We start from the raw sequence: 115,343 nt of genomic DNA, 5'->3' as shown, positions 1-115,343 counted from the left end.
ACCGGATCGGTGAACCTTTCTTTGATATACTCAGCGATTACTTACGTTGGGATGATCGAGGACAGACCTATGCTATCTGGCGTCGTGTTCCTAATTGGGAAAAAGGAACTGAAGATTGGCTCGGATTTTGCCTTCACTATATCATCGAAGGCGATACCACCCCATTAAAGCAACTTCTGGCTAGACGTGGAGAATTGAATAAAGTGAAGGCATTCCGGCGAATACTCGATAAATTTTTTGAACCGACCTATATCACGGTTTATATGGACTTCCGCGGTCAACCCGCTAGCATCGAATATATCAATCTCATGGAAGCACCTTTTCTTGATGTAGAAGATGGTGGAAACGACACCAATATTACAAAAGAGAGACTGAATGTCATTCGAGACACTTTTGCTTCCAAAACGTGGCGAAGGCTATGCAATAATTGCGAAGGAAAAGCCAATGAAAAACTCTTCACGGAACTTTCTTTTCAGGAATTGTGCGCTTCCAATGCGGAGCGTGCCCGAGTTCATTTTAAATACATGAAAACCCAGATGGAGTTGCGTAACAGTTACGAGAGCAAATGGGGAAAACAAGAAACATTTGACGAGGAACTGTATTCGGCCATAATCGATGGAATTGAAAAACCAAACGTACACCTGGATTCGGCTGGTTTCATGGTCCTTTCAGCAAAAATGCTGAAAAAACAGAAACAAAGGGGAGGGAATGGGGTTGAACGAATGGGATGAGTTAAAAGATTGGTTGGAGCAAGGTGATTTCAACTACCTCCCCCCATTTGAAAATCCATTCTTCCTACGTTTCGCAGTAGCGGTCTCAAATGGTGTAAGCGGCAGAGATCTTGCTGCACTCGTGAGGGGAATCCTTAGGGCAGAATCAGAGAGAAGTGGTGGACAACGAATCCTCTTAAAGGTGCCTAAACAACAGTCTTGGCCTACTTTAGCGATGTACCAGGAGGCAGGGGTTGTTGCTCTCGAGGAGAATGAAAATACATTCCTCGTGTATGCAGAACCCTGGGCACCCAATTGGTTGAATTTCAAATCTGGTGAGGAACCAGACAAACCCTTATACGGTCTTGTGAAGCGGAGTCACCTGAAAGAAGTCCAAGGTGACCCGTTTTTGCCTGAAGTGGGCCGACATTCTTATCGTTGTGGCGCACAACGAGATGCCGTACGTTCCCTTCTGACCGCACCTGAGGATGCAACTGTACTCATCAACCTGCCAACCGGTACAGGAAAGAGCCTTTGTGGGCAGTTACCTGCACTCATGATGTCGAAGCAAGAAGGGGTCACTGTCGTTATTGTGCCAACAGTGGCATTAGCATTAGACCAGGAAAGAGCACTCCAGCCTTTGGTTGATCATCCGATGGCGTATTTCTCGAGTTCCTCACGTCAAATGGAAAATGAAATCATAAAAGAAAAAATTATGGATGGATCGCAGCGAATTGTATTTACATCACCGGAAAGTGTTCTACAGTCCTTAAATTTTCCTATTCAAATTGCGGCACAACGCGGTTTCTTAAAAATGCTTGTCATTGATGAGGCACATACGGTGGATGGATGGGGGGAAAACTTCCGTCCAGCTTTCCAAGAGTTGTCCGGTTGGCGTAGAATGATCCTTCGAAAATCTGCCATCCCATTTCGGACAGTCTTACTATCTGCTACCGTTACCGAATCTTGCTTAGGTACGTTGGAGAAGTTATTTGGGGGCCCCGGACCTTTCGATGCCTTTTCCGCTGTATCTCTTCGCCCCGAACCCTCATACTGGGTTGCAAAATGCGGTAATCAAAATGAAAAAACGTTGCGTCTCCTTGAAGCAGTTCATCATCTACCTAGACCACTGATTGTTTACACGACGGAGGTCGAGGATGCTATCGGTTTATGTGAAGTGTTAAGGAAAGTGGGTTACGATAGAGTTTGTACCTTTCACGGAGAAACGAAACAAGACAAGCGAGAATCTATTATCCTGGACTGGCAACATCGCCGTATTGATATGGTTGTCGCAACTTCAGCGTTTGGTCTTGGCGTCGATCAGGCCGAGGTTCGTGCGGTCATCCATGCTTGCGTTCCTGAGAGTATTGATCGGTTTTATCAGGAAGTGGGGCGAGGTGGACGTGATGGTCGGGCCTCGATGTCTTTATTGTTATACGATTACGACGATCGGGAACTAGCACGTCGAATGAGTGTCTCAAAACTAATTACTGTAGAAAAAGGCCGTCCTCGTTGGCAGCGAATGTTTTCGAATCGTGAATTAGTACCGGGACAACTCGATTTGTTCCGATTACCGGTATCCATATCACCAGGCATGGGCCTAGATCAGATTGATAGCAAAAACGACTATAACGAACAATGGCATCTCCGGACCCTTACTTTATTATGTCGCATGGGTGTTCTAGAGTTTGATTGGGAGCAAACAGGACAATTCGAGGAAGACAGCAACGAAAACTGGCGAATCGTGCGTATGCTCCGTCATGATCATCTTGAAGAATCCTTTTGGGAAGATGTTGACCATTTTCGTCTAGAGAGTAGACGTTCAAATCGGAGCGAATTTGATTTGATGGAACGAATGCTCAGTGGCGAAGAGTGTTTCTCCAAACTCTTTAAGGAAATCTACTCAATTCCTGCTCACCATGATCCAACCAGTAAGAGGCGGGAAGTCATTGTAGCAACTGCCTGCGGCGGCTGCCCCGCATGTCGCAAGGTTGGGCAACATCCCGGAATTCCGGCAATGAACTCCTATCCATTGCAGTGGGAACAGGAACATAAGATCACCAATTTACTCAAACGGTATTTGGATACTGTCCATAATCAACTGGTTCTTTTTCGCTCATCCAGTACAAGTAAAGAAGCACCATTACGTGAAAAACAATCAATGCTCCGTATGATTCGTTGGTTTGCAACTCAAGGTATTATGCATATCGCAGCATCGGGGAATTGGTTGAATTGGATTCAAGAGGATGAAACATTATCACGGCGATTTACCCTAATGACAAGTGATATTCGGGAGTATGCCGGAATCATGAGATTAAAGTGGAAAGTTCCAACAATCGTCATCCATGAGAAGTCCGAACATGATAGTGCGGTATTCCGGTGGATGCAAAAAAACGCTGAACCAGGGACTCCCGTTATTTTTTTGATTCCTGAGACAATGGAGCATCCCACACGTCCGGGTTATCTATTAAGTGACCTGATTGATATCCGCTCTTATCGATATGAGATATTTAAACAGGAGGTGGGCTTATGAGTTTATTGAAAAACCCCCAGGCATCACCAAGTCGGGTTTATGCCATATATCGTTTAACGCTACAATTTCCCGACCGACGAATTCATCCAGATACGTTACGGCGCCTCATTATGCCTCAGGCCTTTGCATCAACAGATCGGAATGAAACTGATTTTGTAGGGGATTCGCTTCGCGAACTGACCAATCTTGGACTCCTAGTTCAAGATAAAGACGGGATGCTTTCTATTAACACCGCTTTACCTCAAGAAGTCTTGCAAGCAACGAAAGTGGACGCGAGTTTACCACATCTAATTCGAGAATGGACACTTACTTCAGACCCCGCGTCAAATCAGAATGAAGATTTAGCCAAAACTATTGCGTGGTATATGACGCAGAATCCATATAGCGCTCCTGGAAACTGGAAGGCAGTGGAGGAAGCGCTCCTTCGTCAGTTGAAAACCAAAATGGATTGCTCAAGCGACGCAAGATATGGTCAGTTCGAAGACTGGATTCTATATTTTGGGCTTGCCAAACGGATTCTAAAACAATTAATTCCAGACCCTACGCAAGTCATCCGTTACTATTTACCACAATTGTTTTATGACAAGCGCACTCATAATGTTGAGGAGATCGTTAAGCGGTTGGCTAAACTTTGCCCCGTTTTGGAACAGGGGCGATACCGGGATTGGGTGAATCAGGAATTTGGCGTAGAATCTTCACTTCCAGAAGGTCACCTTTCGCAATCTAGTTCGCTTGCTTGGTTACGTTTACACGAGGAAAAGTACGTTCTTCTTGATAAAAAATCAGACGATGATGTATATATTTTTTCCGAATTTAAAAATACCTATCGCTATTCCGAGATTACGTGGCAGGCAGAGGAGGCTGTTCGATGAATCCACTAGTTTGCTGGAAACCGGAGCAAATTCATAAAGTCATGGATACGGATGCCTTACACATTCAGCGGCATATGTTTTTAGCCACCCACCATCCCATTAAAATGTATAAACAAACGGCTGGCATTAAGGTGCAGGGGAAAGGCTCTCCATACGACGAAACCTCGTTTCTACATGATTTTATGGCAAAGAAGGATTACGCCTTTGTTCCCATATTGGGGGAGTCGGGTACAGGTAAATCGCATTTAGTTCGCTGGTTACATGCTCAAATTGATCCAAAGAATCGGAGAGTATTGCTTATCCCCCGTCTTTCCAACTTAAAAGATATTATTTTGATGATTCTGGACGGTCTAGAAGAATCGATTTTTGAAGAATATCGGCAGAAGATCCTTCGTTCAGCCGGAAGTGTTTCTTTGGCCCAAGCAAAAGAAATGCTGCATAATAGCATCACTTACTATATTGGACCAAACGGAAATCATCCCGTTGAACAATTGGATGATTACGAGCAACATTTTATGGAGAATTTACCCCATCTCTTTCGTGATCCAGCATTGTATCCGGTCTGGTTTAAGGAAGGTGGCGTTATTCACCAACTAGCAGACCATATCGTAGGTGGAAACGGAGGGCGATTAAACGAACGTAAAGAGTTTTCAGTCGAAGATTTACCCCTAAACCTTTCGTTTATTGATCGTGCAAGCCAAGATGCAATTTCTATCTATTCTGATTTAGCCGGCGACTATGAATTACAACAAAGGGCAGTCGAATGGATAAATCGCAACTTAGATAAGGCCATTTCCTCGATGTTGAATTTGTCCAATACGGATTTGATTCAATTGATGAGTGAAGTACGAATGGCGCTCGCTCGAAAAGGGATCGAATTAGTGCTTTTAATTGAAGACTTTACGGTTCTACAGGGAATCGATTACCAGTTGCTCGATGCGCTTATTTATAAGCCTTCTTCGGATGCTGGCGGAGATAAATTGTGCGATATGCGTGTCGCACTTGGGTGCACAACGGGTTATTTCAAGCGATTAGAGGATACCGTAATTACGCGTATCGATTTCCGCGTTACACTCGATGTGGATGAAGAACTCGTACCTCCAGAAGAAATCGAACGTTTCGCTGCCAAATACTTAAATGCGATACGGATGCCAGAAGATCAAATTTCGGATTGGTTCTTGAAATCTGAAAAAGGAAACCCGCTTCCTTCGGCATGCGCGGCAATCGAATGTCCTCACATGCACCAATGTCATAAGGCATTTGGGGAAGTGGAGGGAGTTGGATTGTACCCCTTTAATCGGGTCGCCCTTCATACCATGTATAGTCGCGCAACAAAAGAAGAGAATTTCAATCCCCGTTTATTAATTAGCAAAGTACTTCGTCATATTACAGAAAACTATGCAGATTCCATTTTGGAAGGAACCTTCCCGTCGTCCACGCTATTTGATCATTTCGGTGGAAGGACAAACAATCGCTTAACGACCATGGTCAAAAGTGAAATCGAACGACGAGATCCGGTACATCATGAGCGCCGGAACACGCTTATAGAATTATGGACCGAACAATTCGACGTCGTGGATCTGCATCCATTCGTTCATGAGGCGTTTAGTCTCGACCCGTTGCATGTAAAGGGTTATGGATTTGATGATCAATACACTCACACAAGAGAAAAAGATAAGGATAAGGAAAAAGAAAAAGACCCCCATGTAGGTGTTGGTACTGGAGATCCGGGAGGGCTAGAAACTGATCCCCAAAAACCACGTGTGGTTCAACCTAGTCCACAACCCGTTAATGAATTACCACAGAAGACCGAAGAATTGTTACGAATGGTAGATTCATGGGTAAACGAAGGGATCATTCCTCAAAAACTAACCCAAGATTTACGTGAACTCGTCTTTGACGCATTAAATGACTTTATACAATGGGATAGTGAGCGAATAAACGGTAGATGGTTTATCGAATCAAGGTTGTGGAGTAATAGAAGTATTAATTTTATTCGTCAATCCACCCAGCAGGGAACGGGTCCTATCCTTATGTTGCTCCCGCAAACGGAAAGTGAATGGAAGGATACAGCGCTTGCGCTCCAAGGTCTTATTTACTTCGACCATTACAAACATTGGGAATTTAAACAAGGCACCATATTTTTACGTATTGTTACTCGCTACTTGGAGAAGTGGAGTGCACTGCTTCTTGAACAAATGCGTAATATTCCACTTACAGAAGGAAAATGGAACCCACTGCCGTCTACGATTGAAGTCCTTGCCATCACGGCAGCAATGAGTGGTTTAGTGGACGATACGACAGTGGAATCCCTTGCAAATGCATTATTTAATCCCCTGGTAGAAAAAAACGGTAAACGTTCGAGTGAATGGGATAAGGTATTTGGTACATTAACGAATTACCGAGAAGAAATTATGAATTTTGCTTCTGCGCAATTAGCCATGGTGAAAGGGGATTATACCAAGTCAGTTCGTTTAATTGATGCCTCAAAGGTAGTGGGACAACTTTCCATCATGCAATTGGACCACCTAATCCCGACTCCCGAAGATAAAATCAACACATTTGATAAACTGAACCGTTCCGCAGACCTTCTAAATAAAGGGTTGCTCAAAGCGATTGAAGCCGAGAGACAGGATAAAGAGCTATGGGTCAAGATGGTTAAGCAATCCTTAGGTGATAAGATTGACGTAAAATGTGCAACAAATAATCTTAAAAAAGCCTACCAAGCGTCAGCGTCCTCCGCAACACTACGTGATGATCCGTCGAAGATTCAATCTTCGATTGCGATTCTCGAAAGTCGCCCTATTGCGGACATCGTTCGTCGTATCGAAAGCGTCATCGACAAGTCCCCTTTGGAAACACTTGTTGAACTTGGTAATCTGCCCATAAATCATATCACGGAAATTGAGGATTCCATAAAGGTATTAACTAGTTTCTTGGAAAATTCAACCGAAAAGATCGAAAAAGATTTAAGCGTACTCCAGCAAAATGAAGCCGTTCAACAACTCGAACAAGTAAAAAGCGATATCAATGACCAACTGAACATGATCATTCAAGGATTACAATCTATCTGAAGGGAGGGGAACGTATGCTAGCAACAAGATCACAGCGTTTTATCGAATTGGTAAACACCAAACAAAGGTTGGAATCGGAAAAAGAATCGTTGAAATTTTTTACGACTCGTAAAACCGCACTCCAAGAGATCGTCAGCGCATTAGCGGGGGTAAGTACGAGTTACCAAGTCATGACAAATGTCGGAATCCCGTGCCCAAATTTACGGGAAACGATCGAATCGGCATTAACCATGGTAAAAATACGATTAAAACATTTTTTAGATAATCCCAATAAGGCCCTTGATGGGCAAGAATTTGTTCCCTTTCAACGTCAATTAAAGAGTGCTGTAGAGACATTGAATAAGCGACTTCTTGACATATGGAATGCTTATATACAGCAATCATTACCACACATCCAGACCGAAACGTTAGTCATCTTCAAAAAAATATCCAGTTTTCAACAGGATATTGAAGTGATGAATCAGCGCTTACAGTTAATAGGTAATGCTTCCAATCACTTGCCCATGACGGTAAACGAAGTAAAGAAAGTTACCGAAGAAATTAAGTCCGTGCATGCGATATGGAACCGATTTGGACAAGGAAATGTCCCGGGTGAAGTGCTAGAATTCCTCAAACTTGCTGGAAGTCCAAACGGAGCACCCATCCGACTTTGGACATCGGAAGTCATTCAATGGCTTGAAGAACAAGGAATAAAGGAACACTGTACAATACGGATCTAGAAAAGAGGGAACATGTTGAGCGATTGGAAGCAACTATTCCTCAACGAATTGGAAGAGCACGAAGCCAAGTATTTATCCTGGGGCTATGTTGAAGGTTCGTTTACAGATGAAGAATTGAGCCAATTAGCAATTGACTTTATTGAACGGAATCAAATAGAAGATCTCACTGCAGACGAACTCATTCATTCTTTAATGGAAGAATGGATGATCGCGGCGCTTCCTGTTGGTGGAAAAGAAATATGGAGAACACGTATGGCCGAAACGGTTCGTTTGATGGCCAGACTTCGCCAATGGTTCCCTTCCAAGACATGGCAGACGTCTCCGACTCTTGTCTCTGATTTCCGGTTTCATCAGCGGACGCGGGTCTATCCCAAACGATACATTGATGGTTCTACTCTGCTCCGCGAAGCAGAAGGCGTCCTCGATACTTATGAACGGGAGATCCTGCAGAAGTTCATAGAAGGAAAGGGAGAGAACTTCCGGTTGTCTGCCTTTCAACGGGATGCGACTATGCGGATGTTCCGGGATTTACAGGAAGAGCAGTCCCGCGGATTTATTGTGACCGCGGGTACCGGTACTGGTAAAACCCTGTCGTTCTATCTGCCGGCTCTGACATGGATTGCTTCTCAAATCGATCGTGTCCGCTGGACGAAAGCCATTGCACTTTATCCCCGGAACGAGTTGCTGAAAGATCAGTTTTGGGATACCTTGAATGAAGTCCGGGAATTAAACCGCAATCTTCAACTGGAGCGGCCCATCTCCATTTCAGCTGTGTTTGGAGATATCCCGAACAAGATAAATCATGTGGCAAAGAAGTGGAAAAAGGGTCCTCATGGCTATATCTGTCCCTTCTTGAAATGCCCGCAATGTAAATCTGAACTCGTCTGGAATCTTACGGATCATGCTGCCGGCCGTGAAAGACTTTTATGCATCAAACGGGGATGCGGGACATCCATCGATGGAGAATTGATGCCGCTTACCCGTTCTTCCATACGGACAAACCCGCCGGATATTCTCTTTACCACAACCGAAATGATGAACCGTTATATGAGTGATCATACATATGGTTCACTGATCGGACTGAGGACGGAACATGCACCGCGTATTGTCTTGTTGGATGAGGTGCACACCTATACGGGAACTCATGGCGCGCAGGTAGCCCTCCTGCTGCGCAGGTGGCAGCATGCTTTGGCGAAAGCACCCCTGCATTTTACGGGTCTTTCCGCTACCTTGCGGGATGCTGGGGACTTCTTCAGTCAATTGACAGGACTTCCACGGGGAGCTGTATCTGAAATTGACGCCTCGATTGGAATGATGGAGTCCAAAGGAAAAGAGTATCAGTTGATTCTGCGGGGGGACCCGGCATCTGGGACTTCTCTTCTTTCGACAACCATTCAGGCGGGAATGTTGCTTCGACGGATGCTCGATCTGCCAACTCAAGCAAGTGACATGGTGAGCGCCTATGGTACAAAGCTGTTTCTATTTACTGATGATCTGGATGTAACGAACCGATTATTCCATACGCTGCTCGATGCTGAAGCAAGGAACAACAAAACACTTGCAAAAAAACTCGATAGCCAACCCCTTGCCGCATTACGCAGCCATTATGGGGAACAGGCAACCCTGCGATTGTTGCATGGGCAGTCTTGGTTGTACAGTGAAAACATCGGCCACGACTTAACAGAATCCTTGCAGATCGGTCGCACGAGTTCGCAAGACGCGGGAGTGGATCCGAAAGCGGAAGTAATCGTCTCCTCCCCGTCGTTGGAGGTTGGCTTTAACGACAAGCAGGTTGGGGCGGTGATCCAGCATAAAGCCCCCCGGGACCTCGCGGCATTTTTGCAGCGTAAAGGCCGCGCAGGGCGCGACCCGAATATGCGGCCTTGGATGATAACCGTCTTGTCGGATTATGGCCGTGACCGGTTTATGTACCAAAGTTATGATACGTTATTTCAGCCATCCCTTGAGCGGCAAAGTTTACCGATTATGAACCGATATGTGCTACGTATCCAGGCTGTCTTTGCTTTTATGGATTGGGCCTCTTACGAACTTCATCAGCAGCGGACCTGGGCAGGAAGTTTATGGTACATGTTTGCCCAACCTTCCGACGGGGAGTTTTCGGAGAAGAATGAAGTGATCCATCTCATCAAACGGGTCTTGGAAGAATCCTCGGTTCGCAATCGAATGGAAACCTATATCAGGCAAGCGCTCAAATGTTCACCCGAAATGATGCATGCCTTAATGTGGGAATCTCCGCGATCACTCTTGCTAGAGGTAATACCCACATTACTGCGGCGTCTTCAATCGAACTGGGACGTTATTGGCGGGGCTAAGGAGATGTTCACTCTAAATCATCCGTTGCCTGAATTTGTACCTGCGAATTTGTTTACGGATTTGAATCTCCCGGAAGTAAAAATCGTCTTGCCGCCGCCACCCAATGTGTCCCGTAACGATGAATCGATGGATATTTTGCAAGCATTAAACACATTCGCTCCGGGTCGCGTTTCACGGCGTTTTGGTATTTCCCATGGGGCAGAAAGCCATTGGATTGCACCACCTTCTCTCACTCCAGGGAAAGGACCGCAATCTTTGCCTATCACCGAATTCTGTCAGTCAAATGAATATCGGCATCTGGGATTGTTCCAATACATGTACAATGGTGAAGTAATCGAACTCCCGGCTATTCGGCCGTGGAAAATCCACCCCAAACAGTCAGATCGTAAAATTGATACCAAGTCTAACGCTACTCTCGTTTGGAAAAGCCAATTAGCGCCTGCCAATGGTATAGGTGGAGATGACTACGGGGTTAAGGTGGATATACCGAAAGGATCCAGGTGGTCATCGATTTTGGGTGAAGTGCGGTTCTACACTCATGAAACTCAAAGTGCCGTATCCGTAAGACGATTTGCAATTGGGTCGGAGGCTTCCGTTCGAATTGCCAATCAAGCGGACCCGGTTGAACTGTCGATTCGGTTTTGTTTGGAAGACCGTCAACCGGCAGCCCTTGGTTTTGTCCAACAGGTGGATGGTATTCGGATTTTATTGCAACATATCCCGGAACAAGTCATATCGGTTGGTGATTCCAATGGAGATAAGTTACGGTCATTTCGTTCGTTATACTTTCAGTACCGCGTTATTGAGGATGCCGTATTGAAAGAAGCAGGCAATGGTTTCGTGCTGGAACGTATGGCAGAAATCTATCTCTCTGCGCTGCTTCATTTCTCCTTGGTTCATGATTGCCCCCTTGAACAAGCATGCAGTCAGTTGCATTCGACCGGGTTTACGGGACATATGAATGCCGTCATGAACGTTATTTTCCAAGTACTGAACACCAACACCAATGAATCGGAAATTGAGGAAGAAGCGCAATACCAGCGGACGCATCTGAAACTCATTGCACTCTTTCAAATGCCGGAAGTAGTCGAACGTTTACAGACACTTGCCCGGGTATTGTGGGATGAACCCGATGCACTTTGGCACGATTGGGCCCGTCTACGTTGGATCAGTACAATCGGTGAGGCGTTATTGCAAGCCTGTATCGAAATGGCGGGACCGCATCGGAATAGCGATTTAATTCTGGACATTGGAGGCGGACCACAGAAACAAGAAGAAGGAAGGTGGTCTAATGCCGATAGCGAAATATGGATTACCGAAACCATCGAAGGTGGTAGCGGCATCATTGAAGAGATTGCCTATGCCTATCAAAAAGACCCGCGTCGGTTTTACAGACTGATCGAAAGTGCTCTTGCTCCATCGGATGCGGAAGTTGTTCACCGCGAACTGTCCCGTATATTGGAACTCGTTCAAACGAATGAATCGCTGCGGGAATCGATTGGGCACTTCCGTACCGCAAATGGTTATCATGATACCACCCAATCTATTGAGCGAATCAAGCAGGGGATGCAAGAGTGCGGGATTCTTGCCACGCTGCCGGTCATGAACGGTTTATTTAATCGGGTTCTTCGTCCTGGCAGCAATTCGAATACCGATCAGTTTTTATTTGAACTCTTGCAAACGTGGAAACAGGAAGAGTCCCGCTTGGGTATTGAAATGGATTCCCGGGTTTTCTCCTATGTTTGCAGTGCTGACGTAGAGAAATCAGAATCGTTCAAGGCCGCCCTTCATCATATTGATGTCCGGGCGTTAAATGACTTCAACTGGCGATTCAATGTCATCTACGGGATGATATGGCCGCAAGGTTCGCAAATCAGAAAAAGAGCCCTGGAATCGTACAACCCTTTTGCAAACCGTGTGCCGACAGATCGTGAACTACTATTGGACTCCTTGCAATTGCATCAAAAGGTGATGTACTCAGACCCTGACTGGAAAGAAAACATGACAGCAACACTCGTTGCACACGGATCTGTACAACTTCTCGTGCCGGAAGACAAGAAGTTGGAAATCAACACGATCATCATATCACTCGCATCGGAGCCCCTGGATCTTGGATTTTTGCATGTGTATCCCAGGATCGAGGGAATCACGAGGGAGAACGGGTATTATGTATTGAACTTTGAAATTCGGGAGGCGCTGCAATGACTCGGTACATCTATACGAATGCTGCGTCCCGTGAACTTCCGGATTTGCTGCAATGCCTTTTGTCTGCCGAACTCATTCGGCCAAGTCGCCGCCTTTTTTTAGCATCGCCTTGGGTATCTGATATTACGGTTATTCGCAATCGATGCAACGAATTTTTGTTGCTTGAACCAAAGTGGGCCAGGAAGGACATTACGTATTCTGATGTTATTGCTCATTTAATCGACAGAGGTACGGAATTTTTCTTGGAAACGCGGAAACTGGACTATAATGAACGGTTTGTTGAAGCCATTCGCCAAAAAACAGCAAAACCGTTCGAAGTTCGGTACAATCCCGTCCTACATCGGAAGGGATTATTAGGAGATTCGTATTTCGTGAGCGGGTCGATGAATTTCACCTTTAACGGCATTACGACACTTGAAGAATGTATCCAGTATACGGCAGACCCCTCGGAAGTGTCAGAGAACCGGATTGTGTGGAGCCGTTGGTGGGGAAAGGGAGAACTTGTATGAACGCCCAACAGTTTTTGGAACGTTTCTTTGCAAGCCCGAACCTCATCACGTGGGATAAAATTCAATCTGGTTCCATTAACAAACTGAGCCTATTTATATCCAGACTGACAAGAAGCCGCCCTGTATCCACTGTTATTCCATTTCTGGAGTGTGACCGTTCCTTTACTTGGTTTGCATTGGCTTTCGATGAATCTTCCTTGATGCATCTACGGGAACAAATCCGTTCTTTTATCGGTCCGACTTACAGTGATTTTAACGGTTACCAGCATAGCGGGGTCCCACATGTTGCAGACCCGATTGTGGAAGAGTTCACGCGGGGACACTTTTTTACCTTTCGTGGCGATGAAAACACGATTGGTGAAAAAGTGAAATTGATGTTCCAACTGCAAGAGGTACGTCCGGAACGGTTATCCCAAATTCCCAAAGACCCGTTCCAAATATTGCATAGCTTTGAGTTAGCCATACAGGCTCGAGACGAAGGTCACGCCAAAGATCAAATTGATTTGCTTGAGCGTTATCGTCTCATTGATCCGCGGAATGCGTTGTTTATGCGGATCGAAATGATGTCCAGTTTTGAGCGCTGGCAAGATATTGTTCATCATCCGCAGATGGAAGACTTACTAAAAGCTTCCAGGCCTTCCCGTATTACGGAAAGCCTAATCCGGGCCGTCTACAGGTTCTACTTGGATGGGCATAAAAATGACCCCGAGATGCTTACAAACAAATTTTTAGAGGTGGTTTGGCCGCAATATCAGTCTCTATATCGTGTACGAGGTGCACTGACTCATCCTGATACGTTAATTAGTTTTATGTTGCGGGCCGTCCACCCCGACATGCCACTGTCGGATATGCAAGATGAATTACTCCTTGCAGGATTAGGGTCAGAGGCAGAGTCGATCTTACACAGTTTGTTTGACTCTGCAAAAATTCGCGGAAGCAGTTCCGCAACTCCCGGCAGCACGTTCCAAGAAGCTAGAATCCTTACGGAACGCGGTCAGTATGAAGAGGCGTTTGCCATTGTCTCCAAACTCGAATACTCAATCGAAAAAATCCAATTGATGCTTCTATGTGCTTTCGAAATCCAAGACTTGCGTGTAGACAAGTGTGTTGTTGATGTCATTTCCCGATTAAGTGAAGATGAACTGCGTTCCGTGTTATCCAGCAGGCAACTCAAGGTCTGCTATACGTATTTATTCCCAAATACTGAAGTTGAAAACCAGACCATCCGGACCACACCCATACAAATACCAACGAACTGGAATGAATGGTTTGATCGACTTCAAGAGTTAGAACCTCAAATGGCTCATGACTTAGCGAAACGTGGGGTTACGGAATGGGACCGTGAGGGCTTCCTATCCAACCCTACAGAGGTGGAGATACTGCTGTCTCATCTTCGGAATGATTCATCTCAAACGCAAAACGTCGTGGGATCTGTGTTACCGTTTTTACAGCGCTATCTCATTAATGATCCTAAATGGCCGCGGCAAGAGTTGAAGTCGATTTATACTGAATTGCATCAACGTTTCTTATCTCGAATGCAAGGTGTGCGTAGTGAAATGGTAATTGCAGCTGAATGGTCTGAACGGTTACTAGAGTTGGGTCTAACCCGTTTGGAATACCAAAAACTCTTTCACGAATTAATAGAGGGATGGAACCGTTTGGCTTCATCTGACTTTTTGCAGATCTTGTATCCTGTACTTGAGAAAGCAGGGGACCGGCCTTGTCCAGACCTCCACTCCTGTCTGCGATTCATTCACTACATTCGTTCTAAACTAACGGGTCGTTCCGTCTTGTCCGATCATAAGTGGTTAGAGATTGAGGAGCGGTTTATTCCAAAAGAATGGGTGACGTGGTATCAAATTCTATTTGAAGCAGAGGAAGATTATCAATTTTTGGCCGATTGGGTTGGACGGGTTGGTGTAAACTACGAGAATTGGTCTCCATCAGCAAAACGACAAATCAACGAATGGTTCATCCATTGGATAGTTGTTGAAACTGAGGCCGCAAAGAGAAGTGTAATAGCCCGCTCTTTAAGTCCATTTGTTGATTATGTAACGCGAGACCCAAATTTTCCGGAAAATGATGAAACGGAGTTTTACGAAACTTTGGCAGACATGCTGCGTTTGTTTGCCGGAAAAAACCAATTAACGATACAAAACTTGCTTCGGTTGATCGATGGTCTTCTCTTAAAGAAACCTGAAGCAACAGACACCCAGTGGCGTAACATGCGAGATTGGATGACGTTTCAACCAATCCCGAACTTACTCGCTTCTGTATATGATTGTTTAGAACTGTTCTGTGACTACGGCGTACCAGGTATGGAGCTTGAACCGATGTGGAACGAGTGGACAGGAAGACTACATGATAAACTAGATGAGCAAATCGAATGGCTTTTGCCGTATTTGATTGATCTGGGTGAAACGATAGCGGGCAATTACTTAACCCTACAGAAGCTAAAAGATCTGCAACAATGTGAGAATGATGCGGACGATCCACTCATGGGACTACCCCAAATGACAATCACGATTTTTTCGTGCAGGGAGAAGGCAGCTCGCCGTGCTGCTGATCAAATCACGCGTCGTAATGCCAAACTTAAGACACGCGTTTGTACGCTCGATCGTCCGAATGAACAAACCACTGCTTATGCACGTCAATCGGACCTATCGATTGTGGTGACAAGTTGTATCTCTCATGCCCTCACATACGGGATTCGAGATCAATTGCGTGAAGAACCGATTTATCCTCGAAGTTCAGGGGAGGCGGGCATTATCGAACGCTTTGAAGTGTATGCCCGAGAAAAGCTATCATCGTGATCACAAAATTGCCCATTATCCTATTTTGAACCTATTCCCTTCGAAGTATATTTATGGTAATATGGTCGTGAGCCTTTGGGATTACTTTGCCCAAAGGCCTTTCTTATTCCAAAAATCGGAATACCCGGAGGGATTGCATGCTCACGCTGATATCATATGACTTCAAACGGCCAGATCGTGCGCAAATCGAGCAGTTCATCATTAAGGGTCGCAACTATACATATGTAACGGCCACGAAGGCGCTTGCTGCCGAGCGGGAGCGCAATGGTTTAATTGGAGAAGCACAGCGTTTTACCAACGATAAAGGTGAAACGAAGAAAATGGCATTATTTGCGGATCTTATTCGAGCATGGACGAAGCAAACATACAACTTGTCTTCCCGTGGGGAAGAGAAGACAATGTTATTTCGGGCAATGGATGCAGTCTCTAGAAATGATGTAATTCTTCGTGATCTACTTCGACACGACTATTCTTCTTGGATTCGTGTTTTGTATGATTTAGCCGCGGAAGGCATCAATCTGCAACAACATCCATTGCCTCAGTCGAAGCGTGATCAACTTGTAAACCCGGTCCTTGAAAAGCATTTAAAGAACATCCAGTCCTCATTTTATGATCAACTAAGGGGTGTAAAGAAACGGTTATTTGAAGACGCTGCTAGAGAATACCTTGCAATTCATGCTGCACCTACAGAACTCATCATTATGGAAGGTTTCACATATTTGACTGAACTACAAAAGTGGTTTATTCAGCAATGTGACAAACAAAACAAAGAGGTCATTTTTCTGGTACCATATCGGAACGAACAACAAGCCTTTCAGATTATGGATAAAACGTACGGATTTGTTTCAAAGAAACTACGATATTCCATGACGACAGTCCCCTTGAGCGAACATGAAGATCTTGCCCACATTCAAACAAATTTTTTGAAGAGTGGGAAACCCGTGCCGTTTTCAGGAGCCATATCCAACGTTTTCATGCGCCAATATCCGAATCGCGATCGCGAATTACAAGGCTGCATTTCACAACTAAAGCAATGGTTTGAAAATGGCGAGTATGAACCGAAAGATGTTGTTATCGTAATGAGACGCTCCAAAGAATTCATTGACCGACTTCGGGATTATATCGCGATGAACCCCATTGTCTACAAGGATCCAGCAACTGGCCAACAGCGAGAAGTCGAAGTGCCAACAAATCCGAGATTGTTGCTCTTAACGCCGGTCGGTCGATTTATCCTAAACCTTTATCAAATTTGGCAAGATGGGGGGCTCTTCCTCGAGGTGGATTCCTTGGAATCGATCCTCTCATCGGGTTGGCTTGGGGCTGTCATTCAAGATACGACGCCAACTTTTAGAGCAGTCAAATATCAGTATTTTACATCCTGCCGAACGAAAAACGACTGGCTGAGGGTCTTGAATCAAATGCAAGAACATTGCGGTCAAGAATCGATGTTTCGTCTGCCAGTAAATTTACTGGATGCCGAAACCATATCCTCGTGGATCAATGTAGTTTTGCTCTTAGATACCGTATGTACCCGCCTATTCCAGCAGGGAGAGAGCTCCGTAGCCAAACATATTCAGATATTGCAGGAAGAATTGAATAAAATGCTGCCCAAACATATTCGTAAGGCGGAAAAACGTGTTCTTGAAGAAATTCAATCTGTATTCGATGACCTTAGCAATTACTTTTCCATTCCTCTTACAACGAATGAATTCGGGGATGCAATTCATGCTTTGACTACGGGACAGAATGAAAACGACGAAGATGATGAGGGAGAACCTAAACCAAACCATTTACGAATTGTCACTCCCGAAACTATAGATGGCATGTTGTATAAAGTGGTCATTTACGTGGGGTGTGATAATGTCCATGTACCGGTCCTTTATCCGGAACCCTGGCCGTTCTATGTAGATGGACGCGATGACCATCTTTCCAAAGAAAGATACATGTTTCTATCAGTCGTTCGTGCTGCATCCCAAAAAGTTGTCTTGAGTTTCGCACTCAAGGACGGAGACCGTTCATTCCAACCGAGCACATATCTGCAAGAAATCCACTATTTACTCGGGGAGAGGTGGAGTGAACAAGGGATCTTAGACACGCTCGACCTAAGCAAAGCCCATGACGGAGTAAGGACGGTCAAGGTACGCGCAGCAAGACGGAACACATATAGCCTAAGCGAACTAGCACATTACGGTCTCTGTCCGCTGCGGTACAGACTCGAGTTGCTCCATCCTGAGGCCAGAATGTACCGGATGGAGTGGCAAATTGAGATCTACGCTCAAGGCATCTGGTTAAACCGAATCTTTGGTGCATTGGAACAATCGAGCGCACGGCTTCCCCAATTAAACGAAGGCGACTTTTATCAGCATTTACTCAGTTTCATGTCATCAATGAAACCGGAAATGGAGGCCCTTTTCCCAGCGTTCCCCTCCATTACATGGCATGCGATTGAACATCGCGTAAAGGAGCAACTGGGGCATTTCTCCAAAGAAAGATACCGGTTTTATCGGGGTGTGGAAAAAGGCGGGAGCGATTCGTTCCGCATTATGGTTGAAGTCGGAGAAGAAGAAAAGACCGTTAAAATCAACGTTGATGTGCCTTTCATTGTGCAGACGGCTCGGTTCAACGCTGCTTATCTAAGCGATGTTCAGACGACAGAGTGGCTTCTTCCAGGAAAAGCCGAAGAAGGCGACCCTGTAGAAGTACTTGAGATTGAGGGGGTTCAACTATTTCCGACTCAGTATCAGGCTGTAACTTGGTGGAGAGATTCAATCAATGCATATTTCACCGTGGAGAAAAAACAAAAGGTGACGGAGAACGCTTATACTCAAAAACTTGATCGGCACTACGATCAGTTACCAGAGAGAATCGGTCATTTTATCAATAGTATCGAAAAAAACAAATTCCCTAAACATCCCGGTGAACATTGTATGTCTTGTCCTGTAAGGCCAGAGTGTTTGGGTATTGCTGAACGAACAGAGGGGGCATCGGCATGAGTATTCAACGTGGTGGAATGGATGTGTCTAAAGAGCAGGCAGCAATCGTAGACAATATCAAACAACCAAACGGAATGACTGTCGTACTCGCAGGAGCAGGTTCTGGGAAAACACGTACCATGGTGGCATCTGTTCTTGAACTCGTGCAAGGTAAAGACGTGAATATCGATGATTTCGCCCTCATTACATTTACCAATAAAGCAACCGATGAGATGCGCGAAAGATTGGAAAAGGGCGTCCACGCACGGATCGAAGCCAGTGAAAAAGTGGGGGATTGGGATGAACGTGCCTATTGGTTCGAGCAAAAGGAGCGTATTGCCTCGACCTTCATTGGTACGATTCACCGATTTTGCGCAATGTTGCTTAGAAATTTCGGTTTTACCGAACTGATACCTCATGAATCAGAAATTCTGATGGCTCGTCATCATTTCTTGACTGCATTAAAAAACACAATGAATGCCGCTCTGAGTGATCCCGAAACAGGGATTTTATTTAACACGGAAGAAGTTCATTGGGCCCCTCACGAGATGGCTAAAAAGCTCGAGGAGTGGTATGAATATATTCGTAGTCGGGGTCGTTCGATATCCGATGTTGTAGTGGAGACATTGCGTCAAAATGAACAGGACGACGCTCAGGAATACCGCAATGCAGTCGCCCGAATACTTGAAAAACTTGACCATGAATACCGTGAACTCAAACGTGAACGAGGCGGAATTGATACCAATGATCTCTTGCACAAATGCGCGGCACTCGTTGAAACCTATAAAGACCAAATCGGTCCACTCGTTGCGTCACGATTTCACTATTTGTTTGTCGATGAATTCCAAGACACCGATGAACTTCAAATGAAAATCATTCAGGTCTTATCTCCGCGTTTTAATCATGTGCTCGTCGTGGGTGATCGAAAACAAGCAATTTACGGATTCCGTGGTGCCGATCACTTGGTAATCAAACGAATAGCCGAAATGAACAATATAACGCCACTTTCTCTCAGCGCATCCCGCCGTCCAACTCAACCCTTACATCAGGCACAATCGGTGTTATTTGAAGCTATGGGACAGCGTTACGACTTTCTACAGGATAAGTCTACGCAATCGGACGATGCCCATAAGCCAAAAGATTCACTTGTTCCCTTTCAGTATGAGCATTTAAAGATCTATAACAATCGCGAACAACTGATAACAGAACGTACAATTTTCAAAATCCGTGAGTTTCTTAACCAACAGATCGATGATAGGGAAAAAGGAATGCGTGCGGTTGAATTTCGAGATATATGCGTACTCTTTCGATCTAATTATCAGTTGCAAAGTTATTGGTCCCGGTTTCCGGACACAATTCCGGTAGTGACGGATACAGGAGGGGGCTTTTTTCATAAACCTGAAATCGTTGCTTGTTATCACTTTCTTCAGGCTATATTGAAATATCCGGATGATGTTTCCCTAGATTTAGCTCTCGGTAGTCCGTTCCTTCCGTTCATTGCTCCTAACTCGATATACCAGAGTGATGGTACTAATCAGGTCCTTCGCGATTGGTTCGAGGACCATGAGGATTCGGAAGAATGGTTAAAGGGAATTCGTAATATACGAAAAAGAATGAAGGTAGATCTTGTTCCACAACTCCTTACCTATATGTACGACTTTACACGTGTGCGGGAGTACTACGGCAAGAAGGGAGATCTACAGGCTGTTGCAAACCTCGAAAAATTGGTAATGTGGTCCCGTGAGTTAATGGATGCGGAAGCTTTAACTTTACAACAATTTTTTGCTCGTTTTCAGACCGCTTTATTAGCGAATGTGGAGATGGATGAAGCAGATACAGGCGAGGGAGATAAAAAACCTAATGCTGTTCGTTTTTCAACAGTCCACTCTGCAAAAGGTCTCGAATACCCGATTGTAATCATTCCAGATATCGGACGGAAGTTATTAAACAATAGCCAAATTCCATCATTCTTTGATATTCACGACTGGGGTCTTGATTTGGAGTTGCCAGGCGGACGAGGGTGTTCTTCTCGATACCATGAATGGGCGGAAAACTATCAACGTAATTTTATTGAGGAAGAAGCACGCATTTTCTATGTAGCCGTTACCCGTGCAGAACATGTTGTCTGTATGATTGGAAGTGGATCGGATCGTGCTAACTCACTTGGTAGTGAAAATTGGTCATGGAAAGACGAGGTCTTGATGGCAAGGCCCGCTTTAGCCAAACTAGGCAACCAAATTGTCAGTATTTTTTGATTAAACGATCATGATGCTAAGGCATTTTATATAATAAAGCGGCTCACAATTTATGTGAAGTCGCTTTATTAGTGTTCAAGTAGATTTAAGAATAATAGTTGGAAGTATTGGCAACACTATAGTTTAACAATTGTATCCGTGATAATTTTGTTAAAAAGTGTTAGAATAATTTTGCATGATTTTTGCCCGCTTATCGTTAACTTAGAAAGTCATTAGTATGTTGGTAACCGAGGGGAGAGTTCATTTTGAATAATAACGAAAGTCATAACCTTCAGTTTACAGCCAATAAATACGAAAAGGGAGACTATTTTGTTTCTCTAGTTGTTGAAAATGAAGTTTTCAATCAGATCGGTATTAAAAAATTAAACATTACCTATATTCCGGATGCCAAACTCGTTGAAGCTCACTCACTCGAGCGCTATATAAAAGAGAATGTAAGATCGTTCTCCGAAGATGAACTACAAAAGAACATTAACCAACTAAGTCAGTTAATTCAACCTCGTTTTATTGAATTTATCATTACACCACTATTTGCCCCCCAACATGAGCTGTTTTATGTAAACTGGGGCAAAAAGGGGACAAAATATGAAGAAATGGCATACCATAGATCTCTTAATAAGGAATGGTTTATGCGGTCAAGATCTGCAACTTTGCAATAAGTGCCTCTTGTGAAAATTTATCGCCCACGGTTATTCCCCATACTATGTGTGCGCTCAACAAGCAATTAAAACATACTAACTCACACGAGAAAAAAATAAATTTTTCCCGTGAATACCCCAGACTCCTCTCGTTTTTTTGTAGTCAGGGTGTAGCCAAAAGGGATAATTAGCCCTAATTCTGCGTGATTTCAAAAGATACCAAACGACAAGAAACCCTTATAAAATAAGGCTTTTCGGCACTTATAGAAACTAGTAGATAGATTGGGCACAGCAGTTCGACTCCCCTCGCCCCCATATGGAGATAAGCGAAAGCCGCTAACCTCATCATGGTTAGCGGCTTTTTGCTATCTCTGGAGGCAAGGGGAGATTACCCTGTGGCCGAAGAGGATAGTGGTTCAGTCCCGCGCGCAGGGAGCGTCAGCGGACGAGCACACATCGAAATCTACGGCTAAGGTTGTTCTCGTCGGCTCCACTTCGGCAGCAAGTTCAATCAGGATTTCGATACTCCCCTCGCCTCGCTCGAATAACGAACATAAGCATGCTGGGGTTGCGTCGTTGTGGTCATGCTAAAGCAATGTGGGCAGAATCCGATTTTACTCACTTACCAGAGCATATGCCGATATTTTCCGAATACGATACGTGATCAGCATCGAGGTTAGGTAGGAAACAAGGACAAGAGCCACTCCAAACAAAGAAATCCAGGAAGTCGTGATGATGTATTGCGCCTTCATGATCCCCATCGCCCGCTGTGCGACTGACATGATCGCGTTGGTTTGGGTAATTCCAACTGCGCTGCCAATCACTACCCCGATCAGGATTGGCGGCAAAAGCCCAAGCGAAAGCTGATTCATCAGTTGGAGGGTGGTAAACCCGATTGCTTTTTGTATACCCAGTTCACGTTTCTTCCGAATGACCGATGAATTGATAACAAAATAGAGAACTAGAATCACAACAACGATGGTGATCGCCATCATGGTTGTACCAAGCTTAGAGACAATCGATGTGTACATACCCATACCCTGCTCCAGCGTTTTATCCATATCAATTGCTGAATTTAGCGAATCCCCATAGTCACGCTCAAGCATTTTCACAAATTCATCCGCTTTGCTGCCCGAATTTAAATAGATTTGTAGGCTTTGCTGCTTAAAGGCTGGGTTGAGCTGAAGCATACCGTCCCGTCTTATAGAGGCATTCATTCCGCCCATATTCGATCCTTGTGATAACCCGGTGATCCGGTACTCCGCCTGGTTCTCCCCCACTCTGATCGTCACACGGTCTCCAATCGTTTTGTCCACTTTATCTGCGAGCACACCGGCAAGAACAATTTCATTGCTATGAAGCGGATATCTGCCTCGATAGACCGTATCGGTTTCTTTGGTGGAAAAGTCGTCCATTACAAAAGCCTTTACATCATTGTTCTCCATTTTGAGCGTGGCTTGATCAATAAACTGGACTTTTCTGACCTCGCTTCTGTTTTTCAAGCTATCGATAAGTTGGGCATGATCCCTATCCGGTTTCAAAATAGCGATAGCATTGGATAGCTCGATTCCGGGTGTCTCTGCAAAGGCCTTGGTATCGACCGTCGTGTTGTAAAACATCACAAAGCCAAATGTACTGGCAAACGATACAGCGGCAAGGATAATCCCGATCATGATGCTTTGCTTCCTGTTTTGCAGCATGGATTTCAACCCAAGAACGAACGGCAAGCGCCCTCTGGTTCTGTGTAGAGGCATATGGTTTTTTCTGAAGCTATGGGTTACGATTCCGCCTCTTAAGGCAACAATGGGGTTCAGCTTGCGAAGCTGACCTGAAGTAAAGAATGAAACGAGGATCACCACGACTAGCAGGGCACATAAAACGATACCGCTGATCATCCCATCAAAGCCTTGTACCCACTTCAGTCCCGATTGATGGGCAAATACATTCGATAACAAGGGTGTTGTGAGATAGGATAACGATATCCCTACCAGACTGCCAACAAAAGCAATGAGCGAATACTGCAAAACAATCGATCCCATAATTTGTCTACTGGTATAGCCAATCGCCTTTAAGGACCCAATCTTGGACATGTCTTCTTCGATGCTATTCCCAATTCTGAATCGAACCATGATCAGGCAAACAATTGCGATAATTGCAGCAAAAGCCATCATCATGACCGAAACTATGCTGGATATCGTAACGCGGGACATTTTCACCAACTTTAAATCAAAACTGGACAATGTGCTCGTATCGTTCCCCAGAGCAGAAGCAGCGGTTCTATCATTCGGAAGGAGTTCTCTTATTCCTGCTTCCACTTCACTATTCAGCTTATCCAGATCAGCAAAAAGGAGGGTTGTATGATAAGAGTCGCCCGCCTGCTGCCCAAGCTTTTCATAGGTTTCATGAGGCAGATAAACTCCTAAACTCCCGGTATCCAGAGAACTGAAAAAGGTATCTTCCGTGAACCCTTTTATCGTAAAGGTAAAGGTTGTATCTTTAAAGGTCAGCTCAAATTTGTCATTCAGCTTGTACCCGCTGTCAATATTCATCACATACGGCAAATAGATCGACATGGAATCAGGTGGCAAGTGTTCCCCAATAAATTTCCACTTTGAAAACTCCCGTTGTTTATCCGCATCACGAATAAGAAAGCTAACCTCACGTGTTTCCCCGTTATAGGTCATGGAATCCGCAACCCATAGCGCCTCTTCCTTTTGCACGTTCAATACATTCTTATTCGTTTTGACGTATTGATCAACTTTTTCGCTGTATAAGCAATTTGGAATGATATAGTAGACATCCGATGCCTTGAGCTCTGTGGTGATTTTTTCAAAAAAGCTTCCAAAGTTTGAAGACACCAGTGATCCCGCATTTAGCAGCAACGCAGCAATGAGAAACATGAGGAACAGAGAAACCGTGTGTCCTTTCGTTTTTCGTATATTGGCATAGCTGAGCATGACTAATTTCCGCAACGTTACCACCCCATTTCCGCAAGGAACGCCTGCAGCTTGCAGTGCCGTTCCAGGTCGCCGCTTACGTATTGGCCCAGCTCACACACTCCATGAATCACACCATCTCGCATATACAAAATCCGATTTCCCCTTCTGGCCGACTTCAAATCATGGGTGACCATGATGATGCTTTGCCCCTTGTTGTTAAGCTCGGTCAGTACATCAAGGACCGCTTTCCCTGACGCGGAGTTAAGGGCGCCTGTGGGCTCATCGGCGAACACAACCTTCGGCTTGTTGATCAAGGCACGCACGATCGCAGCGCGCTGCGCTTCCCCGCCGGACAACTGGGTGGGGAATTTTGACCAGATGGCTTCGGTTAATCCAACCTGCGTAAGCAGCTCTTTTGCTCTTGCTGTGATGGCTTTTCTGTCCTTGCTGACGAGGAGTCCTGCGGCAAGAATGTTGTCCAAGATACTCATATTATCGAGCAGAAACATTTGCTGAAACACAAATCCGCAATTCAATCGACGAAAAACCGCCAGCTTATCATTAGACAGCTTTGCGATTTCCTGATTAAAAAAAGTAATGGATCCGAGAGTTGGTTTATCCATACCGGACAAGGCATACAAGAGCGTGGATTTTCCCGCGCCGGACGAACCCATGATGATGGTGAAATCACCCTCTACAATCTCCATGTCGAGATTTTTGAGAACATGCTGCTGCATGCCTCCGCTGGAGAACGATTTACTAAGCTTGTTGGTTGTGATCATGACTTGACTCATTACTTGGCCCCCTAATCAAAATAAGACTGTTCCACCTTCATGCATGCGATGCAGGTAAGGTTTCCGACAGTCTTATCATACCTAATCAATTCTTAACGGGTCCTTAATCGGTTCTTATCCCATTCTGAAATCTTTTTATGCGAGAAGTAAACGGACGAACACCACAAAGCCGCCCTCTATGTTTCGGCAATCCATATTTCCCGACATTTTGCTCATCAGGTAGTGAGAGATGTACAAGCCAAGCCCGGTTCCACTTTTGCCTGCTGCATTATGGGCACGATAGAATTTATGAAATAGAAGGGGAAGTTCATCTGGGGAGACACCTTGGCCATCGTCCTTGAACCCCAGCACCAGATATGGTCCCTTGATGCATGCCGATACTTCGATGGATGTACCTGCATATTTATAGGAGTTACTGATCACATTGTCAACGACCTGCAGAAGCCGCAAACGATCGACCTGCACGATGCATTCTGGAATAGGGGATACCGTAGCCCTGTTTTGATAATCAACCTGTTTGATGACATCCCCCACTACGGCGCTCGACTCCTCCGTTACCGTGACGGTTAGCTGCTGCAGCTCTTCCAATGTGGCATTAAACAGATTGGTGACGAGTGTGTTGATCTGATCCGCTTTGGAATTAATCACGGCGAGCTGACTTTTGTCATCATCAGCCGCATTCATCATCATCACCTCGGATACGGCCTTGATGGAGGCAACCGGTGTTTTTATGTCGTGGCTAAGTGATGCGACCAGTTCCTTCTTGCTCTGATTGGCCGTTCTTTCGCTCTCACGCGCTTTCGCAAGCTCCTCTCTCATTAAGTCAAAGCTTTCTGCGAATGCGCCAAACCCGTTGCCTTTATCCATTTCGAGCGGCATGTCCAGCTTGCCCTCTGCCACATGACGGGCGAAGGCTTGCAGGTTACGAAAGGGACGAAAAATAGAGCGGTCGATATATTCGGCATAGATCAGACAAAACAAAGTGATAAAAACAAGACTTACGCCTAATAGAATGAGCAGGTCATCCCGGTAATGTTCCCAGATCTCATGGGTATGATTGAAAATAATCAATTTTCCCAAAACGGTTCCTTCCCGTGTGATATCGACAATCGTATCCCGGTTCCGGATAGCCGTGTCCATGGTCTCATTTAAGCCACTCTTTGTTGCTCCAAGGAAATCGCCGCGGTTATCCAATATCGCATAATCCAGCCCGTATTGCTGGCCAGGCAATTCAGCCGGATCAATACGGCCCCACTGTTCGACAAGGGACTCCGTAATATCATTCACAGCAACCAGATCGATTCCTTCTTCATCCGAGCTGCGAAACATAATAAGAATAACACCCATTCCCATGATAAGAATGGCTACCGCCCAGATCGACCCTTTCCTGATTCTCATCTGCACCTCTAGTCGGCTTCGAACACATAGCCGGTTCCCCATATGGTCTTAATGTAACGTGGCTCATTCGGGTTTACTTCAATTTTTTCACGTAGCTTGCGGATGTGGACATTCAAGGTTCCATCTGTCGTAATGGCGTCTTTCCAAACGTTAGTGAACAATTCCTCTTTGGATAGAGGGCGATTTTTGTTTTGGATTAAATAGGCCAGCAGCTTATATTCCATCGCCTTAAGCTTGATTTCATTGCCATCATCCATCAGTTTTTCTGTGACGAGATCCAGTTTATAGCTTCCGAAACGTAAAGCATCTTCTTTACCCTTATACCTTTTCAATACCGCTTTTACTTTGGCCAAAAGAATGCTGAGTGCGTACGGCTTTTGGATATAGTCGTCTCCACCGATATGGAGCGCGAGCAACACATCATCGTCACTTGTCCGAGCGCTTATGAACAAAATCGGGATCTGGGTAGTCCTTCTCAACCTTTTGCATATATCAAAACCAGACGATAGCTGCCCCAAGTTGATATCAAGCAGGATCAGGTCGGTTTTGTTTTCCGCTAGGAAATCAAAGCAAGCCTGTTCATCTGCTGCCCAAAAGGTTTTCACTCCGAACATGGTAAAATATTTGCAGGTGCTTATCGATAATGCTTCTTCATCATCAACGATTAAGCAGTCATAGTTTGCCATCGCTTTTCCTCCACAACGAAACATCCATGATCAAAAAGCTCTTGACCGGCCGTAGAAGCCCCGTAACGTTCCAAGGCTTTGGTCGAGGCTCGAGCAACCGCCCCTTCAGATAATCCTCTCAATAACCCGAACCCGCTTCCCGATAACGGATCTTCGAAAGGAAATACTCCACTTCATCCTCAAGTCGAAGGGATCCCCCGTTCCAAAAAACATCCTCTTCCATTGTAGCAGGGGAGGGATTTGGGTGAAATGGAAAACTTTATGCCGGGTCGTAATACTTTCGCCATGTTCGTTCCCGTTGAAAAGTGAGATTATAGGTCCTGTAAGACACACGGTTCTTATCCGGACGGCCGTAACGAGGCGGGGATATCGTGTTATCCCGCAGTGCCGCGCCTGTTAGGCTGCGGTATCCTGTACGGACGGATCGGTGAGAAACCACTATTTGGGGTTCAATTCCCCAATCGCCTAGGGAGCGATTCTGGTAGAGCACTCGACTTTCAATCGAGCGAAAATTCTAATCAAAGACCAAAGGAGAGAATCCCGAGCGGCTTGTGTATGCGCACTTCAGTTCAGCCTTGTAATCTGTGGATACCGATGGGGGGAATACCGGAGGCTTTCGTAGGATGGAAGAGGAAGAAGGTTGGCTGAACGAGGGTCACCCTTCTGAACCCGATGTCCTAACAAAAGCAACGGTAGACCACTTATCTCAAACGGATTCCGCCGGAACTGCAGGGGGATTCTTCATCCAATGGTCGAACCATTAAGGAGGTAACAAAGATGTTAAAACAAGTAACCATTCAAGCCGACCAGCGCGGTTTACTCTTTCACAAAGGAAGCTATGTAAAGAAGCTCAATCCGGGGACCTACCGGTACGTATCGTGGTCGCAGAACACGGTAGTCGTGCTGAATGTCGCGAAGCCGTTCGGTGTAGAGGGAAAAGAGCTGCAGCTGTTCCTTCAAGATGAAGACCTGATGCGGGAGCTCGATATCGTACGGGTACAGGACCACGAGTACGTGCTGCATTATGAGGACGGCCAATTCGTGCAGTTGCTTAAGCCCGGCACCTATGCCTACTGGAATGTGTTAAAGAAACATACGTTCCTGCATGCAGATATCCGAAACCCTGAACTGCCTGCTGAGGTAGATCGTTCGATCCTGTCGAAGCTTGGAATCCATGTGCAGTCTTTTGAAATCGCTAGTTATGAGACTGGATTTTTGTTTTATGATCATGTTCTGCAGCGGGAGCTTGCTCCCGGAAAGTACTACTTCTGGAAGGGGCCTGTTTCGGTTGTAGTCAAGTCGGTTGATGGAAGGCAGCAGCAAATGGATCTTATCGGCCAGGAAATCATGACGGAGGATAAGGTCACGCTGCGCCTGAACTTCGTCTGCCAATACAAAATTATAAACCCGCTGCGTTGCTTGGAAATGAAATCGTTCGACGAGCAGATTCACATCCAGCTTCAGCTCATGCTTCGGGAGTATGTCGGAACGCTGAAGCTAGACGATCTCTTGAAACGGAAAGAGGACGTAGCTTCGTTCATCCTGTCCCGTTTACGTGAGAAGGGGGAAGCGTTCGGAGTACAGTTCCTGAGTGCGGGGGTTAAGGATGTCATTCTGCCGGGGGAGATGAAGGAGATCTTAAACACCGTCCTGTTGGCGGAGAAAAAGGCCCAGGCGAATCTCATCACACGCCGGGAAGAAACGGCCTCGACCCGAAGTCTGCTGAATACCGCCAAGCTGATGGATGAGAACCAGACGCTGTTCCGTCTGAAGGAGCTGGAATTCCTCGAGAAAATATGCGAGAAAATCGGGTCCATCTCTGTAACGGGCGGCGGGGACCTGTTGGAACGGTTAAGCTCTCTCATTGGTGATAAGAAGGCGGCAAGTAAGCATTGATCTAAACATAGAATGCTATTATCCTTCTCTCCTCATTTAAATGCATAATTTATAAGTAATCGCCGGACTAAATTTTTCTAACTATTTTCTCCCTCTGCAGATTATTGACGAGGCTTCGGCCATAAGAGTATGATGCACTTAAATGATTGGAAAGGAGCCGGTGAATATGTACAGCATTCAAATGAGGTACCAGACAATTGAACAACGATTTCGTACCATCGGTCTCTGCGGGTCTGTGACAGAAGGTTAGGGCTACTTTTCGTATACTCCTATTCCATATCACATATGCAGCCATAGACGGTGTTGGTCTATGGCCTTTTCACGTTCGTAAATCAAATGGAAAGGGTGATTCCGGTGTCGGGATATAGAATTCGTGCGAATCAGGTTGGTAATACGGAACATACCACAACGAAAGGAAAGATCATAGAATATGAACGAAACTTATTATCGAAAGGTACAGCTTCCTTCAGGGGATGTCCACGTATATGCAGGGGATTCCCTGTTTAAAGAGCTCAACTACAAAGTGTTTGAAATGGCAAATAACAATCTACAGATTCCGAATCAAGTCTATATGAGCTACACTCCGGACGTGCATGTGGGGGTAGGGACCTGCATTGGAACAACAGCAGTCTGGAATACGCACAACGGCTATGTTTCGCCTTCGATCGTAGGCAGCGACATCGGATGTGGTATGAGGGTGCATCTCACGAACCTGCACAACGATGCAGTTAAGGATGTGAAGCTGCGCCGCAAACTGGTTAAAGCAATTGAGAAGTACTTACCGGTTGAAGACCACACAAGGGGGCATTTCTCAGATATCCGATTAGAGCATGTCGTCACAAAAGGGTTGCACGGTTTACCCAAAAAGTATATCCCTGATGCCTACACGCCTCGCAAATGTCATTCTCTCACTCACGTAGAACGGAGTAAGTTTACGCTTGATGAGGAGGTACTGAATCTGTTTCCGGAGCGCGTGTGGCATCGCTCGCATAGGCAACTTGGCACACTTGGGAACGGGAATCACTTTGTGGAAATACAAGTTATTGAGATTTCCGAACCTATGAGGGACATCGCGGAGGCTTGGGGGTTGTTCGATGGACAGGTAGCAGTGATGATTCATTCGGGCTCTCGTGCCTGGGGAGGCTCCGTCAGTCAATATTGCGGAAGTCTGATGAAGAAAATGATGCATGCCGCAGGACTTGGAACCGCAGACCCGAATCTGCTTTTCGCGCCGCTTGCTCATCCACAGGGTCAATCATACGTAAATCTATTGTATTCCGCGTTAAATTATGCGGTGGCGAATCGTCATCTGATTGCGTATGCGGTAAGGGAAGCAGGAAAGGATATCTTTGGGTCCAAATTCGAGATGACGACGCTTTATGATCTGATGCATAACTATGCGTGGGAGGAGGAGCACGAGGGCCAATCGTACTTTGTTCATCAAAAGGGGGCTACCCGTGCGCTTCCGGCGAACCACCCAGATAATCCGCTTCCGTATATACAGACGGGCCATCCTGCACTTATCCCAGGGTCTATGGGATCTGCATCCTATATTATGGTTGGTGCAACCGGAGGAAAGGATAATTTCTATTCCATTTGCCATGGTGCGGGAAGGATTCGTTCTCGTAGTGAGACCAAACGGATTATCACACTGGAAGAGTTCTCGTCTGCACTAAAGGTGGGAACGGAGGAAGAAGTCGTTGTGAACCAGAAATCACTGGAGTCGATCATAGACGAATCCCCACAGGCCTATAAGGATGTGGACCAAATTATCGGGAGCGTCGTAGGAGCGGGTCTTGCTCAGGTTGTAGCAAAATGCAAACCGATGGCCGCGGTGAAAGGGGCTTGAGGTGCAAGATAGCTAACGCATAAAATGGGCACGGCAGTACGACTCCCCTCGCCTCCATATCACAAAAACGAATAGGAGCTTTGCACTTAAGTGCTGAGGCTCCTTTTTGGTGTTATGCAAGCATCGCAATGTTGCTATTTGCGGTACGTGACTATAGAAGATGTTTACGATATAGTTAAAAAGGTTATGCTGCTGAAAAACTTGAATTAAGGAGCTACTGGATATTATGAAGTTTTATTTCGCACCTATGGAGGGTTTGACTGGGTACATTTATAGAAATGCACATCATACTTTTTTTGGTAATGTAGATAAATATTTTTCACCCTTTATTGTTCCACAACAAAATGATAGTTTTAAAACTCGGGATGTAAAGGATATTTCGCCTGAAAACAACCAAGGGCTAGTTTTGATTCCACAAATACTAACGAATCATGCAAAAGACTTTATTCATACTTCAAAAATTTTGAAGGCGCTGGGATATGATGAGATTAATTTAAATTTGGGATGTCCTTCTGGAACGGTAGTTTCAAAACATAAAGGCTCCGGATTTCTTGAAAAAAAAGAAGAGCTTGATCAATTTTTGGAAGAAATTTTTACCCAATCCGTAACGAAAATCTCCGTGAAAACGAGAATAGGAAAAGACCAACCGGAGGAATTCTATGATTTAATCGAAATATTTAATAAATATCCTATGGAAGAGCTGATCATTCATCCTAGGATTCAAAAAGATTTTTATAAAAACAAGCCTAATCTGCAAGTGTTTAAGGATGCCTTGATGTTAAGCAAAAACCCTGTTTGCTATAATGGGGACATTTTCACAATTAAAGAGTACAAGGAGTTTTCGGCTGATTTCCCTACTGTAGATACATTCATGCTGGGCAGGGGATTATTAGCCAATCCTGGACTGATCAGCGATATTACAAACAACATTAAAATCGACAAAAAACTACTTAAAGAATTTCATGATAAAGTTTATGAAGGTTATAAAGGAGTCCTTTTTGGAGATAAGAATGTATTGTATAAGATGAAGGAATTATGGTCTTATATGATTCAAGTGTTTTCGGATCATGCCAAATATGCGAAGAAAATCAGGAAATCAGAACGGTTATACGATTATGATGAAGCTGTTGCAAGCTTATTCAGAGAACAGGATCTTATAGTTGACTGAGGAATAGGATCATTGATTGCCCTACGATCGTTATAGCGGCGGATTGCGGATTTGCCAATCCACGATTCGCATTAGGAGGGTAGATAATGAAAATAACTGGTAAATGTATCATCGCAATGCTCGTATTGTTGAGCAGTCTTCATTTAATGGGCAACAAAGCAGCAGCTAAAATCGATTGGATGGCAAATAAGTCATTGGTTGTTCTCACAGAGACGGAACTCTATGATGATTACAACAATCCGGAGTCAGTGGTTGGCTCTATTGCGGGCATGCAGGAGTTGACTACGGCCTGTTTGGACAAAGCCGATTGTCTAGCGAACGCAGGGGGCAAAGACTACGTTCTTGTAAAAACATGGATGGGGAACAAATGGATCGAAGATGATGACAGAATTACCGCTGGAACTTATCAGGAAGTCGAACGGGATATTACCATTATTGAAAAAATGCCACTTTATGATGATCCTGATGTTGGTGTTTATCGAAAGGATAATCCCCCTACAGAAACGCTTTTGCCGCAAAAGGTTCATGTGACAGCACGATACTGGTATTTATATAGAGGAGCCCATAATGGAAGGGCATTTGTGAATGCGCCGACATGGTATCGAATTGATACCAAAGAAGGACAGAAGTGGATTGTTGATCCGTTTATTCTAGAAGACATGCAAAAGTATGAGATTCCAAATGACAGGATCATAAAATTGACTGGGAACGAGCTGCTTTATGATTACCCTCATAAAGTAGCGGGAGAGGGGACGAAGGCCAATCCGGGTGTGCTTCAAGTGGATGCGATCTCTAGTTACTGGATCAAGACTCAAAGTTATGTATGGTTCAAGCTTCGACAAGAGGATGGAACATTCAAATGGGTTAACAAGGAGTATCCTTTGTCTGAGAGTGAGAGTGGTCCATTAACCCAATTCAGCATGCCTAATGAGAAGATTACTCTGCGAACTGCTACGCGCTATTTTGACATTGATGGTGACTCTAGCCTTAGTCTGCAAACCTGGCTTCAGCCCGGCACATATATTGCGGATAAAATAAACGGTGGTTGGGCGCGAATACAAACTCCGTTCGGCTGGAAAGTAGTCAACCTGGATCGAGCGCCGCTTGAAAGGCCACAAGGTATTACAGAAACACAAGAGGTCGTAAAATTAACTCCTGAAACCAAGAGCTACTATTTCCCGCTAACAGGAGAAGTATGCCATGAGGCAGGTACTTTTAGTAATCAGGATGCCTTGTCGTTTGAAAAGTGGATTTCTCCAGAAGGAGTGAAGTGGTACCACATTTCAACCTACAGCGGCATCGTATGGGTACCAGAAAAGCCGTTGCAGTGACGGAGTTTTTTTCTGAAGAGTACGAAACAAATGAAAAGAACCGCTAGACTGGGACAATCCACAGTCAGCGGTTCTCTTTATCGTGAACGCTTGGTTGCTCTTGTTGAACATTACGGTACAATCCATATAATTTGACAAAAAAGAGGAGACTAAAGTAATTTAATAATAATTCCATAGAACGGGTTATGGCCAGGAGAGGGTGAAGGGAAATGGCCGCTAATTGGTGGTTGGCTCTGATTATTATGGTTGTGATAAATGGAATATTGGTTTGGACTTTGTTTGTTGAGGGAGGGCCTACAAGCCGCAGGGTCAAGAAGTGGTTTTTTGTTGTTGCAAATGTGATTGGGCTGACCCTAGCGATCTCTCAATTTTTCTGGATGGATTTCTAGCGTTGGAGCCTGTGTGGCGTTGCGACTCCCCTCGCCTATTCGTCTCCCTTCACTTCGCCCATTCCCTGGCACCTATCGCATACACAAGGCTCACCTTTGTCATCGACTTCTCCGGATTTTCCGCTGCCCCAACACTCCGGACATACGACGGTATACAGCACAGCTAAACTCTCCTCTCATTTAACGGGCGTATTCCAGTTCACTCGGTTGATCCTCTGCTGCCATGCATGGAGGAGCTGAAGGAAATGGGCCTCGTTCTTCCTGGCAAAGTGTGCCTTGTGAAATCGGCCTGAGAATTCGGCTCCTACCGAATAAGCGAATAAGTATTCCTCCCATGAGCTATAGTCACTTTGTGCTTTAAGTGCTGCTTGATTTACATAGCCCTCTAGGGAGTATTCATTCAGGATGTCCAGTGTGTGGCCTGCCGTCGCCAATACAATGCACCAGGCATAATCAAACGCGGCGATTCGATTCTTGGGGAGACGCCCCCAAGTTCGTTCAGTCACGGACAGTCTGGAATACCGGATATCCTCATCCGACAGCGAGAGGACATAAGATCTTCTGTTCTGAGACGTAAACGTGGACAGAAACTGTCTGGTACGCTCATACTCCGATTGATACCCCACATTCAGCAGCCAATCCAACCGGTGGGTTAGAGAATCGGTATCACGAATATTCCATTGCAGCACGATTGGCGCCGCCTCTTTTTTCTTATATAAATGACGAAAGATGAGGTTGTCGTGCATACAGACGGAAGCCAATTCGTCTATGTAGCGCTGCAGACATTTTTTGTGAAATATGGTGTTGATCACGTTAGCCTCCATCAATCTTTTATTAAAGCCGTTTATATATGTAGGCCCCTATCAACCAAAAGTAAAAGATGACCATGAGAAAATTAAAGAAATTTTCTATGGTTCGTAGTCGGCTGTAAGGAGGCGAGGAAGAGGTATCAATGATAACGGGGGCCACCTTCTTATTGTCGTGCTTCGCCTTTATCTTACTTTCAAACTGAGCATTCACTTCATTGCTGGCAAATAGCTTGAGTTCTCCCTTGAACTTGCCCTCACCGCTTAACCACTCGTCAGATTGGAGGGGGACCGCCGCGATAACCAAAGTATCATCCAGATACCCCAGTACGACTTGATTCATGTGCTGTCCAGCGTTTGGTAATCGAGAGGCTGTCGTGTGATCCATTATCAGACCGTTAAGCTCCTTGTAGTCTGTGAGGTATGGCTTCGTTAGATTTACTTGGACGTATGCTCCGTTTTTATTCGGCTTTAACAATTCTTTAGGGGAAACGAGGACCGTTGGATCACGATAGGGATCAATCCATTGATCGGACAAGAACATGGTGAAGAAACACAGTGCCGAAAGCAGGAAAAGAAGAAACCGTCTGCCTGGTTGAAACCGGAACTTCATTGCGGGGGAAAGGGTGAAATGGATACCTCTATCCTTCCTTTGAAGCTGCGTCAAAATGCTTAGGATCCCCAAATCATGGGGGTCAGCCGCGTTCATCTGCTTGAAAACGGTGATAGCCTGCCCGATCTCTCCAACATTCTTCAGACTCTTACCTAACAAGTACTGAACTTCCTTGTTTTCGGGATCCAAAGTGAGCGCTTTGCGGCACTCCTGGATGGTTTCCGAATATAGACCCCTTTCATGATAAATCCTCGCGCGGTAAACATAACCGTCTGCTTCGGTTGGCCTAAGGAGCAGCACTTGGTTGAAAACACGTAAGGCTTCATCCAGTTCTCCTACTCGAACAAGGAACTCGCCTTGTAGACGTAATAAATCGGGATCTTCCACAAAGATATCCAAGGCATCCTCTATGCTCTGCTTGGCAAGCTCCAGATGATGTTCTTGAAGAGCGTGGCAAGCAGCTTCCCTGAGGGAAAGAAAACGATCGATGGATTCGATGTCCATATGAGGAGGAATAAAGGAGAATCGCAATTCAGGGCCGTCCAGCTGCTGCAGGTAAAACTGCAAAAATTCATCGTAATCGGGATCATCCTGCCCCTTCCAATGGAAGCTGCTTTCGAATAGAAGCCAGACACTTCTCGGCAGTAACCGATGTTCCAGCAAGAAACGATGCAGCCTTTGCTCAACCATTTGTTTATGCTTCATATCCCACATGATGTCGGCGTTGAGCAGCTCCGCCCACCTAGCGGGATCGATCCGGGAAGGGAAATCGTGATAGAGGATACGCGCCCTTTCGATAAATGAGTTCAATGGATCGATAATAATGGGTAAGACGTCATCCGCCCCCTGGGGGGATTCCGGTTCGGAAGAACGTTTGTTTTGCAGTTTGGCCTGCTTGATGGCCGTATCATACGCCTCGCGTAGTAATTGGTATCCCTCCGGATCCTCCTCCGGATGATGCTGCTTGAGTTTTGTAGCATATGCAATTTTTATAGCGGAGATATCAGTAGTGGGGCTTATCTCGAGAACTTGCCATATGTTCATGACCAACGCTCCAGTGAATCCAGTTGTTGTTTGAATAAGGCAGCAGCTTTTTTAATTTCCAACTCCTGTTGACCTCGCAGTACATCCTCGAATTGGTTCAGAAGGTAGGAGATTTCTTTTCTCTTGTCTCCCAGTGCTTCCTCATAAATTCGTTCGCCTCTGGCCAGAAGGAGACGGTTTTCTTCTCGATCACGCGGATGGATCTTCATATGGCTGAGCTCAAGCAGCCTTGCCTCAATTTCCTTTTCCGATAAGGTCCCGGGATTTCTTTCAATGACCATTCGTTTCTTCAATCCGCTTCTTACGATGGTCACCTCAACCTCGAGTATGCCGTTGATATCGTAGGTGTAGCGGACGTCGATGGGTTCTTCACCTTTAGGAGCGGAAGGGACCTCGATAAGGAGATTTCCGAGCTTCAGATTGTTCTCCACACGCCGGTTCTCGCCCTGGTAGATCCCTAACTCTATCTGGGTTTGGTTGTCTCGAACGGTATAGAACCGTTCCACCCTGCTGATAGGAATCGGGGAATTCCGTTCTATAATAGGGTGGAAGTACCCCCCATCATACTGATTGTTCCTCGTCTCCCGAGCGACGTCAGTCCCCAAGGTATAGGGGCAAACATCGGTCAGGATGACTTCCTTCAGAATTTGATTGCGTCCCTTCATGGCAGCCTGAATCGCAGCCCCAAGAGCTACCGCTTCATCAGGATGGACTTGCGTATAGGGGAGTCTTCCGAAGACCCGACTGACTACAGATTTAATCATGGGCATCCGAGTGGCCCCGCCGATGAGTATAACGGCATCGATTTCGTTCGGAGAAAAAGAAGCATCGTGGAGTGCCCTCTCGATTGGATGGCGCAAGCGCAGGAGCAACGGCCCCGCTAACTTTTCGAATTCAGCACGGTCTAGAGTGACTTCACATGGTTGGCCGTCCGCAGCCATATATGTCATGGTACCGGTGTTGCCCTTGGACAACGCAGTTTTGCATAGCTCAGCCTGTTTGATTAGGGCTGAATAGGCCTTTTTATCCAAGGAGTGAACATCGATGGAATGGGTTTGGACCAAATGGGAGACCAAGAGCTCCGTAAAATCTTCGCCGCCTAAATAATTGTCTCCGGCAATCGATTTCACTTCCATAACGTTCTCGAACAGCTCGAGGATGGATACATCAAAGGTACCTCCGCCCAAATCGAATACGAGGAATTTAGTATCCGATTCCTTCAAATGCAGGCCGTACGATAAGGCAGCGGCCGTCGGTTCGTTGATTAACCGCTCTACCTTCAAACCGGCCAGCTCTGCAGAGCGCTTGGTCGCCTTGCGCTGAGTATCGTTGAAGTAGGCAGGAACGCTGATGATTGCTTCTGTGATGGTATGGCCCAAAAAGGCCTCCGCATCTGCTTTCAGCGACCGTAGGACAAAGGAGGAAAGCTCCTCCGGAGAAAAGGAGTGGCGCCCCAGTTCAAAGCGCTTCTCGCTGCCCATGAAGCGTTTGAAAGCAGCGACCGTCACTTGGGGGTGCGTAATTAGCCGTTCTTTGGCGATTGTTCCAACTATAATTTCACCGTTGTCATCGATGCTGATAACGGAAGGTGTCAGATGGTCCCCATGGACATTCGGTATCATAACAGGTCCTTGGGTGTGATCGTCCCAATAGGCGATGAGACTGTTCGATGTGCCAAGATCGATTCCAATCATTGCGGACATATGAAAGACCTCTTTTCACCTCAGATGGCAATTTTATCCTAATAATTCGTCGAAAAATGACAGCTTCCTTCACAAAAAGAAGTGGAATTAAGGCATTTATGAGTCCGCCATTCAGCATCTAATGTTGAACGGATCCACCATTATTGTCGGTTCTTGTTGAAAAAAGCAGGTACTACGCTAAATTAGTACTATCCGCTTAATACTGCAAAAGTTACAATGACGGATATACCGGTAAATTCAGATCAGGATGTGAACGAGATGCATAAACGCTGGGTGAAAATCGAAGGCTTAGGCAAATATTTGCCCCGACTTCCTGTGACTTCACGTGAGATGGATGCCAGACTTGGAGTAGCGGAGGGGTGGGTCAAGAAAACGACCGATGTGGATACGCGTTACTTCGTCCAAGGAGAGACCTCATCCTTCATGGGGGCAGAGGCGGCTTGGGAGGCTCTGCGTGTCGCCGGATTAACCTTTGCGGACATCGATTGCCTGATCTGCACCAGTGCGGTTGGCGAGCAGCCGCTGCCAAGCAGCGCTGTCCTGATTCAGAAGGCGATGGGCCAGGAGAAATCGGGCATTCCGGCTTATGATATTAATGCGACCTGTTTGGGATTCATGGCAGGCCTGGATACGATGTCCTATCTGGTGGATGCCGGGCGGTACCGCCGTGTGCTTCTGGTCTCCTCCGAGATCCCGTCCGCTGGATTGAATTGGAGGCATAAGGAAAGCGCTGCCTTGTTCGGGGATGGTGCGGCGGCGGCTGTGATTAGCCGTTCGGAGGACACTGGGGCTCCGGAACGTTCCGCTATCCTGGCTTCCGCGATACGAACCTACAGTGAAGGCCTCCATTATTCCCAGATCCGGGGCGGAGGCACCAGGATGCATCCCAGGGAGCATAGCGCAGAGACCGAGGAGTGCTTCCTTTTCGAGATGGATGGCCATGGCATATTCCGGATGGCGTCGAAGCTGCTTCCGGATTTTGTGGATGAGCTGCTCCGGCAAGCGGATTGCTCCATGAAGGAGCTGAAGCTGGTGATCCCCCACCAAGGAAGCGCGATGGCGATGAGGCTGATCTGCAAGAAGCTGGGCATCTCGAGCGAGCAGCTGATGTACATTACTCCGAACCATGGGAACACGGTATCCGCTTCCCTGCCGATGGGGCTCTATGAAGCCGTGCGTCAGGGAAGATTGAAGCGCGGCGATAAATTTATGCTGCTTGGAACGGCCGCAGGGCTATCCTTGGGAGGAATGGTTCTTGAGTATTAAGATCGTTCTGACCGGAGGCCGTTCACCGGCTGCGCTGGAGCTGTCCAGGCTGCTTCATGCGGCCGGTCACACCGTGATCGCGGCTGAGAGCTGGAAGAGACATCTATGCGGCGCTTCCAAAAGTGTGGCGATGAGCTGCGAGCTTCCGCCTCCCAATCAGAACCCGCGTGTATATGCCGAAGCACTGCGTTCCGTTATTATAGACAGTAAGGCGGATGTGCTGCTGCCCACCTGCGAGGAAATCTATACGATATCCAAGTACCGGGACATGTTGATAGAACACTGCCAGGTGTTTGCAGAGCCGATCTCGGTATTGGAGAGGCTTCACCATAAGGGGAAGTTCATAGAATGGGCGGAATCCCTCGGATTGAAGGTTCCTCTGACCAGGATGGCGGAGAGCCGGGAGGAGCTGATGAGCCTGGCGTCGAACCGGGGGTTATTCCCAGGCGGGGTCATATTGAAGCCCGCATATTCCCGTTCCGGGTCCAAAGTGGGGGTCATCTCCGATGCTGCCCTCACCCCTGACATCGAGAAGGCGGTCCAGGCCGCAGCTCCGATCTCGGCCGCCTATCCCTGGGTGGTGCAGGCGAGATTGCCGGGACGCCAGCTCTGTACCTACAGCATCGCCCAGCAGGGTACCCTTGTCGCCCACACCGCCTATTGGACACGGTATACGGCAGGTGTAGGCAGCTGCGTTCACTTCGAGCACGTGTGGGAGGGGGAGACCTTTCACTTCGTGGAAATCTTCGTGAAAGCGACGGGGTTTACCGGGCAGATAGCATTTGATTTCAAGGAGGGCTTGGACGGGCGTCTCCTGCCGATCGAGTGCAATCCCAGGGCGACCAGCGGCATCCATCTCTTGGCGGGAGTCCCGGGCATCGACCGAGCCTTGGTGGCGCCCTCCGGGCTTCAATCAGAAGGAATCCTGGTTCCGCCGGCCTCCGGGACTGCATCCATGCTGGGGGCGGCGATGCTCTTAACCGGATGGAGAGGCAGCAGGACGATCCGTCAATGGCGGGAATGGGTCCTCGATTATGCCCGTGCCCGGGATGTGTTGTTCCGCTGGAACGATCCCATGCCTGCCGTGGAGCAGCTGGGGGTATTCGGCCGACTGTGTGTGCAGCAATGGCGTACAGGAATGTCCTTATTGGAATTGACAACTTCGGATATCGAATGGAATGGTGAAGCATGAAAGCGTTGGTTACGGGAGGAACAGGCTTCCTGGGGGAAAGACTATCGCGGGTGTTAACGGAACGGGGCTGGCATATTACCGCGACGGGGCGCAACCCTGACATTGGAGCGAGGCTCAGGGCCCACGGGGTTGACTTTGTCCAGGCTGACTTGCGGAATAAGGAACGGCTTCGCACCATGTGCCAAGGTCAGGATGTTGTGTTTCATTGCGGCGCTTTGTCGTCGCCTTGGGGGGCGTATCAGGATTTCTATGAGACGAATGTGACCGGGACGGAGAATGTTGTGGAAGCATGCTTGAGAGAGGGCGTAGGCCGGCTCGTTCATGTTTCAACGCCGAGCATTTATTTTGACTATACGGACCGGTTGAACATACACGAGGATGACCCGCTTCCCATGAAGCCGGCCAATCCTTATGCCGCAACGAAGCGGCTGGCGGAAGAGGCCGTGCGGAGGGGAATGGGCCACGGCTTGCCCTCCGTCATGATCCGCCCCCGCGGAATATTCGGACCGGGAGATACCTCCATTCTGCCCCGTCTGATTGCGGCCAATGATACAGGGGGTGTTCCGCTCATACGCGGGGGACGGGCCATGCTGGATATGACCTATATCGATAATGTGGTGGATGGTCTGGAACAGGCGGCGTCGGCGCCGCAGTCTGCGATGGGGTTGGCGTACAACCTGTCCAACGATGAGCCGGTGCGGCTTCTAGACGCAGTGCAGCGTTTATTTGAACAGTTGGATAAGCCGTTGAAGCTCCGCTCCCTCCCTTACCCGGCGGCCAGTCTGTTGGGAGGCTGTATGGAGGTGGTATCTCGGATGACGGGGAAAGAGCCGAAGCTGACCCGCAGCACGATCGGTCTGGTAAGCTTCAGCCAGACCCTGGATATCACACGAGCCAAGGAAAAGCTGGGTTACCGGCCAGCAGTAAGCATGGATGAAGGGCTGCAGCGGTTCAGCGATTGGTGGAAGGAGGAGAACATATGATGAGGCTTGGAATTCCTGTTACGGTCCGGCTGCGCCTCTTCGCAGCGGGTGCGTGTACGCACCCCGAATGGGTTACGTTGAAGGGCGGGGCTTGGTCATCGGCTGTTTTCCCGGCGGGCTTCGCCTATGTGGAGCATCCGCAACAGGGTGGGATCCTGATCGATACGGGCTACACCGCCCGGTTTAACCGGGAAACGTCCCGCTTGCCTTTCAGTATATACCGGCGTCTGACTCCGGCCAAGGTTACTGCTGAGGAAGAGGGGGTTCGACAGCTAGAGGCCCTGGGGATAGAGGCCGACAGCATCCGCACCGTCATCCTGACTCACTTTCACGCGGATCACATCGGCGGCGCCAGGGATTATCCTCGCGCCCGCTTTATTTATCTGCAGGAAGCCTACGATGCCGTACGGAATCTGAACAGTCTGGCCGCGCTCCGGGCAGGCTTCCTGGCAGGACTGCTGCCGGAAGATTTCGCCGCACGGTCACAGCCCGTCAGTCAACGAGAAGCGCTCCGGCTGCCGTTCCCGTCTCCCTATGCCCACGGGTATGACTTGCTTGGCGACGGCAGCCTATTCGCGGTGGAGCTGCCCGGCCATGCCAAGGGGCAGATCGGGATCTTCCTGGCTACCGAATCCGACGATTACTTCCTCTGTGCGGATGCGGTATGGTCCAGCAGAGCTTACCGGGAGAACCGTCCGCCTCATCCGGTTGCAGGACTGATTATGTCCGACCGCCTGGCGTACCGGAGTACGATGGAGAAGCTCCGGGAGCTGCACCTGCAGTATCCCGGGCTGCGAATCGTACCTTCCCACTGCGGATACAGCCTAACGGCCTGGACGCCGGCGGGGGGCGAGCTCTGATGCGTAAGATCGGCATCTTCCTCTCCCATTACTGGAAAGCCCGATACGCCCACAGAAGGTGGACGGATCGTGAGCATCTGCTGCGTTGGCAGGAGGAGCGTATCCTCCGCCATATCGATTGGGTGCGGGAACGCTCATCCTATTACCGGGAGCTGTGGGAAGGGTATGCTTCCGCCGACTGGCGCAGCTTCCCCGTCATCGGCAAGGCGCAGATGATGGACCACTTCGACCGGTTGAACACGGCGGGCATCAGCAGGGAGGCTGCCTTCTCCGTTGCCCTGCAGGCGGAGCAAACCAGGGATTTCGCCAGCCAGCTGGGCAAGAACCGCATAACCGTCGGCCTCTCATCCGGCACCTCCGGGAACCGGGGACTATTCCTGGTCAGCGAGGAAGAGAGTGTGGCCTGGGCGGGGACGGTGCTGGGCAAGGTGCTGCCGGGGCCGCTGTGGAGGGCGGAGCGGGTCGCTTTTTTCCTGCGCGCTAACAGTAATTTGTACGAAAGCGTCCGGGGCGGCAGGCTGATGTTCCGGTTCTTCGATCTGCTGACACCGACGGAGCAGCACCTGGTCGTGCTGAACCGTTACCGGCCCACGCTTCTCGTCGGGCCGCCTTCCGTTCTCCGTCTGCTCGCCGAAGCGGCACAAGACGGCAAGCTCAAGATCGGGCAGCCGAACAAGATCGTGTCGGTGGCGGAGGCCCTCGATCCTATGGATGAAGCGCTGATCCGGGGGGTATTCGGGCGTCCGGTCCATCAGATCTACCAATGTACGGAAGGGCTTCTGGCGGCTACCTGCGAATTAGACACACTCCATCTGAACGAGGATCTGGTTCACATCGGCAAGGATGTTCTGGACCAGGCAAGCGGCCGGTATGCTCCTGTCATCACGGATTTTACCCGCCGGACACAGCCGATCATCCGCTACAGGCTGGATGACGTCCTCCTAGAGAGCGGCACGCCCTGCGGCTGCGGGTCCCCTTTTGCCGCGTTGACGCGCATTGAGGGACGTTGTGACGACTTGCTGTATTGGCCCCGATTGACGGATGGAGGACCCTCTCCGGTCTTCCCGGATTTCATCACCCGTTCGATTATTCAAGCCTCCGATTCGATTACGGAATACCGGGCTGTGCAGCATACGCCGGTACGAATGGAGATCACCGTGCGGCTTCTTGGCGGCGGGGCCGACGAACAGGCGATGGAGCAGGTGAAGCGGGCGCTGTTGGAGCATATGGCCCGGCTCGGGAGCAGGTTGGGCTGCCGGGTTCCCGACCTGACCGTCATTTTCTGCGAAGGTGCCATGCATCAAGATCAAGCGGGCAAGAAGCTTCGCCGGGTAGAGAGGAGGTTTGCGCTTGAGCAATGGGGGGCGTATATACGAGAATGAGCTCCTGCAGCAGGTTCCCTGGGCGGACACCGAGGACGGGCGATCGATGCGGACCTATTTCGAACCGTTTCTTGAGCATCCTTCCAGAACTCTGATCCACAATATCCGAACCCGATTCGCATTCTTGTCCCTCGGGAGCCAAGTCCTGCCCCTTACCGTGAATGAGACGGAATGGGACAATGCCTATGTCTGTTCCCCGTACACGCATTATGTCCGCTATGCCCATGAGGAGCTGGAGCGGTTGAAGAACCGTCCATTGGAGCTGCTCCTTGGAGGAATCCTGAAGGGGATCGGGTCCGGAATGCGGGCCGTCAAGCTGAACCGGGTGGTCCATATCAACAATTGGCTGCTGTCCACGAATCTTGCCCCATCCATGGATGAAGACGAATGCCGGGAGATGACCTCCTGCCTTCTTGATCGGTATCCGGAGCACGCCCTCGTATTCCGATCCCTGAATCGAAAGCTGAACGGTCCCATCATGGACGCCTTGATCGGGATGGGGTATATTCTGGTTCCGAGCAGACAGATCTATATCTTGGATCACCTGCGGCATACGCCGGACGCCAAGGCCCGATGGCTGGTGAAGCGTGACTTCGGATTGATGAGCAAACACGGCTACTCGATCGTTCCCCCTGAGGAAATCATGGAGGAGGACATCCCGCGGATTACGGAGCTGTACCGGATGCTCTACCTGGAGAAATATTCGCGCTGCAATCCTGAGTTCAGCCCGGCATTCATCAGCCATGCGCGGGAGACAGGCTCGCTGCGATTGTATGGGCTTCGCAGAGCAGGGACTCTGGACGCGGTTCTTGGTTTTATCGTCCGCGATGGCGTTATGACGACTCCCTTATTCGGTTACGATCTGACCCTGCCGCAAGAGCTGGGCTTGTACCGGATGCTGTCCGCCCTGCTTATCCGGTTGGCGGAGGAATCCGGACGGATCCTGCACGAGAGCTCAGGCGCCGCCCAGTTCAAACGAAACCGCGGAGCGCTTCCGGAGATCGAATACAGTGCGGTGTATGTTCGCCATCTGCCGCAGTACCGCCGGCTCCCTTGGCATATCCTGCAGGTGCTGCTGAACCGGATCGGTGTGCCGATCATTCGTAAATATAAGCTGTAAGGAGCTGATCTTATGCATCCTCCGATTGAAGCCGGTCCGGCGCGGCCGGTTGTACTTATCACTGGCGCGGCAGGCGGATTCGGCTGGAGAGCCTGCCTGCATTTTGCCAAGAGCGGGTACCGGGTGGTCGCCGCTATGAGGGATATGACCAAGCCGTCCCCGCTTATGGAAGAGGCGGAGAAATGGGGGATCCAATCGCTCATCCATCCGGTTGAAATGGACGTCACAAGGCCCGAGCAGATTGAACGCTGCATTGCCCAGATTCTTGACGCTTATGGGCGGATCGACGTACTGGTGAATAATGCAGGGTTTGCGTTAGGCGGGTATGCTGAGGAGGTGTCTCTTCAGGACTGGCGGCGGCAGATGGACACGAACTTCTTCGGCATGGTCGCGGTCACCCAAGCGGTGCTGCCGGTGATGCGGACCGCAGGCTCCGGAACGGTCATTAATGTAAGCAGTGTAAGCGGAAGGATCGGCTTGCCGGGCTACGCTCCGTACTCCGCATCCAAGCATGCGATGGAGGGCTTCAGCGAGTCCTTGCGGCTGGAGATGCTTCCGTACGGCGTCCGGGTCGTGCTCGTAGAACCGGGCTCCTACCGAACGGCGATTTGGCAGAAGGGCTTTGACCAAATCTCCATTGCCGGCGATAGTCCGTACCATCATCGGATGGAGACGGTCCTGAACCATTCCCGGCGTACCTTTGATCAGTCTGCCGATCCTATGGAGGTGGCCAAGCTGATCGTGCGGGTTGCACAGAAGAAACGGCCGAAGCTGCGCTACCCCATTGGCCGGGATGCCCGGATGCTGCTCATCGCAAAGACGCTTCTCCCGTGGAAATGGTTGGAGAAGCTGGTGAATAGCGTGTTAAAGTAAGGCTGCGGCCGCAAAACCATCAAACGGTTTAGGGGGAATCCCGATTGAAGTACTTCACCATATTTGCTTCAAGAAACGATATTCAGGATATTCACGGCTACATTCAAGAGGTATTTGGAAGCCAATTCAAGATAGGCAAGAATGGCAAGGAGTATACCTTGGTGCCTAAGGGCTGGTTCAACCGGAATACCATCACACTATCTGTAGTTTCCGAGGATACAGATCCCGATTATTTTCACAACAACATCCCTGGAATGATGGGGCTTTATCATAACATGCCGTTCGAGGATGAAGAGCTGCAAAAGCTCGTCCTAACCCAAATTTCGGTTCTCAATACGATGATTGCGATTCAAACGGAGAAGGAATACAACGATACATACAGGACCTTATTCATGGAATTGCAGAATAGAGTGAACGGGATCGGCTTCCTTCCGGATACGACGTTGGTGGACCTGCATGGTTCTGTCATTGTGAATCCGGATGGAAGCTCCGGGCCGGCGGACTTTAAGGTATACGCCTGTACGCGGAAGATCAGAGGGGAGGAGTCCATCACCTCGGAAGGGGAGCGGCGGAAACGAAGGACCATCACCTATCTGCAGGAGAAAGGGGTCCCGTTCTTAGAGACGCTGCCCCAATTGCCTGCCCAGGCTGATCTCCAGTTTAGATCCCGCGAGGAGATTGCCAAGCGTGCGATTAGTCTATTGCTGGTTATTCAATATGCCTGTGATGCGGTTCAAGAGAATGACCTGGATCAATCGAGGCAGTTTGTTCTGGAGCATCTTCAGAAATACGGGGTCGAGAAGGAACTGACCGACCATGAAAGAGCGCTCCTCCATGACGCTTCCCCCCTGAAGCAGGACGTGATCAACATGGCATGGCAGTACGAAGCGTATTGGGCGTTAATCTGGTCGTTAGGCTTCGTCCAGACGCTAGAATTCCCTGACCGGATCTGTGATTGCGATTACGCGATCAAGGTGGTCTCTTCTTGTGAGTCCTTCGATGAATTTATCAGCAAGACCAACTTAAGAAGCAGCGAAAACATTCTGGACGAAGCGGACATCATATACCGCCTCCATTGGGCTTGTGTGAATTCCCGGATTCAAGGGGAACAGGCTCCCTTAGGACTGAACGAAAGTGTAGTCATGGAGCGGCGGAGGGCCTTGTTTTGGCTGATGGGGTATCGGGATGAGGTATGGGACCATATCAGTATGGATACTTGATTTAGGTAGGCTATTCCTCTTCCAGAGACACCACGCCATAGCGCTCAAGAGCTTTGGTTGAAGATTCGAGCATTCGGCGCTTCAGATAATCCCCTTCGATGACGCGGACCCGCTTGCCGAGAAAACGGATCTTGGAGAGCAGGTACTCGGCTTCGTCTGCGAGAACGCATAGGCGAACCCGGTAGGTACCTGTCTCTTCGTTGTACTCGACGGTTTTTTCGAAGCAGGAGAAGGCGTACAGGATGCGGGATAGCTCTTTGTTATACTGGTGGATCACTTCTATTACGGCTTCCGTTTTCCTGGCATTGAGCGTAACGCCGATCCGTTCAAGAATTCGCTCCGCGGCTGCCGGATCGATGGATTCGGCCGTGACCGAGTGGATGTTATTCAATCGTGTGCTCATAAAGGCATGGTTCCGCAGGTGGTGCCAGAGCAGATACCATTCCCTCTTGATCATGGAGTATTCCAATTTGTACGGGAGGCCGGACTGGTCGGTATGAATCCGATCGCCCTTGACCCCGTAGGTGATCCGGATTCCGCTGAGATTCACAATATGCTGGCGCAAGGAACGCAGGAGCGGGTGGTAGACGTGCTTTTCCACGTTTTTTGCCTTTTCGATCAGGTGATCGGAGGTTTGGAGCGCCTCATCCTTGTGAAGAAGGGAGACTAACTTATCCCTCGTTTCTACGGTGAAGGCATCAGCAGTGGCAGGGTGGTCCAGCATCATCTTGAGCCAAGCCCGCTCGTGTGCCGTTACCATGAAGGTGCCGGAGTCCTCCAACCGGGAGATGATCTGGTAGTTAAAAATTTTCTCAAACGGGTTCATAATACGCTTGAATCTCCTTCCACTCCGCGATCATCTCTCGTCGAAACCGGATGGGCTCCAGAATTTCACAGCTGGAACCGAAGCTTCTTAGCCACGGCTTGATCTCGGTCGTACCGTTGACTGTGATCTCATAGATGAAGGAATGTTCGTCTTCGGAGACGATCTGCCCCCACTGACCCTGCAGCAGGACGCGTTCCTTCACAAAGTTCCGCTCGGGCTTCTCCGGGCTATAAAAACGGGCACGCACGGTTACCGGGTCGCCGGTATCGATCAGCCAGCTGTACCGTATTTTTTCCTCGAGTGTGTGGGTCCGCTCCTGTATGAACTCCTCGGATACCTCTTCGCCTTCCTCAATCTGCGTCATCCCTTCCATCCGGTACTTGCGGATGCCTTCGCGGCCATGCGATAGCAGGTACCAACGCCCATATTGGTGATCATAGACGATCTTAAGCGGCAGGGTCTGTTCTGTTCTGCCTTCCGTCTCCCGCTCGAATAGCGGATTGGTGTTCTGGGAGGCGTAGCTCTTGTCCGCCTTAGGCGAGAAGTAGAGGAAATGAACCTTCCGGCGGTGCCGGATCGCGTGGAGGAGCGTGAACAAATGGGCTTCGTCCAGGATCCGGGAGTAGTAGTGGTACTTATAGAGAAAAGGCTCCACGGCCTGCCGGTCCGTCCGGGTGCGCAGCAGGTGCTTCTTCAATCCGTCTCGAAGAAGGTATCCTTGAACGGAAGGAACCTGCGTATTCGCCATAACATCGACGAAATCGTACAGGTCATGAAGCTCATCATCGGTTAGCTCCCGGACCAGGTCGTTCTCCATCCGGTAACGGTAGGGGCGGGTGGAGGAGGCTTTCCGGATGACGCCGACCTCCTCCAAGTACTTGAGATCGGAACGGATGGTCTTCTCGTCCGGCAGAGGAGCATCGGACGGAAGGCTTTTGCAGCAGAGATCTATAAGATCCATTGCCGTACATTCCCGTTCGTTCAGGGCTGCCAAGAGCAGCGACAATCTCTCCGATTCCGACACCTTCAGGGACTTGGCACGAAATAGTAAGAGCAGCATCGGGTCTGTGGATTCGTAATAGTTAAAGCGGATGGCCTCCGCGAATTCTATGCCCTGGTCCTGCGGCAGCTGCTGGTACATGGTGCTCACGATATCCTTGAGCCGGCGCAGAGTCTTATCGAACGTATGAACCGAGATGCCCAGCCGCTTGGCGAATTGCTGCCTGTTGTAAGCACCGCTTGTCAGAACGAGCATGCGCAGAAACTGAATTTCCTTATCAAAGCTCTCTCTAGCCATGCCAGCATTCACCCGTTCCACAGTAAGTTAATCCTTATTGTAGCAGGGGATGGAAATCCGGGAAATGGAAAAGTTAGTGTCTTCGTAATAGTTCTGCCCTGTTCCCGAATAGCGAAATGAGCGACAATCGTGGAGGAAGAAGCAACAAGTGAATAGAGGTTAAGTGAGATAGAAGCAGGGGAGTGGAGCTGAATGGCTTATCAGATAATGGATGGAATCCGCGTATGGGGGAAACCGGAGGAAGCAGCACTGGCTCAAGCGAAGCTATGTGCGGCGACAGGGCAAGTGGTTCAAACGCTGTTAATGGCCGATCATCATAAAGGGTACAGTCAACCGATCGGTGGTGTTGTCGTGTATGACGGGCAGATCTCTCCTTCGGGAGTGGGTTATGACATCGCATGCGGGAATAAAGCCGTTCGTACCAATCTGCATGTAAGCGAGCTGAAGCCGAGATTAGCATCGATGATGGACGAGATTGCACGCAAAATCTCCTTCGGTGTGGGCCGTGTCAACCAGGAACGGGTGGACCATGAGCTGTTCGACGATCCGGACTGGGCCGTGTACGCCGAAGTCGGCAAGCAGGAACACGACAAGCTTAAGGCGTTGGCCCGGGAGCAGCTTGGTACTGTTGGGAGCGGGAATCATTTTGTGGACCTGTTCGAAGAGGCTGGGACGGGCAGGGTCTGGGTCGGCAATCACTTCGGGAGCCGGGGCTTCGGACATAAGACCGCCAGTGGATTTATCAACCTGATTGCTGGGAGGAGGTTCCTGGACAACGCGCCCGGTGAAAAAATGGACCAGCCGCCTTATCTGCTGGACCTGGACAGCGAGCTCGGGGACATGTACTACCGGGCCATGAAGCTGGCCGGACGATACGCATATGCTGGCCGGGATTATGTGATTCAGCAAGTATTGGCCATCCTTGGGGCGGAAGCAGACTTCGAGGTGCACAATCATCATAACTATGCGTGGAAGGAAACCCATAACGGCAAGGAAGTTATCGTCGTTCGTAAAGGAGCGACACCTTCGGCACCGGGACAGCTCGGGTTCATCGGCGGGAGCATGGGGGATATCTCTGTTATCGTCAAAGGTAAAGATACTACGGAAAATAAGGACTCATTCTTCAGCACCGTACATGGAGCGGGACGGGTTATGAGCCGAACGCAAGCGGCCGGTAAAATGAACTGGAAAACCCAGAAGCGGACCGGAGGGCAAATTTCCGTAGAACAGATGCAGCAGGCGGTAAAGGCCTACGGTGTCGAGCTGCGCGGAGCGGGCACGGATGAGAGTCCGTTCGTATACCGGAAGCTTCAAGATGTTCTGGACGCCCATGCGGAAACAATTGAGGTCATGCACGTGCTGAAGCCGGTCGGAGTCAGCATGGCAGGAGCGGATGAGTTCGATCCGTATAAGGACTGAGGATTAGAAAAAAGTGGCTTAGGGACGAAAATCCCAGAGCCACTTTTGCTTTTACTCAAGCCTTGTTAATCCATTCTGAAAACCTTGCCTTTAGGTACAAAAGGCAAGTGCTGGCCCTTTGGGATCAAAAACGCATGCTCCCGATGGATATGCAGCCGATCGCAAAAACCGTCCGTGATAACCAAGATCGGTCCCTTCTTAGGAAAATCCTCTGCATGCTCCAAAAGGTCGATGGCCGGCTGCAAAATCGTGCCGCCTCTCCCTTTGACGGACACCCGGTCCGCAATAACTTCGGGCGCTAGATAACCTTGGTCATAGACCGCCGCGTCACAGAAAATGACCCGAACAAGCGGGACATCGCGCGATATGCTGTAGCTGGCGATGGCTCCGAGGGCTTTTCCTAACAGCTTGGTGTCCATGGAACCGGAAGTGTCCAGCACGACACCAAAGGTACGGCCGTCTTCTTCTCCCGAATCCGGTACCCATCGGGGTCTTGGAATATCCGGCGTAGAGGATTGCCTTCGGCTGATTCTAGAGTAGGTGCGAACCTTCTCCAACGGAGAGAAATAGTGATCGAACCATTTGGCCAATTCGACGTCCCATAAGATCGGGGGCTGGGAAAGGGCGCGGATCTCTTCTATTAACCCTGCAGGGAGAAACCCTCTATTCTGATCATAATGGTAGTCGAGGCCTTGACTTAGACAGCTGCGGTAAAATTCATCCAGTGTCATTCCGTCACTGCGGTTCCACCAGTCCGGTGTCTGCGGAGTCAATAGATCTCCAAGGCCAACTCCCCGGAATGTTGCTACCTTGCGGTAGAGCCGGATATCGCTCACGATGCGATCATAGACGGACTCTGCCGATAACCCTTGCAGCTCCGGGTCATGGAGTCCCCCGATTCTCGGGAAGGCACCAAGGCCCATCTCAATGAGCCATTGATTGATGACGTAGTCGCAAGCCACATTCCATAAATAGGGATCTCGTCCGTCGGCACGCGCATGATGCCGTAGTCCCACATGCAGAAATTCATGGGCCAGCACGAAGCGGCATTCTTGCTCGTCCAGGCCTGCCGCAGGGTTCACATAGATTTCCTTGGCCTCCGCATCAACAGCCGCTACCGAAATGGACAGGCGGGCGCACAGGATGGGATCTTCGATAATTTGAAAATCTGCCGCCATAGCTCCCATGAGAGGGTAACTGCTGATGAACCAATGGCGGGCCTTCTGCGCAGGTGACTTTACATCCTTGTTGGCACCCAAGTAAGCTTCATATCCCGCCGTTACATTGACCGCGCTGGTTACCGCCATTGCTAGCCCCTTGCCCAGACAGTCCTGCCAGTTGACATCCTTGTTGCTCCAGTAGGATGGGGCTGATGCGCGGGGAGCGATAATCATATCCTGATACCCATGTCCCGCTGTTCCCAAGTGATAGTAGGAGGGAGGAAGCCCTCTTTCCACGAAGCTGTCGTACAGCTCCTCCTCGCTAGCAGATGCAATCTCGACTCGCCCTTCCATGCCTTCCGGTGGCTTTCCAAGCTTCATATCAAAGAGGAACTTGGCAATAAAACTGTCGCACGCTGCGTTCCATAGATCTTGGCGATCCATGACCCGAAAGTGCCCAAATCCCAGATGCAGCAGGGCATGAGCAAGGATATAAACCCACTCTTCGGGGAGTGCTCTTCGCTTCGGATGGACGTGAATATGTCCATTGCTGGTTGTGATAGCCCAGCCATGATCCGGGCAAAGGTTGCCTTCCTGTCGGACGAACCGCGCATGAGATGCTAGGGGGGCGAACATGGGATGGTTACTTATGAATTGGAGCCCCTCAGTATAGGACTTCGTCGCCGGGTCTAACTCTCTGGATTTTGACTTTGCCATCTTCAAGCTTCCTTTTTCTGTACAAGCCTTGGCAGGTCACGGACGATCTCTACGAGGAACCAGTCAGGTAAACTATCTCCGTTTTCACCCTTAGCTACGGTTAGCTGGGCAATCTCAAGACTGATCGTGCTCAGACTTTTGATCAGAGCCTTAGCCCGATGGGCCAGCTTCTTGTGATGTTCGGTCAGGATGTCCTTCGAATCCGGCAGTTCTTTGATCAACTGAGCACGGAACGATTGCGCCATGAAGTATAATACATCCCGATCCTCCGGTTGATGCGGCCATCCGGCTTCACCTTCCAGAATCGCATTCAGCTTGTATTTGTTGTGGGTCTGCTTGAAGAAGGCTTTGAATTGACCCGCATGATGAGGGGACAGACAACCGGTTGCCAGAATATCGAGTGTTTCCGGCTGCAGTTGATCCCCGTATTCCTTCAATGCATCACTTAACATATGCCATGAACGTGGTGTGGAGAATGGCTCTTCGTGTTTAGGGGGCTGAACCCACAGGTGATCCGGCCTTGTTTCAATGTAGGAGATGATCAAGGGATGGATTTGGCTGTCGTAGGCCCACTCCAACCATTCCCTGTGGGCGACACGTAATTGAACATGAAACATGCGGTTGATCAGCGCAGAAGACATCGGCTTGACGATCGCACTGTCTTGGGCGCGGTTACCCGCTCCAATCACAACGGAACCCTCCGGCAATACATATTCTCCGATTCGCTTCTCCAAGATCAGGCTATAAAATGCCTTCTGCACCTCATGCGTACAAGCATTCAGTTCATCCAGGAACAAACAATAGGGCTCACTTCGGGCAATCATGCTGGGAGGACAAAAACGGCTCTTCCCCTCCACAATTTGCGGAACTCCGATCAGATCCTCCGGTGCGAGCTGGCTGCCTAACAGCGAAACGCAGGGCAGTCCGACCATGTCGGCAAACTGTTGGACAAGGGACGACTTCCCCACTCCCGGAGGCCCCCAAATAAAGACGGGGCGAACGACAGCGATATTAAGTAAAACCTCCATCAATTGCTTAGATGTAACTGAAGCGGATATATTCATGCATCGATTCCTTCCAAGTAATCAGGTTACCGCCATCATACCATAAGGTTCGGTTTGCGTTATAAGTAAAGTTTGGTTATAACAGTTGGGCAAAATTTCTAACGTCGTAATACTTTCACCATGTTCGTTTCCCCTGAAATGAGCGAAGATAGGTTCAGAAGGTCGACGCCGAAAGGTTAAGGCCGACGAAGATCATCGAGGCGCATGGATGGGTTACTTCGCCTGTTAAGCGACTTGCCGTTGGTTCGAGTCCAACTTCCATCGAAAGATGGAATAGCTCAGATGGTAGAGCAGTCTGTACCTATCCGATCTTTTCTTCCTCGATGATCTTGATTTGTTACATGACAGACCCTTGCCGGTGAGGCGCAGAGATGGGTTACTTCGCATCCAAGCGACCATTGGGAATACCCGGGCATTATGGCAGGTTCGAATCCTGCAAAATAGCCTATCTCACCTTTTCCTCACCGGTGTTATCTCATTTTACCGTTTTCCTTGAAAACGGGCAGGAGGTTTTGAAACATGAGCTTCGCACAAAAATTGTTCGGTTCCTTGAAGCCGACTACGCGCAACAAAGACCAATATCCCGCCTATACACGGTCTGTAGAGGAGCAGTACCTGCAGATCCTTCTGACCAATACGATGAGCAATACGTACTACGCCGATCAGAATGAGCTCTTGAGCGATGCCGAGCAGCTTCATCACGAGATGGCGGTGGGCAACCCGAGCTTCATGGCGAAAGCCATCGTGTTCGCACGCAACTCCGGCTTTATGAGACTGCAGCCGCTCTTTGGTCTCGCCATTCTGTCGGCTTACCGGCCGGACTTGTTCGCGAAGATATTCCTCCAGGTGGTACGGATTCCGTCTGACCTGTTCGATTTCTTGACGATTCTCAAGGGCCAAGGCAGAGGCGAAGGAGGTCGTGCTGTCAAACGCCAAGTCAACCGTTTTCTGGCTACCGTCAGTGAATATTGGGCGGTCAAATATAACGGCCGCGGTCGGGGCTACAGCCTTGGCGATGTGATCGCAACGGCGCATCCGAAGCCGTCTGACATGAAACAGATGGCCTTATTCCGCTATCTGCGCGGCCTGGAGGCCAATATCGGTCTGCTGCCGCAGGTAGAAGCGCTCGAGCGGTTGAAAGTAGCCGCATCCGAGCAGGAGCAGATCGAATGGATTGAACGGGGGAAGCTTCCATACGAGACGGTGACCGGTGCTATCAAGCCATCGAAGGCCATATGGGAGGCACTGCTGTACCAGATGCCGACGTTTGCGCTGCTTCGTCACCTGAATGCACTGCAGCGGGCAGGCGTATTGGAGGAGAAGCACCATCTTGATTATGTGATCAGCCGGATTACAGACGAAGAAGCGCTGCGCAGGGCCCACATCCTGCCGTTCCGGTTCGCGACGGCATTCCGGCAAGTGGAGCATCCGGAGCTGCGGGATGCTCTGCGGGACGCAGTAGACCTCACGTTCGGCAACCTGCCGGAGGTAGGCGAGAACACGGCGATTTTCCTCGACATCTCCGGTTCCATGGACGGACAGTATCTGGAGATCGGTTCGGTCTTCGCGCTGGCTCTGTACAAGAAGACGAAGGGCAACTCACTCTTCTGGCTCTTCAACACGGAGGTCCGGGATGTCAGACCTTCCAAGCGGGACAGCATTCTGGGTCAAGCGGAGCATATCCGTGCTTGCGGCGGAACAGATACCGGTGCTCCGGTTCGGAAGCTGTTTCAGGAGCGCAAACGGGTCGATCAGATCATCATCATCACAGATGAGCAGCAAAATAGCGGCAGCCCGTTCTACCAAGAGCTTGCGCATTACCGCTCCAAGGTTAACCCGGATGTGAAGACTTTTGTGGTAGACATCGCCCCGTACCGGTACGCCATGGTACCGCCGCAGGATCACCATACGTTCTACATCTACGGCTGGAGCGATACGGTGTTGTCTTACATTGCACAATCCGTGCAAGGATATGCTTCCATGACAGAGCAGGTTAACGCGATGGCTCTAGATGGGGAATAAAATGATCCATCCCATACAGCAAGGAGTGATCCACATGACCGATTGGTCCGAATGGCATCCTACCATATTAAATGAGCTTCGTAACATTGAACAGGAGGAAGGAGTAAGGGTTCTGTATGCCTGTGAGTCCGGAAGCCGGGCTTGGGGGTTCCCCTCCAAGGATAGCGATTATGACGTCCGGTTCCTCTATGTCCGCCCGAGAGACTGGTACTTATCCATATACGAGGGCCGAGATGTGATCGAGCGGCCGATCAGCAACAAGCTCGACATCAACGGCTGGGATCTGAAGAAGGCGCTGGCGTTATTCCGGAAGTCTAATCCGCCCTTATTGGAATGGCTGCAATCGCCGATACAATATTTGGAAGAGTCTTCCGTTGCTGAACAGATCCGTCGGGTATCCCCGTTGACGTTCTTGCCGAAATCGTGCATGTACCACTATCTGAACATGGCAAAAGGAAATTACCGGGAATATTTTCAGGGAGAACAAGTAAAGATCAAGAAATACTTCTATGTGCTGCGTCCGGTATTGGCCTGTGCGTGGATCGAGAAAACCGATACGATGCCCCCGATGGAATTCGAACGATTAGTTCATGACCTAGTCCCTGCCGGCAGCGAGTTGAGGGAGACCATCGAGCATCTATTGGCCCGCAAGAAGGCAGGGGATGAACTGGACCTCGAGCCCAGGTTGAATCCGATCAACGAGTATTTGGAGGACCGCTTGCAATATTTTGAACGGGTGGCGGCGGACTCAAGGACTTCCCAGACCAAGCTTGACGACCGGTTGGATGATTTGTTCCGTTCCGCCCTGCATGAGGTTTGGGGTTAGAAGGAATATTTTGTAAGGAAATCGCCGCGAACCTCTTGTTTGAGGTGGCGCAGGAGCGGGAGATCGACCCGCGGTTGTAACGGCTTCGAGTATCCGAATCCCTGCGAAGGGGTTCGGGTACTTTTTGCGTGGGAGATGAAGAGCAAACGATTCTAACGAAACAATCCCAGCCATAAGGCGATGGGAATGGGTATAATGCTACTTAACAGATTACGGATATAAAACCATTAGGAAGTGAACGAGATGTTGAATCCAGTAACAGAGAAAAACTTAAGCAAGCTGATGACCAAAATTCTTCGCCATACCCCCGAGGAATTGGGTGTGGAGCTGAACACCGGGGATGGATCGTGTCCGGTGGATGTTTTGCTCTACGCCATTCAAGCCCAACCGAGATGGTCGTGGGTTAAGCTTGAAGATGTAGAGCAGGTCGTGCAAAACTCGGATAAGCAGCGCTTTGTAATCGAGGGGGACCGCATTCGGGCACGGTACGGGCACAGCCATGATAAGGTGCAGTATACTCCGGGGATCCCGCCGGCTGTTTTATACCATGGAACTAACAAGATGGCGGTATCCTCCATTCTTAGAGAGGGCATAAGCCCCATGAGCCGGCAGTATGTCCACCTGTCGGAAGGGACGCATTTTGCAACGCTGGCCGGAAGCCGTAGAGGAGAATTGGTGATTCTTACGATTGATACGTTAAAGGCACAGCAATTAGGGGTCGCGTTCTACTACGCCGGTAATGAGGTGTGGTTGGCTGACCACGTGCCTTCTGAATGCTGCAAGACAACGGATACGAGGAAAAAGGAGTAGGTATGATATGAATCATTCCATGATTGATATCGGGGTTAACCTGATGCACCGTTCGTTTCATCAGGATCGTGAGCAGGTGGTGGAACGAGCGTTAGCCAATCACGTCTCACCTCTAATCATTACGGGAACGAGCGAAAGGAACAGTATTGAAGCAGCCCGCTATGCCGGCCGTTATGCTGGTAAGCTGTACGCTACCGCGGGGGTTCACCCGCATGATGCGAAGAGCTGTAATGAGAGAACGTTGACCAAGCTTAAAGAATTGGCGGCGCTGCCCCAAGTAGTCGCCATCGGGGAGTGCGGCTTGGACTATAACCGGGACTTCTCACCGCGGGACGTTCAGCGCAAATGGTTCGCTGCACAGATTCAATTGGCCGTGGAGATGAACATGCCGCTGTTCCTGCACGAGCGGGAAGCTTTTGCCGACTTTGTCTCGATCCTGAAGGAGCATGGAACTCCAAAATCGGTAGTCCACTGCTTCACTGGCAGCCGGGAGGAGCTTAAAGCGTATCTCGATATGGGCCTGTATATCGGCATTACCGGTTGGATATGCGATGAGCGAAGAGGCAAGCACCTGAAGGAGCTGGTCCGAACGATTCCCCTGGACCGGCTCATGATCGAGACGGATGCCCCGTTCTTGACTCCGCGTGACCTGAAACAAAAGCCGGCTGATGGACGCAACGAGCCTGCGGTCTTGCCACATATCTTGCAAGCGGTAGCCCGAAGCATCGGGAAGAGGGAAGAGGAAGTCGCCCGGGCCGCTATGGAGACGACGAAGAAGTTCTTTTGTATTTGAACAGTGGGGGAGTTCCGATGAAGATTCTGTATTGCTCTGATCCTTTGAACGATAAGGTTGTAGACATGGAATATGAACATGAGTTTGAACGTGCACGTAAGCTTGGTATGGATGTGCACTTGATTTCGCTGGAGGCACTTCTTGAAGGGGATTTGACGTATTCGGTCAAACGGGTTCCCTTTTTTGATGCCCCCGAAATCTTCATCTACAGGGGATGGATGTTGAAACCGTTTGATTACGAACGGTTATATGATGCGTTACAGATGAAGAACGCTATCTTGATAAATTCCCCCTCAGCATATAGGAACGGTCACTACTTTCCCTATTTCTATAAAGCTATTCAAAATACGACTCCCTATAGCGTGTGGGTCGATATAAATGAATTAGAAAATGGGTTTGACGTCTTATTTGAAAAGATACGTACATTTGGGAGCAGACCCGTTATCATTAAGGATTACGTGAAGTCCAGGAAGCATGAGTGGGAAGAGGCTTGTTTTATACCGGATGCATCCGACAAACAAAGGGTTCAGTATGTCGTCCAGAATTTTATGGACAGGCAAGGTTCAGAACTTAATGGTGGCATTGTCATACGAGAGTTTATTCAACTGGAGCAGATCACTAAGCACCCCAAAAGCGGAATGCCTTTATCAAATGAGTACCGATTATTTTTTCTACATCACCAGTTGATTGAGTGTACGGAGTATTGGGACGAAGCAGCCTACCAAGATGAAGCGCCTGACCTTGAGTTTTTCAAAGAAATAGCGAGGGATATTCCAAGCCATTTCTTTACCATGGACGTAGCCAAAATGGCCAATGGCGATTGGACGATCATCGAAATTGGCGACGGACAAGTATCTGGACTGCCGAGTCATGCCAATGTGGAGAAGTTTTATCAATCGATTATGAAGGTATAAGATGAGGAACTAATTGAACTGCGCGAATGCCTATATTTGAGAGTTAGACGGTTAGGAGCTGCTTCAACTCCCAGCCGTCCTTTTTTTTCGATGATGATCCTGCGGAACACGGCCTGAACCAATTCCTTATGGATCTACGGTTCAAGAAGATCCCCAATTATTGTTATGGGTCAGGACCTTCCGCGCCTCTTCCTCGTCATTTGTTTCTAGGTTTTCTGACAATCAAATACGTTAGATAAGAAGATAATATAAGCGCAAGTACATAAAATGGATCAATCGGTTTAAACAGATTCATGTACCCGCCAAAGAAAATAAACCACATTAATATTCCCAATGGAATTCTAATGTAAACACGCTTTAGAAAGGAAATGGTGCTTGACAACAAACGGAACCGAACGAAGAAAAATATAACAGTAACTGCAAGCAATTCAATAATAAAATAATTGTTGAAATACGTCCCGGCACCATAGATGGACACTAGAATTAGTGAGTAAACAATAAAAGCGATTATAAGTGCAGAAGTGATTCGAGTTCGATAGTCACCCTTTACAATTTTCAAAACCGGATCTTTAATGATTGCCATAACCGTCAGTATCCTTGAGATAGAACCAATTAAATAAATCAGAATCAGATGCACTTGAATGTCCCCTTATCTGTAGTATCCCCATAAGCTGGGGGAGTTTCTATTTCTCACATGCAACGCCGTCGTTGTCCCGATCTAGAGCAGAACGATATCCAGGATCTCCATATCGGATATTATAAGCCCCATGGTTTTTTGCATCTGTGCAATTGGCATAATAGACTTCTTTTTGCTGTTGGACTGCTGCTTTTGGCGTCTCAACGGGTTTTACTGATGCAGCTGCAGGTGGCTTTAAAGACGGAGCCTGAATCGTTGGTTCCAAGGACGGCTTTGATGAAGCAGGTGCTGTTGTTGGGGATGGTGTCGGGCTTAGTGAAGGAGATGGCAAAATAGTCGGTGATGGAGAATGCGATGCAGCAACGGATGGTGATGCAGACGTAACTGGCTTGACCGTTGCAGGTTCGGACTCACCACATGCCGTAAGGGACAGGGCAATTGTTCCGATAACGAGAGGCTTTTTCATTTGTTCAAGTCCCTTCCAATTTTCGTAACCGTATACCCTCCACAGCCTGTCCAAGATCTCCTCGTTCCGGACCAGGTTCATCCGAACCCGCAGTTCCTCGACTTCCTTCTTTGTCGGCGTCAGGTTCACTTTGCATTTCTCCATGAGACGTATCGTATCCAGAGCTAGGCCCATTCGTCACCGTTGTCAATAACGAATGGTGATGGACCTCGGTGGTAATATCATCCTAATGGTTCGTCGAAAAAAACCATTTTCCTTCAAAAAAAGACATGAAAAAAAGGCATTTATGAGTCCACAATCCAACATCCTTTATCAACACGGTGGTTTCCACCTATTGACATCAGAACTCAAATCTATATAATAACAATTAGATAATAACATTATGATAATAACATTCGCTAGGTGATGAAAATGGCCAATTCCAATATTCGAGACCGTAATGGACTGACGGAGCAGGAGTTCATGCAAAGCTATGATGCCAGTATGTATGAGCGTCCCTCGGTCACGGTAGACATGCTCATTTTTACGGTATTTGATAAGCAACAAGATAATTACAGGAAGCTGCCGGCGAAATCCCTGCAGCTGCTTCTGATTAAGAGAGGCGAGCACCCTTATTTGGGGCAATGGGCACTGCCTGGAGGATTTGTTTCGGTACACGAAAGCCTGGATGAGGCTGCTAGAAGAGAGTTGAAGAGCGAAACCAATATCGAGAATCTCTATATGGAACAGCTGTTTACCTGGGGGGATGTGGGGCGTGACCCAAGAACACGGGTGGTCAGCTCTTCCTATATGGCGCTTGTGGACCGGACATCGCTTGATGTTAGGGCGGGGGATGACGCAGTAGACGCCCGATGGTTTGAGGTTCGCTATCAAGTTACTCAAGAGAAGAAGACGATGCTAGAAGATGGATACGAGTTTGAGCGCCTGATTCGAATCACATTGGGTCACGAAGAGACAGTACTTACTGCAACGGTGAAGGTCGTAACCCAATGTAGCGGTCGATCGAAAAAAGTCAGCCGCGAGATCGTGGAGTCACAGGGAATAGCCTTCGATCATGCGAAGATCATGGAGTACGCGATTGAAAGGCTACGTAACAAGATCGAATACACGGACGTTGCATTCCATCTCATGCCTCCATTATTTACATTGTCGGAGCTTCAGCAGGTATACGAGTTCATCCTTGGGAGAGAGCTTCTGGCTGCAGCCTTCCGGAGGAAAATTGCCCCTCTTGTTGAGGAGACGAATGAATATACGAAGGATGCGGGGCACCGCCCCTCAAAGCTGTATCGCATGAATCCCAATGGGGAGAACAAGTAACGATGGGAAGGTGAAGGAATATGGAAACATTCACGTTTTTCTACCGGACGGAATCGCCATTTTCCCAATGGCATCCTGCTTCATTTGAGATAGAGGGTATTCGGTTTAATTGTGCTGAACAATATATGATGTATAAAAAGGCAAAGCTGTTCCAGGATGAGGAGATCGCAGCTAAGATCCTAAGCGCACCGACACCACGTGAGCAAAAAGAGCTCGGAAGGGCCGTGCGTAACTTCCGTCGCGATGAATGGGAAATGAAATGCAAGCAGTTCGTATACGAAGGAAATGATGCAAAATTCACCCAGAACCAACACCTGCTTGAGAAGCTGCTTGCCACACGAGGCACAACACTGGTTGAGGCAAGTCCGACGGACCGTATATGGGGTGTCGGACTTCTAGAAGAGGATCCCCGGATTAGGAACCGCAAAACATGGAGGGGAACGAACTGGCTGGGTGAGATTCTGACGAAATTAAGGGATGATCTGATCCGGGAAGAGCAGGGGTGAAAAAATGAACGCACCAATTAACAATAGAGAGATACGATCGCAGTTCGCTAAAGAGACGCTAGACATTGTAAGCAAGGGGTTCTACCTTGATGCAGAGAGGAACAAGGTCACGATTGAATATGATGTTGAACTAGCCGTTCGAGGCTCGAAGCTTTATTCTCCTGACGTGCTGTATGGCATGAAGGAAGTAACGGTAACGAGATTAGGACATGAACGTGGAGAACTTCCGAGGATTGAAGTAACCGATGAATCCACTTTGGTTGCGACGAAGAGGCTTGTACAGAAGGAAGGGATTCGAAACACGTTATGTCTCAACTTTGCTTCCGCAAAAAATCCCGGCGGCGGGTTCCTCGGGGGCAGCCAAGCTCAGGAAGAAAGTCTGGCTCGTTCTTCTGGCTTATATCCCTGCATCTCCCAAATGGATGAGATGTACAGCTATAACCGAAGTCTGAAAACCTGTTTTTACTCGGATTATATGATATATTCCCCCAACGTTCCCGTGTTCCGAGACGATGCAGGAGGACTTCTGAATTGTCCGTATCTTGTCTCTATGATTACCGCACCGGCTGTTAATGCTGGGGTCGTACGGGAGCGAGAACCAGACAAGGTGAAGATGATCGAACCTGTCATGCTGGAGAGAATGCGGTATATCCTATCTGTGGCGGCTCATCATGGGGCGAAGGGTCTTGTCTTAGGTGCCTTCGGATGCGGTGTATTTAAGAATAACCCTAGCGATATTTCCAGAATGTTCAAGCACGTGTTGATTGACGAGCAGTATGGGACATTGTTTGACCGTATTGTTTTTGCGATTCTGGATAAGACAGACGGGAAGAAGACTTTTAACGCTTTTAAGAGTGGGTTTTGTTTAGGGGGAAGTCCCGATTGAAGCAGCGGAAACGAAGGACCATCACCATATGCCTATGATGCTCCATGACGCTTCTTCCTCTTGCGCAGACATCACCCCCGACCTAAGTCGGGGCCGTGTTACTACTCGGGTCCGTTACCAGGCGGCTGTTTTTTCATTACAATGGGGAAAACAGAACGCAAGGATGGATGAACGTGAAAGGTATCAACCGGTATGTAAGCCAAACGTCGTACATGTTGTTCTTTACGCTGCCCATGAGCATCATCGGCTTTGTTCTGACGGTGACGTTCACCGCACTGGGTCTGGCGCTTACGCCCATCGGGATCGGGCTTCCGCTCCTGCATGCCGCCATTCGTGCGGCGCACGGCATGATGAGGTTCGACCTGGGCCTGCAGCGGGAGCTGCTGGCGCCTGCAGCAGTACAAGGGCGGCCGGAGCCTGCGGAGTTGGGCTCATTCCGCTTCCGGGATATGTTCACGCAGGCTCGATTATATGCGCCGCTGCTGTACTGGATGATGAAGCTGCCGCTGGCGGTGTTCCAATTCGCATCCGCAGTGATTTTCCCGCTATGCGGAGCTTGCATGATGATATCACCGGCGGTGTACATCATCTTGGCCCGTTATGGGATAGACCTATATCACGATGATCTCGTGATGAATGTGCTGCTGACCGAGCTGACCGACTACCAGCGTTACTGGGTTGTCTCCGGCATCGGGCTGGTCATGGTGCTGATCGGGCTCGGGGTGCTGAACGGACTGGCCAAAGCAGCCGTACGTTTATTGAATGGGCTGGGCGCTGCTCCTTCCGGACAAGCTTCAGGTGGAACGATAAGGGAAACCGCACCAATAAGAGAAGCCGCACCAATAAGCGAAACCTTAATGATAAGGGAAGAACCAGCAGCAGACAGCAGCTACCCTTCCCTGGACAGCTACCTGCGCGGCAAGGAAGAAGCCTTCTCCGGATAACGGGAAGGCTTTTTCTTTTTGTATAAAAGTGGTAATCCTTGGACCAGTTCTATGACTGGAGTTGTGCGATGTGAGCCAATGATTATATGGGAAACGTTTACAATTATGATATTTTACAATTGCATGGAAGGGTTTCAAATTCCTAGTTGGCCGGAAGGAGGACAGCGAGGCGAAGTGGTTTGAAGCAGCGTACACCTATCTTATAACATGGAGGAATGTTGATGAGGAAGAAGATCGCCAAAAGATTGAGCATGCTGGTGCTGTTATCTCTAGTGGTATCCTTAATAACCGCAGGGCTGCCGAATCATACCATCCATGCTGCTGGTCTGTCCATCACCCGCAGCGGCGGCTGGAATGAAACGGCGTACGTGGAATGGTCACCGGTCAGCCAAGCACAAGGGTATAATGTGTATGTGAAGCCCGCCTCTGCGCCGGATAGCCAATATCAGCAGATTGATACGGAACTGATCCGGAAGTACCCCGCCTATTGGAGGGCGGATGCCGTAGGTCTTGCAGCGGGGAGCTACATCATGAAGGTGGAGGCCCGATTATCGAATGGCTCCACGGAGAGCGCGGTCACGACGGCGTTGTCCGTGGCCTCCCATGATCGAGCCGGGTTTGCTTTTGCATCCAACTCGCCATTGGGCACGGGTTCGGGCGCTTATCGGGATGACGGAACATTGAAGAGCGGGGCCCAGGTTCTGTATGTAACGTCCCAAACAGCCCAGACGGTAACCCTTGATGTGAAGATCAACAGCTCGGGCGATGTACAAAAAGGGGTCGGTCTTGGCAGCATTCTGACGCTCAGACAAAAAGGCTATGACCAGACACCGCTGGCCATCCGTTTGATTGGAAAGATCACAGCAAGTGACATGAGCGGGCAGCTCAACGGCAGCGGATACCTGGAGGTCAAAGGAAAAAACAATTACGCGGCCTTGAACACGACCATTGAAGGAATCGGAAACGATGCGTATGCATACGGATGGGGAATCCTTCTGCGCTATGTCGGGAATGTGGAGGTTCGTAACCTGGGCTTGATGCTGTTCCCTGATGACGGGATCTCTATGGATACGGGCAATGCCAATGTTTGGGTGCATCATAACGATCTCTTCTATGGAACCGCCGGCGGAGATGCGGACCAAGCCAAGGGAGACGGCTCCACAGACCTGAAGAAGGGATCTACATACATTACCATCTCGTATAATCATTACTGGGATTCGGGCAAAGCCGCTCTGGTCGGGTTGAGTGAATCGGCGGAGTTCTTCGCCACCTTCCACCATAACTGGTTTGACCATTCTGACTCCCGCCATCCGCGGATCCGAGTAGCTTCGGTACATGTCTATAATAACTTCTTCGACGGAGTCGCCAAATACGGGGTCGGTGTTACAACGGGAGCCTCGGCTTTTGTGGAATCCAATTATTTCAGACATACGAAGTATCCGATGCTGAGCTCCCTGCAAGGGACGGATGCCTTAGGGGAAGGAACCTTCTCCGGGGAATCCGGAGGGATGATCAAGGCCTACAACAATACGATTGTGGATGCCGCCGGTCTCATCTATGCCAATTCCAATACGGGGACGGCTCCGGCGAATACAGCCTCCTTCGACGCTTACCTCGCTTCCACGAGAAATGAAGCCGTACCCGGCACGTACAAGGCGCTGTCAGGGGGAACCACATACAATAACTTTGATACGAGGGTCGATATGGGGGCCGATGCTTCCGATATTGATCCCGTGAACCAGGTGGCGTCCATCGTGACGGCACAGGCCGGACGTCTGGGTAAGGGAGACTTTGCATGGGAATTCGATGACTCGGTGGAGGACACCTCGTATTCCATTAACACCGCGCTGATGTCCAAAATAAGAAGCTACACCACTCAACTTGAATCTGTAGGAGGGAATTCCAGCCCGACAGGACCGACGCCGACTCCTACGGCAACAGCCACCCCGACACCAACGCCTACGGCGACAGCCACACCGACGCCGACACCAACGTCTACAGCCACCCCGACACCGACGGCTACGGCAACGGTAACGCCGACACCAACCCCGACCTCGACGCCGCCGGCCGCCGGGAAGTACGTGCATAACTTTACCACGGATGGAACGAAAAGCGACTTCTTCACGATTACGGGGAATCTCTCGACCACTAAGGGAACCGTGAGCTATAGCGGGTTGACGCTGACGCAGTGTTTGAAGATCGAGAGCGGAACCAGCATTTCCTTCACAACGACCGAAGCCTTAACGCTGACGCTGGTGTTCAATTCAGCAGACGGAACGAAGATCAAGATCGATGGAACCAGTTATCCCATGACGAACGGGATCGTCAGCGTTCCTCTTCCCTCGGGTTCGCATACCATTACGAAGGATGGTGTGACCAACCTTTATTATATCAAGTTGAATTAAAGCTCCGAAGCGGCCCCTAACAAATAAACCCGACCATAAGGTCGGGTTTGCTTCTTCTCGAACGTTACTCCTTGACCCCTCCGAGTGCGACGCCGGCAATGATATAGCGCGACAGCAGGAAGTAGATCACGAAGAGTGGCAGCACGGTCAAGGCCAAGCCCAGATAGATCGAGCCGAACTCCGTCTTGTAGATGTCGCCGCGGAGTAAGCTTACCATGATGGGCAGCGTGTACTTCTCCTTCTGCGTCAAGAGAATGAGCGGCATGAACAGGTTGTTCCAGCTGCCGACGAAGGCGAAGATGGCCTGGGTCGCAATGGCCGGCGTCATGATCGGCAGGACGATGTTGTTGAAGATGGCGAACTCGCCGGATCCGTCGATCCGTGCCGCTTCCACGATCTCGAGTGACAACGTGGCAAGCAGATACTGGCGCATGAAGAACACCACGGCCGGTGCCGCGATGGCAGGCAGAATCAGCGGCAGGTAGTTGTTCGTCCAATGCAGCTTATACATGAATTGATAGAAGCCGATGGCGCTGGCCTGGGCCGGAATCATCATGACGCACATGATGATCGTGAAGAAGGCCTGCCGCATTCTCCAATTGTAGACCACCAGCGCGTAGGCGGTAAGGGACGAGAAGTAGACGGTCAATAGCGTCGAACCGCCGGAGATGATGAACGAGTTCAAGAACCCCTGGAAGGGGTCGAAGCTCTTGCCGATGAGCACGTCCCAGTTCGACATCAGATGGCCGGAGGGAATGAGGGACAGACCGCTCTGGATCTCCGGGGTGGATCGGGTGGCGTTGACGAACATAATCCAGAACGGCAGGATGCTCAAGACGGAGAGCAGCATACACACGACATAGATTACCGTCTTGTTAATGCCACGGCCCAGGGAAAAGGTGCTGTTTTTCTCGGTATTAAGCATGATGCTCCGCCCCCCTTGCCGCTGCCATCGCAGCTTTTCTCCGCAGCTTCTCTTCCTTCTTGAATTTAGCCGCATCGCGGTCGCGCATCAGGTAGAACAGCAGCCCGGACAAGACTCCGGCGATCACGAACATGATCATGCTGGCTGCCGCTGCGCGGTTGTACAGGTAGCTGCCCTTGAACGCTTGCCCGTAGATGAACATAGAAGTGGTGGTCGTTGCATCGTCCGGTCCGCCGAGCAGGAAGAGCTGCGGGATATCGAACATCTGCAGGCCGCCGATCATGGAAGTGATGAGGGTATAGAGCAGGATCGTCCGAAGACTCGGCAGGGTGATGCGGAAGAAGATCTGCGTCCCGCTGGCGCCATCAATCGCCGCCGCCTCGAAGAGAGCGGGGTTGATGCCCAGTACCCCTGCGACCAGGATGATCATGGTGTTGCCGTACCACATCCAGAACTGGATGAAGGCGACGACGCCCCGCGCAGTGGACTTGTCCGCAAGGAAGTTCACCGGCGCATCAATCCAGCCCAAGGTCTGGAACAAGCTGTTGATAGGACCCATCGGATAAGCGAATAAGGAACTGAACAGCACGGCAATCGTACTTGCCGTGATAATATTCGGCATGTAGAGGAGAATCTTAAACGCGCCTTGACCACGAATGTTCAGGCGTCTGTTCGTAAACCAGGCCGTGAGAAGCAGCGCCAGCACGATCTGGGGAATGAAGTTGAGAATCCAGAGCAACACTGTGTTGCTCATCGCTTTTCGAAAAGAGGGGTTGTCGAAAAGAAGATCCGAAAAGTTCTGGAACGGGTTGTCGAGAATATGGATGGGCTTCGGAATGATCCCCTTCATATCCGTAAAGCCGATAACGGCGGTATATAGGATGGGGTACAGGGAAAACACGGCAAATGCTAATAAAAAGGGAGCGCTGAAGATATAGCCGTACTTCGAATAGCTGACTTTGTTGCGGCGCATGGGCTCTCTCACCTCGCATATGATCTCAAAAAAGAGGCGGGAAAGCTCACCCGCCCCTACGGCGCCCCATTATTGGCTCTTGATATCGAGCTTGTCTTTCACCTGTGTTTTGAAGTCGGCGAGAGTCTTCTCCCGGCTCTTCTTGCCGTTAGCGTATTCGCGCACCTGGTCACGCCAGATCAGGTTGATCGATTCGTCAAACTGAGTCAGGTTCTTGCCCGATGCGTTGGCATTGGCCGGAACGAAGATGTCGAACATGTTCTGGCCGCCGAGCAGCGGAACGGTGCCGTTGGATTTCTTCATGACCACGGCGGAGGCGACGCTGTCCTTCGTGCCTTGCTCTCCTGCCTTCATGGTCCCGTTGGCCCAGAAGTTCTGGAGGCCGGTGTCGGAGGTATCCAGAGTGACCCACTTCACAAAGTCGGATACCGCTTGTTTCTTGGCTTGATCCTTCACAACATCCTTGTTGGCGAGCAGCCAAGTGCCGCCCCAGAAGAAGCCGGTCGTCGGTTCGGTAGCGGCCCAGTCGCCGTTGGTGCCCTTCACTTGAGCGTTCATGACGTAGTTGATCAGCCAAGCCGGACCGAAGAAGCCGAATGCCGGTTTGGTGCCGGTGCCGGACATGTCCGCATACCATGCCTCTGTCCAGTCCTTCGTATCGTTGGAATATCCGTTGTCCTTCAGCTTCTTGGAGAAGTCCAGGAACTGTTCACGCTTCGGGTCGATATGAAGCTTGCCGTCCACGATCCAGCCCTTATCGGAGCTGTTCTCGATGGGGTGCCAGATATCTCCGTCGCCAGATACGATGGCCACATTTTTCTTCCTGAGCTTCTCAGCCGCTTCGAAGAACTTGTCCCAACCAGGGCCGATTTCCTTCTTGATGGCGGCGGGATCGTCGGTTCCGAATACGTCCTTGGCAATCGAGCGGCGATAGATGAAGGCACCGCCGGTGGCTTGGTAACCGAGGGCCTTCAGCTTGCCTTCCTTGGTTCCGATGTCCACGGAATACTGGGCGATTCCGGCATCCTTGACCATCTGATCGGTCAGGCCCAAGTCGGCATAATTCGCTGCATAGCTGGATGCATTGCCTTGGGAGTACTTCAGGACGAAGGCGGATTCGGCAGCATAGAGATCCGGAGCGTCCTTGCCTCCGGCGGCAAGAGCTTGGTCAAGAGCCGGCTGATAGGCACCTTCCGTAGTGGCGATTACGGTGGTTTTGAATTCGACGTTCGCATTCGGATGGGTCTCCAGATACTTGGCTGTCATCTTCGGAATTTCGTCGGTGAAGGACCAGAGATTGACGGTGACTTTACTTCCTGTCTTGCCTGCGGATGTAGCCGCCGGGCTGGCTGCGGTACCGGCTGCCGGGCTGGTCGAAGGACTGGTGCTGCTTCCGGAGTCGGAGCTTTCGGAGCCACACGCTGCAAGAACGGACAGCATCATGACGGCAGCAGTAGAGACGGCAAATGTACGTTTCAAGTAAAGAACCTCCCTATATTTGTTAATGTAACTGCTTACATTGTAACTTGGATCATGAAAGCGCATAAGGGTACGGCGTTTGGGAAAAGGTCATCTTTTTTTGGGGATGGAAAAAGGAGAGGAGAATCAGCCGGTGAGGGTATAATGGTAAAGTGGGCGGAGGAGGGGGCCGTAACCCTGCTCTATTCCGCGAAGACGGAGGAGCGGAATCAGGCCGTCGTGCTTGCAGAATTTATACTTAACTGTCCAAGGAGGAGCAGCTCATGACGATTTCCGGACAAACCATCGTTCCGCATTTATGGTACGACCAAGAGGCGAAGGAAGCAGCCGAGCTCTACACGTCCATCTTCCCGGACTCCCGGATTACGCATGTCGCAACCCTGCGCGACACCCCCTCCGGGGACAGTGAGATCGTTTCCTTCGAGATCTGGGGACAGAAGTTCCAGGCCATCAGTGCCGGGCCGCATTTCAAGCTCAATCCGTCGATTTCGTTCACGGTGTACTTTGACCCCTCCCGGGTGCAAGATTCGGAAGAGAAGCTCATTACGGCGTGGAACCGATTATCTGAGGGCGGCATGGCCTTGATGCCGCTGGATAAGTATCCGTTCAGTGAGAGGTATGGCTGGATCCAGGACCGGTACGGGTTGTCGTGGCAGTTAACTCTTGCCGGCCCGGATCGGGGAGATCGGCCTGCGGTCGTGACATCGCTGTTGTTCGTCGGCGATCAGTGCGGCCGGGCGGAGGAGGCGATGCAGTTCTATAAGTCCGTCTTCCGGAACTCCAAGCAGGGAATGATCGCCCGTTACCCCGCAGGCATGGAGCCGGACCGGGAAGGGACCGTCATGTTCTCCGAATTCATGCTGGAGCAGCAATGGTTCACCGCGATGGACAGCGCGCACGAGCACCGTTTCCAATTCAATGAGGCGGTCTCTCTGATGGTCTATTGCGATAGCCAAGAGGAGATCGATGCCTATTGGGAGAAGCTCTCCGCCGTTCCGGAGGCCGAGCAGTGCGGATGGCTGAAGGACCGGTTCGGCGTATCCTGGCAGATTGTCCCGAGAGAGATGAACGAGATGATGAGCAAGGGGACGCCGGAGCAGCTGGAGCGGGTCACGCAGGCGTTCCTCCAGATGAAGAAGTTCAATCTGGCGGAGTTGAGGCAGGCCTATAAGGGGATATAAGAAAGGACTCGCCCGGGATGTGGTTCCGGGCGAATTTTTTTGTCCCTGGGATTCAAGAACTATCTACCGTGGTATGAGGCGAGATCCTTTGTGGCAAATTAAGTTAAACTAGGATCAGGGGAGGAAACGACTGTGTCGGAACAACCACAGCTGACATCATCGGTCCCCATTCCCGTTGGATTTACGGCTCAAGATGTCAATAAGGACGCACCCAGGCTATACGATCACGGGTTCGACATCATGTTCATCCGGCTGGTGAAGAAGATCAGCATGGCCCTGCATGTGCTTAATATCGCCATGTCCTTCCGTGAGGACATCATCTCATTGTATAAAGAGTTGACGGCCTTCACACAGGAGACGTACCGAATCTGCACGAAGTATCTATTGGACCGAGGGCTGATCGGGCGCCCACCGTATACCACCATGCCCCAATCCGTGGAATTTGTGAAGGACACCGCGTATTTGGGCAGCTTGAATCCGTTCAGCGAGAAGCGGACGCTGAACACCATAGAAGTCGCTCATCTGTATCATGCCATTGAATCCAATACGGTTGGGATGCAGATGATTCTGGGCTTCGCACAGAGCGCCCAGCTGCCGGAGACGAAGAAGTTCTTCTACCAAGGGGCGGAGCTTGCCAAGAGCATCATTAAGGAGCTGAGCGAAACCCTGCTGGAAAGCGATGTTACGGCAACGCTGCCTTCCGGAGGGAATGCGACGGAGTCCACGGTCCCCCCTTTTTCGGATAAGCTCATGATGTACTGCGTCAGCTTATTCTGCAGCTTTTCCTTGGGGGGGAACTCCTTGGGGACAGTGTTCAGCTTGCGGAATGATCTGCCGGCCAAGATGACGATCTTCATGAAGGATATCTTCGAGTATGCCCATGAAGCGGCGAAGATGATGATCCGGAACGGCTGGTTGGAAGAGCCTCCGCAGATGGACCGCCATAAGCAGCTGGCTGAAGTGTAACGCCTCGGATTGAAGAAACCCACGGCCGAATCCGGCCGTGGGTTATTGCTGTGGATCGGCCCGGAGGCCATCCCTTCGGTATCAGTTTTCCGTTTGCTTGGCCTTCAGCAGGTCCCGGATCTCCGCCAGCAGCACCTGGTCCTTGGTTGGCTCCGGAGGTGCAGAGGGCTTCGTTTCTTCCTTTCGCTTGAACTTGCCAAGCACCTTGATCATCAGGAAGATGGAGAAGGACACGATGAAGAAGTCGACCACGGACTGGAGGAAGGCCCCGTATTTCACAATCGTATCCCCGTACTGGAATTGAAGGTCGTTCAGGTTGATGCCGCCGACCAGCACGCCGATGATCGGCATCAAGATGTCGTTGACCAAGGACGTGACGATCTTGCCAAAAGCCGCACCGATGATGACCCCGATGGCGAGGTCCAGGACGTTGCCCTTCAGGGCGAAGGTTTTGAATTCCTTCCACATGGCATATTCCTCCTCTTGTCTAGAGCTGCAGCTATTATACCATAAGAGAGTTTGTTCATCTGTCGTCATGATTCGACATAAAACGCGTCCTTCGATTGGTATCTCTTTCATAATGAGTATATATATTTACAAATTGGTGGAATTACCAACAAAGTCCTATCCCAAATTATAACATTCTGTTACAATTCATAGTACTACGTACCCATAGGAGGGTTAACCTTTGACCAGTTCCAGAATTATGAAGTGGATTTCGGGCTCGATGGAAATTATTCTGGCCATTCCGCTGTTGGGGGCCGCCATCGTCATCGGCAGCTTCTATTCCGCATTGGGCATCATGCTGATCATTCATATCGTGACGCTGATCCTGTCCAAGAGCAACAATGAACCGATCTACGGCTCGGTTCTGGGTATTGTCACATCCTTGCTGGCCTGGATCCCGTTCGTTGGATGGGTCCTGCACTTGCTGACGGGCATCTTCCTGATGGTGACCGCTGCCAAGAAGAGCACGCCGGCAGGCCACCAGTTTCATGGTTAAGGGAAGAACCGTTCCTCTCCCCATAGGGAGATGAAGAGATGGGGCTGATCTTACGCTCAAGTGTCGAGACACTTGGCGCAGGATCAGCCCCATTGGTTTATTTGCCGATCGATTGAAGGATGTTCAGCACCAGCGCGGCGTAGACGGCATCCAATCCTTTACCGGACTGGGCCCGGACCTCATGGCGCAGGGCATTCAGGGCGTTGCGTGCCTTCTTGGCGTCATCTCCGGCTGCCTGCACCTGCTTCACCTTGGCCAAGAGGCTGTTCAACAGCTGCGGCTTCTTCAGGTAGCCGTTATCGAAGCCGGCTTGGAAGAGAGCGTCCAAATGGGCGGCATCCATATAGACCGTAAAGGACCGCGTGACCGTCGTGGAGTGCCCGGCCAGGTCGCTTGCGGTGGCGGCGAGGGTGTGTTCGCCGAGAGAGAGCCCCAGCGGCGGAAGCTCGACCGGATTATCGATCGGACTGCCGTCCAGGGTGACGGTCAACGTATCCACTCCGCTGCTTGCGTCGGTTGCCGAGATCAGGGGGCGGAGTCCGTCGCTGATCAGCACCCGCGTGAGCTCCGGAATGGTAACGGCCGGGCCCGTAAGATCGAGGGAGATGGTCGTTTCCTGCTCGGCTTCCCGGTTGCCCGCCAGGTCTACGCTGTAGAAGCGCAGGGTGTGAATGCCTTCCGTGTCGATGCGGAGGGAGCTTCCGGTCCGATAAGCGGTCCCGTCCAGGCTGTAATAGGTTGCGGCAACGCCGCTCCCGGCGTCGGACGCTTGAAGCGTAATGTCCACGGGCTGGGTCTGCCAGCCCGCCGGCGCATGCTGAATCGTAGTGACGGGAGGGACTGTATCCGCAGGGGGCTTGCCGGTCAAGAGCAGCACGCCGTACACGGAGGTATCCATATATCCGGTCCCGGTCGTGTCATTCCAAGCCGCTACGCTGATGCGGGAGCCGTCCTTGGCGTCGTTAATCTGGACGTCGAAGCCCACCTTGGCCTCGTTCACCGGGGTGATTGCGCTGAGCGGAATCTTCGCCTCAACCGTATAGCTGGTTCCGGTTACTTGGGTTGCGGAGACGAAGCCGTTCGAGAGGGCGGCCGGATTGAAGGTCGTAGCGTTGTCATAGCTGATCCGGTATTGGCCGTCATCGTCCTGGTAATAGGAGGTCTTCCCGTTGTTCGGATCCAGGAAGATCTCCACGGAATCCTGCTCCCACGCATTGGCATTGCTCTTGTTCAGCTGGGAGTCGGTCACCTGCACCAGGATGTACAGGTTGTGGTCGTCCCACAGTGCCCGGGCTGTGCCGGCAGCCCCTTGCCAAGCCATCTGATACCGGTTCACCGGCATCGCGGGAGCCCGCTCCCAGACCGTGTCCGCCGCACCGTCGATAACGGGAGTGCCGTATGCGGCTTGGGAGACGAGTGCGGTTCTGGACTCAGGCACGTGCTCCGCCATATACTTCTCCGGGTCGATGACCCCGTAATAGGCCAGCTTGGCTTGCAGACCCTTGTCGAACAAGCAGGGATTGGAGGAGGCTCTCCAGCTCGTGTTGTCATCCATGCCCCAGAAGGTGACGCGTTCGATCCGGTCGGCATGGGCCTTGAAGAGCTTCATCAGCTGGGCATACAGATAGCCTTGGGCGGCAGCCTGCTTGTCGGTCATCGTATAGTTGCTGCCGGCTTGAATATCCAGCTCCGTGATGCTGATCGTGACCCCCAGGGAAAGGAACTTCTCCAAGGACAGCTTCACATTCTCCGGATTCGTGCTCAAGGAGTAGTGGGCCTGCATGCCGACGCCGTCGACGAGGAGCTTGCCGGGGTGCGACTGCGCATACCGGTCATTGAGATCCTTCACCATGTTGTAGATGGCGGTGGCTTTGTTCTGGTTGTCCTCGTTGTAATCGTTATAGTACAGCTTGACGCTCCATTCCGGATGTTCGTCCAGCACCGCCCTTGCCGTTAGGAACGCCTGCTCGACGTAATCCGGGCCGATGGCCTGATACCAGGGGGACTTGCGCAGCGACGCCCGGTAATCCGCCGGGGCGGACGGGTTATCGCTCATAGCTTCGTTGACCACATCCCAGGAGAAGACCTTGCCGCCAAAATGCTCCATGACCGTCCGGATATGGGTCCGCAGGTTCGTGAGCGCTTCATCCCGGCTCAACGGGACCGTGCCGCCCTGGGCGTCGGTGGCCGTATTCAGCCAGGCCGGGGACTGCTGGTGCCAGACCAGGACGTGGCCGTGCATCTTCATGCCTGCCGCAAGCACCTGGTTCACCATGGAATCGGCGGCGGTGAAGGTGAAGTTCCCCTTCGAAGGCTGCAGGGCATCGGGCTTCATGGCATTGCCGGCGGTGGCGATATTGTGGTGCAGCTTCAAGAGATCCAGCCGGACGCCCTGAAGATCCTCCGCCGTAATGGCGTTGCCGATCAGGAAATCGTCCTTATAGGCCGTCTTGACCGGAGTCAGGTCCTTCTGGATGGTAATGGGGCCTGAGCCCGTACTTTCGAAGCGGATATCATCGATATAAAAAGACGCGGTCGCATTGCTGGAGCTCTCCACATAAACCGTCAGATACTCGCTGCTGACGTTATTGTAGCGGTAGGTGCCCTGAAGCTCTACCCAACCGTCGCCGGTGCTGACGGTTTTCGCCGCCAGACTGACATAATTGGCTCCGCTGTCCTGGGCAATCTGGGTGGCCAGCTGGAGCTGGGAGCTGTCCGGTGAGATCAATTTTACCCAAGCGGTAATCCGGTACTCATAGCCTTTGTCCACATACTTCTCCACGCGCAAGGACGGGCCGTTCCAGTTCTGGGTCCTTCCCTCGACCTTCAGGGCGTAAGCGCCGTTAGCCGTATGGTTGGCTTCGTTGGTGACAGTGAGCTTCTCCGTACTGCCCCGGGGTGCAAACCCGCCCGAGGTCTGATCCTCGAAGGTTACGGGAGTGAAGGGAAGAGCGGGCGGGCGATCCGGATCCGTCGGGGTTGTATCCGCTTTCTTGACAATCAGCAGATCACCGATGTAGAAGGGAACGGAGGCGCCTTCCGTGTTGGATTGGACGCGCAGTGCCGTATCCTTGCCGGTATCCACGGTGAATTCCTTGGTCAGGGTCAAGGCTCCGCCGGCCGTATACTTCGCACCTGCCAGCCAGCCGTAGCTGTTGACGGTCTGCAGGAAGGCTTGGGCTCCGCTGGGAATGGCGGCGTCCGCATCCACGTAGAGCGACACGGTAACGGTGTACGTCTGTCCATTCTGCAGGCCCAGATCGGCGAACCGGAAGTCGGCCGCATCCCAGTTGTTCTTACGGTTACCGACATACAAGGCGGCTCCGTCCTCGTTGCCGGCGAAGGCCTTGCCGGTGACGGGCGTCAGGGTGGCACCGCCTGAGGGTACTGCGGCGCCTTTGCCATTGGCGAAGGTCTCATGAAAGACCGTGATGGAATCCGCTGCTGCCGCGGCGGATTCGGCATGGGCCTGCGGGGTCAGATCCCCTGGTGGAAGAAGGAGCATCGCTGCAAGAAAAGCCGGGAAGATCGACTTGAACCATGTTCTCATTCGTTGGATTCCTCCTACAGAAATTGGAAGTGCCGTGCAATCTGATGGTAATGCAAAAGAAAGCGCTTTACACTGCATAAATTAAAGAAAAAACCTTATATTTTATAGGTTCAGGATATGACAAGTTTCCTGGCTGACGTTCGACAGGTTTCCGATTATGTTGTTGAAAATTAGGAAAAATAGCACATTTGTATCAGGAAATTTGTAGGATTTATAGTACATTATAATAGAAATAGTTAAATATACATGCGACGGGGGTAATGAAAGAATGGCTTACTGTACTGAATGCGGGCAATTGCTAACGGAAGATGCCACACATGTGTGTTCGAACACGGTGACGAAGCAAAGCAACGGAAAGGTGGACAAGTCCCTCCTGGTTCATCTCCTGAAGAACCCGCAGGCGGGCTTGAATCTGAATCCCGCAACGGACTTTATCTACGGGCTGATCGGCATGGGGGCTTCATTGGCAGGATTTTTCATCTGGGGGCTGGCACTAAAGAAGAAATTGGTCGATTCCATCTCGGGTACCGTTGGATCGGTCGGCAAGGACCTGTTCGGAAATTCCTTTAAAAGTGCGGTATCCGAGGTGGGAAGTAAAGTACCTCTTGCAACAAACCTGCTGCTGCTCGGCATCATCTCGCTTCTGGTTCTGTTCGGGGCTCTTTGGCTTCTGGGCAACTGGAAGGGCCAAGTAAAGATGGGATGGAAGGAAATCGTAACCTACCTTGGTACGATGCAGCTGCCATTCGGAGCCGCATATGCGGCAGCCGCCATTCTCGCCTTCCTTTCCCTTAAATTATCCCTGCTGCTGGTGGCCGTTGGCTTGCTGACTGCGTTGCTGATGACGTGTTTTGGGGCGCAGGAGATCTATCAGTACTCCAAGGAGCAGCGCTTTGCTCAATATGGAATGTCCATGGCTCTGTATGCAGTCATTGTGCTCGTGGCCTCGAACATCCTGTTGAAGGATGCCTTCAGTTCGCTCATTTTACCTTAAGAAGAGGCGGTGCACGATATTGTATTGCGGTCAATGTGGGGAACAAATAAAAACGGGTGACCGGTTCTGCGGACACTGCGGCACGCCGACGGGTAAGCGGCCGGAGAAGCCCTTGGTTATACCGAAGGTGGCCCTTAGCCCGAAGGCCAAAAGGCTGATTTGGATAGCGGCAGGGGTTGTTGGGGTGTGTCTCATCGGTTACGGGGCAGCTCATTATACCTATGGGCCATCCTCGCCGGCGGCATTGGAGAAGAAAGCAATGGCTGCATTGTCGGAGAGCGATATCGACAAGCTTGTCCGATACCTCGATCCCGAGCAGGCCAAGGCATTATCACAACCGGATGCTCTGGCGGCTTTCCAGAAGAGCTTGGATGACAACATGAAGAAAAAATACGAATCCGCGTTTCAAAGCGCGGCTGCAATGGCGAAGTCCAAGGATGGGAATGGCCGGACCAAGGAGCTTGCCGTGAGCGGTACGATGGTTCAATTCGTCAGCCATTCGAGCTGGAGGGGAACCCGTTGGAGCTTCCATATCACTCCCGCCGAGCTGGAGGTTCAGAAGATCGGTCAGCTGAAGATGGACGTACGTATCGGCGACCTGCAGGCTCTGGAAGGCAAGTTCGCGAACCTCTGGCCCTCGGTCTACCATTATGAAGCGAAGATCAGCAACGATTATGCATCGGAGGATCTGTCAGGAAACGTTGATCTGACGGTGTCGAAGTCGAAGGCGTTGGACCTGGCCCGCAATCTGAAGACCAAATTATCGATCCGGCTGCCGCAGGTCAAAAATCTGAGCTTCACGCTGAACGGGAAGCCGCTTGAGGCTCAGCAGCAGGACCTGACTCTATCTCCTGCACCTCAAGATGCTAAGTTCCAGGTAAAGGGAAAGGTTCTAGGCCTGCCGATCGAGGAGAGTGTTGCGATAGACACCTCCAAGACCTCTCAAGTTAATCTGGCGGAGCCGATGAATAAAGGAATCAGCAAAGCGGCGGTCAAAGTCATTTATGATGCTGCCTTATCATGGTGTCAGGCGGATAACGCAGGCGATCCTGCCTTATTGAGGGCCGCCAATCCGGAGGGCGCATACTATAAGAACGCAGCCGCCAAAATGACCGCGCCATCGAGCAATAAAACGACCCTTGTGAAGGTTGCGGTGGATCCCAGCACCATTCAGATCAAGGACGATGGAATCGTAGTGGAGGCTACCGAGCATTACCTCTATGAAAAGAGCACTTCCTTCTTCTTGGATGAGAAGAATAGTATGGTCAATTGGAGATACACCCTTCAGAAGATGCCTGATAAAGACGAATGGTGGATTGTGTCTCATGACAGTGTGTTCTTGGGCCGCAATCTGTTCAATCTCAAGACCGCAGAGGTGAAAACCAATCCGGACGCCCCAGCAGCGAACTGATGGTCGATGATTTCTCCCCGAGCACCTGCAGATGCAGGTGCTTTTTGCCGTGCGGGTGTATGGCAACACTACGCAAAAACAACTATCATATGGGAATATTTCTCATCCTGGGTTTGTATACATAAGGCATGCCCGGGAGGAGGCGCCATTGATGCAGATTGCCGAGATCATGTCCATTGTCAAGACCGTCACCACGATACCGCAGACACAGCTTCAGAGGAGGATCTTGAACGCAATTCAATGTACGAACGGGGGAGTGAGAAGCACCTTCTTTCCGTCCGTGGCGCCGGTCAATCCCTTGACTTACCAAGCGCCGCAAGGACAAGCGCGGTTCAACGATTTGGCGGTCCAGTATATGGCGTTCGTCCTGTCCCTGTCGACGGCGCGCTCGTTCCATACGACCGTACGGAATGTTGGATACGGTACCATTCAGACGTGGTTCGGGGCCAACGGCACCACCTTGGGGCTGTGGATGATGCTGGATGTGCTGCTGCAGGATCATGGGCTTGCCCGGATGTTGGACAACCATGACGAGAGCCTGCAAGCGCTGCTGCAGAGCGGGAAGGACTCCGTCTTCGTGAGCGGCTTCCTGGTGGAGTGCGATACGGAGGGCAGCTACCTGCCGGCGAAGCTCTTCCTTCATCTCTACAATGTACTGGATCCGAGCGGGCAAGCGCTGCAGGCGGTTCTGCCCGTCTGGCAGAACGAGACCCGGTGGACGGTCATTCAGAATTATGCCGCCGAGAATTGGTTCGAGACGGTCACGCCGCTGTTCGCCCAGGATACGGATGCCTTCAACACCGTCAAAGGAGCGGTCGATCACGCCATCTCGATCCGGACGGGACCTTACTCGTATACCCGCCGGGAGGTCATCGATTCCACCCCGACAGGCATGCCGATCTACGGGAACGTGTCGCACGAGCGGTACGAATACGGCGAAACGGTGCTGAATTGGCTGAATCTGCCCGACGGTCCCCTGCGCTATGGGATGCGGAGCGGGAATATGCCCGACAATTACGAGGAGAAGAAGCCCGACGACTCCGGCTGCGTCCGGGAGCATACGCCGATCCGCATGGCGGACGGCAGCGTGAAGCCGGTTCAGGACCTGGTTCCCGGCGATCTGGTGCTGAACGGCTACGGGACCTTCTCGGTCTGCTCGACGGAGAGGATTCATAACCCCTTCGTCCGGGAGATGTACGGCATCAACGACGAGCCGCCCTTTATGTCGCCGGAGCATGCTCTGATGACCGACCGGGGCTGGTGCAGCTTGAACCCGTACCTGAGCCGAAGGCTGAACCCCGGCGTCTCCCTTCACCGGCTGCAGGTGGGGGATATGGTGTGGCGGTTCGGCACCCTGGAGAACGGGAGATTGGCCGTCGAGAAGGTACCCGTCCTGCGGATCCACGCCGAGCGGGCGGAGGCGGGAGAGGGCTTCGTCGGCTATGACCTGCATTTCTCCGAGGGCTACCATTCTTACTTCGCCCGGGACTATCTGTGCCTCCTGAGCTATCCGGAGATTACGGTCGCCAACCTCTTGGCGAACCTCCGGAGCAGGATGAGCCCGGCTGAGGAAATCCGGTTCATTCGCCTGCTAAGAGACCATGATGAGCTGTTCCGTAAAGTTTTCGGCCACGAGGCCATGAATCATTTCCACTATTCCATATCCAGGCAGGAGGGACCTTGATAGATGATCATTCCCCATCTGGCGGTGAACGTCCGCCCTAACGGTCTTCAGGATAGCCGGCATGCCGTCCGTCCCATGGATCGGCTGTCTCTGTTCAATCATCAGGTGATCGTAGACGGCCAACCGGCGGTCACCCACCGGGACCAAGACCATTACTACTGGCGGAGAATCAATGATGCGGGGCAGGAGGAGTACGGCGCGCTCAAATTAGCCCCCCACGGGCTGATGGCCCATGGCGCGGTGTCGGCCGGAGGGCAGACGTCCGGCTTCACGGCGGATGCGAAGATCCGCTACAACACCACGGTGGACCAGACGGCGTGGTTCCAATTCGAGATGGGGTTCGCTTCGGACGACCAGGGCTCGAGGCACGCCTTCGGCACCTTCATCAGCCCGGACGATCCGGCGGCCAGCCAGGCGCTGAATCAGTATACGACCCTGCTCTTCACGATCGTGCAGAACGACCGGCAGGAGGATGTCCTGCATGTCCATTTTGATATCAATCCGACGTTCTGTTCCTTGGGGTATTCCCCGTGGATTGCCGGAGATTTCAACTTTACGATGGATTACAGCCGGTTCTCGGGATCGGTGTATGAGTACGACGAGAGTGCGTCCGATTACCACGGCGCCTCGCACAATCTGTCGGGGGTCTATGCGGATACGCCTACACTCGCGAAGCTGATATCCGCCGTTCAGGCTTACCATGCCGAGCACCCGCCGGAGGGCCCTGCCCTGAAGACCGGCTTTACGGCTCCGCCTGCGAGCCTTGCACCCGCCTATGCCTTGAAGGATTCCATCGAACGGTCGGTGGAGGATCTGTTCACCCTGCCTACGCCGGATATGGAGAACCTCCATCAGCTCAGCTTCTCCAAGCTGAAGTCGCTGATGCTGTACGCCATCGATGACAAGTGGAGGGGCTGGTTCGGAGAGAAGAAGCCGGATGTGGGGGCCAGCGGTCCCTTAACCCAAGATGACGTCGCCCTGTTAAGCGATGCATCCATCAAAAGCTTCCTGACCGACCGGTTCGCGGTCGGCTACTTGACCCAAGCCTTCTCGCAGAGCGATGACGACAAGATCAAGAAGCAGTATGACGGCGTGCCGGGCTACGGGGATAAGCTCAATTATTTCTGGAAGGGCAGCGATGACGGCTGTTTCGCCCAGGAGAAGGGCTACAATCTGGCCACGGCGTCCCTGATGGACAGCGCCTTCGCCAGCTGCGTCCCGGGACTGGAAGGCTACTTGTCCGACCAGCCGGCGGGATGGGCCAAGAAGCTCTATGACTATTGCACCCAGCCCTTCACGCTGAACGGGCTGGCCCTGCAGAACACGCTGGACGGGCGCAAGCGGCTGACCCATCTGTGCACGATGCTCCACTCTCTGGATCAGGAGGCACGGGTCCCGACAGGAGACGGCAAGCAGGTCACCTATGCCACCTCCTTGTACTCCCAGGTGATGGATATCCGGCTGAACTTCGTCATGGCCCGGTTCTCCTCGGACAACAAGGAGGAGGGAGTCGAGTTCCTGACCGAATTCTACAAGCAGTACTTCAACTCCCTCCTGGCCGGCGGCAAGTGGCAGGATGACGTGCTGAACGCCGCGAAGCAGGACCTGGCCGAGCTTATGAAGGAGTTCGAGGCCGACAAGGTCGACGATCTGGTGAACAAAATGGGGGATATCATCGCCAACTCCCTGGATATCCTGATCGAGCTTCGGAACCTGCCGCTGCCGGCCCGGATCAATTCGTGGGTGACGCGGAACCCGAAGATCTCCAAGGCCTTCGGCCGAACCATGACCATTGCCGTGTATGGGCTTAGCATCTTCGCCTCAGTGCAGGCGTTCATGGGATGGAAGGACCTGAAGAAGCAGGAGAAGGTGCAGGCCGTCATCAATCTGGTGGACGTGGCTGCCAACATATTCAGCGACATCGTGAAGTTCACGGCCGCCTCCAAGCTGGCCTCCGCCCAATCGGCGATCATGGACATCATGCAGGCGGAGAACGACATCCGGACCGCCATGGACCTGCAGCAGTTCTCGGAAATCGCCGGACGGATGGGCGTGCAGGTGGATATCGAGCTGGCGGAGATCAGCGCGCCCGGCCTGGGCCAGGCCGGGGCGGCGGCCAGTGAGGCGCTGGCGGAGGCCGGATCGGTGGAAGAGGCGGCGGCCCGCTGGATGACCTTCTCCAAGGTGGCGGGAGCGTTCGCCCAAGGCATGACCATTCTGGCTCTGGGAGCAGCCTGCGTCTGCACGGGCTTCCAGGTGGCCAACGACTTCTCGTCGGGGCAGCCGGTGGCGGTGAAGGTGCTGGACATCATCGAGATGGTGGCCAACGGAGTCGCCTTCCTGGTGGAGGCCGGGGTGGGGATCGCGGCATTGGCCGGCATCGAGGTCTGCTCCGTCATCCCGATCATCGGCGTCGTCGCTGCGGTGGTGGGAATCGTGGTAGCCATCGTGACGCTGTTCGTCCACCGGAATCCGCCGCCCACGCCGGAGGAGAAGTTCGTGGAGGAGCACAGCGTCCCGTTCATCAAGGGGATCCTGAGCCCGCCGGCCGCTTGGCTGGCAGCCCAGCAGAAGATCGCCGATCACCTGAACGGCACCGCCACGCCGACGAATGCGGCGTTGGCTTAGGGAAGGGAAAGCACCGCGCAGCCTTGGGCTGGCTGCGGTGCTTTTTGCTGAGCGGACATATGGCGTTGGGTGACCCAATATATGTAGATCATAGACGGATCGAATCGAGGCGGTGAGGGCATGCATAGAGGCCCGTGGATGTGGAGACAGGCGCAGGAGATGAGGTACGTGTGGGCGACCTTTCAGGCGCTGGCGGATGCGATCCTTCCACCGGTATGCCGCTCGGCCGGCATGGCGGAGGAAATCAGGGTCCCGGGGGGGATCGAGCTGGGGGTGGACCGTTACTTGGCGGGCGTGCTGGACCACTCGCAGTTCATTCCGGAGGACATGAGCCGTCCCCTGCCGGTGCTGTCGCTGTCAACGGCCATCCTGCTGGATGCGGGAGCGGTGGAATGGATGAGGAGAGGGAGGCTGCTGGCTCCTCCGGCATATGGGAGCTTCCCCGGCGGGGGGCCGTTCACCGTTCTCTCCCGCGAAGACCGGCTGCAGACGCTGGTGCTGCTGGACCGTAAGGAGGTGCCGCTGTCCCGGCTCCCTCTGCCGTATACGGATCAGCCGGCCTTGGTGGAGACCATGGCCGATTCTCTGAACCAGCTGCCGATGTTCGATTATTTCGCGGATTCGCGGACCTGGGGGCAGACCGGCTACCCCGGCCCCTCCTTCGGCTACCGGTGCTGGCGGGGGGGGGCAGGCTTACGATCCGGCCGGCAGAGGAGGGGTGTCGAATGTGTGACCCGGATGTCATCATCGTAGGCTCCGGCGGCGGCGGAGCCGTGATGGCCAAGGAGCTGGGCGAGAAGGGCTTGTGGGTGCTGGTGCTGGAGGCGGGCCCGTGGTACGGCAATACCCGGTGGCCGGAGCCGAACGGAGAGCGGGGAGCCGCCAGCAGCGGCAGTCCGGCCGATCTGGATATCTCCCTGCTTCGGGAGCAGTACACCAAGAAGGAGGTGGAGATGAATGACCTGATCACCGGTAAGCTCCGGTGGGGTCCCGCGGATGGGAAGAGGGCTCCCTGGTACCGGGAGATGACGCAGAACGGCTTCGTATGGCAGAACTCGGGCGTGGGCGGCACCACCCAGTCCTACTTGGCCAACTCCCCCCGGGCTTTTCCCGCATCGGTGAATGGAATCTGGCCCCTGTCTTACCGGGACCTGGTCCCCTACTATGAGAAGGTGGAGGCCACGCTGCCGGTTGCCTTCTCTCCCATCACCCCCAAGGAGGAGCTGTTCTTCTACGGCGCACGGAAGGCCGGCTGGAAGTGGACCCCAACGCTGGACATGACGGAGCCCGGGATTCGCCCGCAGCCCAACGCCATCCTGCCGCCGAACCCGAATCTGATGAATCCCGCAATTCCGATGGAGCAGCTGTCCCGGATGAAGGGCTGCACCTTGGCCGGACACTGCATCAACGGCTGTCCCCACGGCCCTGCCGTTGATCTGGTGGCGAAGCGCTCTACCCTCGTCAGCTACATTCCGATGGCGCTGGAGACCGGGCGGGTGACGGTACGGCCGAATGCTTTTGTCACCCGGGTGTTGACGGAGTCCCATCCTGCGGAAGGGCTGAGAGCGGTGGGCGTCGTCCTCCGGGATACATGGACCGGGGAGCTGGAGGAGCATCGGGCCCGGGTGGTCGTTCTCGCCGCGGGAGCCATTGAAACGCCGAGGCTCTGGATCAATTCGGGCCTTCCCCGCCATCCTTGGGTGGGCCGGGGGCTGGTGAACCACTATTTCGACTGGGTGACGGGAGTGTTCGGAGAACGGGAGCTGGAGTCGGTTCTGGGCTGTCCGGATACGGGCCCGTATATGGGGCATAGCTCAGGAGGGAGGTTCGACTATCCGGGGCTCGGGTCCGTCATCGTGACGGGGCTCAGTCCCGGCCTGCAAGCGTCCATGAGCTATGGCTTGAGCGAATCCGGTTACGGCGGGATGCACCCTTACCTGAACGGGGGAGCCGCTTACTCCAAGGGGCGTGTGGTGGGTCCGGAGCTTCACCAATGGATGGACCGATACCGCAGGACGTTATGCCTGACCATCTTCGCCGACGATGATGTGGATATCCGGAACGGCGTCACCGTGAATCCGGCCAACCGGGATGAGCATGGTCCGGTACCGAGAGTGACCTATGTGCCTGGCACGAGGGGAAAAAGGACCCGCGAGGCGCTGGTGAAGATCGCGGTGGACATTCTGCGGAAGGCAGGCGCCCGGAAGGTGGTTCGGTCGGATTGGCCGGCCGCGCTGATGATCCACATGGAGAGCACCATGCGGATCGGGCAGGTGGTCGATGAGGCCTGTGAGGCGTACCAAGTCCAACGGCTGTATATAGCCGACAACAGCATGCATGTGAATGGGCTGGGGGGAGCGAACCCTACCTTGACGACCCAGGCGCTGGCGACCCGGACGGCGGAACGGATCGTCTCCAAGTATTTTGATAAAAGGAGCTGAGGATGGAATACTACACCCTAAAAAAGGTTGTGTAGCCAATGCATGTATTGGAGCTGCTGAAGGATTCGATCAAGCCATTCCTGGATGGGAAGAAGCCGCCGATGAACGTGGCGGAGGTCATGAACCTGTGGTTCTACTTCACCGCCACGGAGCAGTCCCTCCGTGGGGAGCAGATATCCTTCAACATCGTGCAGGATCCGGACCTCCGGGCGAAGATGCAAGAGGTGATTAACGAGGTACACAGGCCGATCCATAAGGAATTGACCGAGTTCATGCAGGCGGAGGGCATCCCTCTCCCCAAGTCCACTCCGGAGAAGCCTATCACAGAGCTTCGGGATATTCCCCTGGGCGGCCGGCTGACGGATGAAGAGGTGGCGAACCTGACCAGCTTCAACATCGTGCTGGGCATCCAGTACGCTTGCCGGGGAATGGTCGAAGCGGTTCGTCCCGACATAGCAGCGATGTTCGTGAGGTTCCAGATGAAGAAGGCGGCATTCGCCATACCCTTCCGGGAGCTTCTGTCCCAGAAGGGCTGGCTGCAGGTTCCGCCGGCCTATTGTCCGGAGAAGCCGCAGCCCTGAAGATGGTTCCCCCCTAAGGAAGGGCCTGCTTGACTTACGGAGCGGCAGGCCCCGCGGCCCACGCGGCGGCTTCGTGGATGAAGGCGGCCGCAGCCGGGGAGGCGGAGCGGCGGGAACGAAGCAGGAGGCCGATGGTCCGGGCTGAATCGGGAGTGAAGCGGACGATGCGCAGCGGATGGGGCGAGAAGCTCAGCGTCATCCGGGGGACGATCGAGAGGCCGATGCCCCGGCTGACCATAGCCAGGATGGTCGGATGATCCTCGATCTCGAAGGTGACGTCGGGAGCGACCTGATGCTCCTTGAACAGGGTCTTCAGCTGGGCATCGCAGCCGGACTTGGGCATGATGAAGGGCTGGCTCTGAAGCTCCTCGATCCGGACGGAGTCCCGGTTGCCGAAGGGATGCTCCGGATGGACCGCCAGGACCAGCTCATCCTGGCACAAGGGAATGAATTCCAAGCCCTCCGGGGGAAGTGCAGAGAAGCCCAGGTCGATGGTTCCGGCGGAGACCCAGGCTTCAATCTCGTGATAGGTGCCTTCATGAATCTTCAATTCGATCTTCGGGTACTTCTTCCGGAAGGCGACGATCAGGTCGGGGAGCCGTGCGGCGGAGAAGCTGGGGAAGCTGCCTACGCTCAGCACACCGGACTCCAGTCCGGTGATGGCCGAGGCTTCCTGTCCGATCCGCTCGGCGAGGCACAGCATCTCCAAGGCAATCTGGTAGATGCGGCTGCCCTCATGAGTGGCGCTGATCCCCGTCCGGTTGCGGTGCAGGAGGGTGAAGCCCAGCTCCGATTCCAGCGAAGAGATGATATGGCTCACCGCCGACTGGGTTAAGGACAGTGCCTGCCCCGCCCGGGTGAAGCTTCCGGTCTTCACGACCTGTACGAATACCTCCAGCTGCTGCAGCGTCATTGCATGTCCTCCAATGCATGAAGATAATTAATCCTCTCCATCATAAATATTAATTTCCCTAATGTAAAGAGGAGGGCTATAATGAAAACAAACACAGCAAGGGAATGACCCGAAGGAGGAAGAAGCATATGGAGAAGAAAGCCATATACAGCAATGCCAAGTTCGTGGCGCTGATCGCCACGGTATGCTGTTTGTTATGGGGAAGCGCCTATCCCAGCATCAAGATCGGCTATGTGCTGTTCGATATATCGGCGGAGGACATTCCGTCGAAGTTTGTTTTTGCCGGATACCGGTTCGTGCTGGCCGGAGGGATTCTGCTCCTCGCCGCACGGGCGTTCAGCGTCAAGGTATTCTCCGTCTCCAAGAGCGACCTCGGACGGCTGCTGATCTTGGGGCTGGCCCAGACCACCCTGCAGTATATCTTCTTCTATATCGGCGTAGCGAATACGACCGGGGTGAAGGGGGCGATCATGAATGCGACGACGACCTTCTTCAGCGTCCTCTTGGCGCATTACGTGTACAAGAATGACAGGCTGACCGGGAATAAGGCCCTCGGCTGCCTCATCGGCTTCGCCGGCGTTATCCTGGTCAACTTCAATTCGGATCTGCTGAATTTCTCCTTCCGATTTACGGGCGAGGGGTTCGTGATCCTGGCGGCGCTGGTGTTCGCCGTGACGGCCATCTATGCCAAGCGGTTAACGAGAACGCTGGACGTGGTCCTCGTCACCGGCTACAGCCTGCTCATCGGAGGGATCGGCCTGACGGTGCTCGGTGCAGCTGCGGGTGGCGAAGTGACTCACTTTACCCCGGCGTCCTCCGGTCTGCTCCTCTATCTGGCTCTCTTGTCCTCGGCGGCATTCACTCTGTGGAATCTGCTGCTGAAGTACAACAAGGTGGGTCCTGTCTCGGTCTATAATTTCCTGATCCCGATCTTCGGCGCCATTCTCTCCTCCATCTTCCTGGGGGAGGAGATATGGGAGCTCAAGAATTTAGTGGCGCTCATCCTGGTCTCTTATGGGATCTGGAGGGTGAATCGGGAAGGGTTCCGGGCATCCCGGCGTGAAGATGCGGCTCGAAGGCATCCGGCTGGGATGGAGCAGCAGCAGGGCCGAGCGTAAGAGGGGCCTTGCGCCAAGCCGTATCCTACAAACAAGAAAGAGGCAGTCGGCCGCAGGATTTCTGCGGCAGGCTGCCTCTTATTCATTTGCCGGACGAAGCTCGCGGCAGTAGGCTGCAAGCTCATCGAAGAGGACGCTATATAGCGCCAGCGGGCCGGAGACGGACTTGGAGGAGCCGGGCAGGGCGGTGAGCTTGGCGAACAGGCTCCCAAGCTCCTTCCGGTCCTCCGGTGCCCAGAACTGCACCTGCCGCACTTCGGGATTGCCGGCTCGCATCAGAGCAGTCAGCTCCTGAAGCCCCCGGGCGAACAAGGTCGTGCTCCGGTGTTCCGGGCGAAGATAGGCGATCTCGATCTGACAAAGGTGGCGGTCCTGATACTCCCCCGGTCCTGTGCCGTACACGAACCCTGCCGCTCCGACGATCTCGTAAGGCTCCTCGGTGAAGATGAGCATCGCCTGCCCCAGTATCAAGGGGCTGGCCAGGAAGCTGAGCTTCATGGCGAACGGATAGGGGAGGTTCAGCTCCCCCGCGTGCCGGAGCAGAAAGTCCATATAGGCTTCATAATCCATCTCCAGCCGGCACGCCCGGAACAGGACGTTCATTACTTCATGACTACCACGCGCAAGGAATCGTTGGCTTGAACGATTCTGCCGAAGCCGGAGCCCTTTTTGATTTCTTTGGTTGTGGGAGGTACGGGAAACATGGGAATTCCTCCTTTCCTGGTCCGTTTTCCCAATTATACCTTGTCGTATCTCTTTAGAATAGTATTAAGTTTAAAAATATTCTCGCTAAATACAATTTCTTGTCCATACAGACCTTCTCGAGGGTGCCGGGAGCTTGTAAATTTGGCGTAGAGTCGGCACAAATAGACATTTTCAGCCATGGCGGCGATCTGAAATTCGCGAACCTCCGGGAACTCCTCCAGAATTCGGGCGGTCATATACTGGAGCCCCTTGACGAATAACCGGCTGCCCCTGTAATCCCGGTCCGCGATAGCCACGTCGACCAGCGCCACCTCCCGGTCCTCGAACTCCTGCTGCGGCGTTCCTTGGTAATAAGCCGCCGCTCCCACGATCCGGCCGTCGTCCTCCGTGGCGCAGATCAGCCGGCCATGAGTCATATACGAGTAGAGCAGATCCACCATCTCCATGGTGGTGAAAGCCGGATGCAGCTCCCGCTTGTGCTTCAGCATGAATCGGCTAACCCGGGCCAGCTCCTCGTCCGTGGTACAGCCGCTAACGCGAATAGCCATTAAGGGTCTCCTTTCCCTTCGAACCGCGAAGGATGTTATAGGCGCTTCTGCAGCGCCAGCTCCAAGGCATCCAGCAGGTGGGGGTGCTCCTCCGTCAGACGCTGGAACGCTTCTTGCCTCATGGACAGGAGCACGCTTGGAGCCAGAGCCTTCACGGTAGCGGTTCGGGGAATATTCCGCAGCAGGGCAATCTCCCCGAAGTGGTCACCGTCCTCCAGCACCGCCACGCGGCGCCCTTCCTTCAAGACCTCGAACCGCCCCCGGACGATGATGTAGAAGGTATGGCCTTCGTCTCCCTCGGTTACGATGGCCTCCCCTTCCTTGCAGGTTTCCGAATTCAGCAGCTTGGAGACATCCTGGAGCAGATCAGGCTCGATCCCTTGGAAGAAGGGAAGCTTAGCCAGGCGTTCGGGATCCACCGTGGCATACTGACCGTCCTGGGACAGATGGAAGCCGTGTTGCTTCTCCCACAGACTCCGGTACAATCCGTTAAGCCGAAGAAGCTCCATGTGGGTTCCTGATTCTACGATTCGTCCCTTCTCGAAGACATAGATCCTGTCGGCCCGCATGGCGGAGGCCAGCCGGTGGGTGACGGAAATCAAGGTCGCACGATCTCGAAGGCTCTCGATGCGTGCGGTGATGTCCGCTTCCGCTGCTGGGTCCAGCGCCGAGGTTACCTCGTCGAGAAGGAGCAGCTTCGGATTCCGAAGAAGAGCCCGGGCAAGGGACAGGCGCTGGCGTTCCCCGCCCGACAAGGACCCGCCTTCATGGCGAACCGGAGTATCATAGCCGGCCGGCCAGCTGCAGATCGTGTCATGCAGGTTCGCTTCCCGGGCCGCCCGGTACATATCCTCCTCCGTCGCGTCCACGCGGTCCAAGAGCAGATTGTCCCGCAGCGTCGCGTTGAAGAAGAAGGCGTCCTGCGTGACCATGGTGGAAAGGCGGCGCAAGGAGTCCTCGCTGATGCTGCGCACATCATGTCCGTTCCAGGCAATCCGGCCGTCCGTCGGGTCGTAGAAGCGGGAGATGAGCTGGAGGGCGGTGCTTTTGCCTGAGCCGCTGGGGCCCACGAATGCCGCGTAGCTGCCTGCGGGAATGTCCAGACTCACCTTATGGAGCTGGGGGGCGTCTGCGTTGTAACCGAAGGTAACGTGCTCCATGCGGATGGAAGGCGGGGCCGACGGAAGCTCCACGGGGGCGGCAGCCTCCGGAACATCCGACCGTTCCTTCAGCAGCTCCTCGATCCGCCGGAAGCTCACCCCCGACTCGGTCAGACTAGGTATCAGATAGGACAGATTGCTTCCGGATTGGCCGACGTTCAGGAAGAGTGTGAAGAAGGCCACGAATTCCCCGACAGAGAGCATATCCTGAAAAATAAGATAGCCGCCCAGGCCGATCAAGAGTCCGTTCAAGAGGAGGAGTGCGATCTGCGGCAGCCGCTCCATCAAGGAACCGATGGCATGCACATTCAAGCCGAGGCTGAACAGCTCATCCATATGGAGGCGGCCCTGTTCCCGGAAGCGGGGCTGCTGACGCAGAATCCGGATGGTCCGGTGGCCCTTGACCATCTCATCGACGGTATTCGTGAAGCGTTCCTGGGCTTCCTTATACTGGGCATGGGCGGCCTCCGAACGCGTCATCAGAAGCCGGGGACCCAGGAAGAGCAGGATCGAACCGGCAAGCACCGCCAGAGTAAGCCGCCATTCGAGGGAGAACAGGACCGTAAGGCCGAGCAGCAGGCTTAACGCTTCCCGGAGAAAGAAGGGGAACGAGCTCCGGACGACTCTCTCGATGGAGCCCATGTCGGAGGAGAAACGGGTGATCAGATCCCCCACCCTGTAACGGTGGTAGAAGGACTGTGACTGGCGCTGAAGGTGGTCATAGAGCTCCAGGCGAAGATTCCGGATGACCCCGCCGCTTATTTTGCCGATGGAATAATCCCCGCAGAAGCTTGTTCCGATATGGAGGAGCCCGCTGCCGAAGAGAACCGCCAGGATGATGGCGAACGCATGGAGGTCCTTCGGGACGAAGGCGGCATCCACCAAGTATTTCAGGCTTAAGGGAGCACCGACCGCATAGGCTACCTCGACGATCAGGCTGAGAAGGAAGACTCCGCACAGCAGCGGGTGAAGGGCCAAGTACCTCCTGATGCTTCGTATGAAATGCAGGGCAACCGACCTCCCCTTAGGATGTAGCTTCAGATTAACGCAGTTCCCGCAGACTGTAAAATGATTCGGCATAGTATGGTTTGCTGGAGATAATAAATGGATCATTTATAGCCGATTGTTCTTAAAAATGTTACAAATTTGTTTTTGGAATAATATGTCTTCGATAATTCGCCATTTCGTGATAGCATGTATCACATTAAAAATGTAGGAATATGTATTTTATGACTAAATAAGGTAGTTCTTTTGGCTTAATGCACCTGCATTACAAGGGGAGGTAGATTCCGTCATTTCCGTTTAGAGGAGCAAGAATCGCAAGATCAGGAAGATGAGCCACAGAATACCTAAGGACTAGGGGACGAACGAGATGAACCAATCTTTTATGAAACGATTAACAAATAGCAAGATGATGCGTATATTCGGCAATCTGAAGCTTGTGCATTCTTATATGCTGCTGGTTGCTGTTTCTCTCATTGGAGTGTCCCTCATCTTCGTTGCAGGCATCAATGGAATGAACGAGGCCAAGCATCAGGAAGGGATCCTGTTTAACGAACGGTACACCCATACCACCAAGATCCTGGAGCTGAAGGCCAATCTCTACAACCTGAGAAGCAACTTCACCAAGCTGCTCGACAGCAGCTCTTTCAACGACAGCACCTATGAGAGCTACAGCAAAGATAAGGAGCGGCTTATCACCGGAATCAAGGAATACAAGAGTTACGAGAAGCTGGATGAAGAAGTCGAAGCAGTCAAGAAGCTGGATGAGAACCTGAGCACGTACCTGAATGACACCGAGAAGCTCTTGAAGGTGAAGAAGGATACCGCCAAGTATGAGAAGGAGGAGCGGGACCGGCTGAATACGCTGAGCACGGCCGTGGTGAACGGGATGCAGGAGATCGTGAATGTGAACCGCACGGCATCCCAGAGCCTCCACGACAAGACCAGCTCCGATATCCAGACGAGAATATGGCAGACCTCTCTCTTGTCCGGGGCAACCGTCCTGGTGATGCTGTCCATCTCCGTCTTGTCCATTGCCTTCCTGCGCAGACGTCTGAAGCTGATTACCGGGTATTGCCAAAAGGTGTCGGAAGGACATCTGTCGGCCTCCCTATCTGACGATGTACTGAAATCGGGCAACGAGCTGGGGACCATTGCCCGTTCCATCTCGGCCATGACGGACTCCGTTACGCTGGTCGTCTCGAACATCATGAAGGAGTCGGAGCACCTGATGCTGCAATCCGCGGGAACCCAGGGCAGCATATCCCGTCTACACGAGCGGGTCGAGGAGGTGGCGGCTACCACGGAGGAGCTGTCCGCCGGCATGCAGGAGACGGCAGCCACCACCGAGAATTTGGCCGCTATGGCGGGAGAGATCGAGCGGGCCATCGAGACCATTGCCAGCAAGGCGCAGGAGGGGGCCGGTATGGCCATGGAGATCCGCAACCGCGCCTCCGATCTGAAGCACACGGCCACCGCTTCCATTACCAGCACCCAATCGATCTACAAGGTGACCCAGGAGAAGCTGACCCGGGCCATCCAACAATCCAGGTCTGTGGACGAGATCCAGCAGTTGACGAACTCCATTCTGGAGATTACGGCACAGACGAATCTGCTTGCCTTGAATGCCGCCATCGAAGCGGCAAGGGCAGGAGAAGCGGGAAGAGGCTTCGCCGTCGTTGCGGATGAGATCCGCAAGCTGTCGAACAACTCCAACAGCACGCTGTCCGAGATCCAGAATGTGACCCAGACCGTCATTGATTCGGTGCGTCATCTGACCACCAGCTCAGATGAGCTCCTCGCATTCCTGAACGAGCGGGTGCTGAAGGATTATGAACTTCTGCTGAATGCATCCGAGCAGTACAACAAGGATTCCGAAGCCATCGGGCATATGACAGAGGACTTCAGCGCCACCTCGGAAGAGCTGATGGCTTCGGTACAGAACGTGGCGGCGGCCGCCAGAGAGCTGGATATCGCCAATACGGAGGCGGCCACCTCCATTCATAACATTACCGAGCGGGTGGCGGACATGCTGGAGCGTGCGGCGGACGTAGTCGAGCACAGTGATGAGGTCGCCGAAAGCTCCGTGCGTCTGGAAGAGATGACCAAACGCTACATATTGGAATAGTGCAGACGATTCTCTCCGCCATCCCCCTCAAAATGCAGCCTCCCGTCGTATAGAGAGATATCACCTGGCGTGTGTCCGTCCAAGGGAGGTCCCTTAACCGGACGCCGTGCCAGCAGGTAAATGGGAGGCTCATCATAATGAATGTGAAGAAGGGGTATCAGATTGCATTAATGCTGGCGCTCGTCGTCTCGCCGCTCTTGGGCGGAGCGCCGACGACCAAGGCGGAAGCCGGCGGGTATTACCACACGGACGGCAGCCGGATTGTGGATTCGAACGGAGCTGCGGCCCAATGGAACGGCTTGAATTGGTTCGGCTTCGAGACCTCCAACTACTCGCCCCACGGGCTGTGGTCGTACTCCATGGACTTCTTCCTGGACCAGATCAAGGAGCATGGCTATAACCTGATTCGGGTGCCGTATTGCAATGAGATGCTCGATGCGGGAGCGTCCCCCAGCAGCATCAACTATGCAGTGAATCCGGATCTGCAAGGGCTGAAGCCCATTCAAATCCTGGACAAGCTGGTGGAGAAGGCCGGCAAGCGGGGGATCAAGCTCTTCCTGGACCGGCATCGTCCGGACTCCGGCGGGCAATCGGAGCTGTGGTATACCAGCCGGTACCCCGAGGAGCGCTGGATCTCCGACTGGAAGATGCTGGCCAAGCGGTACGCCGGCAACCCTACGGTCATTGGAGCCGACCTGCATAATGAACCCCACGGGGCGGCGACATGGGGCTCCGGCGACCTGTCCACCGACTGGCGGCTGGCGGCGGAGCGTGCAGGCAACGCGATTCTCGAGGAGAATCCCGATTGGCTCATTATCGTGGAAGGCAATGCGCAGTATAACGGGGACTATTACTGGTGGGGCGGCCAGCTGATGGGAGTCAAGGACAACCCGGTGCGGCTGAAGAAGCCGGACCGGCTGGTATACTCCACCCACGACTATGGACCTGGCGTAGCTTCCCAGACCTGGTTCAATGCCCCGGATTTCCCCAACAATCTGCCTGAAGTCTGGGACAAGCATTGGGGCTATATCAGCAAGCAGAATCTTGCTCCCGTGCTGGTAGGCGAGTTCGGCGGGCGTCAAACGGATCAGACCTCGGTAGAGGGCGTCTGGCAGAACAAGCTGGTCGATTACATCAAGGCTAACGATCTGTATTGGACCTATTGGACGCTGAATCCGAACAGCGGGGATACCGGCGGCCTGTTGAAGGACGATTGGAAAACATGGGATACCGTCAAGCAATCGATGCTGAACCGGGCCATGAAGCCGGTATATGCCGGAGGAGGGGGAACAACCAATCCCGGCTCCGTACCGGCTGCTCCGGCAAGTCTCGCTCTTACGGTCCAGCTGAAATGGGAGGCTTCGTCAGGTGCCGCCGGGTATAAGGTGAAGCGGTCGTCCTCCGCTTCCGGACCGTACACGGTCCTTGCGGCGGATGTTCAGGGAACGCAATATACCGATGCAGCCGTCTCACCGGGAAGCACCTATTACTACCAGATCACGGCATGGAGCGCAGCGGGAGAGAGCGGCGCCTCGCAGACGATCAGCGTAAACGTTGGAACCGGCTCGACCGTACAGCCGACGCCAACCGTAACACCGGCACCATCCGCCACGCCGACTCCAGCGACTGCGACTCCTACACCTGCACAGCCGACGCCAACTCCGGTTCAGCCTTCACCGAAGCCCTCGGCAACGCCAGCACCAGGGGGGTTAACGGTACAGTACCGGGCCGGAGATACGAACAGCGGCGACAACCAGATCAAGCCGCAATTCAATATCAAGAATACGGGTGCCTCGTCGGTGAAGCTGAGTGAGTTGAAGCTCCGTTATTACTTCTCCAAGGACGGCAGCCCTTCGATGATTTCCTGGATCGACTGGGCCCAGATCGGCGGCTCCCACATTAACCGTTCGTTCACGGACTCTTATGTGGAGCTTGGTTTTGATGAAGGAGCAGGCACGGTTGCAGCCGGAGGGGAAACCGGCGAGATCCAGCTGCGCATGTCCAAGAACGACTGGTCGAACTTCAATGAGACGAATGATTATTCCTTCGACTCGTCCAAGACGGCCTTCATAGATTGGAATAAGGTGACCTTGTACCGGAACGGGACCTTGGTTTGGGGATTGGAGCCTTAAGCACCTATATCGAAACATGACAAGACCGCCTTGATGCCAGGGCGGTTTTGGTCCTGTTCATGCCCTGCCCGGTTCCGGGGTGGAGAGGGGCCGTACAGAGACGTTAACATGGGGATGTGAACGCCGGTGGAAGCAGGACTCGGGGATATCCTGCAGCGGATCCGCGATGGGGACACAGGAGCACGGTCGGACTTGATTATCCGGTATAAGCCGTTCGTCCTGCGTGCAGTCAGTCATGTATGCAAATGCAGAATCGGGTGGAACGACGATGAAGCCAGTGTGGGGCTCATCGCCTTTAACGAGGCCATTGACCGGTATCACCCGCAATACGGCAAGTCCTTTGACAATTTTGCCTATATGGCGATTCATAACCGTCTTGTGGATGAATTCAGGCGCAAAGAACGTATTGCCCGAATGGAGACCAAGTGGCATCATGAAGAATTGGAGCTGTCCCAGGCAGAGATGGCCAGCTCCCTGGCTGCCTTCGAGCAGCAGGAGACTTCGGCGGCGCTGGCTGATGAGCTGACGAATTATGATGCAAGGCTTCGTCAGTTCGGGATCCGCTTGGAGGAGCTGGAGGAAGCCAGTCCCTGCCACCGGGACACGCGCAGGATGCTGCTCGATATCGCAAGGAAGTTCTGTACGAATCCGGATTGGCTGCGGGATCTCTACCAGAAGAGGCAGCTTCCGCTTAAGGACATGATCCAGGCGGTGGAGGTCAGCAAAAAAACGCTTGAGCGAAACCGGAAGTATCTCATCTCGCTGATCCTAATCCTGGCCGGCGAGGAATTTATGCGGATCCGCCAGACCCTATCGTTCGCAGAATTGGAGGAGGATTAACCATGCGTGGTACGGTTATGAAGATTACGGACCAATGTCTCGTCGTCCTGTGCGGAGACGGGCGCTTCCGCAATATCCCCCCTCCGAATCCTCTTCCTGCCTTGGGTGATACGATCGAGGTGCCGGAGGAAGCAGCGGCTCCCTCCAGGAGAATGGCTGCAAGAAGCGGCGTGAGGCGCCTTAGGATTCCGGGCATCGCAGCCTCCGCATGCGCCGTGGTCGGGCTGCTGCTGATCAGCGCTTGGTTATATCTCCACTCCGGCGCGCCGGCGGGGAAGCAGGCGGTGACTCTGGTCGCCATCGATATCAATCCCAGCATGGAATGGCAGGTGGATGCGGAGGGGATGGTACGTAACGTGACGGCCCGCAATCCGGAGGCGGAGCGGCTGGTACAGGCAGGAGAGTTGGTCGATCGCCCACTGGAGCAGTCCTTCCGGACTCTTCTGGACCGGGCGAAGCAGATGGGGTACTTGGGAATGAAGGGGGACGAGAAGCCATGGGTATTCGTATCGGTGGTGGATCCCCCCGGCAGCAAGCTGAATGAAACGCTGCAAGCGGCTCTTCCGGAGGACGGTACGGTCAAGCTCCTGCTGCATACGGCGGACCGGACCCAGCTGGAGCAGGCCAAGCAAGAGGAGCTTTCCCTGAATGCGTACCTGGTGTATCGGGATGCGCAGGACCGGGGCATTCCCCTTCCGGAAGACATGCTGCGAAGCACGTCGATTGCCAAGGCCCTGCACAGTGCAGGCGTAGAGGTGGAGACGTTGTACGGGGACCGGACAGCGGCGGGGGTTTCCGCCGCTCCGTCCCCATCCGCTGCTGCAGCGGCCAGCGATAGCGCTCTACCGTCGGCAGAGCCGGGGACCCCGGCGCCGACTCCCGCGAAGGAGGCAGAAGGCCGAACCCCAGCGCCCGCTTCCGTCCCGGCGGCGAAGGCCTCTGTGCTGCCTGCGAGCCTGGCGCCGTCTCCTTCGGCATCACCGGCATCCACTCCGGCTCCCACAGCGGTGCCTGCGGTATCCTCATCTGCGGATGCCGTTTCGTCCCTGGAGCTCTATGTGCGCGGAGGGGACAATAAGATGGTGAAGGTCTCCTATCGGCTCGTCCAGGGAGCGCCTGTGGCAAGCTACGAACGGTATGCCGGAGGCGATCAGGAGAAGCTGAATGGAGAGCGGGGAGCGGCGCAGGCCGGGGAATTGATCACCAAGCTCGGATTGGGGCAGGGGCCCGTGCTGTCAGCTGATCTAACCACGGAGCGGATTCTTGGGGCCGCCGGAATTCCCGCGAGCCAGTGGCTGGAGATCCAATTGAAGGTGACTTGGGAGAAAGGAGGCAGCCTGCAAATCCGCAGGCTGCCGGAGGGCTAGAAACAGAAGAACCCGTAAGGCGCTCCTCGGAGCGGCCTTACGGGTTTTCTTCTGTCTTACAGCCGGGAGGCTTACGGTTCTTGTCCCCATACCAATGTACCGTTGCGGTACAAGGTGACTTTACTCCAATCGGTGTAAGAGGTTTTGGAGGCATCGAAGGAATAGTCGTTGCTCTCATTGAAGTTCGACCAGTCGTTCTTGGACATGCGGAGCATGATGTCGCCGGTCTGGCCGCCGGCTTGGATGGAGCCTGCTCCGGAGGTGAAGCTCAGCTCCACATAGGTATCCGTGAAGGTGCGGTTAATATTGGAGCCGCCGATCTGCGCCCAGTCGATCCAGGAATTCATCGAAGGGCTGCCATCCTTGGAGAAGTAATAGCGGAGCGTCAGCTCGCTGAGCGGAACGGCCGAGCCTCCGGTGTTCTTGATATTGAACAGCGGCTTGATCTGATTGTCCGCAGCATTCGTGTCGCCGGCCCGGTATTGGACGGTCAGGCTGCCCGATGCCGGAGGTGTGCCGGTACCGGTACCGGTACCACTTGCCTGGGGCTTGGCGGAAACGGCGGAAGGAGCGGTGCTTTCCCCTGCGCTGTTCACGGCGGTCACCACGTAATAATAGGTGGAGCCGTTGGTCAGCCCGCTATCCGTGTAGGACGAGCCGGTCAGACCGCTGGCGATGGCGGTGAACGGGCCGGAAGCACTTGCGGAACGCTTCACGGTATAGCTGGATGCTCCGCTCACCGTGTTCCAGACCAGCTTCACCTGCGCGTCAGCCGCTGAAGCGGAGACGCCGGACGGAGCGGAAGGAACGGTAGGTGTCGGGGTCGTCGGAGTGGTCGATACCGGTTGAACAGCAGCGCTGATCAAGGCGGAATTCGGGCTCTCTCCGGCGCTGTTGACGGCCGTTACAGCGTAGTAGTAAGTCACCCCGCTGCTGACTGCAGAATCCGTGTAGCTTGTTCCGGTCAGCCCTGTAGCGACAGTGGTGAACGGTCCGGCAGCATCAGTGGCGCGCTTCACCTTGTAGCTGGCTGCATTGGCGGAGGCGGTCCAGCTGATGGTAATCTGGGCCTTCACTCCGGTCGGGGCGGCAGGTGCGGTGGGAGCCGGTACCACGGGGCCGGTTCCGCCTCCGTTGTTGCCTCCGCCGTTATTGCCGCCGGTACCGGTGGAGAGCGGAATGGCCGGGTATGCATTTTGAACCAGCTCGACGAATTGATTGTGGAACCAGTGACCGGACAACGGCGCATTCGGAAGCGATCCGGTCAAGGTGCCGTCGGCGGTAAAGTATGTCGGGTCGCACATACGGTCGAAGCCTTTGCCCTCGTCATTGGGGATGTAGGAGCTGGCTCCGTCGGAATCCCCCGGCGGCTTGATCCATGCCAGCGCATCCAGGTGGGCGGCCGCATATTCGGCGGGTGCCGCTTGCGGAGGACGTCCCATGCCTGCCCCGCTCTGGTTGCACCAGTTGCCGCGGTGAAGCTTCCGGTCGATCCGTCCGGAATTCACGTACGTATTGACATCGTAGCCGCTGGCTCCCGTCGGGCGGTTGGAGCCCCCCCAGCCGTTGCGGGAGGTGTCGATGATGAAGCCGATGCCGGCCGGCCAGCCCTTGGACAAGAAGCCGTTGTACATGGCGGCTGCGAAGTCCGTCTCATCGAAGTACGGGTTCCACTCGTAGTACTTGGCCGACTTGATCTGCTGGCCTCCGATGTTCAAGTTGGGATCGCTCAAATATGGCTCCTCCAGCGGGGAGGTGTTGGCGGTATTGGTGACGAAGCCGTCCACGCTGGACAGGCCGGCCTTGGTGCCGGACACGACGCTGGTGTACAGCTCGATGGCCGGTTGACGGTTGCTGTCCCAGCCCAGCCAGCCGGAGTGGCCGATATCCAGATAGTTGTACACATTGGGAATGGCGTGGAACACATCCAGCGCATAGCGGACGCCGTCACGGTAGACGTTGGTGGAATTGGCCTGCGCACACTTCGGGTCGTTCAGATTCGTAACCAGGTTCGGCAGCGAATCGGGCTCGATGACGTTGACGATCCGGATCCCGGCGTACTTGGGGTCCTTGAATACCTTGGCGATCTCGTCGATATACGAGGTCTTGTAGGTTTGAAGCGCTTCCGGAGTCATCGCCAGCTCTCCGTTGGAGGCTAGGGCGTGGCAGTCGCGGCCCGGAATGTCATAGATGACGAAGGTAGCGGTAATGGGGGTGTCGCCCTGCTTCTGAGCCAGGACGTCATCCATGGTTTCCCGGAGGCTCTTGCGGCCGCCGTTGGCGGAGCCGCCGGCAATGGCCGCTATGCGGTCCAGCCAGATCGCCGTCGGGTAGGACTTCACCGTCTGCATCTTCGCCTTCAGGGTTTCATCGCTGACCTGGGCGATGGAGGTATCCACGAACTTGGCGTAATCCGGGTTCACATAGGCGCTTGCACCGACGAAGGGATTGTCCACGTGGGATTCGGCCGAAGCTTGCTTCGCTTCGAAGCCCGGGGCGAAGCCGCCTGCCAGTAGGGCGGCGGCCATAGCGTATGCAGCCCCCTTGCGCAATACTTTACGATAATTCAATAGGTTCACCTTCCATTGGTATAAGATGGTTTGATACCGGAACGATCCCGAACAACAGGATGCTTGGTCTTACAGCAGTCTTGCCGTTTCACCTCCCAGATGCGGCATACTCCTCGGATGCGGTGCCGCTGTCTATTCGCGTGCTTCGAGTATTGTTACGAAAGGGCTTCCAGTTTTGGGAGGGTGCTCCTTAATATTTTCCCGGAAAATGGCAAATGCCATAAAAAAAAGCCCAAGCTCGGTCAACGGACCGTAGCTTGGGCTTCCTGTTTGCCGCCGTATACGGCGGAAATCTTCGTCATTCGCTGCTCCTCGTTGAGCCGGGGGCAGGTGTAGCAGTAGCGGTCTTCGCCGGGCAGGCGGTAGTTCATGCAGCACTTGGAGCGCAGCAGAATCGGCTTGTTCGGTGCGCAGGGGTTGTCCATGGTGCGGAAGGGGACGGCCAGCGGGCTGACGGAGCGTCCCAGGAACCAATGAGGCCTCCCGGGCTCCCGAAGCATCCGGAAGACCGCCTCCACCCGATGGCACACCGTGGCATCCGCCTCCAGGGTCCATTCCCGTTCCCAATAGGCCAAGTGGTAGGAGAGGGTGGACCAGAGGGTATCCTCCGGCACACCGGTACAGCGTACGGTCTCCCGAACCAAGGGGCTGATCCAGGCCGCCATCAGGCGGTCCAGAACGGGCTCCGGGTCTTGCCCGGGAAGGGAACCGGAGGTGTCGCCAGGGGCGGGGGCCGGCAGGTGGAAGACCAGCCCCTGGCCCTCGAGTCCGATTCGCAGATCAGACAAGGGGGTGTCCCAGGCTGCGCCGTGGTGGGTCCAGGCGTAGATGGCCCCTGCAGCCAGCGAGCAGAGGCGCTTCACGAACAGGGAACCGGTTACGGCGCCGGAGGGCGATTGGATGGCCCTGCCGAAGGCAGCCAGGAGCAGCGGCAGCTCATCTCCCGCCGGACTCCACAGAGGAGTGCCGGCTGCGGGAGCAGTGCGGTTCTGCGCCGGGGGCGGGCAAAGGATGCGGTGCCGCTTCAACAGCAGGGCGGTGTCCAAGGGCGCCATGGCGTGTACCTCCGGTGCGCGGATTTTAGAGCTTCTTATAGATTTCCGTCAACTCGTCGAGCATCAGGTTGGCGGCTTTGACCCCGCCGGCGGTGTTCCAGATCACGTCGTTCACCTTGAAGGCCTTGCCGTTCTGGACGACCTTCAGGCTCTTCCACAGGGGATCCTTGGTCCACTCCTCTTCGGTCTGGTTGCCCTTGCCGTCGCCGGTGTCATAGGTGAAGTAGAACAGCACGTCGCTGTCGAGCTCCGGCAGACGCTCCTTCGTAATCTCGTCGGCGAAGGTGTTCTTCGCGTTCTTCACGGTGTCCGGACGGGCGATGCCGATCTGGTTGAAGATTACGCCGGTGAAGGTGTCGGTATTGTAGATCCGGGTCTTGCCCGCCATGAAGCGTCCGACGGACACCTTCAGGCTGAGCTTGCTCTGGAAGGTCTTCTTGAAATCTTCGATGCGCTTGTCGAAGGCGGCGATGACTTGGTCGCCCTCGGCTTTTTTGTTCAGGGCTTCGGCATAGAGGGAGAAGTTGTTCTTCCACTCGCCCCGCAGGGTGTCGGAGAAGACGGTGGGCGCGATGGCCTTCAGCTGCTCATAGACCTTCTCCTGGCGCATCTTGTTGCCGATGATCAGGTCCGGCTTCAGGGCGGCGATGGCCTCCAGATTGGGCTGGGATTCGTCGCCTACGGGCGTCACGCCCTCCAGCTCCTTCTTGGTGTGCTCATACCACGGATTTCCTGTAAAAGCCTTGATCGCGCCAACCGGCTTCACACCGAGAGCGAGCAGTGCTTCCACGCCTTCGTTGGTCAGGATGACGACGCGGGTGGGTGTGCCCTTCACCACGGTTTCGCCCATGGCGTGCTTGATCGTGCGCTCGGCGGCAGGCGCCGTGCTGGCGGCGGGAGAGCTGGTGGAGGCGGAGGAGCCGGCGTTCGTGGAGTCGTTCTTGGCGCCGCAGCCGGCGAGAAGGCCGGTGAAGAGAGTCAGGACGACACCCCAGAGGGACAATCGGCGGATAGAGGGGGTTGCGAAATTCATGGTAGGTTGCAGCTCCTTTAATTTATACTCAAATGACAATGATTCTCAATCTCACGAGAATGAATATACGAAAACCAGGGCGTTATGTCAACATCCAAACGGTGAATATTTGTGGGAAACGACTCTCAATTGATAATGAATATCATTGACATAGCCTGGGATAGGCCGTTACACTTTACAAGTAACTGATGAAAAAACATCAATTCGCAGAGCCTATAAGAATGAAACGAGATTCTAAGAAAGCGGGATATCCATGAAAATATCCGGACTTGCCGTCCTGGCCGCGCTGCTGGCCGCCAGCATGCTGGGCAGCGTGATGCTGGGCGTGACGCATATACCTGCACGGACCGTATGGGAGTCCTTCGCGGCCTATACGGGCTCCAAGGAGCACCTGATCATCCAGACCACCCGGGTTCCCCGTGCCCTGATCGCCGCCGCGGTCGGCGGAAGCCTGGCGGTGGCCGGCATTCAGATGCAGGGGATCACCCGGAATCCCCTGGCCTCGCCCAGCCTGTTCGGGGTCAACTCGGGAGCGGTCTTCTTCGTCGTGCTGGCCTCGAGTCTGCTCGGGGTGACCGGGCTTCATTCCTCGGCTTGGGTGGCCTTCATCGGAGCTGCGGTAAGCGCTGCGGTCGTGTACCTGGTCGGCTCCTTCGGACGGGACGGCATGACGCCGGTGAAGATTACGCTGGCGGGTGCCGCCATCACCGCCCTGTTCCATTCGCTGACCCAGGGGATGCTCTTGGCCGACGGCAAAATGTTCGACCAGGTCCTGATCTGGCTCGTCGGCTCCGTGGCGGGCCGGGAGCTCGGGATGCTCCGGGTCGTGGCGCCTTATATGCTGGCGGGCTTCATGCTCGCCATGATTCTATCCCGGCACATGAACGTGCTCGCTATGGGCGAGGACATCGCCGAGGGGCTGGGCCAGCGGACCGCGCTGGTGAAGCTGGGCGCCGCAGTCAGCGTCGTGCTGCTGGCGGGCGGGTCCGTGGCGGTGGCGGGGCCGATCGCTTTTGTCGGGATCATTATTCCCCATATCGTCCGTCATCTGGTGGGGCAGGATTACCGCTGGAACATTCCGTACTGCTTCCTGATGGGGGCTCTGCTGCTGGTGGCGGCGGATCTGGGCTCGCGCTACATCGCCATGCCCCGTGAGGTGCCGGTGGGCGTCATGACGGCCATCCTGGGAGTCCCGTTCTTCGTGATGATCGCGCGGAAGGAGGTCTGGAAGGGCCATGCCTAGACAAGTCGTACTGCGCCGCAAGGGGTGGTCGTATCTCTTCAGCGCCCGGATGCTGGCCATGCTGGGCCTCTTGCTGGTACTAGTGGCGGCGGCCTTGGTGCTCTCCGTCGGCATCGGCAGCGTCCGCATCCATCCGATGCAGGTGATCCAGGTTCTGACGGGCCAAGGGGATGCGACGGCCACCATGATCGTGACGAAGCTGCGGATGCCCCGGGTGCTGATCGCGCTTCTGGTCGGGGCCTCGCTTGCCGTGTCGGGAGCCATCCTGCAGGGTCTGATCCGCAACCCGCTGGCTTCCCCGGATAATGTAGGGATGACCGAGGGGGCGTCTCTCGGCGCCGTCGTCTTCCTGGTGCTCTTCGCCAACAAGGTGAGCATCCATCTGCTGCCGTTGGTGGCCATGGTCTGCGCCTTCCTGGCGACGGGCGTCATCTACCTCCTGGCTTGGAAAAAAGGCTCCGGCGTCAAGCCTCTCCGCCTGGTGCTGATCGGCATCGGCATGAGCGCCGCCTTCAAGTCCGTCTCGTACATGCTCATGATCGCCACGCCTAACTATTATGTAGGCTTGAAGTCCATGACCTTCATGACGGGCAGCATCTATGGGGCGTCCTGGGAGCGCGATGTGCTCCCTCTGCTGCCGTGGGTGGCCATTCTGCTGCCCGTGACGCTGCTGCAGGCCCGCCATATGAACGCCCTGCAGCTGGGCGAAGAGGTGGCCACCGGCGTCGGCAGCCGGGTACAGCGCAAGCAGCTGGTCCTGATCGTGCTGAGCGTGGCCCTGGCCGGAGCGGCGGTAGCCATCGGCGGCGCCATCGGCTTCATCGGCTTGATGGCGCCGCATATCGCCCGCAAGCTGGTGGGCCCCGGCTTCGGCGGCATGGTGGGGGTCAGCGCCTGCATCGGCGCGCTGATTCTCCTGGCCGCCGATCTGGTGGCCCGCACGCTGCTGGCGCCGCTGGATTTGCCGGCGGGGATCTTCACAGCGGCCATCGGCGCGCCATTCTTTATCTATCTTTTGTACCGCCACCGGAATACGTGATTAGGAAGCGAAGGAGTGGGACAGCCATGGCGCATGCCATTGAAGCGGTTGATTTGGCCCTGTCGTACGGAGGCCAGTATATCTTCAAGAATCTGAACCTGTCCCTTCCGAAGGGGCGGATCACCGTACTCATCGGCAGCAACGGCTGTGGCAAGTCTACGCTGCTCCGCTCCATGGCCCGGCTGCTGAAGCCCCGGGAAGGGGAGGTGGTCCTGGACGGCAGCTCCATCTCGAAGCTGCCGACCAAGGAGATCGCCAAGCAGATGGCGATCCTGCCCCAAGGGCCCAGCGCACCGGAGGGCCTGACGGTCCAGCAGCTGGTCAAGCAGGGCCGCTACCCGCATCAGAGCTGGCTGCAGCAATGGTCGGCCGAGGATGAGCGGATGGTTAGGGATGCCCTGCGGCTGACCCGGATGGAGGAGCTGGCGGACCGCAGCGTCGACTCCTTGTCCGGGGGACAGCGGCAGCGGGCCTGGATCGCCATGACCTTGGCGCAGGGGACCGGGACCATCCTCTTGGATGAGCCGACCACGTACCTGGACCTGACGCACCAGATCGAGGTGCTGGACCTGCTGTACGACCTGAACGAGCAGGAGGGGCGGACTATCGTGATGGTGCTTCACGACATCAATCTGGCCTGCCGGTACGCCCATCATATCGTGGCCCTGAAGAACGGCCGGGTCCACGCCGAGGGAGCGCCGGAGGTCATCGTAGACGCGGGGCTGATCCAGGCCGTGTTCGACCTGCCCTGCGAGGTGGTGCCGGATCCGGTCTTCGGCACCCCCATGTGCGTCCCCTACGGTAAGGGGAAGCGCAGGACCGTGGCTGGGGCCGGGGCCTCGGCTGCAGCGACGGATGCGGCACCAGCGGCGGATACGGCTAGGGCAACGGCAAGAGCCAGTATATGAATAGCCTTGTGAACGGGAATTCATAGCCGCCCGTTAAGACAGCAGCCCGCAGAGATGACTCTGCGGGCTGCTGTTTTTTTTGCTTGTGGGAGATTAAACGAAATCCTTCCCTTATTTTTCGGTAATTTGGGCTTGATGGAGGGAATAAGGGATTATCTCCCCTTATTCCGTGGATATTTGGGGGAAAACCGGCAAAAGCGCAAAAATAGGGGAGCTATTTCCCTTATTGGTGGAGCTGGGCGGTTGTGCGGCGAAATAACGGGGCTAATTCCCTTATTGGTGGAGCTGCCGGAGGGTGCGAGCGAACTAGCCCAACAAGGCGGACCGACCTATTCCCAGCCCAACGCCACTTTGGAGTCCTTTCATCCTCTGTTTATACTTTTTTTAGATTTCCTTTACGGGAGGTTTAGGGGTGCCGGATAAGATAAGAAAGCAAGAGAAAATCCGATTCATTGGAGGTAGGATGGAATGGTCTCAAGAAAGAGTGTGATGTACGGTACGGCCATCGCGTTGAGCGGGGCTGTGATGGTAACGAGCGGGTTCTCGGCGAGAGCCAGCGGAGAAGAGGGCTACCAGGTGTGGAAAAGCGCGATGAAGGCGACCCACCAGATCGAATCGGCGACCGTGAACGGGACGATGAAGGTCTCGGACAACAGCAAGCCGGTCTTGGCGGTCACCTTCGGGGCGAAGGGAAGCATATCCTCCGAGGCGGTCAGCGGAACGGTGAAGGTGGAGCAGGACGGAACGGCGCAGGGAGCAGCCTTCTATCACAAGGACGGCCAGAGCGTCGTGAAGTTCGACGGGGAGGAGACCTACTACGTGAACGAGGCCGACTCATCCGGCAAAAGCGGCAAACACCGGATGCACCACGGCTCCGGCTCCAATCCGGCCATGGAGAGCCACATGGAGGACTTGATGGACGCCATCGCCGGCAAGTACCGGAGCTATGTGAAGCTGGAGGAGAGCGCCGACCAATCCAAGGTGGTCAGCCTGTCCCTGAGCGACGATGAGATTCCGGTGCTCTTGAACACGGCCGGCGCTCTGATCCTGGAGCACGCGCTGTCCGCAGAGACGGAGGCGGGGATGGATGCGGCGGATCCCCATAGCGTTTTCCACGACAAGCTGAACATCAAGAAGCCGGAGATCGGCACGGACGTGCATATCAAGCAGATTGACGTCCAAGCCGTCATCGGCGCGGATCAGCTCATCCGGGAGCAGTCCATGAAGATCCAGGCAACCAGCAAGGACGCGGAAGGCAAGGAGCACACCTGGACCTTCGATTCCGGCATGGGCCTGACGAATGTGAACCAGACCATAGCCGATACCGTGAATCTCGAGGGCAAGAAGACGGAAGCCCTGCCGATTCCGGAGCACGGCCGGCACTAAGAATCCATAAGGCGGAGAGCGAAGCGGGCGTACCTGCCGTTTCGCCCTTCCCGACATAGGAGAGGAGGCGGGGGCGTGCAGCAGCCGAACCCGATATTAACCGTTCAAGAGGTCACGAGGGTGTACCGCAACGGAAGAGGCATCCACGGCATCTCCATGGAGCTTGCGCAGGGGGAGATCTTCGGGCTCATCGGCCCGAACGGCGCAGGCAAGACCACCCTGTTCAAAGCCATCTCCGGCCTGATTCCGTTCCGGGAGGGCGAGATCCGGATCGGAGGCCGTTCCATCCGGGACGAGTACGAAGCCGCCATGCAGGGGCTGGGCTGCCTGATCGAAGCGCCGGCCCTGTTCGAGGAGCATACGGCCCACCGGAACCTGGTGTTCCACGGGCGGTTCTACCCGGGCATCACGCCGGCGGATATCGACGAGATCCTGGAGGACGTGGGTCTCCTGCATGTGAAGAAGGAGAAGGTCGCAGGCTTCTCCCAAGGCATGAAGCAGCGGCTCGGCGTGGCGCTGGCCCTGATCGGGCAGCCGAAGCTTCTGATTCTGGATGAGCCGATGAACGGCCTGGATGTGGAGGGCATCCTCCAGTTCCGGCAGCTGATCCGCTACCTCCAGGAAAAACGGGAGCTCACCATTCTGATCTCCTCGCACCAGCTCTCCGAGCTGGAGACGCTCTGCACCCGGGTGGGGCTGATCCATGACGGACGCCTGGTATCCACCGCCAGCCTGGGAGATCGCAAGGGAGATACCCTGGAGCAATGGTATGTCGAGCAGTTGACCTTGGAGAGGGGGCGGAAGCATGGATAAGCTTGCCGCAGCGGTCCGCAACGAATGGGAGATGGCTTGGCTGAAGCCCAAGAACTATATTTTTCTGGCGCTGACGGCCTTCATGTCCCCCGTGATCGGGTGGCTGATCCTAAGGATGAACGATACGGCGGGCATCATGCCCCTGCTGCCGAATCAGCTGCCGATGGCCAGCCTGTTCATTCTGGTGAACCTGTACCTGCCCTTGATTCTGTTCATGCTGGCGGCGGAGGGGTTCACATTCCAGCCTCAGCGGCTGAAGGCCTTCTTCCTCCGTCCGGTTCACCGCTACAAGCTCTTCCTGGGGAAGACGGCGGCCATCGGCGGCATCATGGCCCTGCATCTGGCCGTAGGCTTCGTCACCTCCTTCGTGACGGGCTGGATTCTGGAAGGGGAGGCCGGACCGTGGGGCAGCCAGCTGCTTGCCTATGTGGGCTCGCTTCTGCCGCTTCTGATGTGGACGGTCATCAGCGCCTTCGCAGCCCAGTGGTTCAAGAGTGCCGCCGTGGCCCAAGCGCTGCTGATTCTGATCTATGCGGCCATGGCGCTGGCGTCCTTCCTCTTCCCCCACACTTGGGCGGCGGTATCTCCGACCCAATATCACGCTTGGTATGAGGCGGGAGCCCATGCCGGAGGGATCAAGCTGTTCGGATTTTTGTACTTGATATCGGGGATCGTCTTGTTTTTTATCCTCGGAATGGGTAAGTTTGAGAGAAGACCGTTATAACGGGATGGAAGCGGAGGGGATACAATGTCGATTCGGATGAGGCTGGTGCTCTCGTATATCGCGATGCTTGTGGTGCCCTTCGTGCTGTTCGTCCTGTCGCTGATCATTCTGGTTGTGGCCTTCCTGGGCGACATCAAGGAGATCAAGGCCTACTATCACTTGGAATTCGAGAAGGGAAGCATACAGGGCTATTTCGACGAGAAGGCGGTGGCCTATGCGGGTCTGCGGAATCTGGCCATCTCCGACCCGGCCCGGCTGGCGGACCCCGATCTGCTGGCCGATTATGAGAAGAGATTGTCCGCTCTGAACATCCGCATGGTCATTGCCGGTCCGGACCCGGACCGGATCGCCTACCAGTCGCCGGGCTTGGAGCTGCGCAATGCGAAGGCACTGGAACGCTACGATTCATCAGGCATGGATCATGATCGGATGATGGAATTTACCCACGGGGGCAAGCATTATACGATCACGCATTACGAGCTGCTGCAGCAGGGACAGGTGCGGGGAGCGCTGTATCTGCTGCAGGACATCACGCCGCTTCAGAATCTGCTGGTGAAGCTGCACCCGTCGCTGCTCATCTCCTTCGTGCTGGCGCTGGTGCTGACGAATGGGGCCTTGACATATTGGGTATCCCGTAGCATCGTCCGGCCGGTCCGGTTGCTTCGCGAGGCCGCGGAGCGGATGAAGGAGGGCAACCTGGACGTCCCGCTGGCGGTCCGGCGCAAGGATGAGCTGGGGCAGCTGTCCCAGACCTTCGAGGAGATGAGGGTAAAGCTGAAGGAGTCCATCGAGCTTCGGCTGCAGGTGGAGGAGAACCGCAAGCAGCTGCTCTCGAACATCGCCCACGATATCAAGACGCCGATCACGGCCATCAAAGGATATGTGGAAGGGATTATCGACGGGGTGGCCAACGACCCGGAGCGTCTGGATAAGTACGTCAGGACCATCTATAAGAAAACGAACGACCTCGACAAGCTGATCGACGAGCTGTTCTTGTATTCCAAGCTGGATCTGAACAGCATGCCGTTCCATATGGAGAACATCGACGGGATGGCGTTCCTGCTGGACTGCGTAGAGGAGCTCAAGGTGGATCTGGAAAAAAGGGGGATCGCCTTCGTGTTCGAGTCATCGGGCCCAGACGGTCCCTTCCGGATGACGGCCGACCGCGAGAAGCTGAAGAGGGCGATCATGAATATTATCGAGAACAGCTGCAAGTACATGGATAAAGAGCCGGCGATCCTGTCGCTTCGCTTGATCCGCAGCCCGCAGCGGGCCGTTGTGGAGATTCTGGACAATGGAGCGGGGATTGATCCGGCGGCGCTGCCTTATATTTTCGAGCGGTTCTACCGGGCGGATAAGTCGCGGAATTCGGCTACGGGGGGGAGCGGGCTAGGGCTTGCCATCACGAGGCAGATCGTGGAGGCCCACGGGGGTACGGTCGCGGCAGACAGCCTGCAGGGGCATGGAACCAAGATCATCGTTAGCCTTCCGGTTCAGGAGCTTCCGGAGCAGCGGGGAGGAGAGACGGATGAAGCGGATCCTAATCGTGGAAGATGAGCTCAGCATCGCGGAGCTGCAGCGGGACTATCTGGAGATGGCGGGCTTCAAGGCGGATATCGAGACGTCCGGAGACCGGGGGCTGCGGCAGGCGAGGACGGGGGAATATGATCTCATCCTCCTGGATATCATGCTGCCCGTTGTGGACGGGCTCGAGATCTGCAAGCAGCTGCGGGCGGAGCTGAACATCCCCATCCTGCTGGTCTCGGCCAAGAACGAGGACCTGGATAAGATCCGGGGTCTCGGATTCGGAGCCGACGACTACATCACGAAGCCCTTCAGCCCGAGTGAGCTGGTGGCCCGGGTGCGGGCTCATACGGCCCGGTTCGACCGACTCACCGGCCACAAGGAGCAGATGAGCGAGACCATCCAGATCCGCGGGCTCCGGATCGACAAGGGGGCGCGGCGGGTGTTCGTCAACGCGAAGGAAGTAGGCCTGACGGCCAAGGAATTCGACCTGCTGTACTACATGGCCCTGAATCCGGACCGGGTGTTCAGCAAGTCGGATCTGTTCGAACGGATCTGGGGGATGGATTCCATGGGGGATATCGCCACCGTCACCGTCCACATCGGGAAGATCCGGGACAAGATCGAAGCCGATACCTCCAACCCGCAGTATATCGAGACCATCTGGGGAGCGGGGTACCGGTTGAAGGCGTAGACGGAGGCGCTGCCCCGCACCGCAAAAAGAGCTTGCCGGCATGTCGCGGCAAGCTCTTTTTGCGGAGTCAACCATATCTGCCGATCTCAGCGGATCAGCGCGTCCAGCGACAGCTCGCCGGCTCCGGTCAAGGCCACGGCCACGGCTGCTGCGATCAGCACCAGATGGTACTCGTAACCGTTGGCTGTAGCCCAGACGCCATTGCGGCCGTGTACGGTGGCGATGGCCCCGATCATGGTCAGCGCGATCAAGACCGCGGCAATCGGGGTGAACAGGCCGAGAGCGAACAGGGCGCCGCCCACAAGCTCCATGAGTCCCACCAGAACCGCCATCAGAACGCCGGGCTTCACCCCGATGGATTCCATCCAGCCGCCGGTTCCCTTCGGGCCGTACCCGCCGAACCAGCCGAACAGCTTCTGCGCCCCATGTCCCACGAACAACAAGCCGATCACTGCACGAACCAATAATAATCCCCAATCCATCATTTTAACTCGCCTCCATAGTTTTAATTTAATAATCTTTAATTTAAGATATTGGACACCAAAGCTCCAATCAGGCTCTCTTCGGATAAAGCGGGTAGCTGACGGTAGTCGGAACTTGGATCACGACCAGCCGAAGCACGGTGGAACCGGTGCTCCGAATGTCCACGGCCGTCCCGGAATCTGCCGGGGCGAAGATAAAGTCCTTCTGGCCGAAGGCCGCGGGCTCCAGTGCATCCACAGCGCCCAGAGTCCCTTGCCCCCGGATGGCCAGGGCAGCCAAGGAATAGCCTTCCGGAACTTCTAACCGGTGCCGGGAGCCGGCCTCAAGCTCCATATCCCACATCCGGGCGTCGACGGTCAGCTTAACCGGTGCGCCGTCGCCGATTACCGTCTTGATCCGCACCTCCGGAGACGCCTGCACGGAGGGGAATTCCCCATCCTCGTACTGCTCATAGGTGGGCTGCCGGCGTACGGCTTCGGAGAGATCAGGCTCGAACCAGATCTGGAACAGCTCCGAACGAGCGCTGATGCGCTCCTGATGGCTGACTCCGGAGCCGGTCTTCATGAGCTGGACCCCGCCTGTGCCTACGGTGCTGTTGGTGCCCAGCGTATCTCCGTGGAAGGCGGCTCCTTCCACAACATAGGTCATGATCTCGAAGCCTTGATGAGGATGCAGCCCGATCATGGCATCCTCGGTCGAGGTGGCCCAGGCCCAGTAGAACAGGGGCCCGACCCGTTTCACCACCGCGCCTTCTCCGGGAAATCCGATGGGCTTCTGTTCGAGGATCCGTCCGCCGTCGAATGCTCCTCTTCCCTGCATGGCAGGGGAATAGATTCTGGGTTGCATACTCTTCAGCCTCCTTAAGATAGGGTTCGTTCGGATGCGCCTTGCTGGGCGCCCTTGCCTAGCTGCTTCAACAGGTCGATCATCTCCAGCTGCTTCCCGCGGGGAATCGCCTTCATCATGCCGTGGATCTTGTCGGCGTGGCCGGGGAAGATGCGGCTGAACAGCTCATGTCCGTTCTCCGTGATCTCCGCATAAGTAACCCTCCGGTCTTCACTGCAGGGAACCCGGCGGAGCAGCCCTTTCTTCTCCAGCTTATCGATGTTGTACGTGATGCTCCCGCTGGTGACCAGAATCTTGTCGCCGATCTGCTGGAGCGGGATCCTGCCCTTAGCGTAGAGCACCTCGAGTACCATGAATTCCGAGGGGGACAGGCCGTATTGCTTGGCATCCTTCTCCGCTTGCTCGGTCAGAGACTTGTAAGCTTTGGACAGTACGACGAAGAGCTTCAGGGCTACGGCTTGATCGTCATCTGGGATTGTGGGCAAGCGATGCACACCTCCTTGAGCGGTGTCTTAAATTTAATTATCTTGAATTTAAGATAAATATACTCCACTCCTGTTGGAAAGTCAACAGAAGTACGATACATAAGCCAAACCCCCTGTCCTACTGCGAGGACAAGGGGTTTGGCTTGCTGTTGGATCAGGTGAGCTCCGTGGAGAGGCCGTGCTTGTCGAGCACAGCCGCCATGGCTTTCTTGGCCTCATCTTCGTCCGGGCCGTAGATCTCCAGCTTGTAGGTCTGGTTGTACGGCAGGGTGCTGCACAGGCCCAGCATGCTCTTCACATCGATGAAGCGGTTGTCGACCCGCATGACGATGCTGGACTGGAAGCGGCTGGCCGTCTGGTTGATCTCGACGATGGCGCTGGTTGTAATACCGTCCATAAGAATCCCTCCTGCTGTTCCTATTCTTACTGTGCGCATCGGAGGCGCGGTTCATACACGAGAGTAGCGAGCGAGACGGTTACAGCCGCTCCTTGAGCTTGCGCTGTAGCTGCCGTAACTGACGCATCAGCTGCTCGTATTCTTCAAGCTCGATCCCGCAGGTCATGATGGCTTCGGCAACCTTGCCGGTGATGGCAGCCTTCTCCTCTAGGGCCTTGGGCTCCAGATGGAGATGGACATGGCGCTCATCCTCCTTGGACCGAACCTTGCGGAGCCAGCCGCCGGCTTCCATCCGCGCGATCATGGGGGTTAGCGTTCCCGTCCCCAAGCCTAGCGACTGGCCCAGCTGCTTCAGAGTGACGCCGTCCTTCTCCCAGAGGGCGAGGAGAACCAGATATTGCGGGTAGGTCAGGCCGAAATCCTGAAGCACCCCCGAGTACAGCTTCGTGAACTCCCCCGCGGTCTCATAGACGGCGAAGCAGAGCTGGTTCTCTAGTCGCATGATGGTATCCATCGCAGCCGGCTCTCCTTTCTCAAGTAAGTTATGATGTCAATTGGGGCAGCAGCTTCTCCAGGTCTTCCTTGATCTTCTCCGGTTTCGTCGTCGGCGCATAGCGCTTGATGACGCGCCCTTGGCCGTCCACGAGGAACTTGGTGAAGTTCCATTTGATCTTGCCGCCCAGGAGGAAATTCTTCTTCTGCTCCTTCAGATACGCGAACAACGGATCGGCATGGGCCCCATTCACGTCAATCTTAGCAAAAATCGGGAAGGTGACGCCATAGTTCACCTGGCAAAATTGGGTGGTTTCGTCGATGTTGTCGAATTCCTGGTGGTTGAACTGGTCGCAGGGGAAGCCGAGAATGGCGAGCCCCTGATCCTTGTAAGTGTCGTAGAGCTCCTGAAGTCCCTTGAATTGCGGGGTCAGCCCGCACTTGCTGGCCGTATTCACGATCAGCATCGGACGGCCCTCGTATTGCTTCAGCGACACTTGCTCTCCGTTCGTCTTCTTGACGGAATAATCATACACGCTCGCCATAATCTTTTCCTCCCTGGATAATAAATCATACACGATTAAATCTTACACGATTTATATTAGCATACAGGACGCCTTCGTGCAAGTACGGAACATTGTTCCTGCCGCATGCATATCCCAATCCCTTCGATGGGAAAATACTACAAAATGCGTGAGGGATGGTGTACATGGGCTTTGTTGTGTTCTTCACGGCAACGTGGCTGTCCGTTCTGGGATTCGCCGCAATGCGCAAAAGCTTGTCCTTCCTGGAGAATACGGTGATTCTCCTGATGGCGATGATTCTGTCCGTCAACGTGTCGTGGATTCTGGTCGAGGAGCTCCAGTGGATTCATCTCTCGCAGGACCCGCTGCAATATACGGCTTATCTGCTGCATCGGAGCGTGCTTCAGCCGATGATCTACACCATCTGGCTTAATGCGCTGTACAGGGGCGGGACGCACGCGGGCGCCGTCCTGGCGACCTTGGGGTGTTCGGCGGTGATCCTTGGTCTGAACTTCACGGGGGTCTATTACCAGATCTATTCCTTCGTCCGCTGGAACTTCTGGTATGACGTGCTGTATGCGGGAATAAGCCTGCTGCTTCTCTTCGGCGCCTTCAAGCTGGCCGCCAAGGGGATGGGATCGGAGGAGGGAAGAATATGATGCTCTGGGAGCACTTTGACAAGAACGAATGGTTTGTTCTGACCATGCTGGTGGCCGCCTACGGTGCCATTGCCATACTCCCCAAAATTCTGCCCCGTTCCATCGTCATACCGGCTTTGATCTGGGGCTTCGCCAGCTCGACCCTGTTTGACTTTACGATTGGCGGCGGACTGATGGATTTCTACCGGGTTAACGACAGCAACCATTATGAGCTGACGGATCTTCTGATCTACTTTATGTTCGCGCCATACGGCTACTTCTTCGTCTACTTCTTCGAGGTGCTCCAGATCACAAGGAAGACGGCGCCTCTCTACATCTTGGCTTGGACCTTCGCCGGACTGCTGGTTCAGGTGGTGGCGGAGTGGATGGGCATGACTCATTATCAGCGCGGCTACAGACTAGAGTACAATGTGGTGGTTTTCCTGGCGGTTCAATCCGTTACGGCGCTGGTCTACATGCATGTCCAGAAGCAGCTCCAGCCCGTCCGGACAGCCGGACGCAAAAATCCCGCCCGAGGTTAACCCGGGCGGGAGGAAGCCGTTATTTCAGCGTATACGGTAAATCGAACGCCCACAGCTCCGTAC

The 115,343-nt window shown here is 53.0% G+C and carries 90 protein-coding genes, 1 tRNA gene and 1 pseudogene (2 of these 92 cut by a window edge); 61 read left to right on the top strand and 31 right to left on the bottom strand.

The features are described 5' to 3' along the window. The 11 genes from dpdE to ACSEXW_RS15420 all read left to right on the top strand — a co-directional run. Positions 1-731, top strand: the final stretch of a protein-coding gene (gene dpdE, locus ACSEXW_RS15470) for a protein DpdE (RefSeq protein ID WP_438447075.1). Its footprint begins 2,548 nt before the window's first position; the window shows 731 of its 3,279 coding nt (coding positions 2,549-3,279); the start codon falls outside the window, past its left edge; it ends in the stop codon at positions 729-731. Further along, positions 715-3,243, top strand: a complete 2,529-nt coding sequence (gene dpdF / locus ACSEXW_RS15465) for a protein DpdF (protein ID WP_438447074.1) — start codon at positions 715-717, stop codon at positions 3,241-3,243. The genes dpdE and dpdF overlap by 17 nt, the downstream gene beginning before the upstream one ends. Then, positions 3,240-4,115 carry a protein DpdG gene (dpdG, locus tag ACSEXW_RS15460; RefSeq protein ID WP_438447073.1) on the top strand — a complete coding sequence of 292 codons (876 nt, stop codon included), beginning with the start codon at positions 3,240-3,242 and terminating at the stop codon, positions 4,113-4,115. Before dpdF ends, dpdG begins: the two co-directional genes overlap by 4 nt. Beyond that, positions 4,112-7,189: a protein DpdH gene (gene dpdH, locus ACSEXW_RS15455; RefSeq protein WP_438447072.1), complete on the top strand. Its 3,078-nt coding sequence runs from the start codon at positions 4,112-4,114 to the stop codon at positions 7,187-7,189. Before dpdG ends, dpdH begins: the two co-directional genes overlap by 4 nt. 14 nt (positions 7,190-7,203) lie before the next feature. Continuing rightward, positions 7,204-7,908: a hypothetical protein gene (locus tag ACSEXW_RS15450; RefSeq protein ID WP_438447071.1), complete on the top strand. Its 705-nt coding sequence runs from the start codon at positions 7,204-7,206 to the stop codon at positions 7,906-7,908. Positions 7,909-7,923: 15 nt separating this feature from the next. Next, entirely contained in the window at positions 7,924-12,447 is a 4,524-nt protein-coding gene (dpdJ, locus tag ACSEXW_RS15445; protein WP_438447070.1) for a protein DpdJ, read from the top strand. Beyond that, on the top strand, positions 12,444-12,956 hold the full coding sequence (dpdK, locus tag ACSEXW_RS15440) for a phospholipase D-like domain-containing protein DpdK (RefSeq protein WP_438447069.1): 513 nt from the start codon (positions 12,444-12,446) through the stop codon (positions 12,954-12,956). Before dpdJ ends, dpdK begins: the two co-directional genes overlap by 4 nt. Continuing rightward, on the top strand, positions 12,953-15,769 hold the full coding sequence (locus ACSEXW_RS15435; protein ID WP_438447068.1) for a hypothetical protein: 2,817 nt from the start codon (positions 12,953-12,955) through the stop codon (positions 15,767-15,769). Before dpdK ends, ACSEXW_RS15435 begins: the two co-directional genes overlap by 4 nt. A gap of 137 nt (positions 15,770-15,906) precedes the next feature. Next, the gene (locus ACSEXW_RS15430; RefSeq protein ID WP_438447067.1) at positions 15,907-18,762 is read left to right on the top strand and encodes a PD-(D/E)XK nuclease family protein; all 2,856 of its coding nucleotides are present in this window, start codon (positions 15,907-15,909) and stop codon (positions 18,760-18,762) included. Next, the gene (locus tag ACSEXW_RS15425) at positions 18,759-20,996 is read left to right on the top strand and encodes a UvrD-helicase domain-containing protein (RefSeq protein ID WP_438447066.1); all 2,238 of its coding nucleotides are present in this window, start codon (positions 18,759-18,761) and stop codon (positions 20,994-20,996) included. The genes ACSEXW_RS15430 and ACSEXW_RS15425 overlap by 4 nt, the downstream gene beginning before the upstream one ends. 245 nt (positions 20,997-21,241) lie before the next feature. After that, entirely contained in the window at positions 21,242-21,655 is a 414-nt protein-coding gene (locus tag ACSEXW_RS15420) for a hypothetical protein (RefSeq protein WP_438447065.1), read from the top strand. 593 nt (positions 21,656-22,248) lie between these two features. Here the strand turns inward: ACSEXW_RS15420 and ACSEXW_RS15415 are convergent. From ACSEXW_RS15415 to ACSEXW_RS15400, 4 genes are all read right to left on the bottom strand, one after another. Then, positions 22,249-24,606 carry an ABC transporter permease gene (locus ACSEXW_RS15415; RefSeq protein ID WP_438447064.1) on the bottom strand — a complete coding sequence of 786 codons (2,358 nt, stop codon included), beginning with the start codon at positions 24,604-24,606 and terminating at the stop codon, positions 22,249-22,251. A gap of 2 nt (positions 24,607-24,608) precedes the next feature. Continuing rightward, entirely contained in the window at positions 24,609-25,367 is a 759-nt protein-coding gene (locus tag ACSEXW_RS15410; RefSeq protein WP_438447063.1) for an ABC transporter ATP-binding protein, read from the bottom strand. 135 nt (positions 25,368-25,502) lie between these two features. Then, positions 25,503-26,765 (bottom strand): HAMP domain-containing sensor histidine kinase, encoded by a 1,263-nt coding sequence (locus ACSEXW_RS15405; protein WP_438447062.1) that lies wholly within the window; start codon positions 26,763-26,765, stop codon positions 25,503-25,505. 8 nt (positions 26,766-26,773) lie between these two features. Beyond that, positions 26,774-27,451 (bottom strand): response regulator transcription factor, encoded by a 678-nt coding sequence (locus tag ACSEXW_RS15400; RefSeq protein WP_438447061.1) that lies wholly within the window; start codon positions 27,449-27,451, stop codon positions 26,774-26,776. A gap of 777 nt (positions 27,452-28,228) precedes the next feature. Here ACSEXW_RS15400 and ACSEXW_RS15395 point away from each other — a divergent pair. The 4 genes from ACSEXW_RS15395 (at position 28,229) to ACSEXW_RS15380 (ending at position 33,695) form a co-directional block, all read left to right on the top strand. Continuing rightward, the gene (locus ACSEXW_RS15395; protein ID WP_438447060.1) at positions 28,229-29,347 is read left to right on the top strand and encodes a slipin family protein; all 1,119 of its coding nucleotides are present in this window, start codon (positions 28,229-28,231) and stop codon (positions 29,345-29,347) included. 430 nt (positions 29,348-29,777) lie between these two features. Then, positions 29,778-31,196, top strand: coding sequence for an RtcB family protein (locus ACSEXW_RS15390; RefSeq protein ID WP_438447059.1), 1,419 nt, complete (start codon positions 29,778-29,780; stop codon positions 31,194-31,196). Between the two features lie 226 nt (positions 31,197-31,422). Further along, entirely contained in the window at positions 31,423-32,364 is a 942-nt protein-coding gene (locus ACSEXW_RS15385; protein ID WP_438447058.1) for a tRNA dihydrouridine synthase, read from the top strand. Positions 32,365-32,450: 86 nt separating this feature from the next. Continuing rightward, on the top strand, positions 32,451-33,695 hold the full coding sequence (locus ACSEXW_RS15380; protein WP_438447057.1) for a hypothetical protein: 1,245 nt from the start codon (positions 32,451-32,453) through the stop codon (positions 33,693-33,695). A 565-nt stretch (positions 33,696-34,260) separates the two neighbouring features. Here ACSEXW_RS15380 and ACSEXW_RS15375 read toward each other — a convergent pair. From ACSEXW_RS15375 to ACSEXW_RS15365, 3 genes are read right to left on the bottom strand one after another with little or no spacing between them, the layout of a single operon-like run. Then, entirely contained in the window at positions 34,261-34,896 is a 636-nt protein-coding gene (locus tag ACSEXW_RS15375; protein ID WP_438447056.1) for a DUF1266 domain-containing protein, read from the bottom strand. Between the two features lie 22 nt (positions 34,897-34,918). Then, on the bottom strand, positions 34,919-36,547 hold the full coding sequence (locus ACSEXW_RS15370; RefSeq protein WP_438447055.1) for a tetratricopeptide repeat protein: 1,629 nt from the start codon (positions 36,545-36,547) through the stop codon (positions 34,919-34,921). Next, complete coding sequence (locus tag ACSEXW_RS15365; protein WP_438447054.1) at positions 36,544-38,250, bottom strand: molecular chaperone HscC; 1,707 nt, start codon at positions 38,248-38,250, stop codon at positions 36,544-36,546. Before ACSEXW_RS15365 ends, ACSEXW_RS15370 begins: the two co-directional genes overlap by 4 nt. Before the next feature lie 258 nt (positions 38,251-38,508). On the opposite strand from ACSEXW_RS15365, the gene ACSEXW_RS15360 reads away from it, so the two are divergent. Genes ACSEXW_RS15360 through ACSEXW_RS15325 form a run of 8 tightly spaced genes read left to right on the top strand, consistent with a single transcriptional unit; the run spans position 38,509 to position 47,146 of the window. Beyond that, entirely contained in the window at positions 38,509-39,516 is a 1,008-nt protein-coding gene (locus tag ACSEXW_RS15360) for a beta-ketoacyl-ACP synthase III (RefSeq protein ID WP_438447053.1), read from the top strand. Next, a complete protein-coding gene (locus tag ACSEXW_RS15355) occupies positions 39,506-40,708 on the top strand; it encodes an ATP-grasp domain-containing protein (protein ID WP_438447052.1) in 1,203 nt (400 codons plus the stop codon). Before ACSEXW_RS15360 ends, ACSEXW_RS15355 begins: the two co-directional genes overlap by 11 nt. Next, a complete protein-coding gene (locus tag ACSEXW_RS15350) occupies positions 40,705-41,691 on the top strand; it encodes an NAD-dependent epimerase/dehydratase family protein (protein WP_438447051.1) in 987 nt (328 codons plus the stop codon). Before ACSEXW_RS15355 ends, ACSEXW_RS15350 begins: the two co-directional genes overlap by 4 nt. Continuing rightward, entirely contained in the window at positions 41,688-42,551 is an 864-nt protein-coding gene (locus ACSEXW_RS15345; RefSeq protein WP_438447050.1) for an MBL fold metallo-hydrolase, read from the top strand. Before ACSEXW_RS15350 ends, ACSEXW_RS15345 begins: the two co-directional genes overlap by 4 nt. Next, positions 42,551-43,933: a F390 synthetase-related protein gene (locus ACSEXW_RS15340; protein WP_438447049.1), complete on the top strand. Its 1,383-nt coding sequence runs from the start codon at positions 42,551-42,553 to the stop codon at positions 43,931-43,933. The genes ACSEXW_RS15345 and ACSEXW_RS15340 overlap by 1 nt, the downstream gene beginning before the upstream one ends. Next, complete coding sequence (locus tag ACSEXW_RS15335; RefSeq protein ID WP_438447048.1) at positions 43,902-45,053, top strand: GNAT family N-acetyltransferase; 1,152 nt, start codon at positions 43,902-43,904, stop codon at positions 45,051-45,053. Before ACSEXW_RS15340 ends, ACSEXW_RS15335 begins: the two co-directional genes overlap by 32 nt. A gap of 12 nt (positions 45,054-45,065) precedes the next feature. Next, positions 45,066-45,926: an SDR family oxidoreductase gene (locus ACSEXW_RS15330; RefSeq protein WP_438447047.1), complete on the top strand. Its 861-nt coding sequence runs from the start codon at positions 45,066-45,068 to the stop codon at positions 45,924-45,926. 44 nt (positions 45,927-45,970) lie between these two features. Next, complete coding sequence (locus ACSEXW_RS15325; RefSeq protein ID WP_438447046.1) at positions 45,971-47,146, top strand: DUF4272 domain-containing protein; 1,176 nt, start codon at positions 45,971-45,973, stop codon at positions 47,144-47,146. Positions 47,147-47,156: 10 nt separating this feature from the next. On the opposite strand, the gene ACSEXW_RS15320 is transcribed toward ACSEXW_RS15325, so the two are convergent. Together ACSEXW_RS15320 and ACSEXW_RS15315 are read right to left on the bottom strand one after the other, a co-directional pair. Next, positions 47,157-47,972 (bottom strand): WYL domain-containing protein, encoded by an 816-nt coding sequence (locus tag ACSEXW_RS15320; protein ID WP_438447045.1) that lies wholly within the window; start codon positions 47,970-47,972, stop codon positions 47,157-47,159. After that, positions 47,959-49,269 (bottom strand): helix-turn-helix transcriptional regulator, encoded by a 1,311-nt coding sequence (locus ACSEXW_RS15315; RefSeq protein WP_438447044.1) that lies wholly within the window; start codon positions 49,267-49,269, stop codon positions 47,959-47,961. The genes ACSEXW_RS15320 and ACSEXW_RS15315 overlap by 14 nt, the downstream gene beginning before the upstream one ends. A 192-nt stretch (positions 49,270-49,461) precedes the next feature. Here ACSEXW_RS15315 and ACSEXW_RS15310 point away from each other — a divergent pair, with 192 nt between their 5' ends. Beyond that, positions 49,462-50,688 (top strand): RtcB family protein, encoded by a 1,227-nt coding sequence (locus tag ACSEXW_RS15310; RefSeq protein WP_438447043.1) that lies wholly within the window; start codon positions 49,462-49,464, stop codon positions 50,686-50,688. 65 nt (positions 50,689-50,753) lie between these two features. Here the strand turns inward: ACSEXW_RS15310 and ACSEXW_RS15305 are convergent, their stop codons facing one another. Together ACSEXW_RS15305 and ACSEXW_RS15300 are read right to left on the bottom strand one after the other, a co-directional pair. Then, positions 50,754-52,565 (bottom strand): DUF2201 family putative metallopeptidase, encoded by a 1,812-nt coding sequence (locus ACSEXW_RS15305; RefSeq protein WP_438447042.1) that lies wholly within the window; start codon positions 52,563-52,565, stop codon positions 50,754-50,756. A gap of 2 nt (positions 52,566-52,567) precedes the next feature. Then, on the bottom strand, positions 52,568-53,629 hold the full coding sequence (locus ACSEXW_RS15300) for an AAA family ATPase (RefSeq protein ID WP_438447041.1): 1,062 nt from the start codon (positions 53,627-53,629) through the stop codon (positions 52,568-52,570). 201 nt (positions 53,630-53,830) lie between these two features. Here ACSEXW_RS15300 and ACSEXW_RS15295 point away from each other — a divergent pair. The 6 genes from ACSEXW_RS15295 (at position 53,831) to ACSEXW_RS15270 (ending at position 58,994) form a co-directional block, all read left to right on the top strand. Beyond that, positions 53,831-53,894, top strand: a tRNA-Ser gene (locus ACSEXW_RS15295). A gap of 254 nt (positions 53,895-54,148) precedes the next feature. Further along, the gene (locus ACSEXW_RS15290; protein WP_438447040.1) at positions 54,149-55,651 is read left to right on the top strand and encodes a TROVE domain-containing protein; all 1,503 of its coding nucleotides are present in this window, start codon (positions 54,149-54,151) and stop codon (positions 55,649-55,651) included. Between the two features lie 34 nt (positions 55,652-55,685). Then, positions 55,686-56,477, top strand: a complete 792-nt coding sequence (locus ACSEXW_RS15285; protein ID WP_438447039.1) for a nucleotidyltransferase domain-containing protein — start codon at positions 55,686-55,688, stop codon at positions 56,475-56,477. 243 nt (positions 56,478-56,720) lie between these two features. Further along, entirely contained in the window at positions 56,721-57,287 is a 567-nt protein-coding gene (locus tag ACSEXW_RS15280) for an RNA 2'-phosphotransferase (protein WP_438447038.1), read from the top strand. Between the two features lie 7 nt (positions 57,288-57,294). Beyond that, the gene (locus tag ACSEXW_RS15275; RefSeq protein WP_438447037.1) at positions 57,295-58,080 is read left to right on the top strand and encodes a TatD family hydrolase; all 786 of its coding nucleotides are present in this window, start codon (positions 57,295-57,297) and stop codon (positions 58,078-58,080) included. 17 nt (positions 58,081-58,097) lie between these two features. Further along, positions 58,098-58,994: an ATP-grasp domain-containing protein gene (locus tag ACSEXW_RS15270; RefSeq protein ID WP_438447036.1), complete on the top strand. Its 897-nt coding sequence runs from the start codon at positions 58,098-58,100 to the stop codon at positions 58,992-58,994. 683 nt (positions 58,995-59,677) lie between these two features. Here the strand turns inward: ACSEXW_RS15270 and ACSEXW_RS15265 are convergent. After that, a complete protein-coding gene (locus ACSEXW_RS15265) occupies positions 59,678-60,241 on the bottom strand; it encodes an excalibur calcium-binding domain-containing protein (RefSeq protein WP_438447035.1) in 564 nt (187 codons plus the stop codon). 267 nt (positions 60,242-60,508) lie between these two features. On the opposite strand from ACSEXW_RS15265, the gene ACSEXW_RS15260 reads away from it, so the two are divergent. The 5 genes from ACSEXW_RS15260 (at position 60,509) to ACSEXW_RS15240 (ending at position 66,155) form a co-directional block, all read left to right on the top strand. Beyond that, positions 60,509-61,414, top strand: coding sequence for an NUDIX hydrolase (locus ACSEXW_RS15260; RefSeq protein WP_438447034.1), 906 nt, complete (start codon positions 60,509-60,511; stop codon positions 61,412-61,414). A 20-nt stretch (positions 61,415-61,434) separates the two neighbouring features. Continuing rightward, a complete protein-coding gene (ybiA, locus tag ACSEXW_RS15255; protein WP_438447033.1) occupies positions 61,435-61,920 on the top strand; it encodes a riboflavin biosynthesis intermediates N-glycosidase in 486 nt (161 codons plus the stop codon). 4 nt (positions 61,921-61,924) lie between these two features. Further along, a complete protein-coding gene (locus ACSEXW_RS15250; RefSeq protein WP_438447032.1) occupies positions 61,925-62,806 on the top strand; it encodes a TIGR02452 family protein in 882 nt (293 codons plus the stop codon). A 173-nt stretch (positions 62,807-62,979) separates the two neighbouring features. Next, on the top strand, positions 62,980-63,750 hold the full coding sequence (locus ACSEXW_RS15245; RefSeq protein ID WP_438447031.1) for a sensor domain-containing protein: 771 nt from the start codon (positions 62,980-62,982) through the stop codon (positions 63,748-63,750). A 221-nt stretch (positions 63,751-63,971) separates the two neighbouring features. Then, on the top strand, positions 63,972-66,155 hold the full coding sequence (locus ACSEXW_RS15240) for a pectate lyase family protein (RefSeq protein WP_438447030.1): 2,184 nt from the start codon (positions 63,972-63,974) through the stop codon (positions 66,153-66,155). Positions 66,156-66,219: 64 nt separating this feature from the next. Here ACSEXW_RS15240 and ACSEXW_RS15235 read toward each other — a convergent pair whose 3' ends face one another. The 3 genes from ACSEXW_RS15235 to ACSEXW_RS15225 all read right to left on the bottom strand — a co-directional run bounded on the left by ACSEXW_RS15235 (position 66,220) and on the right by ACSEXW_RS15225 (position 69,532). Continuing rightward, positions 66,220-67,080, bottom strand: coding sequence for a carbohydrate ABC transporter permease (locus ACSEXW_RS15235; protein WP_438447029.1), 861 nt, complete (start codon positions 67,078-67,080; stop codon positions 66,220-66,222). Continuing rightward, positions 67,073-68,053: a carbohydrate ABC transporter permease gene (locus ACSEXW_RS15230; RefSeq protein ID WP_438447028.1), complete on the bottom strand. Its 981-nt coding sequence runs from the start codon at positions 68,051-68,053 to the stop codon at positions 67,073-67,075. The genes ACSEXW_RS15235 and ACSEXW_RS15230 overlap by 8 nt, the downstream gene beginning before the upstream one ends. Before the next feature lie 69 nt (positions 68,054-68,122). Next, entirely contained in the window at positions 68,123-69,532 is a 1,410-nt protein-coding gene (locus ACSEXW_RS15225) for an ABC transporter substrate-binding protein (RefSeq protein WP_438447027.1), read from the bottom strand. A gap of 263 nt (positions 69,533-69,795) precedes the next feature. Between ACSEXW_RS15225 and ACSEXW_RS15220 the strand changes: the two genes are divergently transcribed. Both ACSEXW_RS15220 and ACSEXW_RS15215 read left to right on the top strand, forming a co-directional pair. Further along, positions 69,796-70,713 carry a VOC family protein gene (locus ACSEXW_RS15220; RefSeq protein ID WP_438447026.1) on the top strand — a complete coding sequence of 306 codons (918 nt, stop codon included), beginning with the start codon at positions 69,796-69,798 and terminating at the stop codon, positions 70,711-70,713. Between the two features lie 132 nt (positions 70,714-70,845). After that, the gene (locus tag ACSEXW_RS15215) at positions 70,846-71,679 is read left to right on the top strand and encodes a DUF3231 family protein (RefSeq protein ID WP_438447025.1); all 834 of its coding nucleotides are present in this window, start codon (positions 70,846-70,848) and stop codon (positions 71,677-71,679) included. A gap of 81 nt (positions 71,680-71,760) precedes the next feature. On the opposite strand, the gene mscL is transcribed toward ACSEXW_RS15215, so the two are convergent. After that, positions 71,761-72,147: a large conductance mechanosensitive channel protein MscL gene (gene mscL, locus ACSEXW_RS15210; protein ID WP_438447024.1), complete on the bottom strand. Its 387-nt coding sequence runs from the start codon at positions 72,145-72,147 to the stop codon at positions 71,761-71,763. Between the two features lie 220 nt (positions 72,148-72,367). Here mscL and ACSEXW_RS15205 point away from each other — a divergent pair, with 220 nt between their 5' ends. Then, positions 72,368-72,682 carry a hypothetical protein gene (locus ACSEXW_RS15205; RefSeq protein ID WP_438447023.1) on the top strand — a complete coding sequence of 105 codons (315 nt, stop codon included), beginning with the start codon at positions 72,368-72,370 and terminating at the stop codon, positions 72,680-72,682. Between the two features lie 97 nt (positions 72,683-72,779). On the opposite strand, the gene ACSEXW_RS15200 is transcribed toward ACSEXW_RS15205, so the two are convergent. Continuing rightward, entirely contained in the window at positions 72,780-76,232 is a 3,453-nt protein-coding gene (locus ACSEXW_RS15200) for an endo-1,4-beta-xylanase (RefSeq protein ID WP_438447022.1), read from the bottom strand. A gap of 406 nt (positions 76,233-76,638) precedes the next feature. Between ACSEXW_RS15200 and ACSEXW_RS15195 the strand changes: the two genes are divergently transcribed. The 8 genes and pseudogenes from ACSEXW_RS15195 (at position 76,639) to ACSEXW_RS15160 (ending at position 85,971) form a co-directional block, all read left to right on the top strand. Continuing rightward, the gene (locus ACSEXW_RS15195) at positions 76,639-77,226 is read left to right on the top strand and encodes a hypothetical protein (RefSeq protein ID WP_438447021.1); all 588 of its coding nucleotides are present in this window, start codon (positions 76,639-76,641) and stop codon (positions 77,224-77,226) included. After that, positions 77,198-77,308, top strand: a pseudogene (locus ACSEXW_RS15190) (zinc-ribbon domain-containing protein); the annotation flags it as partial. The gene ACSEXW_RS15195 and the pseudogene ACSEXW_RS15190, both read left to right, overlap by 29 nt. A gap of 177 nt (positions 77,309-77,485) precedes the next feature. After that, entirely contained in the window at positions 77,486-78,637 is a 1,152-nt protein-coding gene (locus ACSEXW_RS15185; protein WP_438447159.1) for a hypothetical protein, read from the top strand. A gap of 151 nt (positions 78,638-78,788) precedes the next feature. Then, positions 78,789-80,321 carry a hypothetical protein gene (locus ACSEXW_RS15180; protein ID WP_438447020.1) on the top strand — a complete coding sequence of 511 codons (1,533 nt, stop codon included), beginning with the start codon at positions 78,789-78,791 and terminating at the stop codon, positions 80,319-80,321. Positions 80,322-80,324: 3 nt separating this feature from the next. After that, positions 80,325-82,949, top strand: a complete 2,625-nt coding sequence (locus ACSEXW_RS15175; protein ID WP_438447019.1) for a hypothetical protein — start codon at positions 80,325-80,327, stop codon at positions 82,947-82,949. A 159-nt stretch (positions 82,950-83,108) separates the two neighbouring features. After that, on the top strand, positions 83,109-83,702 hold the full coding sequence (locus tag ACSEXW_RS15170) for a hypothetical protein (RefSeq protein WP_438447156.1): 594 nt from the start codon (positions 83,109-83,111) through the stop codon (positions 83,700-83,702). Then, positions 83,675-85,390 carry a GMC family oxidoreductase N-terminal domain-containing protein gene (locus ACSEXW_RS15165; protein WP_438447018.1) on the top strand — a complete coding sequence of 572 codons (1,716 nt, stop codon included), beginning with the start codon at positions 83,675-83,677 and terminating at the stop codon, positions 85,388-85,390. Before ACSEXW_RS15170 ends, ACSEXW_RS15165 begins: the two co-directional genes overlap by 28 nt. A 38-nt stretch (positions 85,391-85,428) precedes the next feature. Continuing rightward, complete coding sequence (locus ACSEXW_RS15160; RefSeq protein WP_438447017.1) at positions 85,429-85,971, top strand: DUF3231 family protein; 543 nt, start codon at positions 85,429-85,431, stop codon at positions 85,969-85,971. 34 nt (positions 85,972-86,005) lie between these two features. On the opposite strand, the gene ACSEXW_RS15155 is transcribed toward ACSEXW_RS15160, so the two are convergent. Then, the gene (locus ACSEXW_RS15155) at positions 86,006-86,884 is read right to left on the bottom strand and encodes a LysR family transcriptional regulator (RefSeq protein WP_438447016.1); all 879 of its coding nucleotides are present in this window, start codon (positions 86,882-86,884) and stop codon (positions 86,006-86,008) included. 128 nt (positions 86,885-87,012) lie between these two features. On the opposite strand from ACSEXW_RS15155, the gene ACSEXW_RS15150 reads away from it, so the two are divergent. Next, complete coding sequence (locus ACSEXW_RS15150; RefSeq protein WP_438447015.1) at positions 87,013-88,002, top strand: DMT family transporter; 990 nt, start codon at positions 87,013-87,015, stop codon at positions 88,000-88,002. Between the two features lie 78 nt (positions 88,003-88,080). Here the strand turns inward: ACSEXW_RS15150 and ACSEXW_RS15145 are convergent, their stop codons facing one another. The 3 genes from ACSEXW_RS15145 to ACSEXW_RS15135 form a co-directional block, all read right to left on the bottom strand. Then, complete coding sequence (locus ACSEXW_RS15145; RefSeq protein WP_438447014.1) at positions 88,081-88,605, bottom strand: hypothetical protein; 525 nt, start codon at positions 88,603-88,605, stop codon at positions 88,081-88,083. Positions 88,606-88,739: 134 nt separating this feature from the next. Next, positions 88,740-89,255 (bottom strand): GNAT family N-acetyltransferase, encoded by a 516-nt coding sequence (locus tag ACSEXW_RS15140; protein ID WP_438447013.1) that lies wholly within the window; start codon positions 89,253-89,255, stop codon positions 88,740-88,742. A 35-nt stretch (positions 89,256-89,290) separates the two neighbouring features. Next, positions 89,291-91,393, bottom strand: coding sequence for an ABC transporter transmembrane domain-containing protein (locus ACSEXW_RS15135; protein WP_438447012.1), 2,103 nt, complete (start codon positions 91,391-91,393; stop codon positions 89,291-89,293). 394 nt (positions 91,394-91,787) lie between these two features. On the opposite strand from ACSEXW_RS15135, the gene ACSEXW_RS15130 reads away from it, so the two are divergent. From ACSEXW_RS15130 to ACSEXW_RS15115, 4 genes are all read left to right on the top strand, one after another. Further along, positions 91,788-93,545 carry a methyl-accepting chemotaxis protein gene (locus ACSEXW_RS15130; protein WP_438447011.1) on the top strand — a complete coding sequence of 586 codons (1,758 nt, stop codon included), beginning with the start codon at positions 91,788-91,790 and terminating at the stop codon, positions 93,543-93,545. 137 nt (positions 93,546-93,682) lie between these two features. Beyond that, positions 93,683-95,677, top strand: a complete 1,995-nt coding sequence (locus tag ACSEXW_RS15125) for a cellulase family glycosylhydrolase (RefSeq protein ID WP_438447010.1) — start codon at positions 93,683-93,685, stop codon at positions 95,675-95,677. A gap of 126 nt (positions 95,678-95,803) precedes the next feature. Continuing rightward, complete coding sequence (gene sigI, locus ACSEXW_RS15120) at positions 95,804-96,517, top strand: RNA polymerase sigma-I factor (RefSeq protein WP_438447009.1); 714 nt, start codon at positions 95,804-95,806, stop codon at positions 96,515-96,517. Positions 96,518-96,519: 2 nt separating this feature from the next. Beyond that, positions 96,520-97,884, top strand: a complete 1,365-nt coding sequence (locus ACSEXW_RS15115) for an anti-sigma factor domain-containing protein (RefSeq protein WP_438447008.1) — start codon at positions 96,520-96,522, stop codon at positions 97,882-97,884. A gap of 71 nt (positions 97,885-97,955) precedes the next feature. Here the strand turns inward: ACSEXW_RS15115 and ACSEXW_RS15110 are convergent, their stop codons facing one another. From ACSEXW_RS15110 to ACSEXW_RS15100, 3 genes are all read right to left on the bottom strand, one after another. Then, entirely contained in the window at positions 97,956-100,412 is a 2,457-nt protein-coding gene (locus ACSEXW_RS15110) for a glycoside hydrolase family 6 protein (RefSeq protein WP_438447155.1), read from the bottom strand. Between the two features lie 284 nt (positions 100,413-100,696). Next, complete coding sequence (locus tag ACSEXW_RS15105; RefSeq protein ID WP_438447007.1) at positions 100,697-101,509, bottom strand: (2Fe-2S)-binding protein; 813 nt, start codon at positions 101,507-101,509, stop codon at positions 100,697-100,699. 25 nt (positions 101,510-101,534) lie between these two features. After that, on the bottom strand, positions 101,535-102,542 hold the full coding sequence (locus ACSEXW_RS15100) for an ABC transporter substrate-binding protein (protein WP_438447006.1): 1,008 nt from the start codon (positions 102,540-102,542) through the stop codon (positions 101,535-101,537). A 253-nt stretch (positions 102,543-102,795) separates the two neighbouring features. On the opposite strand from ACSEXW_RS15100, the gene ACSEXW_RS15095 reads away from it, so the two are divergent. From ACSEXW_RS15095 to ACSEXW_RS15060, 8 genes are all read left to right on the top strand, one after another. Next, positions 102,796-103,785: a FecCD family ABC transporter permease gene (locus ACSEXW_RS15095; protein WP_438447005.1), complete on the top strand. Its 990-nt coding sequence runs from the start codon at positions 102,796-102,798 to the stop codon at positions 103,783-103,785. After that, positions 103,778-104,824 (top strand): FecCD family ABC transporter permease, encoded by a 1,047-nt coding sequence (locus ACSEXW_RS15090; protein WP_438447004.1) that lies wholly within the window; start codon positions 103,778-103,780, stop codon positions 104,822-104,824. Before ACSEXW_RS15095 ends, ACSEXW_RS15090 begins: the two co-directional genes overlap by 8 nt. Positions 104,825-104,850: 26 nt before the next feature. Beyond that, positions 104,851-105,732 carry an ABC transporter ATP-binding protein gene (locus ACSEXW_RS15085; protein ID WP_438447003.1) on the top strand — a complete coding sequence of 294 codons (882 nt, stop codon included), beginning with the start codon at positions 104,851-104,853 and terminating at the stop codon, positions 105,730-105,732. 468 nt (positions 105,733-106,200) lie between these two features. Beyond that, positions 106,201-107,118 (top strand): hypothetical protein, encoded by a 918-nt coding sequence (locus ACSEXW_RS15080; RefSeq protein WP_438447002.1) that lies wholly within the window; start codon positions 106,201-106,203, stop codon positions 107,116-107,118. Between the two features lie 75 nt (positions 107,119-107,193). Continuing rightward, positions 107,194-107,931, top strand: a complete 738-nt coding sequence (locus ACSEXW_RS15075) for an ABC transporter ATP-binding protein (protein ID WP_438447001.1) — start codon at positions 107,194-107,196, stop codon at positions 107,929-107,931. Beyond that, positions 107,924-108,655: an ABC transporter permease gene (locus ACSEXW_RS15070; RefSeq protein WP_438447000.1), complete on the top strand. Its 732-nt coding sequence runs from the start codon at positions 107,924-107,926 to the stop codon at positions 108,653-108,655. Before ACSEXW_RS15075 ends, ACSEXW_RS15070 begins: the two co-directional genes overlap by 8 nt. A 24-nt stretch (positions 108,656-108,679) precedes the next feature. Then, on the top strand, positions 108,680-110,212 hold the full coding sequence (locus tag ACSEXW_RS15065) for a sensor histidine kinase (RefSeq protein ID WP_438446999.1): 1,533 nt from the start codon (positions 108,680-108,682) through the stop codon (positions 110,210-110,212). Next, positions 110,184-110,873: a response regulator transcription factor gene (locus ACSEXW_RS15060; protein ID WP_438446998.1), complete on the top strand. Its 690-nt coding sequence runs from the start codon at positions 110,184-110,186 to the stop codon at positions 110,871-110,873. Before ACSEXW_RS15065 ends, ACSEXW_RS15060 begins: the two co-directional genes overlap by 29 nt. 86 nt (positions 110,874-110,959) lie before the next feature. Here the strand turns inward: ACSEXW_RS15060 and ACSEXW_RS15055 are convergent, their stop codons facing one another. The 6 genes from ACSEXW_RS15055 to ACSEXW_RS15030 form a co-directional block, all read right to left on the bottom strand. Then, positions 110,960-111,358 (bottom strand): DoxX family protein, encoded by a 399-nt coding sequence (locus ACSEXW_RS15055; RefSeq protein WP_438446997.1) that lies wholly within the window; start codon positions 111,356-111,358, stop codon positions 110,960-110,962. A 67-nt stretch (positions 111,359-111,425) separates the two neighbouring features. Beyond that, on the bottom strand, positions 111,426-112,202 hold the full coding sequence (locus ACSEXW_RS15050) for a pirin family protein (protein ID WP_438446996.1): 777 nt from the start codon (positions 112,200-112,202) through the stop codon (positions 111,426-111,428). Between the two features lie 14 nt (positions 112,203-112,216). Beyond that, entirely contained in the window at positions 112,217-112,687 is a 471-nt protein-coding gene (locus tag ACSEXW_RS15045) for a MarR family winged helix-turn-helix transcriptional regulator (protein ID WP_438446995.1), read from the bottom strand. A gap of 154 nt (positions 112,688-112,841) precedes the next feature. Next, positions 112,842-113,084, bottom strand: a complete 243-nt coding sequence (locus tag ACSEXW_RS15040) for an HPr family phosphocarrier protein (protein WP_438446994.1) — start codon at positions 113,082-113,084, stop codon at positions 112,842-112,844. A 79-nt stretch (positions 113,085-113,163) separates the two neighbouring features. Further along, entirely contained in the window at positions 113,164-113,598 is a 435-nt protein-coding gene (locus ACSEXW_RS15035; protein ID WP_438446993.1) for a MarR family winged helix-turn-helix transcriptional regulator, read from the bottom strand. Positions 113,599-113,626: 28 nt separating this feature from the next. Further along, positions 113,627-114,121 carry a glutathione peroxidase gene (locus tag ACSEXW_RS15030; protein ID WP_438446992.1) on the bottom strand — a complete coding sequence of 165 codons (495 nt, stop codon included), beginning with the start codon at positions 114,119-114,121 and terminating at the stop codon, positions 113,627-113,629. Positions 114,122-114,285: 164 nt separating this feature from the next. On the opposite strand from ACSEXW_RS15030, the gene ACSEXW_RS15025 reads away from it, so the two are divergent. Together ACSEXW_RS15025 and ACSEXW_RS15020 are read left to right on the top strand one after the other, a co-directional pair. Continuing rightward, entirely contained in the window at positions 114,286-114,759 is a 474-nt protein-coding gene (locus tag ACSEXW_RS15025) for a hypothetical protein (RefSeq protein ID WP_438446991.1), read from the top strand. Beyond that, complete coding sequence (locus ACSEXW_RS15020) at positions 114,756-115,280, top strand: hypothetical protein (protein ID WP_438446990.1); 525 nt, start codon at positions 114,756-114,758, stop codon at positions 115,278-115,280. Before ACSEXW_RS15025 ends, ACSEXW_RS15020 begins: the two co-directional genes overlap by 4 nt. 19 nt (positions 115,281-115,299) lie before the next feature. Here the strand turns inward: ACSEXW_RS15020 and ACSEXW_RS15015 are convergent, their stop codons facing one another. Next, on the bottom strand, positions 115,300-115,343 hold the 3' portion of the coding sequence (locus ACSEXW_RS15015) for an esterase-like activity of phytase family protein (protein WP_438446989.1). It continues 1,411 nt past the right edge of the window; 44 of the gene's 1,455 nt are visible here — the last part of the coding sequence; its start codon lies beyond the right edge, outside the window; it ends in the stop codon at positions 115,300-115,302.

This window comes from Oryzibacillus soli (assembly GCF_051594765.1).
Lineage (GTDB): Bacteria > Bacillota > Bacilli > Paenibacillales > NBRC-103111 > Paenibacillus_AR.
The sequence above is the reverse complement of the archived record's forward strand: the minus strand, read 5'-3'. Positions and strand labels throughout refer to the sequence as shown.

Bases quoted from the DNA above. Each gene is read 5' to 3' on its own strand.
- ACSEXW_RS15105 (WP_438447007.1), bottom strand. From the start codon at position 101,509: ATGGCGCCCTTGGACACCGCCCTGCTGTTGAAGCGGCACCGCATCCTT.
- ACSEXW_RS15150 (WP_438447015.1), top strand. From the start codon at position 87,013: ATGGAGAAGAAAGCCATATACAGCAATGCCAAGTTCGTGGCGCTGATC.
- ACSEXW_RS15240 (WP_438447030.1), top strand. From the start codon at position 63,972: ATGAGGAAGAAGATCGCCAAAAGATTGAGCATGCTGGTGCTGTTATCT.
- ACSEXW_RS15110 (WP_438447155.1), bottom strand. From the start codon at position 100,412: ATGGCCGCCGCCCTACTGGCAGGCGGCTTCGCCCCGGGCTTCGAAGCG.
- dpdH (WP_438447072.1), top strand. From the start codon at position 4,112: ATGAATCCACTAGTTTGCTGGAAACCGGAGCAAATTCATAAAGTCATG.
- ACSEXW_RS15405 (WP_438447062.1), bottom strand. From the start codon at position 26,765: ATGAGAATCAGGAAAGGGTCGATCTGGGCGGTAGCCATTCTTATCATG.
- ACSEXW_RS15180 (WP_438447020.1), top strand. From the start codon at position 78,789: ATGCAGATTGCCGAGATCATGTCCATTGTCAAGACCGTCACCACGATA.
- ACSEXW_RS15035 (WP_438446993.1), bottom strand. From the start codon at position 113,598: ATGGATACCATCATGCGACTAGAGAACCAGCTCTGCTTCGCCGTCTAT.
- ACSEXW_RS15170 (WP_438447156.1), top strand. From the start codon at position 83,109: ATGAGGTACGTGTGGGCGACCTTTCAGGCGCTGGCGGATGCGATCCTT.
- ACSEXW_RS15370 (WP_438447055.1), bottom strand. From the start codon at position 36,547: ATGAACATATGGCAAGTTCTCGAGATAAGCCCCACTACTGATATCTCC.
- ACSEXW_RS15020 (WP_438446990.1), top strand. From the start codon at position 114,756: ATGATGCTCTGGGAGCACTTTGACAAGAACGAATGGTTTGTTCTGACC.
- ACSEXW_RS15380 (WP_438447057.1), top strand. From the start codon at position 32,451: ATGAAAATAACTGGTAAATGTATCATCGCAATGCTCGTATTGTTGAGC.
- ACSEXW_RS15340 (WP_438447049.1), top strand. From the start codon at position 42,551: ATGCGTAAGATCGGCATCTTCCTCTCCCATTACTGGAAAGCCCGATAC.
- ACSEXW_RS15410 (WP_438447063.1), bottom strand. From the start codon at position 25,367: ATGAGTCAAGTCATGATCACAACCAACAAGCTTAGTAAATCGTTCTCC.
- ACSEXW_RS15055 (WP_438446997.1), bottom strand. From the start codon at position 111,358: ATGATGGATTGGGGATTATTATTGGTTCGTGCAGTGATCGGCTTGTTG.
- ACSEXW_RS15130 (WP_438447011.1), top strand. From the start codon at position 91,788: ATGAACCAATCTTTTATGAAACGATTAACAAATAGCAAGATGATGCGT.
- ACSEXW_RS15285 (WP_438447039.1), top strand. From the start codon at position 55,686: ATGACCGATTGGTCCGAATGGCATCCTACCATATTAAATGAGCTTCGT.
- ACSEXW_RS15360 (WP_438447053.1), top strand. From the start codon at position 38,509: ATGCATAAACGCTGGGTGAAAATCGAAGGCTTAGGCAAATATTTGCCC.
- ACSEXW_RS15080 (WP_438447002.1), top strand. From the start codon at position 106,201: ATGGTCTCAAGAAAGAGTGTGATGTACGGTACGGCCATCGCGTTGAGC.
- ACSEXW_RS15095 (WP_438447005.1), top strand. From the start codon at position 102,796: ATGAAAATATCCGGACTTGCCGTCCTGGCCGCGCTGCTGGCCGCCAGC.
- ACSEXW_RS15270 (WP_438447036.1), top strand. From the start codon at position 58,098: ATGAAGATTCTGTATTGCTCTGATCCTTTGAACGATAAGGTTGTAGAC.
- ACSEXW_RS15175 (WP_438447019.1), top strand. From the start codon at position 80,325: ATGATCATTCCCCATCTGGCGGTGAACGTCCGCCCTAACGGTCTTCAG.
- ACSEXW_RS15235 (WP_438447029.1), bottom strand. From the start codon at position 67,080: ATGCTTAATACCGAGAAAAACAGCACCTTTTCCCTGGGCCGTGGCATT.
- ACSEXW_RS15200 (WP_438447022.1), bottom strand. From the start codon at position 76,232: ATGAGAACATGGTTCAAGTCGATCTTCCCGGCTTTTCTTGCAGCGATG.
- ACSEXW_RS15425 (WP_438447066.1), top strand. From the start codon at position 18,759: ATGAGTATTCAACGTGGTGGAATGGATGTGTCTAAAGAGCAGGCAGCA.
- ACSEXW_RS15400 (WP_438447061.1), bottom strand. From the start codon at position 27,451: ATGGCAAACTATGACTGCTTAATCGTTGATGATGAAGAAGCATTATCG.
- ybiA (WP_438447033.1), top strand. From the start codon at position 61,435: ATGGAAACATTCACGTTTTTCTACCGGACGGAATCGCCATTTTCCCAA.
- ACSEXW_RS15280 (WP_438447038.1), top strand. From the start codon at position 56,721: ATGTTGAATCCAGTAACAGAGAAAAACTTAAGCAAGCTGATGACCAAA.
- ACSEXW_RS15070 (WP_438447000.1), top strand. From the start codon at position 107,924: ATGGATAAGCTTGCCGCAGCGGTCCGCAACGAATGGGAGATGGCTTGG.
- ACSEXW_RS15315 (WP_438447044.1), bottom strand. From the start codon at position 49,269: ATGGCTAGAGAGAGCTTTGATAAGGAAATTCAGTTTCTGCGCATGCTC.
- ACSEXW_RS15060 (WP_438446998.1), top strand. From the start codon at position 110,184: ATGAAGCGGATCCTAATCGTGGAAGATGAGCTCAGCATCGCGGAGCTG.
- ACSEXW_RS15185 (WP_438447159.1), top strand. From the start codon at position 77,486: ATGGCTGCATTGTCGGAGAGCGATATCGACAAGCTTGTCCGATACCTC.
- ACSEXW_RS15430 (WP_438447067.1), top strand. From the start codon at position 15,907: ATGCTCACGCTGATATCATATGACTTCAAACGGCCAGATCGTGCGCAA.
- ACSEXW_RS15025 (WP_438446991.1), top strand. From the start codon at position 114,286: ATGGGCTTTGTTGTGTTCTTCACGGCAACGTGGCTGTCCGTTCTGGGA.
- ACSEXW_RS15290 (WP_438447040.1), top strand. From the start codon at position 54,149: ATGAGCTTCGCACAAAAATTGTTCGGTTCCTTGAAGCCGACTACGCGC.
- ACSEXW_RS15100 (WP_438447006.1), bottom strand. From the start codon at position 102,542: ATGAATTTCGCAACCCCCTCTATCCGCCGATTGTCCCTCTGGGGTGTC.
- ACSEXW_RS15310 (WP_438447043.1), top strand. From the start codon at position 49,462: ATGGCTTATCAGATAATGGATGGAATCCGCGTATGGGGGAAACCGGAG.
- ACSEXW_RS15145 (WP_438447014.1), bottom strand. From the start codon at position 88,605: ATGAACGTCCTGTTCCGGGCGTGCCGGCTGGAGATGGATTATGAAGCC.
- ACSEXW_RS15350 (WP_438447051.1), top strand. From the start codon at position 40,705: ATGAAAGCGTTGGTTACGGGAGGAACAGGCTTCCTGGGGGAAAGACTA.
- ACSEXW_RS15125 (WP_438447010.1), top strand. From the start codon at position 93,683: ATGAATGTGAAGAAGGGGTATCAGATTGCATTAATGCTGGCGCTCGTC.
- ACSEXW_RS15065 (WP_438446999.1), top strand. From the start codon at position 108,680: ATGTCGATTCGGATGAGGCTGGTGCTCTCGTATATCGCGATGCTTGTG.
- ACSEXW_RS15300 (WP_438447041.1), bottom strand. From the start codon at position 53,629: ATGAATATATCCGCTTCAGTTACATCTAAGCAATTGATGGAGGTTTTA.
- ACSEXW_RS15050 (WP_438446996.1), bottom strand. From the start codon at position 112,202: ATGCAACCCAGAATCTATTCCCCTGCCATGCAGGGAAGAGGAGCATTC.
- ACSEXW_RS15365 (WP_438447054.1), bottom strand. From the start codon at position 38,250: ATGTCCGCAATGATTGGAATCGATCTTGGCACATCGAACAGTCTCATC.
- ACSEXW_RS15140 (WP_438447013.1), bottom strand. From the start codon at position 89,255: ATGGCTATTCGCGTTAGCGGCTGTACCACGGACGAGGAGCTGGCCCGG.
- ACSEXW_RS15085 (WP_438447003.1), top strand. From the start codon at position 104,851: ATGGCGCATGCCATTGAAGCGGTTGATTTGGCCCTGTCGTACGGAGGC.
- ACSEXW_RS15275 (WP_438447037.1), top strand. From the start codon at position 57,295: ATGAATCATTCCATGATTGATATCGGGGTTAACCTGATGCACCGTTCG.
- ACSEXW_RS15165 (WP_438447018.1), top strand. From the start codon at position 83,675: ATGTGTGACCCGGATGTCATCATCGTAGGCTCCGGCGGCGGCGGAGCC.
- ACSEXW_RS15450 (WP_438447071.1), top strand. From the start codon at position 7,204: ATGCTAGCAACAAGATCACAGCGTTTTATCGAATTGGTAAACACCAAA.
- ACSEXW_RS15305 (WP_438447042.1), bottom strand. From the start codon at position 52,565: ATGGCAAAGTCAAAATCCAGAGAGTTAGACCCGGCGACGAAGTCCTAT.
- mscL (WP_438447024.1), bottom strand. From the start codon at position 72,147: ATGTGGAAGGAATTCAAAACCTTCGCCCTGAAGGGCAACGTCCTGGAC.
- dpdG (WP_438447073.1), top strand. From the start codon at position 3,240: ATGAGTTTATTGAAAAACCCCCAGGCATCACCAAGTCGGGTTTATGCC.
- ACSEXW_RS15260 (WP_438447034.1), top strand. From the start codon at position 60,509: ATGGCCAATTCCAATATTCGAGACCGTAATGGACTGACGGAGCAGGAG.
- ACSEXW_RS15040 (WP_438446994.1), bottom strand. From the start codon at position 113,084: ATGGACGGTATTACAACCAGCGCCATCGTCGAGATCAACCAGACGGCC.
- ACSEXW_RS15385 (WP_438447058.1), top strand. From the start codon at position 31,423: ATGAAGTTTTATTTCGCACCTATGGAGGGTTTGACTGGGTACATTTAT.
- ACSEXW_RS15435 (WP_438447068.1), top strand. From the start codon at position 12,953: ATGAACGCCCAACAGTTTTTGGAACGTTTCTTTGCAAGCCCGAACCTC.
- ACSEXW_RS15090 (WP_438447004.1), top strand. From the start codon at position 103,778: ATGCCTAGACAAGTCGTACTGCGCCGCAAGGGGTGGTCGTATCTCTTC.
- ACSEXW_RS15030 (WP_438446992.1), bottom strand. From the start codon at position 114,121: ATGGCGAGCGTGTATGATTATTCCGTCAAGAAGACGAACGGAGAGCAA.
- ACSEXW_RS15345 (WP_438447050.1), top strand. From the start codon at position 41,688: ATGATGAGGCTTGGAATTCCTGTTACGGTCCGGCTGCGCCTCTTCGCA.
- ACSEXW_RS15160 (WP_438447017.1), top strand. From the start codon at position 85,429: ATGCATGTATTGGAGCTGCTGAAGGATTCGATCAAGCCATTCCTGGAT.
- ACSEXW_RS15320 (WP_438447045.1), bottom strand. From the start codon at position 47,972: ATGAACCCGTTTGAGAAAATTTTTAACTACCAGATCATCTCCCGGTTG.
- ACSEXW_RS15155 (WP_438447016.1), bottom strand. From the start codon at position 86,884: ATGACGCTGCAGCAGCTGGAGGTATTCGTACAGGTCGTGAAGACCGGA.
- ACSEXW_RS15265 (WP_438447035.1), bottom strand. From the start codon at position 60,241: ATGGAGAAATGCAAAGTGAACCTGACGCCGACAAAGAAGGAAGTCGAG.
- ACSEXW_RS15330 (WP_438447047.1), top strand. From the start codon at position 45,066: ATGCATCCTCCGATTGAAGCCGGTCCGGCGCGGCCGGTTGTACTTATC.
- ACSEXW_RS15390 (WP_438447059.1), top strand. From the start codon at position 29,778: ATGAACGAAACTTATTATCGAAAGGTACAGCTTCCTTCAGGGGATGTC.
- ACSEXW_RS15115 (WP_438447008.1), top strand. From the start codon at position 96,520: ATGCGTGGTACGGTTATGAAGATTACGGACCAATGTCTCGTCGTCCTG.
- ACSEXW_RS15395 (WP_438447060.1), top strand. From the start codon at position 28,229: ATGTTAAAACAAGTAACCATTCAAGCCGACCAGCGCGGTTTACTCTTT.
- ACSEXW_RS15220 (WP_438447026.1), top strand. From the start codon at position 69,796: ATGACGATTTCCGGACAAACCATCGTTCCGCATTTATGGTACGACCAA.
- ACSEXW_RS15230 (WP_438447028.1), bottom strand. From the start codon at position 68,053: ATGCGCCGCAACAAAGTCAGCTATTCGAAGTACGGCTATATCTTCAGC.
- dpdK (WP_438447069.1), top strand. From the start codon at position 12,444: ATGACTCGGTACATCTATACGAATGCTGCGTCCCGTGAACTTCCGGAT.
- ACSEXW_RS15250 (WP_438447032.1), top strand. From the start codon at position 61,925: ATGAACGCACCAATTAACAATAGAGAGATACGATCGCAGTTCGCTAAA.